At 40.6% G+C, this 95,771-nt stretch carries 80 protein-coding genes and 1 pseudogene; 34 read left to right on the forward strand and 47 right to left on the reverse strand.

Translation table 11 applies throughout. The features are described from left to right. Nucleotides 1–404: 404 nt before the first annotated feature. Complete coding sequence (locus tag ACNKW3_RS16915; protein ID WP_427400510.1) at nt 405–1,199, forward strand: hypothetical protein; 795 nt, start codon at nt 405–407, stop codon at nt 1,197–1,199. A gap of 55 nt (nt 1,200–1,254) precedes the next feature. Here ACNKW3_RS16915 and rplQ read toward each other — a convergent pair whose 3' ends face one another. The 17 genes from rplQ to rplN form a co-directional block, all read right to left on the reverse strand. After that, nucleotides 1,255–1,659 (reverse strand): 50S ribosomal protein L17, encoded by a 405-nt coding sequence (gene rplQ / locus ACNKW3_RS16920; protein WP_427400511.1) that lies wholly within the window; start codon nt 1,657–1,659, stop codon nt 1,255–1,257. Between the two features lie 41 nt (nt 1,660–1,700). Beyond that, the gene (locus ACNKW3_RS16925; RefSeq protein ID WP_427400586.1) at nt 1,701–2,690 is read right to left on the reverse strand and encodes a DNA-directed RNA polymerase subunit alpha; all 990 of its coding nucleotides are present in this window, start codon (nt 2,688–2,690) and stop codon (nt 1,701–1,703) included. 20 nt (nt 2,691–2,710) lie between these two features. Continuing rightward, nucleotides 2,711–3,331, reverse strand: coding sequence for a 30S ribosomal protein S4 (gene rpsD, locus ACNKW3_RS16930; protein ID WP_427400512.1), 621 nt, complete (start codon nt 3,329–3,331; stop codon nt 2,711–2,713). Nucleotides 3,332–3,352: 21 nt separating this feature from the next. Further along, nucleotides 3,353–3,742 (reverse strand): 30S ribosomal protein S11, encoded by a 390-nt coding sequence (gene rpsK / locus ACNKW3_RS16935; protein ID WP_427400513.1) that lies wholly within the window; start codon nt 3,740–3,742, stop codon nt 3,353–3,355. 16 nt (nt 3,743–3,758) lie between these two features. Continuing rightward, a complete protein-coding gene (gene rpsM / locus ACNKW3_RS16940; RefSeq protein WP_427400514.1) occupies nt 3,759–4,115 on the reverse strand; it encodes a 30S ribosomal protein S13 in 357 nt (118 codons plus the stop codon). A gap of 142 nt (nt 4,116–4,257) precedes the next feature. Next, a complete protein-coding gene (gene rpmJ / locus ACNKW3_RS16945; protein WP_075607266.1) occupies nt 4,258–4,371 on the reverse strand; it encodes a 50S ribosomal protein L36 in 114 nt (37 codons plus the stop codon). A gap of 19 nt (nt 4,372–4,390) precedes the next feature. After that, the gene (gene secY / locus ACNKW3_RS16950) at nt 4,391–5,698 is read right to left on the reverse strand and encodes a preprotein translocase subunit SecY (protein ID WP_427400515.1); all 1,308 of its coding nucleotides are present in this window, start codon (nt 5,696–5,698) and stop codon (nt 4,391–4,393) included. A 5-nt stretch (nt 5,699–5,703) separates the two neighbouring features. Further along, nucleotides 5,704–6,138 (reverse strand): 50S ribosomal protein L15, encoded by a 435-nt coding sequence (rplO, locus tag ACNKW3_RS16955; protein WP_427400516.1) that lies wholly within the window; start codon nt 6,136–6,138, stop codon nt 5,704–5,706. A gap of 3 nt (nt 6,139–6,141) precedes the next feature. Continuing rightward, nucleotides 6,142–6,321: a 50S ribosomal protein L30 gene (rpmD, locus tag ACNKW3_RS16960; protein ID WP_427400517.1), complete on the reverse strand. Its 180-nt coding sequence runs from the start codon at nt 6,319–6,321 to the stop codon at nt 6,142–6,144. A 6-nt stretch (nt 6,322–6,327) separates the two neighbouring features. Beyond that, a complete protein-coding gene (gene rpsE / locus ACNKW3_RS16965; RefSeq protein WP_427400518.1) occupies nt 6,328–6,828 on the reverse strand; it encodes a 30S ribosomal protein S5 in 501 nt (166 codons plus the stop codon). 10 nt (nt 6,829–6,838) lie between these two features. After that, entirely contained in the window at nt 6,839–7,192 is a 354-nt protein-coding gene (gene rplR, locus ACNKW3_RS16970) for a 50S ribosomal protein L18 (RefSeq protein WP_427400519.1), read from the reverse strand. Nucleotides 7,193–7,201: 9 nt separating this feature from the next. Next, nucleotides 7,202–7,735, reverse strand: coding sequence for a 50S ribosomal protein L6 (gene rplF, locus ACNKW3_RS16975; RefSeq protein ID WP_427400520.1), 534 nt, complete (start codon nt 7,733–7,735; stop codon nt 7,202–7,204). Nucleotides 7,736–7,749: 14 nt separating this feature from the next. Next, on the reverse strand, nt 7,750–8,142 hold the full coding sequence (rpsH, locus tag ACNKW3_RS16980; protein ID WP_427400521.1) for a 30S ribosomal protein S8: 393 nt from the start codon (nt 8,140–8,142) through the stop codon (nt 7,750–7,752). Between the two features lie 12 nt (nt 8,143–8,154). Further along, nucleotides 8,155–8,460: a 30S ribosomal protein S14 gene (gene rpsN, locus ACNKW3_RS16985; protein ID WP_427400522.1), complete on the reverse strand. Its 306-nt coding sequence runs from the start codon at nt 8,458–8,460 to the stop codon at nt 8,155–8,157. A gap of 11 nt (nt 8,461–8,471) precedes the next feature. Continuing rightward, nucleotides 8,472–9,011 (reverse strand): 50S ribosomal protein L5, encoded by a 540-nt coding sequence (gene rplE / locus ACNKW3_RS16990; protein ID WP_427400523.1) that lies wholly within the window; start codon nt 9,009–9,011, stop codon nt 8,472–8,474. A 16-nt stretch (nt 9,012–9,027) separates the two neighbouring features. Continuing rightward, complete coding sequence (gene rplX, locus ACNKW3_RS16995; RefSeq protein WP_427400524.1) at nt 9,028–9,342, reverse strand: 50S ribosomal protein L24; 315 nt, start codon at nt 9,340–9,342, stop codon at nt 9,028–9,030. A gap of 12 nt (nt 9,343–9,354) precedes the next feature. Then, nucleotides 9,355–9,723: a 50S ribosomal protein L14 gene (gene rplN / locus ACNKW3_RS17000; RefSeq protein ID WP_008846203.1), complete on the reverse strand. Its 369-nt coding sequence runs from the start codon at nt 9,721–9,723 to the stop codon at nt 9,355–9,357. Between the two features lie 362 nt (nt 9,724–10,085). Between rplN and ACNKW3_RS17005 the strand changes: the two genes are divergently transcribed. Further along, nucleotides 10,086–12,074, forward strand: a complete 1,989-nt coding sequence (locus ACNKW3_RS17005; protein WP_427400525.1) for a methyl-accepting chemotaxis protein — start codon at nt 10,086–10,088, stop codon at nt 12,072–12,074. On the opposite strand, the gene rlmB is transcribed toward ACNKW3_RS17005, so the two are convergent. The 3 genes from rlmB to ACNKW3_RS17020 form a co-directional block, all read right to left on the reverse strand. After that, entirely contained in the window at nt 12,071–12,820 is a 750-nt protein-coding gene (gene rlmB / locus ACNKW3_RS17010; RefSeq protein ID WP_427400526.1) for a 23S rRNA (guanosine(2251)-2'-O)-methyltransferase RlmB, read from the reverse strand. The two genes, ACNKW3_RS17005 and rlmB, sit on opposite strands and share 4 nt — an antisense overlap. A 6-nt stretch (nt 12,821–12,826) precedes the next feature. Continuing rightward, nucleotides 12,827–15,184: a ribonuclease R gene (rnr, locus tag ACNKW3_RS17015; RefSeq protein ID WP_427400527.1), complete on the reverse strand. Its 2,358-nt coding sequence runs from the start codon at nt 15,182–15,184 to the stop codon at nt 12,827–12,829. Nucleotides 15,185–15,289: 105 nt separating this feature from the next. After that, entirely contained in the window at nt 15,290–15,889 is a 600-nt protein-coding gene (locus ACNKW3_RS17020; protein ID WP_427400587.1) for a tetratricopeptide repeat protein, read from the reverse strand. 270 nt (nt 15,890–16,159) lie between these two features. On the opposite strand from ACNKW3_RS17020, the gene ACNKW3_RS17025 reads away from it, so the two are divergent. The 3 genes from ACNKW3_RS17025 to ACNKW3_RS17035 all read left to right on the forward strand — a co-directional run bounded on the left by ACNKW3_RS17025 (nt 16,160) and on the right by ACNKW3_RS17035 (nt 20,695). Beyond that, entirely contained in the window at nt 16,160–17,611 is a 1,452-nt protein-coding gene (locus ACNKW3_RS17025; protein ID WP_427400528.1) for a hypothetical protein, read from the forward strand. Between the two features lie 187 nt (nt 17,612–17,798). Next, nucleotides 17,799–19,991 (forward strand): VTT domain-containing protein, encoded by a 2,193-nt coding sequence (locus tag ACNKW3_RS17030; RefSeq protein WP_427400529.1) that lies wholly within the window; start codon nt 17,799–17,801, stop codon nt 19,989–19,991. Nucleotides 19,992–19,993: 2 nt separating this feature from the next. Continuing rightward, entirely contained in the window at nt 19,994–20,695 is a 702-nt protein-coding gene (locus ACNKW3_RS17035) for an endonuclease/exonuclease/phosphatase family protein (protein ID WP_427400530.1), read from the forward strand. Nucleotides 20,696–20,752: 57 nt separating this feature from the next. On the opposite strand, the gene ACNKW3_RS17040 is transcribed toward ACNKW3_RS17035, so the two are convergent. After that, nucleotides 20,753–21,661 carry a LysR family transcriptional regulator gene (locus ACNKW3_RS17040; protein ID WP_427400531.1) on the reverse strand — a complete coding sequence of 303 codons (909 nt, stop codon included), beginning with the start codon at nt 21,659–21,661 and terminating at the stop codon, nt 20,753–20,755. A gap of 139 nt (nt 21,662–21,800) precedes the next feature. Between ACNKW3_RS17040 and ACNKW3_RS17045 the strand changes: the two genes are divergently transcribed. Both ACNKW3_RS17045 and ACNKW3_RS17050 read left to right on the forward strand, forming a co-directional pair. Next, nucleotides 21,801–22,250 carry a DoxX family protein gene (locus tag ACNKW3_RS17045; protein WP_427400532.1) on the forward strand — a complete coding sequence of 150 codons (450 nt, stop codon included), beginning with the start codon at nt 21,801–21,803 and terminating at the stop codon, nt 22,248–22,250. Between the two features lie 24 nt (nt 22,251–22,274). After that, on the forward strand, nt 22,275–23,078 hold the full coding sequence (locus tag ACNKW3_RS17050; RefSeq protein WP_427400533.1) for a DODA-type extradiol aromatic ring-opening family dioxygenase: 804 nt from the start codon (nt 22,275–22,277) through the stop codon (nt 23,076–23,078). Nucleotides 23,079–23,121: 43 nt separating this feature from the next. Here the strand turns inward: ACNKW3_RS17050 and ACNKW3_RS17055 are convergent, their stop codons facing one another. Both ACNKW3_RS17055 and ACNKW3_RS17060 read right to left on the reverse strand, forming a co-directional pair. Beyond that, the gene (locus ACNKW3_RS17055; RefSeq protein ID WP_427400534.1) at nt 23,122–23,376 is read right to left on the reverse strand and encodes a hypothetical protein; all 255 of its coding nucleotides are present in this window, start codon (nt 23,374–23,376) and stop codon (nt 23,122–23,124) included. Between the two features lie 126 nt (nt 23,377–23,502). Then, nucleotides 23,503–26,172, reverse strand: coding sequence for a DUF2339 domain-containing protein (locus tag ACNKW3_RS17060; RefSeq protein ID WP_427400535.1), 2,670 nt, complete (start codon nt 26,170–26,172; stop codon nt 23,503–23,505). A 181-nt stretch (nt 26,173–26,353) separates the two neighbouring features. Here ACNKW3_RS17060 and ubiD point away from each other — a divergent pair, with 181 nt between their 5' ends. From ubiD to ACNKW3_RS17075, 3 genes are read left to right on the forward strand one after another with little or no spacing between them, the layout of a single operon-like run. After that, nucleotides 26,354–27,823, forward strand: coding sequence for a 4-hydroxy-3-polyprenylbenzoate decarboxylase (gene ubiD, locus ACNKW3_RS17065; RefSeq protein WP_427400536.1), 1,470 nt, complete (start codon nt 26,354–26,356; stop codon nt 27,821–27,823). A gap of 34 nt (nt 27,824–27,857) precedes the next feature. Then, entirely contained in the window at nt 27,858–28,553 is a 696-nt protein-coding gene (fre, locus tag ACNKW3_RS17070; protein ID WP_427400537.1) for an NAD(P)H-flavin reductase, read from the forward strand. A gap of 38 nt (nt 28,554–28,591) precedes the next feature. Next, nucleotides 28,592–29,986, forward strand: coding sequence for a M28 family metallopeptidase (locus ACNKW3_RS17075; protein ID WP_427400538.1), 1,395 nt, complete (start codon nt 28,592–28,594; stop codon nt 29,984–29,986). 71 nt (nt 29,987–30,057) lie between these two features. Here the strand turns inward: ACNKW3_RS17075 and ACNKW3_RS17080 are convergent, their stop codons facing one another. Continuing rightward, entirely contained in the window at nt 30,058–33,063 is a 3,006-nt protein-coding gene (locus ACNKW3_RS17080; protein ID WP_427400539.1) for a carboxypeptidase regulatory-like domain-containing protein, read from the reverse strand. 526 nt (nt 33,064–33,589) lie between these two features. Here ACNKW3_RS17080 and ACNKW3_RS17085 point away from each other — a divergent pair. The 5 genes from ACNKW3_RS17085 to ACNKW3_RS17105 all read left to right on the forward strand — a co-directional run bounded on the left by ACNKW3_RS17085 (nt 33,590) and on the right by ACNKW3_RS17105 (nt 40,647). Next, complete coding sequence (locus ACNKW3_RS17085) at nt 33,590–34,363, forward strand: substrate-binding periplasmic protein (RefSeq protein WP_427400540.1); 774 nt, start codon at nt 33,590–33,592, stop codon at nt 34,361–34,363. A 93-nt stretch (nt 34,364–34,456) separates the two neighbouring features. Next, nucleotides 34,457–34,921 (forward strand): thioredoxin family protein, encoded by a 465-nt coding sequence (locus ACNKW3_RS17090; protein WP_427400541.1) that lies wholly within the window; start codon nt 34,457–34,459, stop codon nt 34,919–34,921. A 164-nt stretch (nt 34,922–35,085) separates the two neighbouring features. Next, nucleotides 35,086–35,247, forward strand: coding sequence for a hypothetical protein (locus ACNKW3_RS17095; RefSeq protein WP_427400542.1), 162 nt, complete (start codon nt 35,086–35,088; stop codon nt 35,245–35,247). 376 nt (nt 35,248–35,623) lie between these two features. After that, complete coding sequence (locus tag ACNKW3_RS17100) at nt 35,624–38,605, forward strand: TonB-dependent receptor plug domain-containing protein (protein WP_427400543.1); 2,982 nt, start codon at nt 35,624–35,626, stop codon at nt 38,603–38,605. 68 nt (nt 38,606–38,673) lie between these two features. Continuing rightward, a complete protein-coding gene (locus tag ACNKW3_RS17105) occupies nt 38,674–40,647 on the forward strand; it encodes an alpha/beta hydrolase family protein (RefSeq protein ID WP_427400544.1) in 1,974 nt (657 codons plus the stop codon). Nucleotides 40,648–40,714: 67 nt separating this feature from the next. Here the strand turns inward: ACNKW3_RS17105 and ACNKW3_RS17110 are convergent, their stop codons facing one another. Beyond that, complete coding sequence (locus ACNKW3_RS17110; RefSeq protein WP_427400545.1) at nt 40,715–41,884, reverse strand: acyl-CoA dehydrogenase; 1,170 nt, start codon at nt 41,882–41,884, stop codon at nt 40,715–40,717. A 93-nt stretch (nt 41,885–41,977) separates the two neighbouring features. Continuing rightward, on the reverse strand, nt 41,978–42,841 hold the full coding sequence (locus ACNKW3_RS17115) for a BadF/BadG/BcrA/BcrD ATPase family protein (protein ID WP_427400546.1): 864 nt from the start codon (nt 42,839–42,841) through the stop codon (nt 41,978–41,980). 91 nt (nt 42,842–42,932) lie between these two features. Here ACNKW3_RS17115 and ACNKW3_RS17120 point away from each other — a divergent pair, with 91 nt between their 5' ends. Genes ACNKW3_RS17120 through ACNKW3_RS17145 form a run of 6 tightly spaced genes read left to right on the forward strand, consistent with a single transcriptional unit; the run spans nt 42,933 to nt 50,118 of the window. Further along, a complete protein-coding gene (locus ACNKW3_RS17120; RefSeq protein ID WP_427400547.1) occupies nt 42,933–44,240 on the forward strand; it encodes a hypothetical protein in 1,308 nt (435 codons plus the stop codon). Further along, complete coding sequence (locus ACNKW3_RS17125; protein WP_427400548.1) at nt 44,240–45,367, forward strand: dipeptide epimerase; 1,128 nt, start codon at nt 44,240–44,242, stop codon at nt 45,365–45,367. The genes ACNKW3_RS17120 and ACNKW3_RS17125 overlap by 1 nt, the downstream gene beginning before the upstream one ends. 14 nt (nt 45,368–45,381) lie before the next feature. Beyond that, the gene (gene alr / locus ACNKW3_RS17130) at nt 45,382–46,470 is read left to right on the forward strand and encodes an alanine racemase (RefSeq protein ID WP_427400549.1); all 1,089 of its coding nucleotides are present in this window, start codon (nt 45,382–45,384) and stop codon (nt 46,468–46,470) included. Then, on the forward strand, nt 46,463–48,037 hold the full coding sequence (locus tag ACNKW3_RS17135; RefSeq protein WP_427400550.1) for a sodium:solute symporter: 1,575 nt from the start codon (nt 46,463–46,465) through the stop codon (nt 48,035–48,037). The genes alr and ACNKW3_RS17135 overlap by 8 nt, the downstream gene beginning before the upstream one ends. Next, complete coding sequence (murQ, locus tag ACNKW3_RS17140; protein ID WP_427400551.1) at nt 48,030–48,944, forward strand: N-acetylmuramic acid 6-phosphate etherase; 915 nt, start codon at nt 48,030–48,032, stop codon at nt 48,942–48,944. Before ACNKW3_RS17135 ends, murQ begins: the two co-directional genes overlap by 8 nt. 1 nt (nt 48,945) lies before the next feature. After that, nucleotides 48,946–50,118, forward strand: coding sequence for an exo-beta-N-acetylmuramidase NamZ family protein (locus tag ACNKW3_RS17145; RefSeq protein WP_427400552.1), 1,173 nt, complete (start codon nt 48,946–48,948; stop codon nt 50,116–50,118). Between the two features lie 86 nt (nt 50,119–50,204). Here the strand turns inward: ACNKW3_RS17145 and dps are convergent, their stop codons facing one another. From dps to ACNKW3_RS17160, 3 genes are all read right to left on the reverse strand, one after another. Further along, the gene (gene dps, locus ACNKW3_RS17150; RefSeq protein WP_427400553.1) at nt 50,205–50,717 is read right to left on the reverse strand and encodes a DNA starvation/stationary phase protection protein Dps; all 513 of its coding nucleotides are present in this window, start codon (nt 50,715–50,717) and stop codon (nt 50,205–50,207) included. 190 nt (nt 50,718–50,907) lie between these two features. Next, on the reverse strand, nt 50,908–51,231 hold the full coding sequence (locus tag ACNKW3_RS17155) for a hypothetical protein (protein WP_427400554.1): 324 nt from the start codon (nt 51,229–51,231) through the stop codon (nt 50,908–50,910). Between the two features lie 24 nt (nt 51,232–51,255). Further along, nucleotides 51,256–52,104, reverse strand: a complete 849-nt coding sequence (locus ACNKW3_RS17160) for a MurR/RpiR family transcriptional regulator (protein ID WP_427400555.1) — start codon at nt 52,102–52,104, stop codon at nt 51,256–51,258. A gap of 129 nt (nt 52,105–52,233) precedes the next feature. Here ACNKW3_RS17160 and ACNKW3_RS17165 point away from each other — a divergent pair, with 129 nt between their 5' ends. From ACNKW3_RS17165 to ACNKW3_RS17185, 5 genes are all read left to right on the forward strand, one after another. Beyond that, on the forward strand, nt 52,234–53,535 hold the full coding sequence (locus ACNKW3_RS17165; RefSeq protein ID WP_427400556.1) for a M14 family zinc carboxypeptidase: 1,302 nt from the start codon (nt 52,234–52,236) through the stop codon (nt 53,533–53,535). Nucleotides 53,536–53,734: 199 nt separating this feature from the next. After that, on the forward strand, nt 53,735–56,179 hold the full coding sequence (pbp4b, locus tag ACNKW3_RS17170; RefSeq protein ID WP_427400557.1) for a penicillin binding protein PBP4B: 2,445 nt from the start codon (nt 53,735–53,737) through the stop codon (nt 56,177–56,179). 15 nt (nt 56,180–56,194) lie between these two features. Further along, entirely contained in the window at nt 56,195–57,568 is a 1,374-nt protein-coding gene (locus ACNKW3_RS17175) for a Na+/H+ antiporter NhaC family protein (RefSeq protein WP_427400558.1), read from the forward strand. A 182-nt stretch (nt 57,569–57,750) separates the two neighbouring features. Next, a complete protein-coding gene (locus ACNKW3_RS17180; protein WP_427400559.1) occupies nt 57,751–58,197 on the forward strand; it encodes a PA2169 family four-helix-bundle protein in 447 nt (148 codons plus the stop codon). A 146-nt stretch (nt 58,198–58,343) separates the two neighbouring features. Further along, nucleotides 58,344–58,907 carry a sugar O-acetyltransferase gene (locus ACNKW3_RS17185; protein ID WP_427400560.1) on the forward strand — a complete coding sequence of 188 codons (564 nt, stop codon included), beginning with the start codon at nt 58,344–58,346 and terminating at the stop codon, nt 58,905–58,907. A gap of 44 nt (nt 58,908–58,951) precedes the next feature. Here the strand turns inward: ACNKW3_RS17185 and ACNKW3_RS17190 are convergent. From ACNKW3_RS17190 to ACNKW3_RS17200, 3 genes and pseudogenes are all read right to left on the reverse strand, one after another. Then, nucleotides 58,952–59,953: pseudogene (locus ACNKW3_RS17190) on the reverse strand (LacI family DNA-binding transcriptional regulator). A gap of 150 nt (nt 59,954–60,103) precedes the next feature. Next, nucleotides 60,104–63,964, reverse strand: a complete 3,861-nt coding sequence (locus tag ACNKW3_RS17195) for a translocation/assembly module TamB domain-containing protein (RefSeq protein WP_427400561.1) — start codon at nt 63,962–63,964, stop codon at nt 60,104–60,106. Between the two features lie 4 nt (nt 63,965–63,968). Further along, nucleotides 63,969–65,798 (reverse strand): autotransporter assembly complex protein TamA, encoded by a 1,830-nt coding sequence (locus ACNKW3_RS17200; RefSeq protein ID WP_427400562.1) that lies wholly within the window; start codon nt 65,796–65,798, stop codon nt 63,969–63,971. Nucleotides 65,799–66,196: 398 nt separating this feature from the next. Between ACNKW3_RS17200 and ACNKW3_RS17205 the strand changes: the two genes are divergently transcribed. Further along, the gene (locus ACNKW3_RS17205) at nt 66,197–67,138 is read left to right on the forward strand and encodes an ATP-grasp domain-containing protein (RefSeq protein ID WP_427400563.1); all 942 of its coding nucleotides are present in this window, start codon (nt 66,197–66,199) and stop codon (nt 67,136–67,138) included. Nucleotides 67,139–67,197: 59 nt separating this feature from the next. On the opposite strand, the gene hslU is transcribed toward ACNKW3_RS17205, so the two are convergent. The 4 genes from hslU to priA all read right to left on the reverse strand — a co-directional run bounded on the left by hslU (nt 67,198) and on the right by priA (nt 72,095). After that, on the reverse strand, nt 67,198–68,532 hold the full coding sequence (gene hslU, locus ACNKW3_RS17210) for an HslU--HslV peptidase ATPase subunit (RefSeq protein ID WP_427400564.1): 1,335 nt from the start codon (nt 68,530–68,532) through the stop codon (nt 67,198–67,200). Between the two features lie 45 nt (nt 68,533–68,577). Beyond that, nucleotides 68,578–69,102 (reverse strand): ATP-dependent protease subunit HslV, encoded by a 525-nt coding sequence (gene hslV, locus ACNKW3_RS17215; protein WP_427400565.1) that lies wholly within the window; start codon nt 69,100–69,102, stop codon nt 68,578–68,580. 105 nt (nt 69,103–69,207) lie between these two features. Continuing rightward, on the reverse strand, nt 69,208–69,783 hold the full coding sequence (locus ACNKW3_RS17220) for an SPOR domain-containing protein (protein WP_427400566.1): 576 nt from the start codon (nt 69,781–69,783) through the stop codon (nt 69,208–69,210). Nucleotides 69,784–69,908: 125 nt separating this feature from the next. After that, nucleotides 69,909–72,095, reverse strand: coding sequence for a primosomal protein N' (gene priA / locus ACNKW3_RS17225; protein ID WP_427400567.1), 2,187 nt, complete (start codon nt 72,093–72,095; stop codon nt 69,909–69,911). A 240-nt stretch (nt 72,096–72,335) separates the two neighbouring features. Between priA and rpmE the strand changes: the two genes are divergently transcribed. From rpmE to ACNKW3_RS17240, 3 genes are all read left to right on the forward strand, one after another. Beyond that, nucleotides 72,336–72,548, forward strand: coding sequence for a 50S ribosomal protein L31 (rpmE, locus tag ACNKW3_RS17230; protein ID WP_427400568.1), 213 nt, complete (start codon nt 72,336–72,338; stop codon nt 72,546–72,548). A gap of 173 nt (nt 72,549–72,721) precedes the next feature. Beyond that, nucleotides 72,722–73,966, forward strand: coding sequence for an EAL domain-containing protein (locus tag ACNKW3_RS17235; protein ID WP_427400569.1), 1,245 nt, complete (start codon nt 72,722–72,724; stop codon nt 73,964–73,966). Nucleotides 73,967–74,204: 238 nt separating this feature from the next. Beyond that, nucleotides 74,205–75,449 carry a malic enzyme-like NAD(P)-binding protein gene (locus tag ACNKW3_RS17240; protein ID WP_427400570.1) on the forward strand — a complete coding sequence of 415 codons (1,245 nt, stop codon included), beginning with the start codon at nt 74,205–74,207 and terminating at the stop codon, nt 75,447–75,449. Here the strand turns inward: ACNKW3_RS17240 and ACNKW3_RS17245 are convergent. Together ACNKW3_RS17245 and ACNKW3_RS17250 are read right to left on the reverse strand one after the other, a co-directional pair. Next, on the reverse strand, nt 75,430–76,536 hold the full coding sequence (locus ACNKW3_RS17245) for an MbnH family di-heme enzyme (protein WP_427400571.1): 1,107 nt from the start codon (nt 76,534–76,536) through the stop codon (nt 75,430–75,432). The genes ACNKW3_RS17240 and ACNKW3_RS17245 overlap by 20 nt on opposite strands. Continuing rightward, nucleotides 76,524–77,264, reverse strand: coding sequence for an MbnP family copper-binding protein (locus ACNKW3_RS17250; protein WP_427400572.1), 741 nt, complete (start codon nt 77,262–77,264; stop codon nt 76,524–76,526). The genes ACNKW3_RS17245 and ACNKW3_RS17250 overlap by 13 nt, the downstream gene beginning before the upstream one ends. Nucleotides 77,265–77,486: 222 nt before the next feature. Between ACNKW3_RS17250 and ACNKW3_RS17255 the strand changes: the two genes are divergently transcribed. Continuing rightward, the gene (locus tag ACNKW3_RS17255) at nt 77,487–79,439 is read left to right on the forward strand and encodes a glycoside hydrolase family 97 catalytic domain-containing protein (protein ID WP_427400573.1); all 1,953 of its coding nucleotides are present in this window, start codon (nt 77,487–77,489) and stop codon (nt 79,437–79,439) included. 253 nt (nt 79,440–79,692) lie between these two features. Next, nucleotides 79,693–80,304: a YitT family protein gene (locus ACNKW3_RS17260; RefSeq protein ID WP_427400574.1), complete on the forward strand. Its 612-nt coding sequence runs from the start codon at nt 79,693–79,695 to the stop codon at nt 80,302–80,304. Nucleotides 80,305–80,555: 251 nt separating this feature from the next. Here the strand turns inward: ACNKW3_RS17260 and ACNKW3_RS17265 are convergent, their stop codons facing one another. Together ACNKW3_RS17265 and ACNKW3_RS17270 are read right to left on the reverse strand one after the other, a co-directional pair. Next, nucleotides 80,556–81,602 (reverse strand): NAD(P)-dependent alcohol dehydrogenase, encoded by a 1,047-nt coding sequence (locus tag ACNKW3_RS17265; protein WP_427400575.1) that lies wholly within the window; start codon nt 81,600–81,602, stop codon nt 80,556–80,558. A 158-nt stretch (nt 81,603–81,760) separates the two neighbouring features. Beyond that, entirely contained in the window at nt 81,761–83,413 is a 1,653-nt protein-coding gene (locus ACNKW3_RS17270; protein WP_427400576.1) for an acyl-CoA dehydrogenase family protein, read from the reverse strand. 188 nt (nt 83,414–83,601) lie between these two features. Between ACNKW3_RS17270 and ACNKW3_RS17275 the strand changes: the two genes are divergently transcribed. Next, entirely contained in the window at nt 83,602–86,325 is a 2,724-nt protein-coding gene (locus tag ACNKW3_RS17275) for a choice-of-anchor B family protein (RefSeq protein WP_427400577.1), read from the forward strand. On the opposite strand, the gene ACNKW3_RS17280 is transcribed toward ACNKW3_RS17275, so the two are convergent. The 7 genes from ACNKW3_RS17280 to ACNKW3_RS17310 all read right to left on the reverse strand — a co-directional run bounded on the left by ACNKW3_RS17280 (nt 86,326) and on the right by ACNKW3_RS17310 (nt 94,435). After that, nucleotides 86,326–88,662 (reverse strand): M12 family metallo-peptidase, encoded by a 2,337-nt coding sequence (locus ACNKW3_RS17280; protein WP_427400578.1) that lies wholly within the window; start codon nt 88,660–88,662, stop codon nt 86,326–86,328. Nucleotides 88,663–88,879: 217 nt separating this feature from the next. After that, nucleotides 88,880–90,472, reverse strand: a complete 1,593-nt coding sequence (ahpF, locus tag ACNKW3_RS17285) for an alkyl hydroperoxide reductase subunit F (protein ID WP_427400579.1) — start codon at nt 90,470–90,472, stop codon at nt 88,880–88,882. Nucleotides 90,473–90,728: 256 nt separating this feature from the next. Further along, nucleotides 90,729–91,292: an alkyl hydroperoxide reductase subunit C gene (ahpC, locus tag ACNKW3_RS17290; protein ID WP_427400580.1), complete on the reverse strand. Its 564-nt coding sequence runs from the start codon at nt 91,290–91,292 to the stop codon at nt 90,729–90,731. Nucleotides 91,293–91,484: 192 nt separating this feature from the next. After that, entirely contained in the window at nt 91,485–92,816 is a 1,332-nt protein-coding gene (locus tag ACNKW3_RS17295; protein ID WP_427400581.1) for an ATP-binding protein, read from the reverse strand. Beyond that, complete coding sequence (locus ACNKW3_RS17300) at nt 92,797–93,480, reverse strand: response regulator transcription factor (protein WP_427400582.1); 684 nt, start codon at nt 93,478–93,480, stop codon at nt 92,797–92,799. The genes ACNKW3_RS17295 and ACNKW3_RS17300 overlap by 20 nt, the downstream gene beginning before the upstream one ends. 4 nt (nt 93,481–93,484) lie before the next feature. Beyond that, nucleotides 93,485–93,745 (reverse strand): PepSY domain-containing protein, encoded by a 261-nt coding sequence (locus tag ACNKW3_RS17305; protein WP_427400583.1) that lies wholly within the window; start codon nt 93,743–93,745, stop codon nt 93,485–93,487. A gap of 87 nt (nt 93,746–93,832) precedes the next feature. Then, nucleotides 93,833–94,435: a glycine zipper 2TM domain-containing protein gene (locus ACNKW3_RS17310; protein WP_427400584.1), complete on the reverse strand. Its 603-nt coding sequence runs from the start codon at nt 94,433–94,435 to the stop codon at nt 93,833–93,835. Between the two features lie 163 nt (nt 94,436–94,598). Between ACNKW3_RS17310 and ACNKW3_RS17315 the strand changes: the two genes are divergently transcribed. Then, nucleotides 94,599–95,660 carry an energy transducer TonB gene (locus ACNKW3_RS17315; protein WP_427400585.1) on the forward strand — a complete coding sequence of 354 codons (1,062 nt, stop codon included), beginning with the start codon at nt 94,599–94,601 and terminating at the stop codon, nt 95,658–95,660. The last annotated feature ends 111 nt before the right edge of the window (nt 95,661–95,771 follow it).

The raw sequence follows: 95,771 nt of genomic DNA on the forward strand, positions 1-95,771 counted from the left end.
GTTGTGACACTCTTAACGAGTGCCCACACAGATTGTCTTGTTTCTAATTTTTAAAGAACAAAGTGCAAATGTTGTTTGCACTGCTTAAGCGGTCTTTTTCAAGTCCCTCTCAAGCGGGATGCGTATACTACGCGAATCCAATTTCCTGTCAACCTTTTTTGAAGATATTTTTTAATAATTTTCTAATCATTAAAATCTTCGTAAATCCTCAAATTCAAGAATCCTATACTTTTGAATAATGGGGTTCTTGACAGCGAGCGCGCATTTTAGAGATTTATACGCAAAGGTCAATACTAATACTCGTAAAAAGTTGTGTTTTTTTGAACTCAAATGTAGATTAGTAGTCTCAAAAATGTTTATCAGGCCGATAAAGAAATTAAATTCATTCATGATAGGTGATCATAATGAGATGTTTAACAATTTGTAGTACGGCGCTATTACTCGCAATTAGTAGTTTTTCGTCCTTGGCGGACACCGAAACAGAGAAAGAGCAAGCGAAAGAACTTAGCCCATACTCAGTTAGTTTTTTTAAACGCCAAGTTGCTTCAACCAATTCAGTTGAGCATGCTATTCGTAGTTTATTAGCACGCTATCCTGAAAAAACGACTCAATTTGCAGAAGTAGCGTTTGCAACTTATCCAGAAAAATATAAAGAAATAATTTCTGCCAGTGTTATTGCGCAGCCAATGTATGTTGATGAAATTATTAAAGTAGCTAATGAATACAAAGTTAGCGATCCAGCAGACATTGTTTCTATAGCGATCAGTGCGGAACCAAGTTATGCGGAAGTAGCAACCAAGGCGGCATGTAAATATTCCCCTGATCATTTTGAAGAAATCGTTAAGACAGCAGTCCAAAGTGAACCAGATTCTGCTGATCAAATTGCACAAAAGCTAGTAACTGCTTATCCAAATAGAACTATGGAAATTTTAGTTACAACTATTAAAGAAGTGCCCTATGTAGGTAACTATATTTTAGATGCCTTGTTAGCGGTTGTTCAAGAAGATGAAGAAAAGAGTCAAGAATTGATAATCACTTCAATGGAACAATTGGCCGATTATCCAAAAGCAGTAGAAAGGTTAGTACAATTAGCACACCAACACCAAGTTGATGCTCAATTAGTGAAAGAAAGCGCAATAAAAGGTGGCTTGTCTGAAACTGAAATTGTTGCCTTAATTGATCAACATTACCAAGATTAAAATTTTAGATATAAAAAAACCCGGTACAAACCGGGTTTTTTAATGTCTAGTTAAATTACTCTTCGCTAGCTTCTTCAGTTGCTTCTTCTTCAACTTCAACAACTGGACGGTCAACTAATTCAACGTAAGCCATTGGAGCATTGTCACCTGCACGGAAACCACACTTCAAAATACGGCTGTAACCACCAGGACGCCCTTCATAACGAGGTCCAAGTTCATTGAATAATTTACCTACCACTTCTTTATCACCAGTTCTTGCCATAGCTAGACGACGATTTGCAACGCTATCTTGCTTAGCTAATGTGATAAGAGGCTCTATCACACGACGTAATTCTTTAGCTTTAGGCAATGTAGTCTTAATAACTTCATGCTTAACTAATGAACCAGCCATGTTTTTAAACATAGCTTGTCTGTGACTGCTATTGCGATTTAACTGTCTACCACTCTTACGATGGCGCATAGCTCTATCCTTCTCTAAAAATCAGTTTACCAATAACCTGATTAGTCTTTTTCAGCGATGCTTTCTGGCGGCCAATTCTCTAGGCGCATACCTAAAGATAATCCGCGAGAAGCAAGTACGTCTTTGATTTCTGTAAGTGACTTCTTACCAAGGTTTGGTGTTTTAAGAAGTTCAACTTCAGTACGCTGTACCAGGTCACCAATGTATTGGATAGCTTCAGCTTTCAAACAGTTTGCAGAACGGACCGTCAATTCTAAATCGTCAACGGGACGAAGTAGGATTGGGTCAAATTCTGGTTTCTCTTCTTTCTGTTCTGGAACAGAAATATCACGCAATTCTACGAATGCGCCTAACTGATCTACGAAGATTGTAGCAGCACGACGAATGGCTTCTTCTGGATCTAAAGTTCCATTAGTTTCCATATCGATAATTAGCTTATCAAGGTCTGTACGTTGTTCAACACGTGCAGATTCTACATTATAAGCAATGCGCTCTACTGGGCTGTATGAAGCATCAACTAATAAACGACCAATTGGACGATCATCATCTTCAGAGGAACGACGAGATGAAGCCGGTACGTAACCACGACCCATTTCTACCTTTATGCGCATGCTGATTTCAGCATCACCAGTAAGGTTGCAAATGACATGCTCAGGATTAACGATCTCAACGTCTCCATCGTGCTGAATGTCACCAGCTACTACAGGACCAGCACCAGATTTAACTAAACTAAGCGTTGCTTCAGTTTTGCCTTCTAATTTAACTGCTAGGCCTTTAAGGTTTAACAAGATTTCTAGAACATCTTCTTGTACACCTTCTTTCGCTGTGTATTCATGTAATACACCGTCAATTTCTACTTCCGTAACTGCACAACCAGGCATAGAAGAAAGTAAAATACGACGTAATGCATTGCCAAGAGTGTGGCCAAAACCACGCTCTAATGGCTCAAGTGTTACTTTTGCACGAGTAGATGAAACGTTTTCGATTTCAACTAATCTTGGCTTTAGGAATTCGGTCACTGAACCCACGATGTTTCCTCTTTAGTTATGCTTTACTTAGAGTAAAGTTCGACAATCAATTGTTCGTTTATGTCCGCAGACAAATCCGTTCTTTCTGGCATGCGTTTGAAAACGCCTTCCAGTTTAGTGTTGTCAACTTCCAACCATGTAGGCTTTTCACGCTGATCAGCAAGCTCAAGAGCTGCACCAATACGTGATTGCTTTTTCGCTTTTTCACGAACAGCAACTACATCTTCTGCTTTCACAGAAAAAGAAGGAATATTAACAACCTTTCCATTTACCAGGATCGCCTTATGGCTAACAAGCTGACGTGCTTCTGCACGTGTGCTTGCGAAACCCATACGGTACACAACATTGTCTAGACGCTGCTCAAGAAGTTGCAACAGATTTTCACCTGTGTTGCCTTTAAGGCGCGCTGCTTCTTTGTAGTAGTTTCTAAATTGTTTTTCTAATACGCCATACATACGACGTACTTTTTGCTTTTCACGCAACTGAACACCGTAATCAGACAAGCGACCGCGACGGGCACCGTGCTGACCAGGAGCAGTGTCAATTTTACACTTGCTGTCAATTGCTCTTACGCCGCTCTTAAGGAACAAGTCGGTTCCTTCACGACGACTTAGTTTGAGTTTTGGACCCAAATATCTAGCCATGATCTTTCTCCAACTGTTCGTCTAAACGCGACGTTTCTTAGGCGGACGACATCCATTATGAGGAATTGGCGTCACGTCTGTGATATTAGTGATCTTGTAACCAGTAGCATTTAATGCACGGATTGCAGATTCACGACCTGGACCTGGACCTTTCACGAATACTTCGATGTTTTTCAATCCGTATTCTTGTGCAGCCACGCCTGCTCTTTCAGCAGCAACCTGTGCAGCGAAAGGAGTAGATTTACGTGAACCACGGAAACCAGAACCACCTGAGGTTGCCCAAGCTAGAGCGTTACCCTGACGGTCAGTGATAGTCACTATAGTGTTGTTAAAAGACGCATGGATATGAGCCATACCGTCTGCGACCTGACGTTTTACGCGTTTACGCGCACGAGTAGGTGTTTTAGCCATAGTTTATCTCCCTCGCTTACTTTTTAATAGGTTTACGAGGACCTTTACGGGTACGCGCATTAGTTTTGGTGCGCTGACCACGTAGAGGTAAGCTACGACGGTGGCGAATACCACGGAAGCAACCTAGGTCCATCAAACGTTTAATACTCATTGAAACTTCACGTCTAAGGTCACCCTCAACGGTAAATTTCGCAACTTCTTCACGAAGTTTTTCAATAGTCGTCTCATCCAAGTCTTTAATCTTGGTAGACTCTGAAACACCCGCGTTTACGCAAATTTCTTTTGCGCGTGTTGCACCAATGCCGAAAATCGACTGTAGTGCAATCACAGTGTGCTTGTGCTCAGGAATGTTAATGCCGGCGATACGGGCCATTAACTGCACTCCTCTAATTAATAAGTTACCAGCCTAAAAAGCCCGTTAGGATACTTACCCAGTAACTAAATTGCAAATAAAGTCTAAAGGTCACACCGATTAAATAATCAATGTGACCGGACTAGACCAGTTTTTAATGAGATTAACCTTGCCTTTGCTTATGCTTTGGCTCTACACAGATCACTCTAACAACGCCGTTACGTTTAATGATCTTGCAGTTACGGCAAATCTTTTTAACGGATGCACGAACTTTCATTACATCACTCCGTAAATACCTAACCTTTAAGGTTAGCTTTCTTAAGAACATCCCCGTATTGATGTGACATCAAATGGGTCTGCACCTGAGCCATGAAATCCATAATCACTACACAAATAATGAGTAATGATGTACCACCAAAGTAAAACGGAACGTTAAACCATAGCAGTAAGAATTCAGGCACTAAACAAATAAAAGTAATATAGAGAGCACCAGCTAGGGTCAACCTAGTCATCACTTTATCGATATATCGTGACGTTTGCTCACCAGGACGAATCCCTGGAATAAACGCACCAGACTTTTTCAAATTATCTGCAGTATCTCTTGGATTAAACATCAACGCTGTATAGAAGAAACAGAAGAAGATGATAGTAATTGCATACAAAATTACATACAGAGGTTGACCTGGAGATAATGCTAAAGATACGTCAGTTAAAAATGAAAATGTTTCATTTTGACCAACTACACCCGAAAGCATACTCGGGAAAAGTATTATACTAGACGCAAAGATAGGAGGAATTACACCCGCCATATTCACCTTCAAAGGAAGATGAGTGCTTTGTGCTGCAAATACTTTTCTACCTTGTTGACGTTTCGCATAGTTTACCACTATACGACGCTGAGCACGCTCAACGAAAACAACAAAGTAAGTCAACGCCAGGATGATCACTCCTAATACAATCAAGAACAAGATATTAATGTCACCTTGTCTAGCTTGTTCAGCAGTTTGACCAATCGCTGTTGGAAGTCCGGCAACAATACCTGCAAATATCAAAATAGATATACCGTTACCTATACCACGCTCAGTAATTTGCTCGCCCAACCACATTAAAAACATGGTACCGGTAACCAAACTCACGATCGCGGTGAATATAAACGCAGGGCCTGGATCTATAACAAGCCCTGGAATCATACTAGGTAAACCTAAAGCGATAGTAATGGACTGGAAAGTTGCAAGTACTAACGTTAAGTAGCGCGTATATTGGCTAATTTTTCGTGTACCTGATTGACCTTCTTTTTTAAGCTCTTTTAGCGGTTCGTGCATAGTCGATAACAACTGCATGATAATCGATGCAGTAATGTAAGGCATTATGCCTAACGCTAGTACAGATGCCCGTTCTAACGCACCACCAGAAAACATGTTAAACATGCCCACAATGGTATCAGTTTGTTGCTCGAAGACTTGAGACAACACGTTACCATTGATGCCTGGAATTGGAACATAAGAACCAAGTCTAAACACGAAAATTGCGCCAAGTACGAACAACAAGCGCGATTTTAACTCGCCTAAACCGCCTGCACTTGAACCTTGTCCTGGTTTCGCCATTTAGGTTATTCCTCTACTTTACCGCCTGCAGCATTAATCGCTTCCAGCGCGCCTTTAGTTACCTTAAGACCACTGATAGTTACAGCGCGACTGATTTCGCCACTCTTGATAACTTTAACATTCTGCATTTCTTTCTTAACAAGACCTGCAGCTTTCAAAGTTTCAAGAGAAACAACATCGCCTTCAACTTTTGCGATTTCGCTTAATGTCACTTGATCAGTTACTAGTGAAACGCGCGACGTAAAACCGAATTTCGGTAGACGACGCTGAATTGGCATCTGACCACCTTCAAATCCTGGCTTCACTGTGCCACCAGAACGGCTTTTTTGACCTTTGTGTCCGCGACCACCAGTTTTACCTAAACCAGAGCCGATACCACGACCAACACGCTTACCTGAGGTTTTAGCTCCAGGTGCGGGAGCAATAGTATTTAATTTCATCTCTTACTCCTCTACGATCTCAACCATGAAGTTTACACTGTTGACCATACCGCGTACCGATGGTGTATCTTCAAGTTCACGAACCTGACCGATTTTACGTAAGCCAAGGCCCACTAAAGTGGCTTTGTGCTTAGGTAAACGACCAATTGCGCTTTTAGTTTGCTTTACTTTAATCGTCGCCATGTTCGATTACCCCAAAATTTCGTCAACTGGCAATCCACGTTTTGCAGCAACTTTCTCTGGAGAGTTCATCTCTACAAGAGCATTGATAGTTGCACGAACAACGTTGATTGGGTTAGTTGAGCCGTAGCATTTTGAAAGAACGTTTTGTACACCAGCTACTTCAAGTACTGCACGCATCGCACCACCGGCAATAATACCAGTACCTTCAGATGCAGGCTGCATGTAAACTTTAGAACCTGAGTGACGTCCTTTAATTGGATGCTGTAGAGTGTGACCATTTAAGTCTACAGTTACCATGTTGCGACGTGCTTTTTCCATTGCTTTTTGAATAGCAGCTGGAACTTCACGCGCTTTTCCGTAACCGTAACCTACACGGCCGTTACCATCACCAACAACTGTAAGTGCAGTAAAGCTAAAGATACGACCACCTTTAACAACTTTAGACACACGGTTTACAGCAATTAGCTTCTCTAACAGTTCACCATTTTGAACTTCTACTTTAGCCATTATTCAACTCCTAGAACTGAAGACCCGCTTCACGAGCGGCATCAGCCAGTGCTTTCACACGACCATGATATTTGAACCCACTTCTATCGAATGCGACTTCTTTGACGCCTTTTTCGATAGCTCGTTCTGCGATCGCTTTGCCCACAGCGGCTGCTGCTTCTGCGTTGCCGGTATACTTAAGATCACCTTTAAGATCTTTTTCTACAGTAGAAGCTGCAACCAACACTTCAGAACCGCTAGGCGCGATTAACTGAGCGTAGATGTGACGTGGGGTACGGTTTATAACCAAACGATGTACAGCAAGTTCGCTGATTTTTTTACGTGCACGAGTCGCGCGACGTAAACGAGCTGATTTCTTATCCATCTCACCCACCTACTTTTTCTTGGCTTCTTTACGACGAACAACTTCATCTGCGTAACGAACACCTTTGCCTTTATATGGCTCTGGTGGACGATATGCGCGAATGTTAGCTGCGACCTGACCGACAACCTGCTTATCACTGCCTTTAACAAGGATTTCAGTTTGAGTCGGAGTTTCTACGGTGATACCTTGCGGCATTTCGTAGACTACTGGGTGTGAAAAGCCCAACGTAAGGTTTAGTTTGCTACCTTGTGCTTGAGCACGGTAACCAACACCGTTAAGTTGGAGTTTCTTTTCAAAACCTTCTGTGACTCCCACAACCATTGCGTTTAATAATGCGCGAGCTGTACCTGCTTGAGCCCAGCCATCTGCAAAACCTTCACGAGGAAGAACTTTTGCTTGACCGTCTTCTTGAGTAATTTCAACTGCGTCATTAAACACACGAGTAAGAGAACCTTTGGAACCTTTTACTGTAACTTCTTGTCCGTCGATTTTCACTTCAACGCCAGACGCGATAGTTACGGGTGCTTTTGCTACACGTGACATTCTATTCTCCTCCGTTACGCTACATAACCGATGATCTCACCGCCCATGCCTGCTTTACGCGCAGCACGGTCAGTCATCACACCTTTAGAGGTAGACACGATAGCTATTCCAAGGCCGCCAAGTACTTTTGGAAGCTCATCTTTTTTCTTATAGATGCGCAGACCAGGACGACTTACACGTTGGATGGTGTCAATAACTCTTTTACCTTCAAAGTATTTCAAGCTAACTTCAAGCACTGGCTTGACGTCACCTTCAACTTTGAAGCCCACAATATAACCTTCTTCTTGCAACAACTTTGCAATCGCAATGCGTAGCTTTGAAGATGGCATAGTAACCGCAACTTTATTAGCCATTTGGCCGTTACGAATACGGGTAAACATATCCGCGATAGGATCTTGCATGCTCATATTAGCTACTCCTTACCAGCTGGCTTTTTTAAGGCCAGGGACTTCACCACGCATTGCAGCTTCACGAAGCTTAATACGAGATAGTCCGAATTTGCGTAGGAATCCATGTGGACGTCCAGTTATACGACAACGATTTTGTTGACGTGAAGGACTGGAATCACGTGGAAGTGATTGTAGCTTAAGAACAGCGTCCCAACGCTCTTCGTCAGAAGAATTCACGTCGTTGATCACTGCTTTAAGAGCAGTACGTTTCGCAGAATACTTCTTAACTAATTTAGCACGCTTAACGTCACGCGCTTTCATTGATTCTTTTGCCATAACCCTACACCTTATTTTCTGAACGGGAAGTTAAATGCACTTAATAGTGCACGCGCTTCATCGTCTGTCGCTGCGCTAGTGGTAATGGTGATATCCATACCGCGCACTTTATCAACTTTATCAAAGTCAATTTCAGGGAAGATGATTTGCTCACGCACACCCATGCTGTAGTTTCCACGCCCGTCAAATGACTTAGGATTCAAACCACGGAAGTCACGGATACGAGGAATTGTGATTGAGATTAATCTCTCAAGGAATTCCCACATACGCTCTCCACGTAGGGTTACTTTACAGCCAATCGGATAACCTTCACGGATTTTAAAACCCGCTACAGATTTTCTTGCAACAGTGACAACTGGCTTTTGACCAGCGATAGCAGCCATATCTGCTTGCGCAGATTCTAGTACTTTCTTGTCAGCTACTGCTTCACCTAAACCCATGTTTAAGGTGATTTTTTCAATCCGAGGGACTTGCATGACGCTTTTGTACCCGAACTGCTTTGCAAGTTCAGCTACTACTGTTTCTTTATAGAAATCATGCAGTTTCGCCATCGTACACTCCAATAAATTAAACTAGTTCACCGTTTGATTTGAAGAAACGCACTTTTTTGCCTTCTTCCAAACGGAAACCTACGCGATCTGCTTTGCCCGTTGCCGGGTTAACAATCGCTACATTAGACACATGAATAGGTGCTTCTTTATCGATAATTCCACCAGGCTCGCCCATTTGTGGGTTGCCTTTTTGGTGTTTCTTAACGACATTTACACCTTCAACATAAACGCGGTCAGATTCAGTGACAACACGAAGAACTTTGCCTTGTTTGCCTTTGTCTTTACCCGCCAATACGACTACTTCATCATCACGACGAATTTTTCTAGCCATTATCGTGACTCCTTATAGTACCTCTGGGGCCAATGAAATGATCTTCATGAAGCTATCGCCTCGAAGCTCACGTGTGACCGGACCAAAGATACGCGTACCAATAGGTTGCTTGTTTGCGTTAAGCAATACAGCTGCGTTGTTATCGAAACGAATGGTTGAACCATCTGCGCGACGAACGCCTTTCCTAGTACGCACCACCACTGCATTCAGAACGTCACCTTTTTTTACTTTACCGCGAGGAATTGCTTCCTTAACAGTAACTTTGATGATGTCACCGATATGTGCATAACGGCGATGCGAGCCACCAAGAACCTTAATACACTGAACCCTGCGAGCGCCGCTGTTATCAGCTACGTCCAGGTTAGTTTGCATTTGGATCATTAGTTAGTGCTCCGCTGTTAAATTTCAACTCAAAATTGAGTCATTAAGCCGCTATTATTCTCACTTTCGTAAGACCAATAGACCATACCCCCATAAAAAGGGCGCGAAACTATAACAGAACTGTTAACTAAACGATAGTCCTAATTGCAATTATTTTTAAATAATCTGGTTATTTTTTATTCATAGCCTAGGATTTAATTTTTAATCATCACCAAGTTACAACTTATTAGCCAAAAGTATTAAAAAACCGCCATTCTTAGACGATACAAATATTAGTTGTGTCGAAAACAGCATCAATGCACGTTTACCAAGAGCTTCTTGTTCAAGCTTTACATCCTATGTTTACACTGGAACTTAATCACATGTCATTATTAGCAAAAGTTAAAGTATCCCAAGCCATTACAATCATAAGCGTGCTACCTGCTATCCTGCTGCTTATCACTGTGGGGGTTTTATGGACACATTACAATCAATACATCAAAGAAAGACAACTTACGTCTGATGTCATTCTAGTATCTGATTTACTTGATGATATTGCACATAATCATGCGGTCGAAAGGGGTACTAGTGCGGGCTTTCTTGGTAGCCAAGGCATTAGTGGAAAGGAACAAATGTTAGCGGCCCGTCAAAAGGCTGATGCAGCACAACAAGCTCTTGTTAATTTTGATCCCAAACAACTTAACGTATTTTCACCCCTGCACTTTTCAGAAATTAGAACCAATATTCTGGCCCTTTTGAAAGAAAAAGCCGTGATTCGTCAACAAATAGATGCACTCGATGGTAAAGGTGCCTTTGCATATTACTCACATCTGAATCAGCAAGCATTAGACGCAATATTAAACATAGGAGCTAAACTGAGTGATGCTGATGCCAGCCAATTATTCAATACTAACCTGAGTTTGTTATATTCAAAAGAACGCGCAGGCCAATACAGAGGCGCTTTAAACGGGGCTTTTAGTAGAGGCTCTATAAGCCTTAGACAAAGAATTCAAATCACCAATTACATTGATTTAGAAACAACTCAATTAAGGTTATTTTTATCTTGGGCCACACCTGAGTTGAAATCCACCTATGCATCAATGGCTAAGGGAAGTCATTGGCAAGAAGTCGCCCAAGTGATTAATGAATTTGCCTCAAGTGAAGATTTAACCAATATTGCAGGTCCTTCCAATTGGTTTGCGATTGCCACAAAACGTATTCAAGACATTAAGAAATTAAGTGATATTACAAAATCAACATTGGTCACATTGTCCAATGAAAAAATTAGCGATGCCACTATTACTAGAAATACGTTTTTGATCCTTTCTATAGTGTTGATTATCCCTGTAGTCTGGTTTGGTTTTAAAGTACGAAAGTCAATCACAACGAGAGTGAAAAATATCAAAGATCTGCTAATCCAAATTTCAGTCAAAAAAGACTTTACACTTAGGTTGAACGACAACAGCGTAGATGAACTTTCAGAGATAGCTACCTGCTTAAATAAACACTTGGATGACATCAGTGATTGCATGAAAACCATAAAAGCCAATACCTTTACATCCAATGATTCTCTAAAACAAATATACGAAGCGAGCAATACTGTTGTATCAGAGGCGGAAATTCAACGCAATCAAACCACTGAAATGGTGACAGCTATAGAGCAATTATCAACATCATCAGTGTCTATTTCTGCCGATATGAATAATTCAGCAATGGTCACCAGTGAATTGACCAAAGCAGGTGAAGTGAGTCACAACAAAATACGCGAAATTACAGATTCTATTACTATGCTTGAAAGTGAAATTGGTGTTTCCAGTAGTGTGGTTGAAGAGGTTGCTGCCAACACAAGTGAAATTAGCAGCATATTACAGACCATTGAATCTATAGCTGAACAAACCAATTTATTAGCATTAAATGCAGCTATTGAAGCTGCCCGGGCAGGTGAGCAAGGTAGAGGCTTCGCTGTGGTAGCTGATGAAGTGCGAGTTTTAGCAAAACGTACTCAGGACTCTACTGAAGAAATCAATCAAATGATCGAAAAACTAGTGGGTAGCGCTCAAAAAGCTTCGACGAATATGCGCCGTTGTTTGGAATTAACCAAAAGTTCTACAGTTAATGTTTCAGAAAACAAACAGAACGTAGATAAGTTATTCACCAATATTGAAGCGCTTAACCAATCCATTAACTCGGTAGCTATGGCGGTTGAAGAACAATCTGCGGTCACTGTTCAGATTAAATCTGGCATTTTGCAAGTTGATAGTGGCGCTGAACATATGCTCAACGCCAGTAACACCAACAACACAGCAGTCAAAAGTGTCAATGAGATATTTAAACAAATGCTGGGAAATATAAACAAATTTAAAGTGAGTTAATTCGCTAAACGTTGCTGTCTACCAATTTCGTACAAGCAAATGCCCGTGGCCACAGACACGTTCAGACTTGATACTGAACCCGCCATGGGCAGTTTGACTAACTGATCACAGGTTTCTCGGGTCAAACGTCGCATGCCCTTACCTTCTGCGCCCATCACCAACGCAATCTTGCCACTGATGTTTTCTTCATACAACGAATGCGAAGCTTCACCAGCTGTTCCTATGATCCAGACCCCTTCTTGTTGCATCATTTTAAGGGTTCTAGCAAGGTTAGTAACCTGAATAAGTGGCACTACTTCAGCGGCACCGCACGCTACTTTTCGTACTGTTGGAGTTAGATTCGCTGATTTATCTTTAGGTACAATCACTGCTTTAACCCCAGCAGCGTCTGCTGTTCGCAAACAAGCCCCTAAATTATGCGGGTCTGTTACACCATCCAGCACTAAGTACAAACTGGATGAGGCAGTTTGTTCCAGCAGTCCTTTGAGGTCATTTTCATCTAACACTCGAGCAGGCTTAGCTCGCGCAAGCACACCTTGATGTTGTTCACCCTTTGCTTTGTCATCCAAGGTTTTACGATGACAAAAATTTATCGCTATGCCATGTTTGCGCGCTTGATTAACGATTTGATGCAATCGTTCTTCGTCTCTGCCTTTAGCAATAAAAATTTCTAATACACGCTCTGGCTCATTTGCAAGTACTGCCGCCAAGGCATGAATACCATATACATTTTCAGTTTGGGCCACTAAGGGTTATCTCCGCTTTTTCGATTTGTTACGCGAACCTTTGTTCCGCTTAGCACTCGGACCGGCTCTTTTACGACTATTAGGTTTTGATTTGTTTGCTGTCGGCTTCTCTTTAGACCCTTTGGACTCTGACTTGGATTCTTGAGCTCGACTTTTTGTTTTTTTACTTTTTGTCTTCTTAGCACCTGCTGGTTGATCTTTTAATATAAGATCTATTTTGCGTTCGTCCAGATTGACAGCTGCCACTCTAACAACCAAGGGATCACCTAAGCGATAGGTTAATCCTGTATGCTCACCAACCAAACATTGCTTAACATCATCATAATGATAATAATCAGAGGCCAAAGAGGTAATATGAATCAAACCATCTATGTGATATTCAGTTAACCGAACAAATAAACCGAAATTTGTGACTGATGCGACCACACCTTCAAATACATCACCAATGTGGGCAAGCATAAATTCACATTTTAGCCAATCGGCTACATCTCGAGTAGCATCATCGGCCCGACGTTCCGTCATTGAACATTGTTCGCCAAGTTGCTCTATTTCTTCTTCAGTGTAGGCTTTTGCTCCAGTGGTAATTTTCTGGCCTTGTTGTTTATCTATAATTGCTTTTATCGCCCTATGCACCACCAAATCAGGATAGCGGCGAATCGGCGAAGTGAAGTGTGCATAGGCATGCAATGACAATCCAAAATGTCCTATGTTTGCACCGTCATAAATGGCTTGTTTCATCGATCTTAACAGCATGGTTTGAATTAACTCGCTGTCAGGTCTTTGTTTGGTTTTATTAATCACCTGAGTAAAGTCTTGAGGCTGCGGAGAATCTGAAAACGTCACTGGCACACCAATCTCGCGTAAATACTGTTTAAAGGTAGATAATCTATCTTCATCCGGCGAGTCGTGTACTCTAAATAATGCTTCAGCATGATTATCTTCAATATATCTAGCTGCACAAACATTGGCCGCTATCATACATTCTTCAATAACTTTGTGGGCGTCATTTCTTACTAAAGGCACTATATGTTCAATTTTGCGTTGGGCATTAAACACGAATTTGGTTTCCTGAGTTTCAAATTCAATCGCCCCTCGTCCCGCTCGCGCAACCTTTAATACTTTGAATAAATCATAGAGATTTTCTAGATCTGGGACTAGAGTGCTATAGCGCTCCCGCATAGCCTCATCACCTTCCAAGATTTGCCAAACTTTATTGTAGGTTAATCTTGCATGAGAACACATTACTGCCTGATAAAATTGAAATTCGCCTATTTGCCCTCTGGCATCTATAGTCATCTCGCAAACCATGCAAAGTCGATCCACTTGTGGATTAAGTGAACAAAGACCATTAGACAAGACCTCAGGTAGCATAGGAATTACCTGTTCAGGAAAATAAACCGAGTTCCCACGTTTAATAGCTTCAGTATCTAGGGCTGTGCCTGGTCTTACATAGCTGCTAACATCAGCGATAGCAACCCAAAGCTGAAAACCACCCTCTTCCAATGGACGACAATAAACTGCGTCATCAAAATCACGAGCGTCTTCGCCATCTATAGTAACTAAAGGTAACTGCCGTAAATCTATACGCCCTTGTTTCGCTTCCTCTGCCACTTCTTCTGTCAATTGCTCAACAGAGCTAAGCACTGATTTTGGCCACACATGGGGAATATCGAAATTACGGACTGCTGTTTCAATTTCCATCCCTGGCGCCATGTGCTCACCTAGCACTTCGACAATTTTTCCTATGGCATTGATATGTCGTCTTGGGCGTTGGGTTATGACCACTACCACTACACTGCCCTGTTTCGCTTGCATATCACAATCGGGTGGAATGACAATTTCATGACAAATTCTGTTGTCATCAGGTATCACTAAACTTGTGCCATATTCAGTATAAAAACGTCCTACTATAGGATCTTTTCTCGGTTCAACTACGCGATTGACTCGAAACTCCGTTCGACCGCGTCTATCTTCACCTAGAGTTATACCTTCTACAATATCGTCATGTAAAAGAGACGCCATTTGATGTACGGGGATAAAATAATCTTTTTCGGTCAAAGAGTGTTTAAGGAAACCATAACCATCGCGATGCCCGATGACTTTACCTTTTACTAATTCTTCTTGGCGCTGAAGTTGGTATTTTTTTTCGCGAGTAAATTTTACTTGTCCTTCTCGCTCCATGGCGCGTAAACGTCGTTGGATACCGACGCGACTGGATTCGTCATTAGCATCAACTAGCTGACAAATTTCCAGAAAGCTTAACGACTTTTTGGCTTTTGCCAAAACCGTCATCAGATGCTCTCGACTAGCGACTGGATTATCGTATTTTTCTTTCTCACGATGGTAGTGAGGATCTTTACTCATTATGGTATTTGCACGTGTATATTATTGATCTGTTAATCATAATACAGTAATGCAGATAAAAATGTGTGACTTAATTTACGCCCTATAAGAAATTATTAATTGGCGTTAATTGACTAGAGGTTTTCTGGCATTGCGCACTGCTTTTGGATGCATTAGCGCTTCTAATTCATTCATGTACATGGCAATTTCTTGATGTTTTTTCTTGTCATCTGTTACAGAGTTGTATAACCAGTGATACAAGTCTTCAAAGTCGTAGGGACTGCCATATCCATCTATAAAAAGTTTCGCCAGCTGCAGTTGTGCTTTTATGCTGCCTAAGGCTGATGCTTCTCTTAAAAATATTACCGCTTGCTTTTTATCTTCTTGTACCAAGGTTCCGTTGCTGTAGTACCGCCCCAACTGCTCCAGTGCCGCAGCTAAGCCTTGGTTTGCGGCTTGACGCATAAAATACACACCTTGTTCGGGCTCAGCGTCAATACAGACTCCCCATGCTAACATATCCCCCCACAGAAATTGATAAGCAGGAATTTGCATTATTTCTGCACGGGCTTCAATGTCCTGGACTAGCTGACATCTGTCTTCAACTACCCGCTCTAAATGTTTATTTTGATTTATTAGCGTAATAAGCTCATCTTGAGAATACACTTGCACCGCTTCTAATTGCTGCGCATGTACAGAAATCACTGTAAACAGGAGTGCTAACATTGCCACTGTTTGTTTAATCAAAATATGCTCCCATGAAAATACGTTTAATATTTTATTTGTTATCGGCAATGAAGCCAAAGACTCGAATAAAAATCTTATGGATCTTGAATAACTAAATTCATTTTACACCTAAGTTTGGATTGACATTGGCGTTTAACAGCCCGCAGAATAGAATAGCCTTTGTTGGTAAGTTCCTCTCACATAGAACAGATTTTACCTAAGCTAGTTAGCGAAGAGCGGTTTATCAGTATCAGAAACTAAGGATTGTAGATGGAAGCTACAACTTCAAGGATAAAATGGCAGTGTGTTGCGCTGTTTTTATTGACTGTGGCTATTATCGTCATTGGTAGGCAAATGCATGGGGCTCCCACTATCCTAGGCGATGATATGTGGGGCACTACAGCTGTGCTAGGCAATCCTTATGAAGTTGTTGTATTTACACTTCGCTGGGATTTACATCCGCCCTTTTATTATATGCTGCTAGATCTTTGGGCTATTGTCAGCAAATCTGACACTTGGTTGAGCTTAAGTTCAACTGTAACCCACGCAACACTCGTGAGCTTCGTATATTGGTATGTTGTAAGAGTTCGCAAGAATTTCTTCGGTGCCGTTATCGCCGCGACTTTGACCTTTTGCTCTCCATTATTATTAGAATACAGTGCACAAATAAGGATGTATCCGTTAATTGCACTAATATCGTTTTTTTTATTTTATTTAATCGAGGAACACGCTAAGGGAAAAAGTAGCGTATTGAAATGGATATTCTTATTAGAAATTTTACTCGTTTACACCCATGCCATTGGTCTACTTTTTGTTTTTTCTCATTTTTGCTTCGGTGCTTATTTAGTTATCAAAAACAAAAATAATCTGATTAAGTGGGTCTTGTTACATGCCTTACTATTTGTGTTTTCTTTGCCCGCAATTGCCAATTCTTTAGTACGTTCAGTCAGTCATACTAAACTTCCCAGTTTTGAACAAACATTAGGGGCTGTCGGGAATATGTTTGCTTCTGGACCTGTTTACGCGGTCATTATTCCCATATTGATAATGCTCTGGGCACTAGCTTATAAAAACCACCGCGCCATAATCTTGTGTTATTTATTTACTCCTATTTTAATTTACTCGGCAATCTCGCTGTTAATGAAACCCATGTGGTTAGATCGAAATTTCATTTTTGCAATACCTATGTTGTCAATTACCTTGGGTGTGTTTTTGACTAAGTTCAAAGTCAATAGATTGCTAATGATGGTGCTCTTGGTTGTATTGTCGGTGAATAACTTTTCTCATTGGAAAATTAAAGACTACGCCGCTGCTTCAAATAGTTTTGACCAAGTGATTGCTTTTCTAAATAGCCGAATTGCCGCTAGCGAACAGAAAATTTGTATTATTTCTGCCGATAAGATGAGTACCTTCTGGACCTTAGAGCGTTATTTAGTGGGTACAGATTGGGGGAATCCGATGGAAGTGCAGCCTCCATTGAACGAACGATGGGGTCAGTTAAAACAACACCTTCCATCTCCCGTACCTGAAATCTTGATGTTAAAAAACACTGTTAACTACACAGAATCTCAAAATTTGATAATTGCTTCCGGTTACGCCAAACGCTGTGAAGCAGAAGCCTCAGCGGCTACTTATTACGTTACTATAGCATCAGACGAATCTTACCCAGAAAAAACACAAGTATTTGCAAATAATACTTGGAAGGTTTTGTTGTTGAAATAGCACCTGCATAAAGGCAGGTGTTATTTGATTTTAATTCTCAACCTTTAATAACTTCCTTAAATTTTCGGCTTCAAATTTGCAAAAACTTCCCTATTAATTAAATTTTTCATATTGTTTTCATTAAGTTACAAATATTACCGTACAAACTCAATGAAAATTTTACCGATGATTGAGTAAGGGTTACGCAATGCAGAATAAAAATACCATATTTAACAAAGGTGAAAATTGTACAACTACAACTACCGCTCGTTATGCTGCGCCTATAGTCGATTGTGCCAATTACTATCGCGCACTACACGAAGCTATTGCGAATGCAAAGCGCTCAATATTCATTGTAGGCTGGGACATAGATTCTAGAATCCGTCTATTGAGAGGAGATGAGGAAAAAGAATCCGAATTACCCTCCGTTATTAGTGATCTCATAGCGTTAAAAGCGCAAGAAAACCCCGAATTAGACGTACACTTGCTTCGCTGGGACTCCTCATTAGCATTTTTTGGCATGCGTGAAGTTTGGGCCAAAGAAGTTTGGGACGAAAAAACCCCTGACAATGTTAAAACAATATTAGATAGCAGTATTCCCATGGGCGGAAGCCAACATCAGAAAATCGTGATTATTGATGATGAACTTGCCTTTGCTGGCGGTATGGATGTCGCTATGCATCGCTGGGATACTAGAGAACATAAAGTGGAACATCCGGAGCGAGACGATGGTGATGGGAATTATGGTCCTTTCCACGACGTTCAGGTCGCGCTTTCTGGGAAAATTGTATCAGAACTATCCAAACTGGTGCGTTGGCGCTGGAACCGCTTGGTCGAAGATGAACAAAGAGTGACTGAAGCAATCGTCGATGTTGATGAAGATAGCTTACCCGCTACCTGGCCAAAATCGGTTGATCCAATCTTTGAAAATATTGACTGCGCAGTCGCGCAGACCATACCTTTTATGGACGACCAAGAACCGGTGCAAGAAGTTAGGAAAATGCTATTAGGCCTTATCGAACGAGCTGAAAAGTTTGTTTATATCGAAAACCAATTTGCTAATCGTGGGGAAATAGCAGAAGCATTAAATAAACGTCTAAAAGAAAAGCCTAAACTAAAGGTATTGGTGTTTAGCTCGTATGAACCTAAAGGAACAGTTGAATGCGAAGCTTACTGGGCCGGTCGAATTGATTTTAAAAACATTTTAGAGAATGGGATTGAAAAAGAGCGAATTTTAATGGCTTACTCTTCTTCTACTAATGCTGATGGTTTAGCTGGTCACAAACGAGTGCATGCGAAAGTAACCGTCATTGACGATGAGTATTTTGTGATTGGGTCTTCAAACTTGAGTAATAGGTCCATGTCCTTGGACACCGAATGCGACATAGTGTTTCAAGCAAAAACTCAAGCACATAAAGATAAAGTTCGTTGGTTTAGAAATGATTTAATCAGTGAACATTCAGGTTGGTCAGTAGATGAAGTTCAAGAATTCATTGAAGCGGATGACACCTTTGAGCAACTAAAACAGTGTAAAGAGAAATACTCTTACTGCTTAAAAGAAGCCCACGATCAAGATTTTACTGACCAAGAATTACAATCAATTGTAACCCCTTTCGGTGATCCTCAGGAGCCTATTGTGCCATATATTTCACTACCCGGTGGAAGAAAGTTTTATCTGCCCAATCCAAGTAAAAGAACACTCATATATACCGCAGTCGCCTTTGTTATTGCTTTGTTAGTGGGCGGAGGATATTTATTAAGTCAACACGTTGACTGGATGAATCAAGAATATCTAAAAGAAACTCTGACCTCGGTAAGAGAAAGTCCTTGGGCCATATTTTATGTGGCTGGAATTTACGTCGTCGCTGGACTCTTATTCTTTCCTGTCACAGTGCTCTCATTGGCGGTTGCCATGGTATTCGGAGCCGTCTGGGGCGTTGTATACGGGATGGCAGGTATCATCTGTTCAACTACCCTATTGTTTTTAATCGGTAAGGTGATGGGAGACAATGGACTGCGTAAGTTGGCTGGTCCTAAGATTAATAAGATTGACAAAAAATTTGCCGAAAACGGTGTTTTTGGCGTCGCTGTCCTGCGAAATATTCCGGTCGCACCTTTCAGCTTAGTTAATTTGGTGGCTGGTATTTCCTCAATCAAACTTGTTTCGTTTTTGTTGGGTACTTTTTTCGGTATGTTGCCAATGTTGATCGTCAAAGCAGTTGTCGGCGGCTCCCTTGCTGATATTTTCAGAGATCCAAATCCTAAGCATATTGCATTTTTAGTTGGCGGATTAGTTGCCTGGTTAGGACTAGCATATGGTTCACAGAAGTTGATGACTTGGTGGCAAAATAGAAACACCGATGAAGCGCAGCAGCCTGACGCAATAAATCAAGGCGCCTAAAGTTGCTCAAAGTAGTTTCATATAACATTCACAGTGGCGTTGGCGTTGATGGCAAATTTAGCTATCGACGCATCGGTCGCTTTTTGGCATCGCTGGACGCCGATATCGTTTGTTTGCAGGAAATGGATCTGAGAGCTCCCGAAATAGATAAAGCGGCCCAAATCCAGGCGTTAAAAGCAGGTCATTTTAATGAGTTCATACCATCTCCAGCGGTTGTCACTAAACATGGGTATTATGGCAATGCCATTCTTTCCAGAGTAAAGCACCTGCACGTAAAAAGTCTGGATATTAGTGTCAAAAATCGTCAACCACGAAACATTCAAGAAGTGTTATTTCAAATAGACGGCAAGTCACTGCGTATAATCAATACCCATAAAGGGTTAAAACAAAACGAAAGAATGCAGCAAATGAAACAGCTGGAAGCCGTTGTGGATGTAAACCTTCAACAAGGTAATACCCCATTGTTGGTGACCGGAGACTTTAATGAATGGCTCTATTTTTCACGCGCCTTTCGCCACATCAATAGTAAACTGAAACAACACAAAATGGGGGCTACCTTTCCCAATCGCTTTCCATTATTTAAATTAGATCGCATTTGGACATCGCCTGGCAATATAGTGCAACGAGCTTATGTTATCAAAACCCCAGAGTCTAGACTTTATTCAGACCACTTTCCGGTTTGTGCTGAACTGACATTGGTTTAAATTATCCAAAAATCGCGCTTGAAAAACCATCATATATGGCAGTTTCAACGACTAGTCCTATATTCCATCATCCCAATAAGGTGTATCACCATAGAAATTCGCGGCAAAATGAATAAATGCACTGACTTTGTTCGGCAAAAATTGTCGATTGGCATATACAGCGTACAGATTTAATGAAGAAGGGGTGTATTCGCGCATGATGACTTTCAACCTTCCTTGCTTAATTGCCTGAGAGCAGATAAAAGTTGGTTGTATAACTATGCCTTGCCCCATAACTGCAGACTGACAAAGAAGCTCGCCATGATTGCAACTAATCTTACCTATTTCATCTAGCTCTCCCTGCAATAAATAAGCATGAGGTTCAGGGCTATTCTCGTTATCTAAATAGCTGTATCGCAAATAATTATGCCGAGTTAAGTCTTCAAGTTGTTGAGGCTCACCATAATGCGTTAGGTATTCAGGAGATGCGCACATAACTAATTTTATCGAGGTTAATCGTTTAGCGATTAAAGACGAACTTTTTAGCTGTCCAATGCGTAAAGCAACATCAAAACCTTCCTCAATAATATCGACTTTGCGATCATTTAAATGGAGATCTATGTCTACATCCGGATGATGTTTTTGGAACTCATTTAGCAAAGGCGCTAAATGCATAGTTGCAAAGGCAACAGGCGCGCTAATTCTTAATAGCCCGTGCGCCTTATCTTGAAAGTTGCCAAGCCGATTCTCAATACTTTCAATATCTTCCAATACCTGCATCGCTTGAGGAAAGTATTGCTCGCCAGCTTCGGTGAGGTGAACTCTTCTGGTCGTGCGATTAAACAAGCGGGTCGCAAGCAATTCTTCTAATTGTGAGACATACTTGCTCATCAACTGAGGTGATTTATCTAACTTTTCTCCAGCCGCACTAAAGGAACCGGTCTTTGCCACTTGTACAAATGCGCGCATTGCATCTAATTTGTCCATCCGCCACACCATTATCAACGTTTCATTGATAATCATTCTATTTTAGATGCCTTAATAAAGCAAAAGGTTAAGAGTAGACTTATTTCATACAGTGAGAAACGCTTCTGCGTTACCAATAAATTTTATTTTGGAGAAAACAATGAAAACCTTAATTAACAACATCCTTAAAACAAATTCTAGCATCTCTCCCTTAGTGCTAAGAGCGCCAATTGGGCTGGTATTAGCAGCCCATGGTGCGCAAAAACTGTTTGCTTGGTTTGGAGGCTATGGACTTGAGGGTACGGGTCAATATATGGCGAGCTTGGGGCTAAACCCTGGATATTTAATGGCACTTTTAGCCGGTAGTGCAGAGTTTTTTGGTGGTCTGGCATTAGTGTTAGGTGTTCTAACTAGACCGGCTGCAGCATTAACAGCATTTACCATGTTAATCGCAATATTTACTGCACACATTGGCAATGGTCTATTTTTATCAAATGATGGTTATGAATACGCGCTAGTGCTCTTGGTAGCAACTTTATCACTATTGATTACAGGTGGTGGACGCTTTTCAATTGACAAATTGATCGTCGGTAATAGCGCTAAAGCTTAAATCTAATAGCAATAAGGGGAAATTATGCAAAAGTCACAACAAGTGTTGTTTGTATCTCATGGCGGCGGTCCCCTGCCCTTGCTGGGCGACCCTGGCCATTGGGCATTAGTTGCTCACCTAAAGCAGCTTGCCAAAGACATTAAAAAGCCTTCGGCGATATTGGTTATCAGTGCACATTGGGAAAACTCAGTAGCAACTGTTACTTCTAGTGCTGATCCATCGTTGATTTTCGATTACTACGGGTTTCCAGCAGAAAGTTATGACGTAGCTTATCCATGTAAAGGAGAGCCAGTATTAGCTGACAAAGTTGCAAACGCGCTTAAAGAGGCTGGTATTGATGTGCAAAAAGACCCAAAACGCGGCCTTGACCATGGTGTATTTGTACCTTTAAAAATCATGTATCCAGACGCAAGTATTCCATGCATTCAATTGTCATTGGTGAATTCTTTGGATGCCCAAGAGCATATTAAGATAGGTAAAGCACTATCTAACCTAGACTATGATAATTTGTTGATACTGGGTTCAGGATTTTCGTTTCATAATATGCATGCTTTTTTTGCGCCTTCCACAGAGCAAAGTAAAGCGCTAAATAACGGATTCGAAAACTGGCTTAAGTCTGTTTTAGCGTCAGATACCCTATCTGAAGAGGAACGAACACAGCAGATGATCAATTGGGAAAAAGCGCCGGGCGCCCGTTATTGCCATCCAAGGGAAGAGCATCTTCTTCCGTTGCATGTGTGTTATGGGGTTGCAGGTAAAAAAGCGCAATTGACTGATTCGGTGACCATTTTAAATAAACAAGCGGGCACTTTCGGTTGGTTTAATTGACAAAAGTCCACGGAATCCTCAGGTTGATTGAGGATTCTGTGTGCTAGGCTTTGGTATCGACCTTGGGCCTAGCTTTATCTTCTCTTCTATCTCTACCAGACCTTGTATCTAATAAAGGTTTGATATTACGTTTTCTACGATCTTCACCTTTACGCTTTTCTTGCCGTTTAACAGGCACAATCATTGTCTGTTTGGTGGCATCTGTATTGGTGTCCGTTTTATCCATATTCACCGCAGTGTTTTTTTCATTTTTCACTGGCGTAGTTCTAATAGGAATAAAATAGGATGGGATCTTCATCGAGTTCTCCTTGCTTTTAATCGTTTTCTACCATAATTGGAAAAGATCTACTCGCATCTGTTAACGGCAAGGTTTTATGAAACTTTAGCATTTTTTCCACTTTTTTAACCAACCGTAGTTCTAGCGCTAACTATGAGCAGTTTCTTGCTCAGGTTGCTGAACAAAATCCCGCTTAATTTTTTGAAATAACCATCCCAAAGCTACTAGCACCAATCCTAATACAATAAAAGATAAAGCTCTTAATAATCCTTCCAATCCTGACGCGTCGAAAATAAATACTTTGAGCACTACTGTTAATAGAATTACAAAGCCTGTACGCATCAAAAGAGCCTGCTTTAACTGTCGAGCCAAAAGTATAAATATCACACTGATCACCATCCAGACTAAGGAATAAGTGTATAACTCTGCTTGAGAAATGCTGGCGGTGCTTAGCAAACTGATATTGTTTTGGGCAAAACCAATTCTAATATTGCCATTGATGTATAAAAATGCCCAAAGTCCACTGATAATTAATAAAACTTTTCCAGCCTTATTCGGCATTAAGTTGAAATACCAAACGGCAATCAAGACGGCAAGAGCAGGCCCCGCCCAAAGTAAAAATAACCAATTTACCACCAGCCATTCGCCAACCTCTACCGAGGTCCAAAATGGGTTTCTAGCGATACTAATATCAAGATGAATGGCTAAAACAGCCGCAGTTAAAAGATAGCCTGCGTACTTATAAATTTTAGCCCCAGTATTTTGCGAAAGTTTGGCTCGCCATAAATATACAAAAGCCAAGACTATCCAGCTAAAAGCTAGCAATACTAAGGTTTGGTAATCAGGCCTATGCAGATCCAAATAGTCCCCAGTCAACACAATACTGGTTTCAGTAAGGAAAAACAAGGCAATCAAATGTAGTAAAGCCCCTTCAAACCATTGTTTTAAATCATCTTTGGGCATCAGTTTTAAGGTAAACGCCAATAACGCGATGACTATAGGATAAATGACAATAGAAAAGTGTAAGCCAAGAATGCTTTGTTCTGAATAACTCGGTAACCAAGGAGCCAAGGTCAATCTGAGCATTACCAAAGTTAAGGCAAGTTTAAATATCCAATGAGGAATGCTGACTTTGTATTTTTGGGTCAATATAAATGCGAAGCATACTTGTATTGCCAATGCCAACGTTAACGTACTAGCACTTAATAGCATAGTGATCACTAAGGTGATGCAGGCATTTGCAAACAAAGACAAAGAAACTTTCTGCAAGGGTTCAGATAGTGTATTAACCAACCATGTAGCCAATGCGGCTAAAATCAATAATTCAGTTGCCCACAGAAAATAGACTTCATCTGCCATACCAGAATAGAGCAAGCCATATCCCACCCCATAAAATGACAACGGCATGAGTACCAGCAATAAGTGAAAAGCACTTCTAGTGGGGAAACGCTTTACCATTAAAAAGCTAGCTATACTTCCAATCAATGCAGCTATTTGTACATACAAAAGTTTGCCACTAAACAAAAATGCACTATTGAGTTCATCAAATTCAGTCGGAAGTTGGGACATGGCAAATACAGCAAAGGCTAAGGCTATAAATGGCAAATAATCATAAGCACTGTGCCTAAAAGCTACGGCAGCAAACACTCCACTTATTATTACACTGGTCGCAATTAATTGGGGGCTCGACGCATCAAGTTCCGATGTAAGAAATAACAGTAGCGTAGAAACAAAAACTGCCGCAAGACCTAAGCTCGGTTTAAATAGTTGTTTCATACTAAGGGAGGCAGTTTGAGTGCGGCCTAACAGCCAGCCCAATTTTTTATTAAAATTGAACAGGTACAAGCTCAGAAGTAAAAAAACCAGGTATAGAAAAAAATTACTTGAAGAGACAATCAAAATGCTCGCGATTGCCCAGCCAAAATGACCTAAGAAACTTATCCGTTCTAGCCAGCTTCGCTGTACTCTTTGCGCCAACCATAAATTAGCACTCGAAATTACCGCCACATACAAGAGTAATCCCAGCAGGTTTTCACTTCCAGTATTCACAAGTCCAGGAACAGCATAGGCACCAAGCATACCGATAACCGCCAACAGCGGCCCAAACCTTAGTGCTAAACCGGTCGAGGTAAGGGAAACAATGGCGAGCAGTGCAAAAGCAATTAATGGCGTTAAGTACGCGTAGTACATAAAGGCAACCAGAATCACCGAATATAGAGTGATCACACCACCTGCGCTTAATGCAGCGCTTATCAAAGGTGAATTGATATTGTATTTTTGTGGATTTTGGTAAAGGAAATTAGCAATAAAGACTAATGCAACACCCATGAATGCGCCCATAAATAATCGCACATAGGGTGGTAGCATATTGGCTTCAATGGCGTATTTCGCTAAAAAAATCCCCCCCAACGAGAGCACAATTGCTCCCAACCACAGAAGGCCATTTTTCGCCATAAACTGTTCGATAATATCTATTTTGGGTTTTGCAACTTGATGTGAACTTGCTTGCTTTTGTTTTGGCTTTTTGATGTTAGTAGGAACAGGGATGTCTTCTGCGACGGGCAAATTTTTCGCAACCGGTACTTCTTTCAGTTGCGCAACAATATTGGGCTTCTGCTCTGAATGTTGATTTACAATGGGTTGCTCAGCTGAATCACTTGGTGGCTGTTGCTTTACAGAGGGAATTTTTAATTGCGTTAATAAATGCTCTAATTGAATCAGTTTAGATTTTAACGTTAGTATCTGGCGTGTTTGGTCATTCATTTTGACATAAAGCACAATTACGGCGACAACCAATGCAACTAATACTATTTCCATATATTCTTACTCCAGCATATTCTTGGATTAACATAACCAAAGCCTTGTTAAATAGCAAAACAAAAGAATAAAACCCACGCTTACCCTTTTGCATGAAAAAATAACATCAAATAAAAACAAACTAATCGTTTCAGGTATTTTTTTAGTACAATACTGGCAAATACTAATAATACAGAGCCTTATGAAGTACAAAGATCTACGCGACTTTATTCAGCAACTGGAACAAATGGGTGAACTAAAACGCGTCACCTTGCCCATTGATACCGATTTAGAAATGACAGAAATAGCTGACAGAACCTTGAGAGCTGGGGGCCCTGCGATATTATTTGAAAATCCCAAAGAGCATAATATTCCAGTGTTAGCTAACCTTTTTGGTACGCCTAAACGCGTTGCTCTAGGGATGGGCCAAGAGTCAGTAGAAGCGCTGCGTGAAGTAGGTAAATTATTAGCATTTTTAAAAGAACCAGAGCCACCTAAGGGGCTTAAAGATTTAGTCAGCAAAATCCCCGTTTTTAAGCAAGTTTTAAATATGCCAGCCAAGGTGGTAAAAAAAGCCCCTTGTCAGCAAGTTGTACTGACCGGCGATCAAGTGGATTTAGATATGCTGCCGATTCAGCGTTGTTGGCCTGGCGATGCAGCTCCTTTAGTAACTTGGGGTCTAACAGTGACTAAAGGTCCCTATAAAAAGCGTCAGAACTTGGGTATTTACCGTCAACAGAAGATCGCCAAAAACAAACTTATTATGCGCTGGTTATCCCACCGTGGCGGCGCGCTAGACTTTAAAGAATGGTGTGAACAAAACCCAGATAAACCCTACCCAGTATCCGTGGCTTTGGGCGCAGACCCAGCCACTATCTTAGGCGCAGTCACGCCAGTACCAGATACGCTATCAGAATATGCGTTCGCTGGGCTTTTACGCGGCGATAAAACTGAAGTGGTGCAATGCATTTCCAACGAACTGCAAGTACCGGCAAGCGCTGAGATTGTATTAGAAGGTTATATAATGCCAGGTGAAATGGCCGACGAAGGTCCTTATGGTGATCACACTGGTTATTACAACGAAGTAGACAGCTTTCCTGTATTTACCGTCACTCATATTACTCATAGAAAAGACCCCATCTATCACAGCACTTACACTGGGCGCCCACCAGATGAGCCGGCAATTTTAGGCGTAGCTTTAAATGAAGTTTTCGTGCCTATTTTGCAAAAGCAATTTCCTGAGATAGTCGATTTTTACCTACCGCCAGAAGGCTGTTCTTATCGCATGGCCATAGTGACCATGAAAAAACAATATCCAGGCCATGCAAAGCGAGTAATGATGGGGGTTTGGTCATTTCTTAGACAATTCATGTACACCAAATTTGTGATAGTATGTGATGATGACGTCAACGCTAGAGACTGGAATGACGTTATCTGGGCAATAACGACTAGAATGGATCCGGCAAGAGATACCACCATGGTAGAAAATACGCCCATCGACTATTTGGATTTTGCATCACCTATCTCTGGACTGGGTTCCAAGATGGGCATGGATGCAACCAATAAGCTTCCCGGAGAGACAGATCGCGAATGGGGTACACCCATTGAAATGGACGCGAATGTAAAACAAAAAGTAGATGAAATATGGGAACAACTGGGGTTATTAAAATAGTCGCTTAATACCCGTAAAACACACTAGGAAAATTATGAAATTTACTCATGCAGAGGTGCTTGAAGTAGCCACACTCACTGCTTTCGTTAAAAAAGTCGTATTAAAACCTACTACAGCGGTAAGTTTTAAGGCTGGACAATATTTACAAGTGGTAATGGGAGAAAAGGATAAGCGCCCCTTTTCAATTGCCAGTGCTCCAGATGATAGTAACAATATAGAATTACACATAGGCGCAACGCCTGAAAACGCTTATGCCTATGATGTACTGACTAAAGCCATAGAAACTAAAACCTTGGATATTGAAGTGGGTTTAGGCGATGCTTATTTACGCGAAAATACGCATCCATTGATTATCGTCGCCGGCGGCACAGGTTATTCCTATGCAAAATCAATCTTATATCATGTAATTTCTGCTCAGCCTGAGCGACCAGTAACCCTATATTGGGGCGCCAAACAATTAGCAGATCTTTACGAATTTGAGGCGTTAGAGGCGTTAAGTAAACTAAACCCTCACTTTATTTTTGTTCCTGTGGTTGAGACACCTGAACAAGATTGGGCGGGAAAAACAGGCTTGGTGCACGAAGCCGTTCTCGACGATATCGATGATCTCTCTTCACATGAAGTTTATACCGCTGGCCGCTTTGAAATGGCAGCCACTATCAGGGATACATTTATACCTAAAGGATTAGACAAAGAGCGCTTATTCGGCGACGCCTACGCGTTTATATAATAAAAATATAAAAACAATTAATCCGCTAAGGAAATACAATGAGAACAATACTCAAAACTCCCCTTGCCATTGCCCTTATGTTAGCGACACAAAGTGCAACAACGTTTGCTCAAGAACCAAATTCAACTGATGCTCAAATGCGCGATATATTGCATAAGGTGTCCGCGCAACGTATCGAACAAGATATTACTACCTTGGTGAATTTTGGCACCCGCCATACCTTGTCTGAAACTGAATCAGATACTAGAGGTATAGGGGCGGCGAGGCGCTGGATAAAAGACGAATTTGATAAGATTTCCAGTCAATGCGGCGGTTGTTTAGAAGTATTTTTTCAATCACGAGTATTTTCGGGTGAAACTCGAATTCCTGATCCGGTAGAGGTTGTTAGCGTGATTGCAATCCAACGCGGCAGTTCAGATGCAGATCGCTATGTGCTTATGAGCGGTGATATAGATTCTCGTGTATCTGATGTGATGAATTTTACCGACGATGCGCCTGGTGCCAATGATAATGCTTCTGGCGTAGCTGGTGTATTGGAAGCAGCGCGAGTACTTAGCCAGCACAAGTTTAATGGCAGTATAGTTTATGCGGCGTTAGCCGGTGAAGAACAAGGTCTATTCGGTGGCAAAGTGCTTGCCGAACATGCCCTAGAAAACAATTGGCAGCTACAAGCGGTATTAAATAATGACATGATTGGCAATATTGAAGGTGTCAACGGCGTTATCGACAATACCACTGCCAGAATTTTTGCTGAAGGGACTAGGCAGAACGAAAGTTCATCCGAAGCCAGATTGCGCCGCTTCACCGGTGGTGAAGTAGATTCTCCGAGCCGAAACCTAGCCCGTTACATAGATAAAATGGCCGATTTGTACATGGATAACTTAGATACCATGGTAATTTATCGCTTAGATAGGTTTCGCCGCGGTGGACATCACAGACCTTTTAATGATTTAGGCTTTCCTGGGGTTCGTATTATGGAAACCAACGAAAATTATAATCGCCAACACCAAGATCTACGCGAAGAAGATGGTATTAAGTATGGCGACACTCTTGACGGTGTGAATTTTGAGTATGCAGCTAAACTCACAGGGTTAAATGCGATTTCATTAGCCTCCATGGCATGGGCACCCAGTCCACCGACTGAAGTAGAAATTTCTGGCGCAGTTCAACCATCAACCACTTTAAAGTGGAAAGCATTAGATGCTGCCAAGAACCCGCAATTAAAAGGTTATAAAATTTATTGGCGATACACTGATGCGCCTCAATGGCAGTTTAGTCAGTTTGTGGGCAAGGTTAACGAATTCACTTTGGAAAACGTGGTAATCGATAATTACTTTTTCGGCGTTGCTTCAGTAAGTGAAGATGGTTACGAGAGCCCAGTGGTATTTCCTGGTGCGGCTGGCGCTTTTTTAGATTGGCAAGCAGCTGAATAATTTTTTTTGATTCTTTATATAAAAAAGCCCGACACTTAGTCGGGCTTTTGTTTTTCCTGTTTAACTTGCTATTAGAATACGAAGTTAAAAGATAACTGCATTCTTCGAGGTCTAATTAGAGAGCGAGGCTCACCAAAACTAGCACTATCAGCAATTGGGTTATAATTATAGCCCGTTTGCTTATCGAACACGTTAAAGATATCGGCTGCGAATTCTAAAGTAATATCTTCGTTAATTACCCAATCTTGACGATAGTTAAGATCTAGCTGCCAATGGCTGGCTTCACGACGACTACCCGCATGTTCAGCATAACGAATTGTATCGCTTGAATAGCCGTATAAACCACCGTCCCAAGCTTCCCAAACATCACCTGATTGATAGAAGAAGTTACCACCGATATTGGCATTCCAGCTAGTAGTATAATAACCAAACACTTTTAATTTATGAGGACGGTCACCATTCAACTTACCGTATTTACCGTCCCATAACTGACGACCAATACCATCAGCAAGGTTCGATGAACCTACGAATAAGTTAGCATCTGATGCACTACTGGTAATATCTTGGTCGTAGTTCCCATAGTAATGAGACCAAACATAAGAAGCGTTAATATAGTAGTTGTCACCATAGTATTCACCTTCAAAGCTAGCTTCCCAGTACTTATTCACTGCGCCATCAAGCTCAGCGATAACATAAGATGAACCACCTACTTCTGCTCTGTAAGCGTCTAACTCAGGAATATATAAGCCCTTAGCTGCAATTTCTTCAGGAACGCCACCAAATGGTCCGTCATAAACATATCCACGTGAACCATTCCAAGTATCTTCCCAAGGATGCAATGTTTTACGGTGACGAATATGTCCACGCAATGCTATGCCGTTGTCCAAGTTCTTAGTAGTACCAATGGTGTATTCGTCCAAACGACGTGGTTTGATGCCTTCTTGGAAGAACTTACCTGAAGATCCAGGACGCGCTTCGTTAGCTAAGTAATCACCGTTTTGGTCGAAGTATACATTCAAAGTATTTTGACTGTTACGTGCCCAAGATGCTGCACGAGCAAGAGAGCTAGTATCTGGATTGTAACTTGCAAAGTTAGCAAACACAGTTGCACCTTCTTCATATTCCCATGTAACGCCTAGTCTTGGCTGAATCATGTCAGAGAAGCTGGTTTTATGCATTTCATACATATTACCTTCGGCAAGTTCATAACCAGATACATTGTCTGGATTTTCTCTCAGACCTTGACCAAATAAGGTATCTTGGCTTAAAAGCACACCAATATTATAAGTGAAATCACCGTGCTCAATGGTATCGTTGATTTCAATATTGTAGGTTTCCATTCTAGAATCGATTGGCGGAGTGCTACCATCTGCTGCTACAAAGCTTGTCGCTTGGGTAATAGTTTGATAGTACACAGGCGTATCACCATCATAATCGCCGTCAGGTTGTAAACCACCAACATAGCTGATTGATCCCCAACCATTTGACGTACGGGCTAGCAACTCTTTACCTTCTTGCCATTGGAAGCCAAAGTGCAAGGTATGATAAGTATTTCCCAGCTCCATTTCATGATCAATGTTTAATTCAAATGCGTCACGATAGAAATTTTGGATATTGATAGTAGAACCACCACCAACTTGACCACCACCAAAACGCTCGCCGTCGACAATATAACCAAATTGGTCTATCAAAGCTTGTGCGCCAGCGTTGTCATATCCATCGACATTATCACGGATGTTAGGAACAACTAATAAACCAAGTTGATCTAAATTAGCTAAATCCAAAGACGCGCCAAATTGCGGTTGTACATCTGGAAATAGCGTATCAGGGCGTCCAGCTGTCTCGTAATCATAAGTTGCATAGCTAAAGGTTATAGTGGTTGCATCACCAAGGAAATATGAACCATCGAAAGTCATAATATCTTGAGTAGATGTAGAACCATTTGAGGTTGAATCAGCTGAGAAACCACCAACAGAAGCGCCTTCAACTTCACGCTCTGACGTTCTGTAACTAAGGTTTAGTAACAGATCTTCAGTAGGCGCAAAAGTAAACTTACCAAAGTACTCATCACGGGTACTCTTATACTCTTTAGTTTCGCCGTATGCAGTAGAGCGACTATCTCTGGTCACCACTGGACGATAGTATGAACCATAAAAGAATAAGGTATCTTCAATAAGCGGACCACTTAAACTGCCCGTCATCCAAGTTCTTTCTTCATCAAACTCTGAAGCAGTTTCAATGTCTCTGTCTGCTTGGAAACTACTTGGTTGAATACGATATTCAAGGTTACCATGGAATTCGTTAGTACCAGACTTAGAGGTTGAATTAATAGAAAAACCGCCTGCACGGTTAAAGCCAATCGCTTTTGCACCACCACGATCGATAGACACGTTGGCGATATCGTGAGTTGAAGGTTCAGATGATAGGTTACCAAATAATGGCAAGGTAATATTAACCCCATCGAACGCATAACTATTATCACGACCAGAACCACCTGCTGATGGACCTAGTGTGCCGTTCTCTGTTACTTCTACACCAGGAATAATTTTTAATAGATCACGATAATCTTGACCTACTGGTAAGCCTTTAATAACGTCTTCACCAATAGAGTTTGATAATGATGAATCACCAGAACGCACTATTTGCGATCCAGAAATGGTAATTACCTCAGTATCTGCCGACATGCTTGACGATAGGTCAATCATTAAATCAACAGATTGGTCCAAAAGCACTTCTACGTTTAATTGTCTGCTTGCACCATCACTAGATTCTACTAAAACGGTATAATACCCAGGAATTAATCCAGGCAAGGTAAATTTACCTGTGCTACTAAGGCCCGATGAACGTGGTTTAGGCATTACCGAACTTGATGCAGTAACGGTAACAGTTGATGGGTCGATTCCGATAAGGTTGACCTGACCACTAATTCCACCGGTTTGTTGTGCTACAGCGGGCACACTTACCAAAGCTCCAAGTATTACAGCAGAAGATATTCCTGCCGAATACTTTTTGAACTTGAAGGTGGATAACACATCCAACGCGCAGCGCGTTGCCAAGGCTATTTTGTTAATCTTCATATTGTTCATTCCCAGTCGAGTTTATTGAATATTGTTGTTTTATTTTGGCAGTCCTTCTATGACTAATATTTAAACTATCAGTTAGCAAAGCAAATTTAAACAAAATAATGCGAAATATTTGCAGAAAAGAATAAATAATTACTCACAATAATAAAACCCCAAGTAAACGAATTGATATTAATCAATATGTTAGGTTATTTTTGGAATAATTATTCAAATAAGAAAAAAATCTTAAGCAGCGAAAAATGGAAAACGCTATCGACCTTCATCTTCCAAGGTGCAACTTTTTATTAACCATCCTCGTAGGCGTCGAATTGAAACTATATCTTGTCAACTTGTTGAACTATTCTATGTTATTGTTTATCTACAATAAATTCCGGCTAATCTTAGATAATAAAACACTGGTTTGGGATAATTCATGTGATTGCAGAAGCATAGCGGGTAATCCGTTCTTACATAAAGCACGTTTTATTATCTGGTCGGGTTTTAAATCAAATTAATCGCATTTAAGGAAATAACTCACACTATGTTTAAAAGCATAATCTTTTTTACTTTGATTGTTTTTAGCATGACAGCGCATGCGCAACTTAAATTAGTTGGAAACAAAGTAGAAACCTTCATTTATGATGATCAAGAACCCGCGCGCTTGATGCGAGTCGTGGAAACTGCTTTGGACAATGCTGGCATTGAGTACTCATTGACATCGACCACCCAAGCCTGGTCAGGTAGCGGTTTACGTAGCGGAAAATATAACGGGTACATCGATCATTACAGTTTAAATGAAGAGAACGCGCGCTATGTGTATAGCAATACTTACGCGACCATTGCCTTGCACGTTGCAAGTCGCAAACAAGGCACTTTGTTGATTAACCGTTTTGATCAGCTAACAGGTCAAAGAATTGGCATTGAAAAACGTTTTGCTAACACTGACCGATTGCGATCTGAACGCACTGTGAATTGGGCTAGAAGAGATAGTTTTCACGAAAATATTCAACAGCTTTCCGAGGGCCGCGTGGATTATGTGTTAGCTGACAAACTTATGTTAGCTGAAATCAATAAGCTGTTAATTGCTGTAGACGAAGAACCGCTTATTATTTCTGAGCGTCCTATATTAAAGGTGCAAATCAAACTAGCGGTTAACCAAGAGGTCGACGGAGCAATGACACTGTTGAATAAGTTCGACGCAGCAATTAATAAAATGCGAAATCAGGAGATTTTCGATGAAATCTACCTACCAGCAGCATCTGCACCTAGCATTTTAGACCCGGCGCTGTATTCGGAAATTCTAAGAAAGTGGTAAGGAAAGAAAATAAATCTTGTTCTGGTCTCTTTAGAAAGTTATTAGTCATCCAAACCTGTTTAACAGTCTGGTAGTTTCTTAGGAGCATCAAACATGGCAAAGTTTTTAAGTAAAATTGCATTACTTTTAGTTGTAATTACTGTGGTGTTTTTTGGAAATCGCATGCTTCAAGGGCATCTTGGACAACAGGCTGTAAAGTCACTACCGTTTGAAATATATAATTATGAAGAAGGCTTGCAAGAAGCACAGAGAGCGAACAAACTAATTCTCGCAGACTATTCTGCTATTTGGTGTCCGGTGTGTAGAAAACTTGACGAGCAAATTTTTTCTACAGAACAAGTCAGCCAAAAAATCGCCGATTCTTTTGTGTACATTCGACTGGAATACGATTCGGTAGAAGGTAAAGCCTTTGCTAAGAAATTCGATTTACAAGGTTTTCCTAGAATTATCGCACTTCAACCTGATGGAAATGCCATCACCGAACTACCATTAGTTTTCGATCCTGTTGAATATTCGAATAATTTACAAAAGGTGCTGTCATCGCTCTCTCAGCACTAGTCTTTCTAACGCTACCTTTTAAACTAAATCTGATCTAAATGACAGTAATATATATTTCCCAGTTTTGTCATAATCAAATTGTGTTAAGCGCTTTGCTTATTGAAGGCTTATGCACGATGCTGAGAACTATCTACACTAGACATTAAATTTAAAAAGGATTTTTTATGAAATTAGTCGAAAATGTTAAAGATCTAAGTCAAATATCAGGTGGCGTAATTAAGGAAGAAAAGAAATATGTTCCGCCTATATCTGGGATATTGGCAATGCCGTTACCGTATTTTTCCGATATACCAACACCGCCCGATACAAATCCGCCGGTATTTTAAAAATAATTGAGCATTGGATTTGTGTATGGAACTTTTCGGCCTCAACGAGGTCGGAAGGTTACAATCGTTGAAAAATCAACTATTAATCACATTCAAACATATAAAGCGTAAACTTTAGGGTTTGCGACTCTTTTATTTTATCTGATTACAGTCCAATCATTTGTTGTCTAAAGATTGACACTCTTTATTTTTTTATTTAACGTTAGCACTGTCATGAATAATTCATAATGATATAGATGTTTCTGTTATATCTATCTTCATTAGGCAATTGTTAGTGCTAGAACAAAATAATATTAAATGCAATAAAAATGTGTCAGAGAACTTTTACTACAGGTTTTTGAGAACGCATTGATACGGCAGTAATCAGGGAACCCACATGGTTAACAACAATAAACTTCATAAATTATCTATTGGAGTCATTACAGCCCTTGGGCTTATGACAGCTCCACAAGTATTCGCACAAGAAGATACTGAAGAAGGCGCAGAAAAGCCGGAACAGATCACTATCGTCGGTTCTCGTATCCGAACTGATGCTTTTGCGAACGAAACTCCTATCGACATCATCACCATCGAAGATGCTGAAGTTGAAGGTATGAAAACTCTTGGTGAATTACTAAGAACCAGTACTGCAGCCGCAGGTTCTAGCCAGATCACTGCAGCCTTGACCGTAGGTTTTGTTACCGACGGTGGTACTGGTGCTGAAACAGTTGCTCTTCGTGGTCTAGGTGCAAATAGAACGTTGATTCTTTTAAACGGTCGTCGTGCAGGTCCTGCCGGTACGCGTGGTGCTACCTCTTCTTTTGACTTGAACAGCTTACCTCTTTCTGCAATTGAGCGTATTGAAATATTAAAAGACGGTGCATCTGCACTTTACGGTTCTGACGCTGTTGCCGGTGTAATCAACATCATCACTAAAAAAGGTGACGATAAAACAATCACTGTTGATATCAGCCAACCACTGGATTCAGGTGGTTCAGACAAACGTATGAACATTTCTTGGGGTGAAGAGTTTGCAGACGGTTCAATCCGTGTAACAGCTGACTACAGAAACCAATCAATGTTACGCCGTGGCGACAGAGATTACCTAAACTGTACAGAAAGAAAGCAAACTTACGTTGATACAGGCGTACGCTCTGATCCTATCGATCCAAGAACAGGCACCTATCACTGTAGCGAAACTGGGTTCGGTTTATGGTTATATGGCGGTGTATCAAGCGCATACGGTGGAAGCTTACAAGCAGCTTACGACTATGACGGCTTCTTTGCAGCTAACGGTTTTGAAAGCATTAACGAAGCAGATTTGTTTTACTTCAATTCAGCCGGCGAACGCGTTGATGTTGATTTTACTACGCCTGAAGGTTGGTATCCAGTATCCTACGGTAATGATTACGCGTCAGAAGGTTGGTGGGATCTTCAACATCCATACCTAAGCAATGCTACTTTGTTTCCAGAAACAACAAACGCTTCTTTATACATTACTGGCGAATATAATCTAACTGATAACATTACAATGTTCGGTGAATTTATACACAGTAGAAGAACAACAGAAACTGATGACTATCGTCAATTCTGGACAGCAGATGTTGGTACATTATCGCCTTCTGTTTTACCAGGCTTTAGCGGCGCAACTTCTGCAGTCTTCCCTGTAGCATTGACCGATCATTTCAGCTCTGAAATCAATGTAGATTACACTCGTGGTGTTGTTGGTATAATGGGCGATATCGGCTTCTGGTCTTGGGAATTGTCTTATCAACACAGTTATAACGATGGTACTTATACACAAGACATCATTTTTGATGATTCTATGTGGATGGCACAGGTGAATGGGTATCTTGGTACATCGTGTGCTGGTGAAGTCACTGAATTTAGTAACAAGACTTGTGTAGATATTCCTTGGACAGATCCACAATTCCTATATGGTAACCGCACGCCTGAACAAATAGATTTCTTGTTTGGTGTTGACGAAGGTAACACCATGTACAGACAGCAAACCTTAGAAGGCTTTATCACTGGCGATTTATTTGAATTACCAGCAGGTGAAGTGGGCGCTGCATTTGGTTTTCAAGTACAAAAAGACGAAATTGATGACACTCCAGGATATCACACACTTAACGGCAACTCTTGGGGCTTAAGTAGTGCGGGTATCACAGCAGGTGAGCAAACTACTAAAGCGGTATTTGCAGAATTCCGTGCACCATTAGTTGAAGGTATTAAAGGGATGGAATCTCTTGACCTAACCGCTTCTGGTCGTTGGACGGACGTTGATACTTACGGTTCAGATACAACTTTTAAAGTTGGTTTGAATTGGTTGATTTCAGAAGGCTTTAGTGTTCGCGCTAGTCGTGGTACTTCGTTCCGCTCTCCAGCATTGTTTGAGCTTTTCTTAGCTGAGCAAACAAGTTTCCCTGGCCAAACAGCGATTGACCCATGTTTGGATTACACTGGTAACTTTGCAGCAGGTAATATCTCTGAGCGTGTTTATAACAACTGTATTGCAGATGGTGTACCAGCAGACTACGTTCAGCCTGGCGGTTCAGTACTTTCTGTTACAAGTGGTGGTGAAGGTCGTCTAACGGCAGAAACTTCAACTGCTGAAAGTGTTGGTTTTGTATTTACAAGCCCTGAAGATACATACGCGTTTTCAATTGACTATTTCAATATCGAAATTTTTGATGAAATTACCGAACTTACTCCAGGTACTATTGTAAGCCGTTGTTACGCATCTTTAGATTTCGCTAACGAGCCACTATGTGACCTATTCACTCGTCGTGATGGTTTAGGTTCTGGTGACTATGGTATTGACCAAGTTAACGGTGGATATGTTAACGTAGCCTATCAGGTTGCTCGTGGCGTGGACTATGCGTTTACTTACCAAGATGATTTTGATTTTGGTTCTATTCGCTTTAGAGTAGAGCACACTATGCAAATCGAGCGTGCTCGTCAGTTATATGAAGATAGCATATATAACAACCGCATCGGTGAAAATGGTAACCCTAAACACGTTGGTGTTGCGCGTTTGACTTATAGTAATGACGACTATTCACTTACGTGGACAGCTACTTATTATGATTCAACAAACGATTATGAGTACTATAACAGTGAAACCAATACTTCTACAGTTGGTGGAGTGCCTGTATACATCATCGACGAAACACCATGGACAACATATCACAGTGTTTCTGGTTCATTTGAAATTGATGACTTCGATTTCACTGTAGGTGTTGCAAACGTGTTTGATGAAATACCTCCTCAATTGTCTAGCAGCGGCTTCCAGCTTGGTAATACTGCACTATACTCTCAGTATCAGTCAGGATTCTTGGGCCGTCGTGTATTTGCACAAATTAATTACAACTTCTAAAGTGTAAGTGTAAATATTATTCAAAGCCCTCGCTAGTCGGGGGCTTTTTTACTTAAGGACATAATAAAATGAAAGAACGTTTGAAATTACTGGTCAGTAGTATTGCGTTTATCGGTCTGACTTTGTCTTTACCTGCATACTCTGACATCGATAAACCTCTCTTAGAAAAATACGCGAAACACGCTCAATATCTAGATATAAAAATATCACCTAATGGTACCTATTTAGCACAAACCTCTAGAAACGAAGATGGTGAAGTTTACCTGACTGTTTTAGATTTGAAAGAACAAAAAATTGTCTCAATTTCCCAAGGGCGAGGAAAAGAATCAGTCAATTCTTTTGATTGGGTAAATGATGAACGCTTAGTCCTCGGCATGGCAAGAGAGGTAGGCGCACTGGAAAGCCCTGGAGGCACAGGCGAACTAATAGGGATGAATGCTGACGGCAGTAATAATGTCATTTTGACAGGTTGGCGAGCAGAAAGTGGCGATAGAAGATTTGCCCAAATTATCGATTATTTACCAGAGGATCCTGATACTGTGTTAGTGTTAACACGGGAGCTTACGGGTAAGGACACATATTACGAAATATATAAAATGAAAGTAAGCAATGGTCGTAAAAGTATTGTCACCCGATTACCTTTAAGAGCTTATCAAGGCGCTGGGGCTCGAGTAATTTTAGACAATAACGGAAATGCACTTGCTATGACTGGCGCAAATCCAAATGAAGATAATAAAGAAACCTTGTTAGCCAGAGAATCCGTAGACGCTGAATGGAAAGTCGTAATGGAGAATGGCGCTTATGAGCCTTCGTTTACACCTTACGTATTTTTAGAAGATAATGAAACCATGATAGGTACAAGTACGTTAGAGACTGATACTTGGTCAATAGCAACTTACAACCTTAAAACTAAAAAACATGAGGTACTTGCATCTCATCCTAAAGTGGATATTTCACCTATTCTCTACGAAAAAAATGGTAAAGTAACTGAGGTTTTAGGCGCAACATATGAATATGATGCCATTGAAGCTATTTTCTTTGGGGGTGTAAAAAACACTGTTGATCAAAGAATTATTGCCAGTTTGAGAAACACTTTCAAAGGACAAGTTGTTTCAATCACTTCTGCAACTCAAGATAACTCAAAGATAATTATTAGAGTAGGTAACGCGAATAACCCCACTGTGTTTTATCTTTTTGATAAAAGTATTAGCAAACTAGTTAAGTTAGCAGAAGCGCGCCCATGGTTAAATGAGTTAGATATGCCTGAATCTAAGATAATTACTTACAAATCGCGCGACGGGTTGGAAATTTCTGCAGTGCTCACTTTGCCTCATGGCGAAGCAAAAGATCTGCCTTTCGTACTTCTGCCTCATGGTGGACCACACGGCATTAAAGACACTATCACCGGAATGGATCCTGATGCAAAAGTTCTTGCCTCACACGGATACGCGGTTTTGCAGCCAAATTATCGTGGTTCTGGTGGTTATGGTTTGCCCTTTTTAAAATCCGGTTTCCGTAATTGGGGAACCAAAATGATTGACGATATGACTGACGGCACTATGTATCTAGTTAATGAAGGTATTGTGGACAAAAACAGAATGTGTGTCTACGGTGCGTCATATGGTGGTTATGCTGCTTTACAAAATGTCATTAGAGAACCCGATCTTTATCAATGTACCATTGGATTTGTAGGCGTATATGACCTTGATATGATGTATGATGAAGGGGATATTCCTGAAAATGATGCCGGTACTAACTATTTAGATCGTATTCTTCCGCCAAAAGGGGAAGCAAGGGATTTTCAGTCTCCTGTAAAAAATGTGGATAAACTAAAAGTACCTGTGTTTATTATTCAGGGTGAAGATGATCAGCGTGTTCCGAAAGAGCAAGCCTTTGCATTAAAAGCTGCCCTTGATGCCAAAAATCATCCCTATGAGTGGATGATGAAAGATGGCGAAGGTCACGGTTTCTATAAGCCAGAAAACAACGTTGAACGTTGGGAAGCTATGTTGAAATTCTTGGATAAACACACAGCCAAGTAAGCTTATCCAATATATTCCCAAATAAAAATAGCCATTGAAAAATGGCTATTTTTTTATCTGCTAATTATTAGAAAAAAGCTTGTAAACCTGTTTGGGCTCTACCCAAAATCAAGCCATGAATATCATGTGTGCCTTCATAGGTATTGACAGTTTCTAAATTAATCATATGACGGATCACATGAAACTCATCACTAATACCATTGCCCCCATGCATGTCTCTGGCTTTTCTAGCTATATCTAATGCCTTTCCACAGTTGTTTCGTTTAACCATGGAAATCATCGCAGGATCCATCATATTGTCATCAATTAAACGCCCTACCCTGAGAGATGCCTGCAGCCCTAATGTAATCTCTGTTTGCATGTCAGCGAGTTTTAATTGATATAATTGGGTTGCTGCCAAGGGTTTCTTAAATTGTTTGCGATCCAGTCCGTATTGACGAGCAGCATGCCAACAGAATTCTGCGGCCCCTAATACTCCCCAGGAAATGCCATACCTGGCCATATTTAAACAGCTAAATGGCCCCTTTAAACCTGACACATCGGGTAAAATGGCGTCTTTAGGTACGCTTACATCCTGCATCACAATCTCACCGGTAATGGAAGCTTTTAACGATTGTTTTCCGATGATTTTGGATGTTGATAATCCCTTGAATCCCCTTTCTAATATAAATCCGCGGATTTCTTTTTCTGGTAATAATTTAGCCCACACTACAAACACATCGGCAATTGGACTATTGGTGATCCACATTTTACTGCCGTTTAACACATACCCAGTTGAGGAGCGTCTGGCGGTTGTTTCCATGCCTGCGGGATCTGACCCTGCGTTGGGTTCTGTTAAACCAAAACAGCCAATGGCTTTTCCACTGGCTAGCGCCGGCAAGTACTTTTGTTTTTGCTGTTCACTGCCAAATTTATTGATAGGATGCATGACCAGTGACGATTGCACGCTCATAGCTGAACGATATCCACTATCAACTCTTTCTATTTCACGCGCTATAAGACCATAGCTAACGTAATTAATACCTGCACATTCATAGCCTTGAATAGTGGCGCCTAACAATCCTGCATCACCCATTTTTCGCATAATGTCAGGATCAAAGCTTTCTTCGCGATTGGCTAATAAAATACCCGGCATCAGTTCTTGTTGAGCAAAATCCTTGGCTGACTGTGCAATCGCACGTTCTTCTTCAGATAATTGATTGTCTAAGAGCAACAAATCTTGCCAATGCTGTAGCATAAAGGAATTCCTTAATTGGTCAGCCGAGTAGTGTAGTAATTTGAAAAGGTTAACGCCAATAATCTTAATGAATAGTCGCTCTGAAAATACCAATCATGCACTTTCTTGCGCTAATAAAAATGCCCCGTATTCCGCTGGATTTTCAGTAAGTTGTAGTTCAATTTCGACCTTTTTCGCGTTCAAAAGTTGTAAATAAGTCGAGGCTAATCCACCGTCTAAGAAAACCGGTAAGTCAGACAGGTTTTGTTTGATCATGCTAATAAGATAATCAGTGCTTTGTTCTAAATAACCTGATGCAAGATGACTACTATTTTTATTCGCAATTATAATGCGCGCCAATTGTGCAAATGTGACCGCAGTGGACTTGGCAAATTCGGTGACTATGCTAGATTTGTTATCGCCTATTTTTTCTTGTAACGGCGTAAAAATGTTGTCGTAAGCCAATACACCATCTAAAAAAAGTAAATAGTCTTGGATTAACTTTTTACCTAAAAACGCCCCACTTGCATTATCGCCTAGTAAAAATCCATGGCCTCCAAATTGACTTATTTCGCCATCAAAATATCTTGCCATGCTAGAGCCTGTGCCCGTTACAACCAAACCACAATTTTGGTTGTTGTTTGCGGCCACACAAGAAGCTTGTAAGTCGGAAAATACCAAGACATTTTTATATTGACTAAAATGGTCTTTAAATGCCATACGAGCAGAAGATATAAAAGCGCCGGCACATCCCGCACTTAAAATACACAATTCTGGTTTCTCGATTTTGTTTAACACTTGTTCTTGAGTAAATATTTGCTCAATTGCATCTTGGATATTTGCCATAGCCAATGGAAAATCGGAAAAAATATTCGCGGGACCAGTCACGCTAAACGCAACAATTTCACCCTCAGGCGAATATAAACAAGCGCGACATTTGGTACCACCGCCATCAATGGCAATTACATAGTCAGACATTCATTGACCTTTTTTGTATATTTATTTGACTTTACCTGATATAAAAGCATTAATAAATTATTCCATATTTTTAACTTTAACAAGAATAATCATGAAAAATGCGAGTAAAAATCAATTTTTGCCCCTCAGGCTACCTGTTTTTCTGGGTTTTCTGAGTTGTTTGGCATCTGTTTTTACTTCTGCATCAGAGACAAATCAAGACAGTAATCAAGATTTTTATTCCAACACTATGATCACTTTACCCTATATTCCTGCTAATACAGAAAATAGAAATATTTCGTGCGAACTACCTTTAACGAGTTCGGAAAATCATAGTACAAGCGAAGACATAAATTACCATCAATATGGCTGGGAAAAACGAGTATCTGCAGATTGGGATTTTTTTGACATCCCTAGCAAATTAGGCAAAATATTGATAATCGACATCGTACAAACGGCCGAAGGTCCGGCTTATCGTTATTTAGCCAATGGTACAAGTCAAGAATTATACGAGCCTTGGAGTTCATCCAAGGTATTTGCCTATACAGGCGCGCTATCAAAGATGCGCGAACAGCAAATTGGCGTACCTGCTACCGTTGGAGACACAAATGTGTCTGACATGATCACAGGCATACATAGCTATGAAGCCTTTGGTACTGCTAGCGGCGAGTCCAATAAGTTAGCTACCTTTTTCGCCAACTTGGCTGGCAGAGATTATCTTACTTCTTTGTTTTTCGATAACTGGTTAAAACTCAAGCATGATCATGTTTATTTTCGAGGGGCTTATGGACCAGAAGCCTTTGTCCCTTCATCATTCACATGGAATCCTGATGATGCTGAGTCAGTAAAAATAACCCCATACATGCAGGCGCAAGATGACCCTGGTTACTTGGCTTACAAATGCACCGATTGCGGACTAACTGGCAACAAACCAATGACAACTTTGGCCCAAGCTGAATGGTTAAAACGATTGGCAATGCATCAAGCAGACAGTGCTACACAAATGCCGAATCTCACATCAGACGATATTGCCAGCCTGTTCTACGGCACGGGAAACTCTATTTCAAATGACACCATGGCAGGGATGACCTTGGGTATCTCAACCATGTTGCATAATGCAATCGCCAGCCAACTAGATTCACAAAAAAGTCCCAAACAAGCCTTGGATGATTTTTCGGATGGCAATTGGCGTGTGTTCCAAAAAATCGGCTGGGGACCAAGTGAAACCCGTGGTACTACTGAAAATGTTGTACTAGCGCATGTGTGTTTACCGTCTAAAACTGGTGGTTATCAATTTACTATTGCGGCGCAAACGGCTATTGAAGGTCAAAGCGAAGATTTATTACCTAACACAGGAAAACAGATGCAAAGCTTGCTAAATCAAGCCTTAGCAAGTTACACAACTTTTAAAGCACAATAATGACAGAAAATACAATAACAAGAATAAGCTTACATAGTCTGACGGTTCCATTAAAAACACCCTTTCGCACTGCGGTAAGGGAAGTAAATGCAATTGAAGATTTGGTGGTTGTGATTGAACTGGCGTCTGGACTTTGTGGCATAGGATCGACCCCTTCTACGCCACAAATTACAGGACAAGATCATGCTAGTGTTATTCAAGAAATAATTGAGCTTTCAGCTGAGCTACTGAATAAAAAAGTATCGGTGAAAAGTCCTGAAACTTTGCTAAATGGCTTTACTTCTATTGGAGTGAACACAAAATGTGCCCTTGAAATAGCACTTTACGATATAGCAGCCAAGCTAGAAGGAAAGCCTTTATTTCGGTATTTGAATGGTGATTTCTCATTAGATAATCAATTAACCACTGATATCACTATAAGTGCAAATGCATTGGATAAAATGCTCGTGGATACCAACACAGCGTTTTCCGATGGATACCGCTGTTTTAAAATAAAAACCGGCAAATATATTGAGCAGGATAAGGACAACTTATTCGCTTTGCATGAACACTTAAAGTCGCTAGATCAAGATTGCCAAATTAGAATAGACGCTAACCAGGGCTGGACCGTAGATGAAAGCATTGACGTTATGCAAGCCCTCGAATCAGCAGGCTGTCAATTTGAGTTATTGGAACAACCCGTAAAGGCAGAGGATATTCAAGGCTTAAAAACGATAAAGACAAAGATTAAAACCCCAGTAATGGCGGATGAATCAGCCTTTTCGCTGGCACAAGTTAAACATCTTGTGGAACAACAAGCCGTGGATATTATCAATATTAAATTGGTAAAAACAGGCGGTTTGTCTGAGGCAATAAAAATTGCAGAATATTGTCGCCAAAACAAGGTTGTTTGTATGATGGGGTGTATGCTCGAAGGCAGCATAGGCGTTGCCGCAGCTGCACATTTTAGTAAAAGTCAGCAAGAAACTATAAGGTTTATTGATTTGGATGGACCTACATTAGGCAAGTATGATCCTATTCACGCAACCTTGTTTGAAAATGCAAAAATTGTCTTAAACAGAACTCCTGGCTTGGGAATACCGACAACAAAAATATTATCGAATACTTTGTATTCTTTCGAAGCTTAACTAAAGGAAAGAGCTTGACTAGAAAAACACACGCGTTAATTGACCTTAATGCCATTGCATCTAATTTCGAGAAGGTAAGTCGACTGGCGCCTGAAAGTCAGCACGTTGCCGTGGTTAAGGCCAATAGTTATGGAAATGGTGCTATTCAGGTGGCTAAAAAACTGTCATCTCGCGCAGATATGCTAGCCGTGGCATTTTTTGAAGAAGCCTTAGCCTTGCGTAAAGCAAACGTGTCCTTACCCATTTTGATTCTTCAAGGGCCACATTCTGCTGAAGATTTGGAATATACAAGAACCCATAACTTACATTGGATGTTGCATCAAGAGGAGCAACTACAATGGTTTATTTCCGCTGATAGTGAATATTGCCTGCAAGGTCATCAGTGGATAAAGTTTGATACTGGCATGCACAGGTTAGGTTTCCCGATAGAAAAGTTCGAAACTTTAGAACAAGACTACCCTCAGGTATTTAATACATCTGCGGTAATTGCTACTCATCTCGCCCGTGCCGATGAAGTGGATCAAGGACCTGCATCAGAGCAAATTCATCGCTTTTTATCTCATGTTGATAAGCAAAAATACGCTACGTCAATTGCAAATTCAGCTGGCACTATTGCATTCCCTATGGCGCGGGCAAATTTCAATAGATTGGGTATCAGCCTTTATGGCTCAAGTCCATTTGATGCAAGTGTACCTTATGACTTAGCCCCTGTGATGCATCTTTATGCGCCAATAATTTCCATCAGAGAAGTGCCTGCCGGAGATACCGTGGGATATGCAGGTAGTTGGCAGGCAAAGCAAAACAGTAAAATTGCGACGGTTTCTATTGGTTATGCAGATGGATATCCTCGTCATTTCCCCTCAGGTACCAAAGCTAGCCTAAATGGACAAGATATCTATTTAGCCGGCAGAGTCTCGATGGACATGCTTACTTTTGATGTCACTCATGTAGAAAATGTAAATCTGGGCGACATGGTGGAATTATGGGGAGCAAACGTCTGTATCAACGAATTAGCAGCATCTATCAATACTATTGGATATGAATTAATGACAAGAGTTTCTAATCGCGTTCCTCGCTTGTATCTAGGAGAAAACAATGATTGATCAGTTTTCACTTTTAGATTGGTCAATTTTCGCCGCGTATGCACTAATTTTGCTCGGCACGGGTGTATATTTAAATAAGAGTGCCAATGACAGCCAAGACTACTTTTTGGGTGGTAACAAGATGTCTTTATGGGCCGTTGCTGTTTCTGTGTTGGCAACGTCACAATCTGCAGCGACATTTCTAGGCGGACCTGACCAAGGTTATAGAGGCAACTTAACTTACCTTTCCTCAAATCTAGCCGGGGTGGTGGCGGCGATTTTTGTGGCCAAATTTCTGTTACCAAAATTTTACCAATATCGAGTTTTTACGGTGTATGAATTACTCGGTAAACGCTTTGGCGAAAACGCCATGTATCAGGCTGGTTTGGTATATTTATTTGGTCGTTTGTTTGCCAGTGGCGCTCGATTATTTATGGCTGCTATCGCCATTGCAATGATTCTGTTTGGGGATATTGCACCGGGTAGCGTGATGATATCCATTCTGATCATCGCCGCTGTTGGTTTTGCCTACACAGTTTACGGCGGAATCCGTAGTGTTATTTATTCAGACGTAGTTCAGTGTGTATTGTATGTTGGCGCTGCTACCATGGTTCTTATCTATTTGCTTACCAGTATCCCTGCTGATTTTTCAAGTATTATGCAGGCATTACAAAACCCTGCACCAGGGGAACAATCAAAACTCACCTTCTTTGATTTTTCTTTAGATTTCAGCAGTGCCGGCGTATTTTCAATATGGTCAGTGCTGACTGGCTTTGTCCTACTTAACATAGCGGCCTTTGGTTTGGACCAAGACGTTTCTCAACGAATGCTGACTTGTAAAGATGCGAATAGCGCGACCAAGGCTTTGGTCACCTCAATTATTATGGGAATTCCGGTTGTATTAATTTTCATGTGTATTGGCTTGTTGCTGTACATATATTACCAACGACCAGAATTGATGATGACAGCCTCAGGCTCCCCTATCCCCGAGTTCCAAGGCCAAACAGTGACTATCTTTATGTATTATGTATTGACGGATTTGCCTAACGGGATAAAAGCTGTTGTTACTATTGGCATAATTGCGGCAGCCCTATCTACGCTAAACTCGGGCTTAAACTCGATGGCGTCGGTGGCAGTGCAAGACATTTATAAAGATTGGATAAAGAAAGGTCAACCCTTAAGCGAACAACATCTGGTCGCAGCCGGACGAGTTGCTATGGGAATAGTGGCGTTAGCATTAAGTGCTATGGCAGCGCTTTGCTATTACTGGCAGCAATACACTGATATGCCGTTACTAAATTTTGCATTAAGTGTAATGGTATTTTCCTATAGCGGCTTGCTGGGAATCTATTTTACCGCACTCTTTACCAACAGAGGCTCTTCTAGAAGTATTCTATTAGCGCTTATTTTCGGATTTTTAACCCCTTTAAGTATGCAACCTTATATTATGAGTCTGTATCCAGAATCACTGCAGTTTGATCTCGGATTTTCATGGCAACTTATTATCGGAACATTAGTGAGTTTAAGTATTTGTATGTCGGCTAAATCAACAAATGCCAACTGGCAACAGGAGAGAATGGATGGATAATGCCGCGCTATTACAACAATTGGAAAAATTAGTTTCAGAGGGTCGAAATCCACGCACAATGAATCTCGATACCTTGTCTAGTTTGGAATTAGCGAAAATTATAAATGATGAAGACAGGGTAGTCGCAGATGCCGTGGCAGCTTGTATCGGCGAGATGGCTAAAACTATAGACGCAGTAGTAGCCGCCTTTAACAAAGGTGCTCGTCTAATTTATATAGGCGCAGGCACCAGCGGCCGCTTGGGCGTTTTGGATGCAGTTGAATGTCGCCCAACTTTCAGCGTTACAGACAATGTAGTGGTTGGCGTGATTGCAGGCGGTGAAAAAGCCCTAATTCATGCAGTTGAAGGTGCTGAAGATAATTACACTGGAGGTAAACAAGATTTAATTGCCGAAAATCTCAGTTCTGATGATGTGGTGATTGGTAGTTCAGCATCAGGTCGAACGCCGTACGTTATGGGCGCTCTTGACTATGCGAATGAACTGGGTTGTGAGACCGCTTGCATTGTATGTAATCCTGAAGCGCCATTATTGAAAACAGCCCAAATTGGTATTTGTGCCACAGTAGGGCCTGAGTGTTTAACTGGCTCAACTAGAATGAAATCTGGTACTGCGCAAAAACTTATCATGAACACTATTAGTACAGCTAGTATGGTCCGTATTGGTAAAGTGTATGAGAATTTAATGGTAGATGTTAATGCCACTAATGAAAAGTTGGTTGCACGCGCTATTCGTATTGTTATGCAAGCTACTGAGTGCAGTCAGCAACAAGCAGAAGAGGCCCTAGAAAAGGCCAACAAGAGTGCAAAACTGGCTATTTTGATGATACTTACCGGGCAAGATGTCGAGCAGGCTAAAGATTTGTTGGATGTGAATTCAGGTAATTTACGCAAGGCAATTTGTCGTTAATATGAAAATACTTCTGAGCATATTCATTTTCAATATTGTTTCGCTTTTTATGGTGGGCAATGCAACTGCCATTGAAACGGCATCAATTAAAGTAGGAGCTGCGCAACCAACAAAATACCTGCCATTGTTACAAGGCAAACGCGTCGGTCTGTTGGTCAATCAAACCTCTTATAACGGTGAGACTCATCTTGTAGATTTTTTGCAAAAAGAAGGCATAAACTTGGTTTACCTTTTTGCTCCCGAACATGGTATTCGCGGTAACCTAGGTGCGGGTGAAACCGTTGAAGATGGACGTGATGTAAAAAGTGGTTTACCCATCATTTCAATTTACGGAGATTCGAAGAAGCCCTCGCCTGAACTCTTATCAGATCTCGACATCATAGTGTTTGATATTCAGGATGTTGGCACTCGATTTTATACTTACATTAGTTCCATGCACTACATGATGGAGGCTGCGGCTGAAAATAATGTTGAATTTTTGGTGCTAGACCGCCCAAACCCTAACGGCATGTTCGTCGATGGACCAGTGTTAGAACCTGAATTTCAGTCGTTTGTGGGAATGCATCCAATACCAGTTTTACATGGTTTGACAGTCGCTGAATTGGCTAGGATGATCAAGGGAGAGAACTGGATAAATCAAGCTGAAGCGCTGCAACTACATTGGGTGAAAGTAGAGCACTACAACAAGCAAATGCCCTATGATTTACCAATAGCGCCCTCGCCCAATTTGCCTAATGCACAAGCGATCCAACTTTATCCGTCATTATGCTTTTTTGAGCCCACAGTTGTCAGTATTGGAAGAGGAACGGATTTTCCATTTCAGCTCATAGGACATGATCAGAAAAAATTGGGAAACTGGCAAATAACACCTAAATCTATGCCATCATCTGCACCTAATCCTAAACTAAAGGGAAAACAATTAGCTGCAATGGATTTAACCCATTCTTCGATCAAAGGCTTAGATTTGTCTTTGTTCATTGAGACCTTTCACAAATTTTCGGTTCAAGAATTTTATACCTCCACCAGCTTTATGGACAAGTTAGCAGGTACTGACAAATTGCGCCTTCAAATCGAACAAGGACTCTCCTTTGAAGAGATAAAATCAACTTGGCAGTCTGACCTTAAAGATTACAAACAAAAGCGAGCCCCCTATTTATTGTATGCAGAAGACTAAAGCGTTTTAGACATAATAAAGCCCAGCGGGTGCTGGGCTTTCTACATAATCGAATATCGATTTAGAGAGTATTTAAAATTACCACATTAGTGGCTAAGCTCCCCTGAAGCGGATTCAATGTGGGCTCGCACGAACCATTGAAACTGCTCCAGATCTGCTAGCTGACCGGTAATAATATCTTCAGATACTGGATCAAGTTCGGCTAGCGAATCTATTGCTGCTCTATGGTCGGCATTTACACCGTTATACACCTTGTCTAACGCCGCTAAATGATCTTTCACTAAAGCTTTACCAAGTTCGTAATCTTTCCAGCTACGTCTATCTACAATAGACTGTGGCGTGCCCACGGGGACTCCCCCTAAAGTTGCGATGCGCTCTGCTAATGTGTCGGTCATTTCACGCACAGCTTCGACCTGAGGGTCTAGCATTTCGTGGACGCCGATGAAGTTTGGCCCCACTACGTTCCAATGAACGTGTTTTAAAGTTAATTGAAGATCAATTAATGCGACCATTCTGTCTTCTAAAACCGCAATCGCATTCTGTGCGGATTTTGATTTAACACCTGGAGCGGTGAATTCAGCTACTTTATTAGAACTCATGATTTCTCCTTTGTTTAACGAATGAAATAAAGTGTCTTTGTAATGGAGTAATTGCAATTGACATGCCGATTCAAGTAAAAAAATCAAGCCCTTACTGGGCTTGGGCTTGATGGAGACTGAATTCAATAGTGAGAGTAAGTGGTCTGGATTTAATAGGAAAAATCTTCACACCTGTGTAAATTATGCTTGGTTATTTTACCTGAAATGCGGCTTCCCAATCTTCTGGGGATACTAATGTTACTTTTAATGCTAAGCCATCGATTAAAAGCGTTTTGGATGTCAGCTTTATAGTAAATTTGCTACTTTCATGGAAAATATAATATGAATCAGCATGTTTTACATAACTAAATTCTCTTATATCTTGGAGGCGATAAAGCAATTCCAAATTTTCACTTTTAGGACGAACAACTTCTTTTGGTAAAGGACGAAAAACGCATTCCCCTTGTTGCTCATTCCCTGCGAAAACGATAAACCCCAAATAACGATTCTTCGCGTCTTGAATAGCGAACCTCATAAGTTAAATGTATTCCATGGAAAGCTATTTAGCTCTCAATGTAGACACTGCATCACGGGTTTTTTCAAGCAGCACGCGGCGATCTGAATAGCGTTGCATCAATGCAATAAAAAGCACATCAATGACAAACTCTTGAGCGGTTCTTGCCAATATAGAAGAAATTCTTGTTGCCGCTTCTTCGGCCACCGAAAATAACCGAACGTTAGCCAGAGACGAAATAGGATTATCCCCGAACTTTGTGACTGAAATTATTTTGCTACCGCCCTTTTTTGCCTCTTTCACTACGTTCACCACTTCCGTAGTTGCGCCAGATTCACTAATAGCAAACACCACGTCATCTTGGTTTAAAGTGGAAGCAAGTGCTAACTGAGCATGCCCATCAATTTCCGAAAGTGCGGTAACCCCAAGCTTGTGTAACTTGAACACAAAATCTTTACCCACCAGTGCTGAACCACCTAAGCCTGTGACCAACACACGCTTAGCGTTATCAATGTAACCAACCGCTTTTTCAATTTGATTTTCTTCGTTCAAGGTCCGAGTTTGTTTTAATACATTGATTTTGCTGCGTAGTAACTTATCCGCCATGGTATGGTAATCATCTTCTATGGCAATGTTACCGTGCAATCTATGCTCATCATGAACCACATTTTTCGCATCTTCTAGTATGGCTAGTTTTAGCGCTGGATATCCTTTGTAATTGAGCTTCTGGGCAAACTTGACCACACTACTTTGGCTAATTCCTACAATTTCTGCGAGTTTTTGAGAAGACAGGTCGCGCAGTGCGGTTGGCGTTTCTACGATAAAGTTGGCTAATCGTTGTTCGTTGTTGGATAACTTAGGCATTACTGCTCGAATTTTAGAAAAAGCGGCCATTCTGGCTCCTATATTTTTATTTACGACGCACTGGACTTGAATAGATTATTCCTTTATTTATACTGATATTAGAATAACTATCAAGAATAAACTAGTCTGTCTTTCTGCTAGTGTACTAGGCTTAACTGAATGGATTTAAAATTTTTACTGAAAGCGTTGAATAAACCACACTTGGTTTTTCAGGATATCCAACCCCTAATTAAAACCTTATCTTCGCATTCAGCAGTTGAAGTAGAAGCTGTAGGAAATTCCTTTAGCGGTAAACCTATTTATCTTTTATCAATGGGACAGGGACCGACCAATGTGTTTTTGTGGACCCAAATGCACGGCGATGAAGCCACTGCAACTGCTGCAATATTTGATCTTATTGACCAACTTCTAAACGATAATGTATTACCTGACTGGCAAGAACGCTATCGGTTACACATATTACCTATGTTAAATCCAGATGGCGCCCAAAGAAGAACAAGACAAAATGCTCAAGCCATTGATATCAATAGAGACAGCATTAAGTTGCAAACCCCTGAAGGACGTTTGCTCAAAAAGTTAGTAAAAAAGCTTAAACCTGCCATTGGATTTAATTTACACGATCAAAGTCCATACTATCAGGTGGGCACCTCAGGGAATCCCTCAACAATTGCGTTTTTAGCCCCCGCGTTTGATCACGAAAAAACGATTTCCGCCGCTAGAGCGAGAGCTATGGCATTGATCCATCATATGAATCAGGCGCTGCAACCCTGTATACCTAATTCTGTTGCCCGCTACGATGACACCTATTCGCCACGCTCCTTTGGCGATTACATTGCAAGCTTGGATGTGAGCACCATCCTTATTGAATCCGGCGCGGCCAGTGGCGATCCGAACAGACAAATCGCTCGCGAAATGAATGTAAAGGCCATAATAGAGGCATTAAAGGTATTTCCTGCAATCGAAACAGCTGAATCGCTGGATGCTGAAATTTCCGACTATTTTAACATTCCAGAAAACGTCTCCGAGACCATATCAAGTGTGATCATCGATAAGTTACACTTCATTTGTGAAAACTCTTATCAAGCATCTATCAGCATTAAACAAACATCTCGTTGGTCTAATGAATTCTATATCGATGCTGTGGGTGATTTAGGTGTACAAGCCGGTTTAGCCTATTTTGATGCCAGTGATTTGAGTTATGAACCCGGCATGGTGCACGAAATAAATAACTACACTCGCATCACCAATGAGAGCTATCTTGATTGGTTGCGACAAGGGGTTATTCAATTTCAGGGTGAACCAGGTTTAATCGATAACCAATCTGATTACCAAATTCTGTGCAACCAACCGATACCCGCGTTGCCTAGAGCTTTGATTTTAGGTCAGCCAGCTTATTTTTTAATGCGCAAAGCCGGGAAAATAGTCGCTGCTGTTATCAACGGCAGATTAGTACATTTGTAATTAGGAATATTTTATTATTTAACATTAAGCTAATTAAGAATTTTTTATTATTTACTTAACCATAGATTGTGTTAGTTTGAACTATAAGACATCTTAGTCTTGATAATGATGCTGTTTGTTATCTTTTTACATGGATAACTTTCTCAATTTGAACATTTTATAAGTTGATTGAAGTTCGCTTTAGTCTAGGAAATAACGAGTGAAATTTACCCGGTTTTTGTGTTTTACATCTATTCTTTTATTGTTGCAAAGTTGCTCAAGTTCTCGTTACGAGCAACTGCCTTCCGAAAACTACAGTTTTAGGGTTAAGTCTTTAGTGCTGCACTTTACGGCCATTGATTACGCTACTTCTGTGAAATATTTGGTAGATAAAGGACATGTGAGTTCACATTACCTAGTGCCTGAAAAAAATGATCCTAGTTATCCCTATAGCAAATTAGAAGTTTTTCAACTGGTTGATGAAAACGAACGGGCTTGGCACGCTGGCGTCAGTTATTGGCAAGGGCGAACAGGGCTGAATGATACCTCGATCGGCATTGAAATAGTCAATGTACCTAGTTGCATCAATCAGGAAGACGTTCCTCATTATGCGCAATTTGAAAAAGGGCAGCTTTGTGTTTTTCCAGACTATGACCCGGAACAAATAGAGTTAGTGATCCAGCTCAGCAAAGATATTCTATCGCGCCATCCAGACATTGAACCCACGGCTGTAATTGGCCATTCAGATATTGCACCCTCTCGTAAAAATGATCCAGGCCCAAGGTTTCCTTGGTACCGTTTATATCAAGAAGGTGTTGGCGCATGGTATGAAAAAGATACTCTAGCAAAATATTGGCAAATGTTTTCAAAACATCCGGTTAATCTCGGATTACTGCAAAAAGCCTTATCAGATTATGGATACGGCATTACCGAAACGGGTGTCTTGGACAGTCAAACTATAGATACCATTTCAGCTTTTCAAATGCACTTTTTACCTTGGCAAGTCACTGGCAAAGCAGATGAAAGTACAGCTGCCGCCATATTCTCACTTATCGAAAAGTACTTCCCTAATAAACTAACGTCTTTGATGGAAAGATACGAAGAGGAAGTTGTCAGTCCACCAACGCCAATTGAAATTCAGGCAGGGCAACTAGATTTACTCTTCCCACTCCAGTATTCAAAAACCCGTCCACTGATGGATAATAAAGCAGACTTTTTCGCCTATAAAGGCAAAGGGGAAATGCGAATTCAAGCAACCCAAGATACGACTGCTGATATTTATATTAACGGAGAAAAGTTAAATCTAACCCTGCCGTTTAGCTCACAAATGCAATCTTACAATCTTGGAAAGCGCACACATACGGGATTAAATACCCTAGAAGTACGCAATATTGCACCAGAAGATACCGAGCTCAATATACAAATTGATTACCCAGAAATTAGCCTTGCCGAATCCGTGCCTTATGATTTTTCTGAGGTAGATGCCTTAATTCAGGAAGACATTGATAATGGTTTCCCAGGGGCTGTACTACTTGTACTTAAAGACGGCAAGATTATCAAGCATTCCGCTTATGGTTATCAGAAACGCTATGATGAAAATGGTATGCCACTAGCAAATCCTCAACCTATGCAAAAGGACACTATGTTCGACCTCGCCTCGAACACCAAAACCTTTGCCACTACTTTGGCCATCATGCATTTAGTGGATCAAGGTAAAATCTCATTACAGGCTCCTATTTCTCATTATTTGCCAGAATACTCAGGTGGTGGCAGGGACTCTCGTACGGTAGCAAGCCTATTATCTCATGCCTCAGGCTATGCCAGTGAAGTACAGTTCCACCGAGAGGACAATAGATATGGCAAAGCGTTTTTCTCGCAAAACCGTCAGTATACGGCGAATCTGTTAATGCAATCAGTGCCGTTAAACATTGGCAATTACGTTAAACAGACATACAGCGATACCAACTTTATGATTTTGGGCTTGTTAGTAGAACGAGTCACGGGCGTCGCTTTAGATGCTTATGTAGAAAACTTTTTGTATACCCCACTTGGTTTGACGTCAACTAAGTTCACACCTTTGCTTAAAGGGCACTTTGCAAATGAATTTGCCGCAACAGAATACGCCGGTAATACTAGAGGTGGACGCATTACCTTTGACAATATAAGAGAATATACGTTACAAGGCGAAGTCCATGACGAAAAAGCATTTTACGCCATGCAAGGGGTCGCTGGACATGCAGGGCTGTTTTCAAATGCAAAAGAAATGGCAGTATTGGCGCAAGCATTATTAAATGGTGGAGGATACGGAAGCACTCACTTGTTTGACCATAGCACGCTAAATCGTTTTGTTCACCCACATCATGCTGACGATAAATTTGGATTAGGTTGGCGACTGGCCAATGTAAAACAAAATGCTTGGCACTTTGGCCCCTATGCAAGTGCAAATGCCTTTGGACACACGGGGTGGACGGGTATAGCCACGGTAATCGATCCAGATTTAGACTTAGCAGTTATTCTGCTGACTAATAAAAAACATTCACCTATTGAAGGAACAGACACTGCTTTTGGCTTCACAGGTGATAGTTTTGCCACCGGTAAATATGGTAGTGTAATGACATTAGTGTATGAGGCCATACTTCATCACAAAAATAATAAGAAAAATTAAAAAGGATAACCGATAGTGGATTGGCTAAGCATTCTCCCACCTCTTATTGCCATATCAATGGTGCTTTGGAAAAAAGACGTAATTATGGCGTTGTTAGTGGCAGTATTAAGTGCCGAATTCTTACTTATTTTGAATACATCCGAAGCATCTTTTTTGTTGACGCCAATCAATACTATAGAACGCATTGTATCAACCGCATCTAGCGCGGGTAATGCACGCATCTTGATATTTAGTTTATTAGTAGGCGCGTTTTTAGCCTTTATCCGAGATTCAGGTGGGGTTACGGCCTTAGTAAATCGTTTGGTAAATTCTGGTATGGCATCAAGCAAAAAACGCACTGGCGCTATAACCATGTTTACTGGCATTGCGGTTTTTATCGAATCTAATTTAAGCGTACTCGCTGCTGGTATTATGGCCAGGGGATTATATGACAAGTTTAAGATGAGTCGCGCTCGCTTGGCTTATGTCATCGACTCAACTTCGGCGCCAGTTTGTATTCTTATTTTAGTTAATGGTTGGGGAGCCTATATTTTAGGGCTGTTATCAGCCTATGAGTTAGAACAAAATGCGCTTAAAATGTTGTGGTCATCTGTGCCTTATAATCTCTATGCCATCCTTACAATAGCCGTTGTTGGCTATACAATTTTTGCTGATAAAGTCCACGGCCCATTAAAAAAAGCGGAACAAGAACTAGAAAAGATCGACACTGAAATTGCCATTACCAAAGCAACTAAATCTCGTTACATGACGATCCCATTAGCCGTGATGATTTTTGGTACCCTATTTTTCATGTGGTGGACAGGCAATGGAGATTTCACCTCAGGAAGTGGCAGTAAATCAGTACTTTATGCGACTTTCTTAGCTTGTTTCGTTGGTTATATAATGTTGCTAATCAGCGGCAAAGAAAGCGTGCAAAGTGCCACAAAAATCGGTTTTAACGGCATGAGTGAATTACTGCCGCTAGTCACCATAGTTTTATTATCTATCACCCTAGGTGCTAGTTTAAAACAACTGGGCACTGGTCTTTTTGTTGCGGGAATCGTGGGTGAACATCTAGCCGCTTTTCTCATATTGCCAGCCTTGTTTATTGCTGGCGGTATTATTTCGTTTACCACAGGTACCTCATGGGGAACCTTCGCAATACTCATTCCGATCGGAATGCCCTTGGTACAAACCTTGGAGTTACCGCCAGAAATTGTCCTTGCAGCCATCTTAGGCGGCGGTATTTTCGGTGATCATTGCTCTCCCATCTCAGATACCACGGCAATCTCTTCATTAGCGGCTGGCTGTGATCTGTTAACACACGTGAAGACGCAACTGCCTTATGCATTGGGTGTAGGTTTAGCTACCATTCTTGGTTACACCCTAATGGGCGTATTTTTACTCTAATATTTAGACTCAATAATTCTTACAAGCACCTTTGTAAATTTCACAAGGTGCTTGCGGTTAAGATTCACCCATAATCAACTATTATCATTAATTTCAATAAGTTAAAGGAAGCTCAAGGTAGGAATATGTCTTGCAACTGAGTCAGTGAGTATCTAAATTCACTGATCAACAAAGGAGACATTATGAATACTCAACGTCCCCAAGCACAGAATATTGCTGAAATCATTAAAGTCATGCAAGGTGGTATAGATTTTTATCAAGAAGCGCAAAAGGAAGTCGACACCGACTACGTTCAAAGCGCCTTTCAAAGAATGATCAGAGAGAAAAAAAAGGCCATCGAAGATCTTCAACCCTTCGCCATTAATGAACAAGGGGAGCCAGAGGATGATTCACATTGGATGGTCGATTTACGAAAACATTATACCAAGTTGATTGGCACATTCAGCTCTGAGGAAGAGCACACTTATGTCAAACAGCTAGAAGAGGTTGAAGACAAAGTATTGGAAGTGCTTGATGACGCACTGGGTAAAACCCAGCCCACTGAATGCATGGAAGTGTTACGAAGAATAAGAGCTGCGGCGCAGCAACTGCACGATGAGATGAAGGCATTGCAACAAGCGACTGCTTAATTTTTTCGAAAGTGATAACAAGAGGGCATTCGCCCTCTTTTTGTTTTTTAGCTTGTGGTTTAATAAATCTAAGCTTCAGGTATGAATGTTCAGCCAATTTTAATAGTATTGATAAAATAATTCGTTAATTTCATGCAGGAGTTATAATGCGTGCCTTTGATGCCATGTTAAATGGCGATAAATATTGGATAAATGATCCAGAGTTAGTCGAGATTCGCTATCAAACCCGTGATCTAGTTGATGAATTTAATGCTTTGGGCGCTCGCGAAGTTAGTCGAAAGCAAGACATGATGAAACAAATTTTAGGAAAATGTGGCGATGATATCCACATCGAAAAACCTGTCCGATTTGATTATGGCAAAAATTTATTCATCGGTAGCCATGTTTTTATTAATTTTAATCTAACTGTCGTTAATCCAGCGACCGTAACCATTGGTAATCATGTGTTTATTGGACCTAACGTAGGTTTATATACAGCACATCATCCATTAGATGCCGAAGAAAGGGACAAACATATAGGGTTTGCCGAACCCATTGTAATTGGAAATCATGTTTGGATTGGCGGCGACACTACCATTCTACCGGGCGTTACCATAGGCGACGGCTGTGTCATAGGCGCTGGCAGTGTGGTCACTAAAGATGTGCCTCCAGGCATGTTAGCTCTGGGTCAGCCATGCCGTCCAATACGCCAAATTGAGGCTAAAATTTAAAGTAATTCAAGCTTTACAAGTTACCCGAGAAATATGTATTTCAACTAGGATAACTCTCGGGTACTGTCTCTCACAATGAGTTTGGGGGAAAGTAGATGTTCAATTTCTTTTGGACCTGAGCCATAGGCATGTTCTAAGATCCAATGGGCAGCCATGGTACCTATTTTGTGCATTGGATATTCAACTGTTGTGAGTTTTGGCGTTAGATAATTTGCATAGTTAATATTATCGAACCCAACAACAGATATATCTTTTGGCACCTGTTTACCTGCGACTTCTAAGGCATTTATTGCGCCTGCTGCCATTTCATCATTACCACAACTAACGGCAGTAAAATTAAGCCCTTTTTGTAACAATAAACGAATACTTTGTTCGCCAGATTGGGCTGAGAAATTGCCTTCAAAAGTAAGTTCAGGATCAAACGGCAAATCGTATTCATTTAGTGCCCTTTTATGACCGGCCAAACGTGCCTTACTGTCAGCTTTGTGCAAAGATCCCGATATGTAGGCAATATCTTTATGTCCTTGTTCAATTAGATGACGGGTGGCGAGATAGCCACCGTGTTGATTGTCTAAGCTAGTGCAGTTTTCCCCAATTTCAGGCACAAATCGGTTTACTACTATTAACGGAATTTCTTGTTTCACCAGTTAAATTAGATATTCATCAGTTACTGCTTCGACGTGCAATATTAAGGCATCGCAACGACGGCTCAATAGCGCTTCAATTTCTTTAATTTCTGCTTCTTCGTCACTGTGCCCCGTCACCACAAACATATTCTTGTTGGCTGACCTTAATACTTCTTCTGAACCCGCCATCATTTCGCCATAGAACGAACCATGGAGTTCAGGTACCACATAGCCAACTGTATTGGTTTTATTGGATGCAAGAGAAGCTGCAATAACATTGTGACGATAGCCAAGCTTTTCCATGGCTTTATGCACCAGCACTCGGTTTTTCTCTTTTACTGTGCCGGTATTGTTGATAACTCTAGAGACGGTCGCGGAAGACACTCCAGCCAGTTCACTTACCTGTTTAATAGTTACCATTTATGATTTTCCTTTGCACCTACTTTATCTTTTACCTTGACGGTATGCTATGTTGAAATGGTATCCGTATTCACTTTTGCGCAATAATACAATTTTAGTGGTCACTTATGGTTCTCATCTGGTTTTTAGCTGTAAAGATAATTGTCTTGGTTAATCCATTTTGCCACGACTTATTTCATAAAAAATATCCAGTGCGTTGTTTACGCCACTCGTTGCTTCGACATAGAGTTGTGGTAATAGCTGATACTTTAATATCACCACACTTGCCGCATCGAAAACACCAACCCCATAGGTAATTTGCAATTTTTCCGAAATACGCCCTGTCAATTGAAGCTGAGTGCCATCCCCTTGGCCAGCAGTTTGGATATTTAAAGAGTCGAAACCGAGTGCGCGGCCAAATTGGCTAATACGGTTTTCACTGCGGCCAACACCAAAACCCACTAACACATTAATGAGATTAGTATTGATATCTCCCGCTTCACCATCCAGATCTTGTCCCTGCAAAAGATAGGATATTTGTCGTGCTTGGCTCATGGGTGGATCTGAAAATAATTCGACTTTGGGTATGATTGGATTCCCCGTAACACGAACACCAGCGACAACATCCCCAGTTGTATTTAATGGATTTCTGATTGCACTTACATCAAATTGAGGCAAGCTTGGTTCACCGTTAAAATGAATACTGCCTTCTTGGATAACTAAATTTTGTCCCCAAGCATCATAACTTCCATCTAAAATATTTAAATAGCCATTCAAATAGGTTTTCATCGGTTGATAACCCTCACTATTTTCCCTTTGCTTCTGAATGACAGTTAATTCTAAATCTCCACTGAGCGAAGCTTTCAAATCCAATGCATCGATATTAACGTTCCCTTTTTCTTGCGGGTCAACTTTAATATTCATCGCAATATCAAGCCCAAAGGGTATTACTGGCTCGGGCGTCACTTCGCCTATCACAATAACATCGGACGAAGGCGAGCGTGCAGATTCTGGCAATTGATCTATTTTGATATCGGTTTTTTCAATAACGATCTCGCCTTTAACCATGGCTTTTTTGGTATCAACATCAAACACTATATCTGGACTGATATCTGCTTGATGTTGCTTGTAAGCTAATTGTACTTTACTCCCGGTAATTTCACCTCTAGCTGCAAATTCTTCACCGAAATCTACATTAACAGAATAATTTGCCTCTCCTTTTCCTAACAGAAATCGCCCCACAACATCTGCAGATTGACCTTTAAATTCGATTGTTTGGTTAAAGTTAGTCAATGGATAAGTGTAGGCATCAAGAATAAGTTCCCCTTGCTCCACTATCAACTCACCTGATAGTTCAGGTTTTGCGATTTCTCCAGAGAATCCGACCGAACCATTTACCATGCCTTGCAAAGAATTCACTACTGGAATAAAACGTTTAAGTAACGAAAGGTCTACACCTCGAATACTGAGTTGACCTTGATGGGTTCTAGCATCTGGTGTTAACTGCAGCCTAGATTGCAAACCTACAGCGCCAGTCGCTGTTGTACCAGCAAAAACATTAGTGATTAACTCTTCTTTTAACAGATGCATATTGGCAACAATAGCTGTCAGTTCTAATCTATGCTCTGGTGTATCTAATCTACCTTGTAGGAGATTAGTCACTAGAAAATCAGCCCCTTTTTGGCTGTCATAGGTACCTTCTAATTTGCTCGATAACAACACATCACTTGTGTCCATTACCAACTCCGGCAAAAAGTAATTCATCAATTTGCCTAGGTTGTAATCAAAGCGAGCACTTACTTTAGCTTTTTGATTTTGATAGTTTGCTTGATCAATACAAAATTCTGTATTTTCATCCTCGCCATCCCAACAAGCGGAAGAAACGGTGTAAGAATTCTGTTTTACGTTCGCATCTATGTTGGCTGCAGATTTAAGGGTTAATCTGATAGCGTCGTGCTCAAATTCACTTTCTTCTAATTGCCCTTGCCAATGCAAATCGTCGAGTGACACAATTCGTCCTGTTAAGCGCTGCAAGGTTTCTACTTGAGGATGCTTGGCTGTAATAGACAAATTGTGTTGTTCAAGATCTCCTGAAAAAGAGATCTCGGCATTCTCTAAAGTTTGCCCCTGAATTTCTGCGGAGGCAACTTGGATCTGAATATCGCTAAGCCAATTTTCACCACTGTCGATTGCGGCAGTTATATCAATATTTTCGACTTCATCTCCAGCGAAACTTAATTTTTGTCCTGATGTTTGAATATTAAATCTCGGCCGATATAAATTACCTTCAATTACGCCTTCCAAACGTAAACTACCAGCGAGTTCTTGATGCAATACAGCTAACTGTTGTGCCTGCAAGTCTATTTCAAGATTTGATTCTACCGCTTGCGCCCATTCAATGGTCGCTTGCCAAAGTTTGGATGAAGGTAATTTAGTAGTACCTGTTAAATTTAGCTGATTATCTCCAAGAGATAGCTGTAATCCTTTGATTTGAACTTGCCCACTTTGCAGGAGTTTAAGTTCGCAGTTTGCTTGTAGTGGCTTTTCTAGATAAATCCCGTTTACATCATCACAAGTGAGATCCAACGTCATACCTTGCTCATTGATGGCAGTTGCGAATTCTAGGTTGCCATTTAGATTTGCCGGTAATTGTTGATGTAACAAATTAAGGGCCAATCCATCAATATCTACGTTATATTTATTGGTTAATTGTTTTTGTTGGTATTGTGTTTTTCCGGTGAGATTAAGCTCCCCTAAAGCACCCGTTATAATCAAATTATTTGCATCCACTTCGACTTGCTGCGGGTAAATCCCAATCTCACCTTGGATGTTAGAACTATTTTGTTGCTGAGCTATCTCAGGATGCTCTAATTCAATATCGATACTATTGTTATAGCCATCACGCCAATTACCCTTAATTGCAATTTGACCTTGTCGAATATTGGCATCTAAGGGAATATCTAAAAACTCTAACAACGAAGCAGTGTTAGATAAGTTCATCTGAATGTCTAAGGGTAAATTATCTTTTTCAAAATCGGTTTGTACTTTTGTCTGAAGTATCTGCGCATTTTTATCGCTGATGTTGACAGCAACTTCTTTTAAATCGCCTTCACTTGTCAGAGTTAATCTATTGTTTTGCTTACTGACATCTAGGTTGAGTTCATGGCTAAAAGCCTTATCCAAAGCCAGGTTAACAGCATAGCTTATTTGACTATCAGCAAGCCCTTGATGAAGCTGTAACTCTCCGTTTGAATCCAACTTTTGATTTTGAAGTCTTAGCTGGCTGTTAAGTTCACTGATGACCATTGTGGATTGGTTATCATTTGCCACCTGATTAAACTTGGACAATGACAATTCTGAAATCTCAGCGTTTACCGGTATAAACACGTCTGGAATTTGAATTTGTGGTGCTTGCTCCAGCTGAGCTACCAGAGTATCTAACCAGAAACTCTGTGGCGATTGTGAAGATTGCTGACTTGCTTGTGTCGTTGGAGAACTAAAAACATTCAGTTGTTGCAACTGGATTCGCTGTACTTGAACGTCTGGTCCTTGCATGGAAGCTTGCTTAATAGCTAGAGCATCCAACGAAACCATGGGCTGGTTAGCGTTTAAAAAAACAAAGCTGTCAATTGAAAACTTATCTAAAGAGACAGCTAAAGGCAGTTCAATATAGCCATTTTCTGAAGCCTCCGACGAGCTTTCTTGGGTGCCAGTTTGATCAACTGCAAGTGAGCCTAAGTGCAAATCATTTACACATAAATTTAAGTCAAATAAACACGTCAGCTTAAGGTCAAGATTCACATCTTTTGCTCGAATATCTATAGTCGGGGTTTGTATATTTAATTCCTCAAACTGTAAATTTGAATATAAGCTGCCTTGTATCCCCTGATATTCAAGGTCAATCATTGTTGAGGCTATACTTAATCCCGCTTTTACTCCCCATTGTGTTGGAAGTAACAAAATCAATCCTGCAATAAGTGCTAACAAACCAAGAAAAACTATCGCAAGCCATTTAGTTATTTTGCCTAGCATCAAACTATACCCCTGGCCCTATATCTAAATGTAACCGCCACGTTTTTTCCAACTGACTATCACCGCGAGCGATGTAAACTCTTACCGTGCCAATGGGAGACAGATAATGTGCACCAATGCCAACACCATAAGCAAGATCGCTAGCAAATTTTTCAGTGGCATTGCCCACATCTGCAAAAACAGCTGCTCGCCAATTATCTGCGACCTTGTATGCATATTCGGCACTTGCAACCGCTAAATAACGACCACCAATTAATTCGATTTGCTCTTCTGAGTCTTCAATTACCCGTCGGTAATCGGCTAACTCGTTAAGTCCAAATCCTCGCACACTTTGATCTCCCCCAGCAAAAAACCTTTCCGTTGAGGGGACTTCTTCAAAACTGTTAGTGGCGATCGCGCCAGCATCTGCTCTAAAAATAAATCTATGCTCACCAATACTTCGAATCCACTTAGTGCGGATTAGCAATTTGGCAAAATCAATATCGGATAAGATCTCTTTTGATGCGCCGGATATTGTTATCTGTTGACGGTCGCCCCAATCAACAAATATATCCCCTCTTTTACGTAACCGATTTACGGTAAACCCTGGCATCAATAACGCAGTCGTAATGCGCTCATCTTCTAAACCTTGACTAAATCTTTCTTGGCTATAGCGTAAGAAAGTTATGTAGTCCCAGCCACCTTCTTCCTCTGCGCCAAATTGTCGCTGAATAGCCAAACTCACATTGTCACTTTCAGTCTGGTTTTCGCTGACTTTTTTGTATCCAAGTTGGATATTCACAAAATCATTTAATGGATTACCTTTAGGCATACGATAACCAAACTCAATTGATTGCTGAGGTCTTGATACGAACAGGTTTGTGGTGAAGGCATGTCCATCCAAGTTTACCCAAGGTCGCTGCCATTCAAAGGTAAAACGAGGTCCTGTATCTGTTGATACACCCAAGCCAAAATTGTATTTATTTTTTGCTTTTGGCGACAATATTACTTCGATAGGAACCACGCCATCTTTAGCCTTTTCAGCGTTTGCTCGAGCAATAGCTCTATCAAAGTACCTTGTGCTTTGCATATCGATAGAAAACTGGCTAATTTTTGACTGATCAAAATACTGACCCTTTTTAAATGTTTTTACTTCTTCTACTAAATCTTTACCTGTCGTGCTTTGCAAATATTGCAAAGCACCAAACTTATAACGTTGCCCAAAATTAAAGATCCAATGAATTATCGCTTCAGAGGTGCCGCTTTCTTTTTGGGGTTCAATAATTAATTTATGTAGCGGAAAAGAAAAATCAAAAAAACCATAAAGCAGCGCATAAGAACGTAATTTTGCTTTAACAGACTCATATTCTTCATGGTTTAACACCTGACCTTTAAAGCCTTTGAGTTTATTCACTATGTTAAGCAAATCTTGTGGCATGGCATCGGCTGCCACCTGTTCTAGGTCATTAACCAAGACCACATTCGCAACCTTAGTTTGATTTCCTAAGGAGACAGCTATTTTCCACGTAAAGGTTGAGCTGGCATCGTCATTTTCTTGCTCATCGACGAGAGTTACTTCGATTTCAGCATCGTAATAAGCATAAGCGTCCAGTGCTGTGCTCACTTCTTGTTTTATTTCTTTGGCATATCGCTCATAGTTCATGCTAGCAAAAGGATCTGAAAGATCATTCAGATAGGCGCGAATATTAGACTCAATATCACCTGAAGAAACACCTTCAATTTCAAAATTCTGCTCTGCATTTACCTTAAATGCGAAGATGAATATGATGCAGGCGATAAAGTAAATAGGGTTCCTGTACTGCAGACAAAACCTCCAAAAAATCTGTAAAACCATCCTAGCGATCAGTTACTTCTCGCCAATATCTGTCCTAATATTCTCATCACTGCAAGGACGCAGTATTTAAGACACAAGGATGTGCAACCTACCCTTTTGCCACGTCTATTGCCTTGACCTTTTCTGCCTGTTTGTTAGCAGATTATATTCACTCAAAGTGAGGACAATATTATGGAAAATATTAAATCAATCCTAAACCTACTAATGGTATCAGTCAGAGCTTGTCTATACCAGACGAGTTCCGCTGGAATAGACGCTTTCATTTAGCTTAATCCGCATAATTTATGTCGTCTACAACAAACTTGATAGCTTATTGCGAACCTCAGATTAAACAGACGACTAAGGTATTTTCTCTATCACTCAACAACGAAAAGGGTAATTTACCCTGAGCATCGAATATGAAAAAACTACTTATATTAGGTGACTTACAAAGTCCAGAAGTTCAATCAATCATGAAAATTTGTCGCGACCTTGAGCATCATGTATTTGTCTTAAATACTTCCGATGCTGCGCAATTAAACTTGCTTCATTTTGATGTCACATCAAACGCGCTTTTTCTAGATCAAGTTGAAAAACTTTGCGACTTCGATGCGGTTTATTGGCAGCAGGTAACACCTATCAAATTTGGCCTCTGTGCAACCCCTAATTTAATAACTTATTGTAACGACGAAAGCGCCTATATTGATCACATTCAAAGAGAATATGCTAGCTTGATTCAAATTCTACTCAGTGAATATAGAATTGCTTGGTTTAATGGTTGGCATGCGCTGCAATTCTACCGCGCTAAGCCTAGACAGCTGACGCTCGCACAAAGCCTAGGTGCTAACATTCCACCCACTCTGATTACAAGCAATCCGAGCACAGCCCATAGCTTCATCGAATCTCAACAAAATGTTGTCGTGAAACCTGTGTTGGGCGGTGCAACAACCTTTACCTTATCAAAAGAATACAAACAATTAGAAGCAATACAAAAATGGTGTACTCAACCGGTGACCTTGCAATCCTTTGTATTAGGGAAAGATATTCGTACCTATGTGATTGGCGATGAAGATTTTAGTTTTATTATTCATAAGCAAACCGAAACCTTTCAGTCTGTTGGAAAAACAAAGAATCATGTTATTGATGTAGAACCGATAAATCTGCCTAGCAGTATCAAACAATTGGCTCAAAGACTAATGCGAGCCTTTCACATGCGGTGGACAGCTATTGATTGGCGATTAACTCCTAAAGGAAACTTTGTGTTTATCGCCGCAGATCCTATCCCTAGATTCGTGGAAAATGAAAAATTAACCAATATCCCTATAAGTGAGAAGCTCAGCTTACTCTTATCTAGCACATAATTCGTTTTGCATAAAAAAGCGCTACTGAAGTAACAGTAGCGCTAGTTAGTTGTATCAAATTATAGAATAAAGCGACTAAGATCTTCGTTATCCACTAAGGCTTCTAAGTGGGCATTCACATATGCTTCATCAATTTCAAAAGACTCACCACTTTTATCTGAAGCTTCGAAACTGATATCTTCCATGAGTCGCTCCATCACTGTATGCAAACGACGAGCACCAATATTTTCAGTCTTCTCGTTCACTTGCCATGCTGCTTGAGCGATTCTTCTAATACCGCTTTCAGCAAAATGAATATTTACGCCCTCAGTCTGCATGAGCGCTTTATACTGTTCAGTAAGTGAGGCATTTGGCTCTGTTAGAATTTTAACAAAATCATCCACATTAAGCGCCGAAAGCTCGACTCTTATGGGTAAACGGCCCTGTAATTCTGGTATAAGATCCGATGGTTTTGCCATTTGGAAAGCACCTGAGGCTATAAACAAAATGTGATCGGTTTTTACCATACCGTGTTTAGTCGAGACGGTAGAACCCTCAACTAAGGGTAATAAATCTCTTTGCACCCCTTCGCGACTCACATCAGCCCCGCCAGTACCTTCTCGTTTACAGATTTTGTCAATTTCATCAATGAAAACGATGCCGTTTTGCTCTAACGACTCAATAGCTTGTTCTTTTAAATCTTCTTGGTTAATCAGCTTGGCTGATTCTTCTTCAACAAGAAGTTTAAAAGCTTCTTTAATTTTAAGCTTTTTCTTTTTCTTCTTGTCGCCGGATAGATTTTGGAACATACCTTGAAGCTGATTTGTCATCTCTTCCATACCAGGAGGAGCCATTATTTCAACACCGACTTGGGGTAAAGCGATATCTATTTCGATTTCGGTATCATCAAGTTTACCTTCACGTAATTTTTTACGAAAAGATTGTCTTGCTCCTTTTTCTCGCTCTTCGGTAGTTTCTTTTTCACCAAAATAGTCTTTTGCAGGTGGTACAAGTATATCCAACACCCTTTCTTCAGCGGCTTCTTCAGCTCGGTATTTGACCTTTTTTGCAGCAGTTTCTTTAGTCATTTTAACCGCTATATCTGCAAGGTCACGAACAATGGATTCGACCTCTTTACCTACATACCCCACTTCAGTGAACTTGGTAGCTTCGACTTTGATAAAGGGGGCATTGGCTAATTTCGCCAAACGACGAGCAATTTCAGTTTTACCAACGCCAGTTGGACCAATCATTAAAATATTTTTAGGGGTAACTTCCTGACGTAACTCAGGTTCTAATTGCATTCTTCGCCAGCGATTTCTCAAGGCGATAGAGACTGCTCTTTTGGCGTCAGCTTGACCGATAATATGGTTATCTAACGCATGCACTATTTCTCTCGGTGTCATTTCAGACATAGGGTAAACCTCTGAATTTCTTTTTGGTTATTGGACGCTTTGAACTTAATAATCCAATACTTCTACAGTTTGTGAATGATTGGTGTAAACACAGATACTACCAGCAATGGTGAGCGCCTTAGTCGCAATGTCTTTTGCACTTAACTGGGTGTTTTCCAATAAGCCAGTGGCTGCAGCTTGGGCGTAGGGACCGCCAGAACCAATGGCAATTAAATCATGTTCAGGTTGAATTACGTCACCGTTCCCAGTAATGATCAAAGATGCGGAGTGATCAGCTACCGCCAGTAATGCTTCTAGACGCCTTAACGCACGATCTGTTCGCCAGTCTTTGGCAAGCTCAACAGCAGCTTTGGTCAAATGTCCCTGATGCATTTCAAGCTTAGATTCAAAGCGCTCGAATAACGTAAATGCATCTGCGGTTCCACCAGCAAAACCTGCTAGTACTTTGTCATGATATAAACGTCTAACTTTGCGTGCATTTCCTTTCATCACAGTGTTACCAAGTGATACTTGACCATCACCAGCTACCACTACTTGATTATCTCGGCGCACAGAGACTATTGTTGTCATTTAAAAACTCCTCACAAAGGTCGCTCTAGTTAAAATTGCGACTCCAATGAGAATGTAAGTGGGGTATAAAGCGAATTTTTCAAGCGGGTTGCGCAAACTTAAATGTTACCAAATTTTGCAACCCACTATTTTGTTTCGGCGTAATTCGTGTCGATGTTTTTCTGCTAGACGCTTTTTATCGTAAGGGCCCAAGACAACGCGGTACCATCGACCATTGCTACCATTACTTTCAATCACCTCGGCTTCAAGATTTACTAATGCAATCCGAGCTCGAAGTTCTTCTGCTTGATCGTTTACCCTAAATGAACCGCACTGCATGATGTAGAGTTTATCCGAGTCTGGAATTTCCTCTACGTCCACCTCGACTGAATATTCAGGTAATGCGTCAATAAATGCCCATTCTTCTTCGTGAAGAATAGGTAAAGGATCTTTCGGACCTTCGACAAAACGCGGTTGTTCAGCCGGCATTTCAGTTTCAGCTGATACAGGTTGTGAACTCTCGGGGGGAGTTATCGTTTCTTTTTGTAACGAATAAAGCGCAAACACAAAACCGCACACAAGTGAAAGGGCAATCATCATCCGAAACCAAGGTGTTCCGGACGTATTGGATGTTGTCTTTTTCTTTGTTTTTTTAGGTTTTCGTTTAGGCTGTCCTCGCTTTACATAATCTTGTGGCGCCATAGCGGTAAATTACCATTCCAAATTTAATTTGTTTTTTTATTATGAAGACATTCTAAAAAATTTTAGCGCGGGTTGCTTACTATTTTTTCGATATTTTGATGTGGAATAAAAATATGCTGAAATCCCTAGCTAAAATCTTGGGGTTGCATATCAAGGTGCCAACGTATTCGGCTACTTAATTTATGCCCTTGTAATTCGCGCATAACCTGTTGCATGCAAGATAAAATATATTGACGAGACTGACTTTGCACAACCACTTGAAAACGAAATCGTCCTTGTTTTTTTTCTATCAGACAAGGCAATGGACCTATTATTTTTGCTTGTTTAAATTGTCCCAACATCGCAACCGCATAATCTAAAAACGTAAGCACTTTTTCCTGATCAAGGTGTTCCGCTCTTAATAACACCTGAAAGCTGAAAGGAGGTAAGTTTGCACTTTTTCGTTCCTGCAACATAGTACGAGCAAAATCACCGTATCCGTTTTGTACCATATCTTGTAACAATGGATGCTGAGGTTGATGAGTTTGCAACCAAACTTCTCCTGGTTTATTTGCACGACCAGCACGTCCGCTGAGTTGAGTTATGAGTTGCCCCATTTTTTCAGGGGCTCTAAAATCAGCACTAAACAGCAAAGTATCTATATTGACCACTATTGCCAAGGTGACATTTGGGAAGTGATGCCCCTTAGATAAAATTTGTGTTCCAATTAAAATTTGATGTTTATTTTTATTAATCTTGTCTAGCATTTCAGCGAGACGTTGCTTACTGCGCGTAGAGTCACTGTCGATACGAACACAAGAATACTCTGGAAACCGTTGAGTTAAAAATGCTTCAAGTTGTTCCGTTCCTAGCCCATCTGTAGACAGATCTGAACTTCCACAACTGGCACATTTATATCGCATAGCCTTGTGTTCACCACAACGATGACACTGCAGGTTATTCGCGGTTCTATGCACGGTATACGGATAATCACATCCGGCGCAGGTTACAACATGCCCACAATGATGGCAAAGCAACGAAGGCGCGAATCCTCTTCTATTTACAAATAAAAGTACTTGATTGCCTTGCGCTAACTGAGTCTCAATTTTATTTATCAATCCTTCCGCTAGACCGGCCTGCAATGATACGCCACTGATATTCAGTAAATGTTGCGTCGGCATGCTTGCGTGGCCTGCTCGTTGATGTAGATGAAGATGCCTGTATTTTTTACTCAGGGCATTTTGCAAGGATTCTAACGAAGGGGTAGCACTGCCCATAATAAGCGGAATGTTCGAAATTTTTGCTCTATATACCGCCAGATCTCTGGCGTGATATCGCAAACCATCTTGTTGTTTAAATGACTCATCATGTTCTTCATCCACTATTATCATTGCTAGACGATGCATGGGTAATAACACACTGGATCTTGTACCTATAACAATTCCAACATCTCCACGCCTAGCTTGATGCCAAACGGAGAGTCGCTGAACATCTGTTAATCCAGAATGAATGCTCGCCACAACCGGCCCAAACCTTTTCTCAAATCGCGCAACTGTTTGGGGTGTTAAACCGATTTCAGGCACCAATATAAGCACTTGGCCACCGTGTAATATGACTTCCTCAATCACTTGAAGATACACTTCTGTTTTACCGCTGCCTGTTACACCTTCCAGTAAAAAGCAATTAAATCCAGAGGATTCATTGATACTGCTAATAGCCAAAGATTGCTCCACATTGGCGTGATGTTTTTTATCAAGAAGAATCTTCTGTTGCCAATTTATTCTTGCTGCTTCTTTTTGCCAAGCGGTGATCAAATGCTTTTCTTTTAGGTTTTTAATCACTGCGTCGGAAAAACTCGCTTTTATTTGGGCCAGAGGCAGCGCGGACTGTTGTAGCAGAGTAAAAAGCTTGGCCTGCTTTGGCGAAGCAGATAATTTATCGATCTCTGCCTGCTCTGCATTTTCCGCCGATAACATTTCCTGTTGATATTCAGTCAACTCAACATTCTTTCTTAACCGCACAGGTAAAATACTGTTGAGCACTTCACCTATCGGATGCAAATAATAATCTGATAACCACTTAGCTAGCTGCATTTGATGAGCATCAACGCTTGGGACCCTATCGAGCACTTTCTTTAAATATTTATATTTTTCATTATCAGCTTCCTCAACAGTCCTTGGTGACTCAAGGCAAACCCCAACCAAGGTCTTGCTACCGAAGGGGACAAGCACTCTAACACCTGAAGACAAAGGCGTATCTTCAGGTAGCGTTGGCACCATGTAATCAAATGGTTTTGCTAAGGGAACAGGAACGGCTACAGAAACTAATTTCACATGGATATTTACTAGAAAGTCATTATAAGAATAGTAACAGTTTGCATGCTTTTACTCTACTGACCGTTTTATCGGTTTATCTGCATTGCAACAAAAAGCTTGCTGAGTGCGGTATATTCATATAAACTTCGCGCTCCAAAATTACCGGCAACTGTTTGTAACGGTCGCCATATTAAATAATAACGTCTGGTGTTTAGCTTCGGGCTTTATAGCGAGACGGCCTAGAATTAAGGTATTCCAATGAAACAAGGTATTCATCCTGAATATAGCGAAATAACAGCATCTTGCTCTTGTGGTAACGTGATGAAAATTCGCTCTACTGTAAAAAAAGATTTGAACCTGGACGTATGTTCTGAGTGTCATCCTTTCTATACTGGTAAGCAACGTAACGTTGATACTGGTGGTCGAGTTGATCGCTTTAAGAAACGTTTTGGTGTTTTGGGTAAAAAATAAGCCCAAATTTCTTTTGAAAACGCCCTCAAATAAGAGGGCGTTTTTTTTCTCTTTTTTCGTTATCTATCTTTTCACAAATTCTATTTTTACCTGTCACATTCTAATAGCTTAACTATACTTAAACTGAAGTGTATAAAAGTAACTTCCATAAAATGCAAAAAGGTGGCTAATTTATGGGACTGAAATTAAATCAATTGTTATTTGCGTATGAAAACCTTACGTCCAACGACGTTTCAGACACAATTAACGCAAATAAATTGATTCAACAAATACTCAAGGCAACACGTGTTCAATTTAATATGGAAGTGGCCTTCGTATCTCGATTTATCGACAATGCTCGGGTTTTTCAATACGTTGATTCAGGCAACAATGTTGATATTATTTCTATTGGCGATAGTGACCCACTCGAAGAATCTTATTGCTACCTAGTAGCCAAAGGAATTACGCCGGAACTGTTAACTGATGCGCAGAAGGAACCTAGTGTAGCCCATTTGGCCGCTACCAAGGCAGTTCCCGTGGGCGCTCATATGAGCGTTCCCATTATATTGCCAGACGGAAATTGTTTTGGCACATTTTGCGTTTTCAGCCGTTCAGCAGATGAATCGTTGGGAAAAATTGACCTTGAAAGCTTTCGATTGATTTCTCAAATCGTGACTAACCTTTTATCTGATATTGCACAAACACAACTCCAATTTGATGAAATTAGAACAAAAGTGGCTTACATCATCACTGAGAATAAGACCAGTTTAGCATTCCAACCTATAGTCAACATTAATTCGCCCGACACCACTATAGTAGGGTTTGAAGCCTTATGTCGTATTGATGGGGTGAATTGGCATCCTAATGAATTATTTGATAAAGCAATATTAGTTGGCTTATCTATAGAACTAAATCAAAAGATAGTAAATGCCGCTTTTAGCTACTTAGATCAGCTTAAACAACACCAGTATATTGCGATAAATTTAACCCCTGATTTTATTATCTCAGATGAATTTTTAGACCTATTTAAAAACAGAGATTTACATCAAGTTGTTATTGAAATTACAGAACACATAGCAGTGAGCAACTATCCCAAGATGATGGAGCATTTAAGGGTTGTTAAAACCTCTGGGGCTCGTATTGCAATTGATGACGTTGGTGCAGGCTATTCTAGCTTCCGACATATATTGCAACTTCATCCAGATATCATAAAGATAGACCGTAGCCTAATTGAGATCATTGACCAAGACATAGAAAAACAACGTTTACTAAAAGCTATTTTATTATTTGCCAATCAAATGGAATATAAGGTGGTTGCTGAAGGTGTAGAAACCAAAGCAGAACTGAGAACGTTGCACCAAAGTGGCGTGAATTTAGTGCAGGGATTTTATTTCGCCAAACCCCAAATATTGTCAAATCTTGACCATTTTGAATTTTAGCGAGCTGACTAAAGAGCGGAAAAATACAACAACCCAACATTCATTAGATGATTGAAATCTATATTTATCATTTTCAATATTAATGTAGGCTGCGCATTTTTAATAAAATCATAGTGTTAGCTATATTTAATTCTTCTAAGCCTTTGCTAGCAAAGAGATTTCATCCTGCTCTAGTTATGGTATCTTAAGCTTGTATAAACAAAGTATTAACAAAATATAACACGTAAGGCTTTTTCTAATGTCAGACTTTCGCCAGCAAGCCCTTGATTATCATGCCCAGCCAACGCCGGGAAAAATCAGTGTTGAAATCACTAAACCAGCCGCCAACGTTAAAGATTTAGCATTGGCATATAGTCCTGGTGTTGCAGAGCCAGTAAAAGAAATAGCAGCCGACCCAAATGAAGCTTATCGTTATACCGCCAAAGGCAATCTGGTCGCTGTTATTTCTAATGGTACTGCAATTTTAGGCTTGGGAAATCTAGGACCACTGGCATCAAAACCTGTTATGGAAGGTAAAGCCTTATTATTTAAACGCTTTGCCGGAATAGACTCTATCGACATTGAAGTAAAGCACCGCACTACAGAGGAATTTATCAATACTGTCGCCAATATTGCAGACACCTTTGGTGGGATAAATTTAGAAGATATTAAAGCGCCTGAATGTTTTGAAATTGAAAAAGAATTAATCAAGCGCTGTAAAATTCCCGTTTTCCATGATGACCAACATGGAACAGCCATTGTAACAGCCGCTGGCATGCTCAATGCGTTGGAAATTCAAGGCAAAAACATTGAAGATGTGCGTATTGTTTGTATGGGAGCCGGGGCCGCTGCCGTCGCTTGTATGGAATTATTGATAAAGTGTGGTGCGCAACGAGAAAAAATTTATATGCTTGATCGTCAAGGTGTGATTCATACCCGCCGCAGTGATCTTACAGAGCATAAAATGTTGTTTGCTAACAATACTGACAAAAGAACCCTTGAAGACGTGATGACGGGCGCTGACGTGTTTGTAGGTGTATCAGGTCCAGATCTTCTTCCTCCTGAAGTTTTAGCCTTGATGGGCGAGAATCCTGTGGTGTTTGCTTGTTCAAACCCAGATCCTGAAATTAAACCTGAATTAGCCCATGAAGTGAGAAAAGATCTCATTATGGCAACAGGACGTTCAGATTATCCCAACCAAGTAAATAATGTCCTCTGTTTTCCCTTTATATTCAGAGGAGCCTTAGATGTTCGGGCAACACAAATTAATGATGAAATGAAAGTGGCTGCTGTAGAAGCATTGCGTAGCGTGTCGAAAGAGCCGGTTCCTGAAGAAGTATTAACCGCTTCCAACTCAGACAAACTAGAATTTGGTCGTGATTATATTATTCCTAAACCTATGGATCCTAGATTATGTGAACGCATAGCGGGTGCTGTTGCTAAAGCAGCTATTGCGTCTGGCGTGGCTCAAGTAGAAACCCTGCCTAGTCAATATTCACGTTAGGTTTAGGGCTTGGAGGCTGATGTTGAGGGTTATGGATAAATTTTTCATCCGTTAAGCCTTTTAAGAAATTTATCAGATCCTGTTTTTCCGATTCTTGTAATATAAAGCCCTTTATAAAAGGGCTTTTTAATGGATTATTCACCCCTGCGCCTCTGCCACCAGCCGCATAAAAATCAATAACTTGCTCCAATGTTTGAATGCTGCCATCGTGCATATATGGGCCGGTCAACTCAATATTACGTAACGTGGGAGCTCTGAATTTTCCCATATCTTCAGAGTTTAATGTAATGTCAATCAATCCTCTGTCGTCAGCAGGGTATGCACCTTTATTATCTTCATTATAGAGGCCTGTATTATGGAATGGCTGTAGATTCAACGATTGAAATTCATGGACGCTAGATTGGGTGAAATTAAAGCCTCCATGACAATGAAAACACTCGGTTTTTTCAGAAAAAAATAGCTCCATGCCTCTGATTTGGCTTCCGGTTAAGGCATCGTCTTGTTGTCGGTAAGCGTAATTATCAAAGGGCGAATTGAAGGATACTAAACTTCTCACGTATGACGCTAGCGCCTTTACCACCATTTCCATGTTGAGTGTATCCACTTGGAATGCTTGTTCAACTAGATATTTGTAATCCTCGGTATTGAATCTAGCCAAAATCAAATTTTCATTACCTGTAACGCCCATTTCAACGGGTGTTTCATTAAAAAGCGGTATCAACAATTGTTGTTCTATGTGCTTAAGCCCATTATGAGCCCAAGTAAAGCTTCCGTTGTAACCAACGTTTATAAGTGCTAATGCATTGCGATTTAACGACTCGCCCGTTGCCCCAATGGATACAGTATTGGGGTCGCTAAACGCTTTTTCGGGGACATGGCAACTAGCACAAGACATTGTGTTATTAATGGATAGTGCTGGTTCGAAAAAAAGCGCTCTTCCTAGAGCAACTTTCTCTTTTGTCATTGGATTATCTTCAGGTGCTTGCGGCTGCGGGAATTCATCTGGCAAGTCATACTCGTGAGGAGTTGAAGATTGCTCACAACCCAATAGCGATAACACTAGAATAAGCGTGGCTATTCTTTCCATCTGAATACTCTGCCTGAAGACAAATTCTTTATAACTTCGCCACACACTTGAGTTTGATCATGGTTAAACATGCAACTATCCCCATTTATCACTTCAATCTCATCTAATAAGGCAGCTATATCTAAGGTAATTATTGGTTTGTTAGAAGTTAGGTCGGCTGCAATTTTTATTCGATTGGGCACTTTACATTCTTCTTGGGGTGCTCTTACAGATGACTGACTTACACATCCTAAACTGCCTAAATGAAACAACCAACTGCTGTCGTCGCTTGTCATATCTATACGCATAAATTTATAACCCATGCGCCACGACCAGAACATACTACTGTCGTTTAGTGGAGAAGCCTGGGTAAGTGGGTTCAGGTGATTTTGAGTAAATGGCACTGATAATGAAAATTCAATACTATGCAAATCCTGCATTTCTCCATCGAAAGTAAATTTTAAACTTTGATTTGATGGAATTGAGTCGTCGCAAGATGTATCAAATTTAATAAGAGCAACATTTTCGTTTTGCCACGGCGATTCATCAAATATCGGCACTATTTCTTTATTATCAAATGTATAAAATTTCAAATCGGATACAAAGAACGAGAGGTTTTCTATTGTCCAAATGTCTTGCTGATGGGTAAAACTAGCCTCACATGAAATTGGTGTAGCACCGTTATAAAGCGCAAACTCTAATGCTTGCCGTTTAGCAATGTCCGAGTCGCTACATCCGAGTAACATCATGATTAAGCATAAAGGGAGCAGTCGCATAAACCCAAAAAGTATTTTAACGTTAGTTTGTTTTGACTGTAGATTACGCGATCTTCTATGAAAATCCATAGTTCAGTTTACATCTGCATTTTTAATATTGTATTATAATTTTGTTAACTAAGTGTTTTATCTAATCAATTAAATTATCACTAATTTTGTCATCGTCGATGTAACAAACTATCTAAGGAAAGCTGAATGAAGAATCGCCTTATTCTTACCTGTGTTTCGCTGTTAATGAGTTTTGCAACAATCGCCAAATTGCCAATAACAGTAACTGGTCCCGATGGTAACTTATCCCTTAGTCTACAGTTAGAAAACGGAAAAACTAACTACATTGTAGATTACAATGGTATGCGATTTTTGCAGCCTTCATCACTAGGGTTAAAAACTTCATTAGGCGATTTTTCTCAACAACTTACATATTCTAAACATTCTATTACTAGCGTCAGTTACGATTATGAGTTACTTAAAAATAAAGTGAGTCACGTTCAGCACGAAGCTACAAACTTATTAGTGAGTTTTACTACTGAGACGGGTGACTTTTTAGATATTGAATTTAGATTGGCCAACAATGATCTTGCTTTTAGATACATAGTTCGCAGTGGTCATGACGCAACAAGAATTAAAGTTTTTTCTGAAACCAGCAGCTTTAATCTGCCTGATGACGCGACAAGTTTTATTACACCGCAAGCTTTACCAGAAACAGGGTGGATGCAGACTAAACCTAGCTACGAAGAAGGCTACACTTTCGATGAACCTGTTGGTACCCCATCTGCCAATGGTGTGGGTTATACATTTCCTGCATTATTTAAAAACAACCAAAAAGGATGGATTTTAATTTCGGAAACGGATGTCGATAGCACCTACGTGGGATCACGACTAAGTGAAAGTACCAAACATGGCGAATATGGTATCGCTTTCCCTCAGGAAGGGGAGAATTCAGGCATTGGCGCAACCTATGCGGCAATGGCACTACCTGCAACAACGCCTTGGCGGACAATTACAATTGGCCAAACTTTGGCCCCTATAGTAGAAACGACCCAAGCATTCGATTTAGTCTTACCTAGATACCCTGCTTCTCAAGATTACAAGATGGGCCGCGCTAGTTGGAGTTGGATTGTTTGGCAAGATGATAGCATAAATTATGATGACCAAATTAAGTATATCGATTTAGCATCTGAATTGGATCTTGAATACGTCCTTATTGATAACTGGTGGGATAGGAATATTGGCCGAGATAAAATCGTCGAGTTAGTCAATTACGCGAAACAAAAAAATGTTGGGGTACTTTTGTGGTACAACTCAAACGGATGGTGGAATGATGCCCCACAAACGCCTCAAAATGCTATGAATACTGCGCCTGCCAGACAAAATGAGATGCAATGGTTGCAAGAAATAGGCGTCAAAGGTCTAAAAGTGGATTTTTTTGGCGGCGATAAACAAGACACGATTAAACTGTATGAAGATATATTTACCGATGCGAACAAATATGGTCTTACTATCACGGTTCATGGTTCCACAATTCCAAGAGGTTGGGAGCGAATGTATCCGAATTTCGTGACTTCTGAAGCAGTTTTAGCATCTGAAAACCTAATTTTTACCCAACGAGCTTCTGACTTGCATGCCTTTAACGCTACCATTTTGCCATTTACACGTAACACCATTGGCGCTATGGATTTTGCGCCTGTGTTTTTAAATAAGCGACTTTCTAGAGACCAAGTAAATGGAAGTATAAGACGCACTACAGAGGCATTTGAATTAGCGACTGGTATTTTGTATCTATCCCCAGTACAGCACTTTGGATTGACACCTAATAACCTAGAAGAGCAGCCAGATTTTGTTTTAGATTTGATAAAAGAAATGCCTGCAGTTTGGGACGAAACTCGCTTTATCGATGGTTATCCGGGCAGCCATGCTGTAATAGCTAGACGTAAAGGTTCAAAATGGTACGTAGCGGCGGTAAATGGTGAGGACAAAGCTAAAAAAATTACACTTAATTTGTCTATGCTAAAAGGAAAATCGCTACATCACATATTTGACAAGCACAATGGAAACGCAGATTACGAGGGCACAAGTGTGAATAATAATGGACAAATCACCTTGTCTTTGCAACCTCAAGGTGGCGCTGTTTTATACTCCAAAGAATAAATGGGTTGTTCTTAAGTCTCTGCTAGTTCGCTCTGATTTAGTGCGTTTTTTTTCAATAAATGGTGTTGATTACATCTTATCAACACCTAGTTTACCTGTTTATAAAAAGTCGTAAAGAAAACAATACTTTGCATAGAAAAACCTAGCTTATCACATGCTCCCAGCCTACTATTAAGAAATAACGATTGCTGTAAACTTTTCAGCACACAGTTGTTTTTGAAATCACTTATTTCATTATCTTAAAGGATTGTAGATGCCATTCCCGACTCATCGTTTTTACGAAGATGTTCTCGCATTATTTTGTGCGTGCGTGTTTGTATCTCTAGGCGTGGTATTTTTCAGTACCCATCAATTATTGACAGGCGGTACGGCTGGAATCGCTATTATTGGTACCTACTTATCACCGTTTTCATTCGGGGAAATTTTCTTCGTTGTGAATCTTCCTTTTTACTTGTTGGCATGGACTAAACTTAGCAAGCGCTTCACCATCAATACCTTCATTTCTGTGACTATGGTGTCGGTAATGACAGAGTACATGTATAAAGTGATTACGATTGCGGAGATCGATCCAGTTTTTGCCGCTATGGGCGGTGGAATGATGATAGGTGTTGGCCTATTAATAATGTTCAGACACAAATCAAGCCTAGGCGGCTTAGGCATTCTTGCTTTGTACATGCAGAATAGATTCAACATAAGAGCCGGCAATATAGGCCTTATGGTTGATTGCATCATCCTGTTTTCATCGTTATTTCTATTCGATCTTTATTTAGTTTTGTTATCAGTAATTGGCGCCATAACCCTCAACATACTGATTGCCGTTAACCATCGCCCCGGCAGATACAACGTCCCCCCAAAAAACAACTAAAATGGAGCCGTAGTACATTCCCCCCAAAAAATGGAGCCGTAGTTCATTATTCCAGCATCTCCCACAAAATCTTATAGAAAACACTGTAGACCCCTCAACTGAAGCCTTGTGAAGGTGCAAAATTTGCTGTAGATCCGTCATACATCATCATTTCAAACCAATTTGTGGGCAATACATGCCCAAATTTGTAAATAATGAACTACGGCTCCATTTTTTCGGGGGAATGTACTACGGCTCCATTGTTTTTATTTTTATGCGCTTAGTTTCGACATATCCATTACAAATCTGTGGGCAACGTCGCCTTTCTCCAAATGTGCGAAGGCTTCATTTACTTCTTCTGGAGATATGATTTTACATTCAGGGTGAATGTTGTGTTCTGCACAGAAATCCAGTACCTCTTGAGTCTCTTTAATTCCACCGATAAGTGAACCTGCGACTCTGCGTCTTCCCATAACCATAGGCATAGTCATAAATTCATTCATGGGGCCGACTTGACCAACAATAACCAAGGAACCATCAATATCTAGCAATGGTATATAAGTGTCGACGTTGTGTTTTACCGGTACAGTATCAAGAATAAGATCAAAAGATGCCGCTGCTTGTTTCATCTGTTTCTCATCGGTAGAAACTAAAATACCCGTCGCGCCTAAATTTTTCGCATGCTCTTCTTTATCGTTTGAGCGACTAAGAACAGTAACTTCAGCGCCCATAGCCACAGCAAGTTTTACCGCCATGTGGCCAAGACCACCCAAACCAATAACACCTACTCTACTTCCTTCTTTAACATCCCAAGTGCGTAGAGGTGAGTAAGTCGTTATACCGGCACATAAAATTGGTGCTACTTTGGGCAAATCTAGCGACGAAGGAACGCTTAACACGAATTCTTCTCGCACGATTATGTGCTTGGAATAACCACCTTGAGTAACTTCCCCGTTGACACGGTCTTTTCCACCATAAGTGGGGGTCATTCCGTTTCGACAAAACTGTTCTTCGTGATTGTGACATTGGTCACATTCTTGGCAACTATCCACCATACAGCCAACAGCTACTATATCGTCTAACTTATAGTTTTTAACATCACTACCAACTTCGATTACCTTCCCAACAATTTCGTGACCAGGCACTAATGGATAAGGTTGGGGTCCCCAATCTCCGTTCACAGTGTGTAAATCTGAATGACAAACACCGCTGTAAAGAATTTCAATCGCAACATCATTTGCTCGAACATCTCTGCGCTCAAAATGGTAGGGCACCATATGTGCATCAGATGAGTGAGCTGCGTAGCCAGTAGTTTTCATTTATCACCTCTTAATTGATTTAAGCTAGTTTGCATTTTATTACTTAATTATACAGGTTATAGATTACACCCAGTTGCTTAATCCTTTTTTTGTTATGCCTAATCCTCTGTCTCTTGCCACAAAGTGAAATGATTTTCTGTAAAGGCATCAACGCGTGTTCATAGTTGTGGCAGTGCTCGGTTTATAATGTACATACAATCAATACCCGGCGGTAAGGTACCAAACATTAATCCGTTGTGCTGGCACAAACGTGCTTTGATAAAAGCTTCCGCAACAAGTTTGTCTCCATGTTGCAGCATAGTAGATGCTTGCCATGCAAGCGCTAACTTTTCGACCAAATTTCTGCTGTTATATTCCAAGGAGTCAATATCGGTTAAAGCTATCTTTAAGTCTTCAATAAACACTTTTAAATCTAGATTAAGACTACTGCCTATCTCAATTTCATTAAGCAATGCAGTCAACGCCTCGGGCTCTCGATGAATGACTCTAAGCACGTCCAGACACTGGACATTTCCTGAACCCTCCCATATCGCGTTTACAGGAGATTCGGTATAAAGTCGCGCGAGCACATTGTCTTTGATTAATCCAACCGCGCCAATACATTCCATAGCTTCGGCGGTATGTAAAGAGGCGCGCTTACAAATCCAATATTTTCCAATTGCTGTTCCCAAGCGAATGAGCGCATCTTCTTGATTGTCTAGGGCTTTTGCCATGCGCATGGTAATCGCCAGAGCAGCTTCTGATTCTAAAGCTAAATCAGCCAGTACATTTTGCATCAATGGTTGGTCATGAAGATATTTGCCAAAGGCCTTGCGTTGTTTTGTATGGTGTAGCGCTTGTTGTGTTGCTAAGGCCAACAAAGAAGATGAGCCTACCATGCAATCGAAGCGGGTCATCGCAACCATTTCCAAAATAGTTTTAATTCCTTTTCCAATGGCACCTACTTGCCACGCAAAAGCACCTCTAAATTCCACTTCAGAAGAAGCATTTGACGTATTGCCGGCTTTATCCTTCAAACGCTGAATTTGAATTGGATTTTTACTACCGTCAGGACGCCACCTTGGCATTAGAAAACAAGTGATACCGCCTTCTGTATTCGCGGTAACTAAAAAACCATCGCACATGGGCGCTGAGCAAAACCATTTATGTCCAACGATTTCCCAAATTGGAGTTCCTGACTCATCTTTCCCGGTTGCAGTGGCCCAACTAGTGTTAGCTCGAACATCTGAGCCTCCCTGTTTTTCGGTCATTGCCATTCCTATGGTAAGACCATTTTTTTCAAAGTAGGGAATATTCCTGTGATCATATTGGTTTGATAATATCTTAGGGATCCAATGTTCGGCCAATGATGGTTGATGTTGCAAAGCTGGTACGGAGGCAAATGTCATAGTTAATGGGCAGCCTGAACCTGGATCTGCCTGCGTATGTAAAAATTCAATTCCAGCTCTAACTACATGCGCTCCCATTTTTTGTTCTTTCCATGGAAGCCAAGTATGACCATGAGCTATAGCACTAGTCATTAACTGATGATAAGCCGGATGATAATTGACTAGATCGACTCTGTGCCCAAATCTGTCATGCGGAGTAAATTCTGGGGTATATTTGTTGGCATCAAATCCAGCCTGTTGCAGCGAGCCCCCAACCAGTTGTCCATAGTCGGTAAGCAAAGTCTCTCCCCATTCTCCATCAAAGTTTTTTATCCAATGGGAAAGAATTCTATCACTGGCGTAAGCATTATAATCACTCAACGGGCTTGGTTGATTAAAGACTTGATGTGTTTGCCGATAGTCTGGTTGAAAGTCGCTGGACATGGTAAGTTTCCGATAATTTACAAAAAATCAACATATCGGACCACATTGTTTAGTGCGCTGTCAAACCATATCTATATGGGTAATAGATAGGCATTTTCTACGCTTATAGATGATAAATTTGGCGTCTTGAATTACACTGAAATGGTCACTAGTCCGGTCTATTTAAGTTTTAAACCAAGGAAAAATCTATGCTCAGATGTATTGGCCAAATTATCTGCCTCCTGATGTTTGCTATCTCATTTGCTTCCTTTGGTCATGCCGAAAAAGAAAAAGCCAGATTCGTTGCAGAGGATGGAAAAGATCAGGGGCGTTGTAACAATAGATTCAGACCCTGCGCTACTATCGAATATGCGGTACAACAAGCAAATAAAGGCGATAAGATTTTGGTTTCCGCGGGAACCTACACTATTGATTCTGAGCAGGCGCTTTTATACTTATTATCCGAGCTACAACCTGTTTTGGGTGGCTTTAACAAACTCGATAATTTTCAAATTCAGCAACCAGATAAATCTATTACTACCCTTGTCGGCGTTCCCCAAGAATATGCGCAAACGCTATTCGAAAAAGGTTTCACCACTATTGTAGATAGTAAATCTTTGATCAGTAAATACCCGCAAAAAAATATGGCGATTGTAAAACAGGCGTTAAAACCACAAGCTGCAGCTGAATGTATCGATGGAACAGCTAGCGGTTACAATTGTGAAAACGTATCTCTGCTGTCACATGTGCCACTCTCGGAATTACCGACAAATAGTAATTCTGCAAATGATATTTGGGGGCACGTAGATTTAAATGACATGCGTGAATACGCACTGATTGGATTGCAAAATGGGGTTGCAGTTGTAGATGTCACAAATCCCCAAGCGCCAGTAGTTATTGGCAGTGTAGCTGGGCAAAATACTACTTGGCGAGATATTAAAGTCCATCAGTACTATTCAAGCGACCTTGGACGTTGGATGGCTTATGCTTATGTGAGCGCTGACAATGTCACTGAGGGGTTGACCATACTAGATCTAAACTCATTACCTGAAACAATTTCACTAGTAAAAAGAGTTACCAACGATTTACAAGCACACAATATCTATATCAGTAATCAGGACTACACCACAAATACTGCCTTATCTAGCCAACAAGCGCCTTTGCTACATGTTGCAGGGAGCGAAAATCGAGGGGGATCTTGGCGCTCATATTCGTTAGAAAACCCCAGAACACCGGTTAGCCAATATGTACTAAGTAACGGCTCGCGTAATGATTATAGTCATGATTTAAGTTCTGTGAACATAACCGATGCGAGAAAAGAGACCCATTGCCAAGCATCACAAAGTGATTCCTGCAACCTAATTTTGGACTTCAATGAAAACGAACTCAGATTATGGGACCATTCCAACCCTAGCCAAGCTACTGAATTAGGACGGGAGACTTACCCAGATGCGGCTTACGTGCACTCAGGTTGGTGGAGCGAAGATAAGAATTACGTTATCTTGCATGATGAGTTAGATGAGCGAAATTTTGGCCTAAATACCAAGGTGCACATATTCGATATTACTCAGTTAAATTCACCTGAATTAGTATCTACTTGGACGGGCCCAACTCGAGCCATAGATCATAATGGCTTTACCAGAGGCAATAAATATTACATGTCCAATTACGAAAGAGGCATGACAATATTGGACTTATCTGATCCTTTGGCGCCAGAGCAAATCGGCTTTTTCGATACCTTTAGCAGCGCTAACAACACATCTTTTAATGGTGCTTGGGGAGTGTATCCATATTTGCCCTCTGGCATTATTTTAGTCAGTGATATACAAGGCGGCCTTTATGTATTGCAGGATGATACCTTAACAACAAGCGCTCCCTCGGTAAGATTTACCCAGAAAAACTATGAAACTATTGAAGGCGAAACACTTTCGGTTTCCGTTGAAAAGCAGGGCAATGACGCTATGTCAGTGGCTTACCACGTTTTTTATGGTTCGGCGTCTGAACAAGATTACCAGATAGAACAAGGTGAATTACAGTGGATCACAGATGATCTCGAACCTAAGTCCATCGAAATTGCCATCACTGATGACGGTATACAAGAGACCGATGAAATGTTTTTCATCCGCTTAAACAATCCGCAAGGAGGCTCGATTGATATAGCCGCGTCTACAGCTTTTGTCAGTATTATTTCTGACGACACCTTTCCTGGGCAAGTCGTTTTTGAGTCAGCTGAAATCACCGTTAAAGAAACCGATGGTGAAGTGGAAATCCCAGTACAACGAGTGGGTGGAGACCAAGGAGCGCTTTTAGCAGACTATATAATTGATTTTGAAACCAGCGTACAAGATGACATTGCCGCTGTTCGAGGTACCTTAGAATGGACAGATGGCGACAGCCAAGCAAAGTCTGTTTACATCGATATTCAAAATGATACAGAATCAGAAAGCAATGAGTCTTTTCTACTTACCTTAGTCACTTCTGAACCTGATACTTTGGGTGATCAAAATCAGATTAGAATCGTTATTCGCGATGATGAATCTAATCAACCGCCACAAGTAAATGCAGGCAACGATATACAAGTGAACACTCGACAGACTGTGCAAATCACAGCATCAGCGAGTGATGCCGAAAGCGATGTTTCTATTCTTTGGCAACAAATAACAGGTGATCCCGTTACCCTGTCAAATGCCAATTCTTTAAGTATGACTTTCACCGCGCCCTCTCAAGCTTCTACCTTAAGTTTTGAAGTTACCGCTACTGATGACTTTGGCGTAAGCGCCACAGATAGTGTATCTGTAACAGTGATAGCGGCCTCAAACACGCCCCAAGCTCCGCCGCAAAGTAGTGGTGGAGGTAGTTGGCAATGGACTAGTATATTCTACCTATTGTTAGTAATTTTCTGTCGCCGATTAAATTCGGCGACAGCACATTAGTTACTCTTGATTCGTGGCAGTGTCGTAAATCGCAATATTTTTGAAACTGCTATTTCCAGTTGGATTGCTAATGTCGTGATCCATGATAAAAACCAACTCAATTCTTTCTTGAGTAAAGTAATTTCCCACAGGGAAAGTGAAGGTCTGATATTCTCCAAAGTTAGTATAAGTATCTAGTCGGCGTCCCCAAGCTTGGGTGCCGTAGACTTGAAACCCTTTGTCACGGTCCAACACTGTACCCGGTAAAAAACCAATCCCATGCACTTCGCCTTGTTGCGTACTTTTAAAATCGAATTGCAACACTGTGGTTGGCGTAACCGGCTGTTCTATGATGATTTTTTGCCATTTATTGCCTGTAATTTCTACGCCGAATCCATCTTCTATTATGACTACCTCTCCGCTACGGTCTTGTTTGTTATTGAAAGGCGTAAATTGAAAAGTTCCTAAATCTAAAAAAGTTAATTCAGGGGGTTCAACGGGCGGTGGTGGTGTTTCTTCATAAACTCTAATATTTCTAAAATAAGCATCAGCGCCAACCGTTCGTTTGTCGTTATCCAATACAAAAACCAACTGACTAAAATCACCAGTAAAACTTTCTCCGACTAATATTTTAAATGTTTGATATTCCCCTTCTCCAGAATATCTAGACTCAATTATTCCCCAATACTGAGTGCCATATACCTTGAAGGTTGTTTCTGGACTAATCGCACTGTCTGTATCAAACCCTACCCCATGAATTTCAGCTTGAGTATTGGATTTATATTCAAACTCTAAAACAGTATTTGGCGTCACGCTGTAGTTAAAATCAATGCTTTTCCAAGTATTTCCCGTTAGCACCAATTCGAAATCAGTTTCACCTATTTCAGCACCGCCAGTGCGATCTTGAACACCCCCATATGATGATACTGGATATTCAACAAAACTAATAAAATCTGAAGCTACCTCAATCTCAAAGTACTGCGTGTCACTGCCACCAGGGGTTTCGACTCTAATTTGTACCGGTACAGTCCCTATGTCACTACTCGTTGGGGTCCAACTAAGCAAACCGTCAACACTAATGCTCATGCCTTCTGGAGAGGTATCTAAGGAAAATACTGCATTTTCGTCATTTTCCACATCAACAATGCTATCAGCATCGTATTGGTAAGGCTGATCAACAGTAGCATTTAGATTCGGTTCTGAAATGATGTTAGGGATATTTACTACAACCGGATCTATACAAGCAAATGGGCCTGTAGAAGCCGAATCTCTATATTGCTCCATGATTGAAATACTGCAACTTGAAAAATCTGTTGCTGAGGTATTTACCGTTGGAAACATGATAAAACCAGATGGCGTAGAGGCACATGCGGTTCCACTTTGACCATCATGGGGGGCGCCGAAATTATGGCCTAATTCATGGGTCAAGACTATTCCTGTAGCTATTCCTAAACGCTGGGTTACACCCGCGGCATATTGATTACATAAAGCACCAACATAAGCTATACCTACCGTCGAACCGTCCATATCTTTGCCAGTAAAAAGATGTCTCAGGCCAGGATTATTGAATGAGGTTTGTCGAAATGCATTGATCAATTGAAGGGAATCAGTACTCACTAAAGTACCATTTTCCGATAACTGGTTACTTTCATCGACGGTTAACTGAACCCCTAATTGTTCTGAAAATATACCATCAGCAAAATTGACATTTTCCATAGCTTCAAGCAATGGTGTAGCACTACCCTGATTCCACTCAACATCCGTCACAATGTTCATGCGAATTTCACTACTCGCACCTGCTGCTAAAGATCGGAGTTCATCAACATACAGCTTAAAATCTAATCCTTTTCCGGTGAGTCCAGGATGCAGTGCACATGTACCATTGTGTTCTATATCTGAAGCTTTCACAATGACAGCTTGATATTCAGAATCTGCATCGTAAGCGCCATATAAGCTATTTGATGCAAGGTCTTCATATATTGCACTCACCGAATCTAGCAAAAAAAGTTCATTGCCATCAAAAAAAGCGCCTTTCACTTTTCCTTTATGCAGACTAAACCTGGCCCAAGATTTTTCATTGCCTTGGATCTTCCCTTTTAATAATTCCCATTCTTCAGATTTTTGGGCTAATAAACTGTCGCTCATTAAAGACGCATTTGACGACAATTCAAATGAATAGACGTGGTTTTCAGTTTCTATCCGGAACTGCATTTTAGACGTGTTCCGAGCAGTATTTTGCAACGAAATATTAGCGATATCGGCTCGGTGGATTTGCAAATGAGTATCTGAGATATCTGTTTTGGCAGCTATGCCTACAGAAAAAAAGCTTAATAATAAAACACTTAAAAAAGTTTTCATTTTTCACCTAGAACTACGGTTGATTAAGAGGTTAATGCAGTTTAGTTGTTTATTCGCATTTTGGTACAACACAATTGCATTTTTAACGATATTAACAGTAAAGCAACTAAAGGTCAGGTTTTACAAACCTAAATGTTAGTTTGATTGTTCTAAGTCTGATGAGCATAAAATATGCCACCCGGAGAGGGTGGCATTTTACGGGAGGGTGAATTACAGCCTAGGCTGCTTTTTCAGTTTTTTCGCTTTCAGATACTGGGTTCATTAGTAGGTAATCAAATGCCGCAAGCGCTGCTTTTGCTCCCTCTCCCATTGCAACTACGATTTGTTTATAAGGCACTGTAGTTACATCTCCGCAAGCGTATATGCCAGGTTCACTAGTGTTGCCCTTTTCATTTACAATGATTTCGCCATATTTGGTTAAATCAACAACACCTTCAACGACTTTAGAGTTTGGTACCAAACCAATCTGCACGAATACACCATTGAGTTCTTGCTGATGCACTGTATCAGTCGCTCTATCGATATACTCGATAGCATTTACTTTGCCATTTTCAGCAAGAATTTGCTTAGTAGCTGCGTTGGTAATCACTTTAACGTTGTCGCGTTTGCTTAACTGCTCAACCAACACTTTATCGGCTTTCAACTCAGGCAAAAACTCAAATACTGTGACACTTTTTACAATACCAGCTAAATCCAGTGCAGCCTCTACACCACTATTACCACCACCGATGACAGCTACATCTTTACCTTTGTAGAATGGACCATCACAGTGTGGACAATAAGCGACACCATTTCCGATATTCTCTTTCTCGCCAGGAACACCGAGTTCACGCCAGTTTGCTCCAGTCGCTACAATCAAGGTACGAGTACGAATCACTTCTCCGTTACTTAAAGTAAGCGTCTTAATGTCACCTTTCTCAATTTTTTCGACTCGGAAATGCTCTTTAAGCGTCACATCGTAATCATTCAAATGCGCCATTAAAGAATTCGCCAATTCAGGACCCGTGGTTTTCGGCACAGAAATTAAATTCTCGATTCCCATGGTATCTTTGACTTGGCCACCAAATCTATCCGCGATAATAGTCACAGCCAAACCTTTACGAGCTGCGTATATCGCTGAAGCTACGCCAGCAGGACCGCCACCGATCACAGTTACATCTTGCAGAGGTAACTCAGGAGTATCATTGCTCGCTTGAACAATTTCAGGGGCAACTTTACCTAATTTTTCTACGATGCCGGCAATTTCAACCTTACCACTTGCAAAAACTTCACCATTTAGATATACCGTGGGCACACCTTGAATATTGTGTTTTTCAACTAAATCAGGATAGACACCACCATCGATCATTTCAGCTTGGATGTTGTCGTTTAATAACGCAAATTGATTCATTGCCTGAACAACATCTGGGCATGCATGACAACTCAAGCTAACAAAAACTTGAAAATTCAATTTATCGTTAACTTTTTTGACCATGTTTTGGATACTTTCATCCAATTTCAATTGGCTACCACCGGCTTGCAAGATAGCCAGAATCAATGAGTTAAACTCGTGCCCACCTGGTACGCCAGAAAAGGTAATACCGGTATCTACGCCGTCTTTTTGAATTGCAAAAGTAACAGGTGAACGCAATAAACCTTGTGTGTCTTTTTCCACAACATTTAGTTTGTCAGATGTGGTCGCAATTTGCTGTAACATATCTACAAGCTCTTCGCGCTTTTCATGCTCACCTGTCTGAATCACGAAAGTCACTTCGTGTTTAAGATTTTCCATATACCCTTTTAGGGCGTTTAAAATATCAGGGGTTAACATAGTCTAGCCTCCTTAAAATTTGGTCATACTGACCCGGTACCGCGTAAAGCAGTGTTAAAATTAAAATTGGTTATTTATCGCTAGGAATAAAGGATAGTGTCGAATATTAGGGTTAAACAAATCGCATTATGCATGTGTAAGGATTTATCTAACCCTAATATTCGCCTTTATTTGTTTCGCTACTTACTAACCTAAAACATTTTTTAAAGTTGCTCGCGGCAAAAGCCGCGAGCTGATGATTTGAGTTCATCACAACTTAGATTTTACCTACTAAGTCTAGGCTAGGAGTTAAGGTTTTTTGACCTTCTTCCCAAGCTGCTGGACATACTTCACCATCGTTGTTAGCTACGTATTGAGCAGCTTTAACTTTACGAAGCATATCTTTTGCTGAACGACCAATACCTAGGTCATGGATTTCAGCTACTTTAATTACACCTTCAGGGTTTGCTAAGAAAGTACCACGTAGTGCGCGACCTTCTTCTTCAATTAATACGTCGAAACCGCGTGATAAAGTGAAGATGTTATCTGCCAACATTGGGTAGGTTAAAGTACCGATAGCTGGTGATGAATCATGCCATGCTTTGTGCACGAAATGAGAATCAGTAGAAACACCATAAACTTCTACGTCAAGTGCTTTTAGTTCAGCATAAACCTTTTGCATATCTTCTAATTCAGTAGGACATACGAAAGTAAAGTCAGCTGGATAGAACAAAAAGATAGACCATTTACCTTTCACATCGTCACTAGTAATAGTTTTGAAATCGCCATCGTGAAAAGCTTCAACAGAAAAATCAGGTATCGTCTTGTTAATCATTGACATGTGGAGTTTTCCTTTTAGTTAATGTTAATTTAAAAAACGTATTCGTTTACGTTGATAATAAGAATATAGATGAATTGACTTTAATTAAATTAAAAAGAAACGATACGCTTAATCAAAAAAACTGATTAGGATTGCGAATCACTTCTATCAATAGGTAAGTGTAGTCACTCTGGGTAGATTACAAGGGCTAATTTAGGTTTTCTTTTGCATCGGAAAACAGATGCTGATTTTTGCGCCACCTAACACGCTTTCAGGATCAATAGTCAGCTCCCCTTGATAGGCGGACACCAAATCATTTACCACGGCCAAGCCTATGCCTTGACCTTGAGAATATGTATCAGCCCTCACCCCTCTTTGCATTATATGATTGACCAAATCAGACGAAATACCGGGGCCATCGTCTAGAATTTCGATGACTAGATTGTTAGATTGATGCGCCTTTAGGCTAATGCGCTGATGGCAAGCTTTACAGGCATTATCCAAAAGGTTGCCTAAGATTTCATAAGCATCTGCTTTAGCCCCAAAAAAGGTTATGTCTGCTTCTATTTGATTAGAGAATTTTATCTCTTTATCTGGGTACAACTTTCTCAAACCGCTTTGCAAATCCACTATTATTGGCAATAGCTTGGTTCCTGATTGCCAACTTGTTTGGCCCCCTTGGGCTCGTTTTAGTTGATGCTCGATACTTGAATCAATTTTGTGTAGTTCTGCCATTAAACTTTGGGGGATTTCTTCGCTATTCATAACAATAGTCAAAGGATTTTTAACGCTATGTGCTAAATCCGCTAGGGTGTTTTTGTAGCGCTCTCTCTGTTGATATTCAGTGGCGATTAATCTATTTAAACTGGTTGTAAGCGCGGTAATTTCAACTGGATAGTCATTTGAAACTTTTTCTTTATCGCCTTTTTCGATTGAAGAAATCTCTTCACTTAAATCGGTTATTGGCTTGTTGAACCAAAGCATCCAAAGTATTTGTAGACATACAAAAACAAGCCCTAAACTGGCTAACCAAGTCCATACAGTATTAGTAAAAACCGCTAACTGCTCTTCGTAATCTTGGGTAGATTTTATGATATGTACTGTAAAGGGATAAAGCTTATCTTGTTGTTCAACGCCAACTTTCATTTGCCAATTAAAATGCTGTCTGTTGTTAATCACAATTGTGTCGAATACTTCCTCTCCCATCTTGGATTGTGACCAAAATGCTGTTGCTTGTTTGGGAATAAACGACGAGGAATGCCACAAAAGGTTATTTTCATCACGTATTAAGGCATAAAGACCAGAATCTGGTATTGAAAAACTTGGAGCATCAAGTTGAATATCATTGACTAGACTAGCGTTGTCAATTTCAATCGCCGCCAAAAGATTATAACTATAGGCTCTCAGTGTTTGTTTTTCGGATAATTGAGCTTGTTGCTTAAATGCTTCATACAAACTCAGCCCTAGGATCGGCAAAACCACCAGCAACATGGCTAGGTTAGATATGATTAACCTATTTCTAAAACTAATATTCGCCAGCTTCATGATACTTAAATTTGTATCCTTTGCCGCGAATGGTGTGAATATATTTATCTGCTTGTTCAGGACTTAACTTGTTGCGAAGTCGTTTCACGAACACTTCTATAACGTTTGAATCGCGATCAAAATCCTGTTCATATAGATGTTCGGTTAATTCCGTTTTTGAAATCACTCTATTTTGGTGTCTGATTAAATATTCCAATAATTGAAATTCGTAGGCAGTCAGTGGAACTGGCAAATCATTCAACAAGACTTCATTGGCATTGGTGTCTATTTTTAACTCGCCAAACGTCAGTATTGGATTCGGTTGTTTCGCCTGACGTCGAATCAATGCTTTAAGTCTTGCGCTAAGTTCTTCCATTTGAAAAGGCTTTGCCAGATAGTCGTCTGCGCCAGCATTTAATCCAATTACTTTATCCTGCCAATTGCCTCTAGCGGTTAACAGCAATACAGGTGTTTGTTTTTGCTGACGTAATTGTGCTAACAGCGCAAGCCCATCAAGTTTAGGTAAGCCTATATCGACCACAGCAGCGTCATAATCAATTTCTTGCAATTGAAATAATCCGTCTTCTCCGTTAAAGACAGCATCAACTGCATAGCCTTGTGATTTAAATGCTTTTATCAATTGAGCATTTAAGGTTTCGTCATCTTCAACAACTAGTAATCGCATAAGGCTATTCTTTACGTATTCTACCGGTATCCGCATTCACTAATAATGTCACGACTCTACCCTGTTTAGTCATCACTTTAATGCGGTAAAATGTGTTATCTTTTATGCGGGTCTGCGACGCTTTTAATACTTTTCCAGGATATCTTTGTTGCACTAGATCCACCGCCTCTCGCAATGAAATGTCTTTTGCAGCAGCTGGCGCTGTTAGCGCAATACTAATGATAATGACGCTTATCAAATATCCTAGACGTTTCACAAATCCCATACACTCTCTCATTTTTAGTTACTGGTAAGTGAATGACCTGCATTCACTTACCAGTTTAGCAACTTATTTATCGACATAGAACAACAGTTAAATATGGATATAGCGTCCTGGATGAAATTGCGTTCTAGTAGTAAATATCTGTCCTCTATAGCGATATTTCACTTTATAACCGATAACAGTCTTGTGTTTTTTATTAAATCCATCATTGCCCCAGCTGCAATTGTTTGAAGTTCTATGATGATTCCTTGAACTTTGATGCATATTGATTTGTGAATGGGTTGAATGCTTACTGCTTAGTTCAGCCCCGATAGCGCCGCCAATTGCTGCACCTGCAACTGTTGCAGCTGTTTTTCCTCGTCCTGAGCCGAATTGATTCCCGACAACACCACCAATGACAGCGCCTACAATAGGCTCGATTCCATGACTACTGTGGCTGATATTATATCCGTGTCCTCCTCTATGTCCTGATTCGAATCTATGATTTCTATGGTGAGGTAACTGACAATCCCGATTAAACCTAGGTCCTTTAAATTTTGCGTAGATTGGTTTTACGCTAATAACTACACCTTTGTTTCCGTGCCCCCGATTACCATGTCCCTTATAACCGTTGTGAGCAAAAGCTGGTACCGAAGTCAATCCCACCACTACTAGGCTGATAACACTTGTTTTAATTAGTTTAATAAGTTTCATACTCTTCTCCTTTAAACACGGTTTTCGCTACCGTTACGAAGAAGACTAAACAACTGAAACTGAACCTAAGCTGAACAAATAGAATTTTATTATCAAAGCGGGTATTTATTTTAATTCGACTTTGGTAGAGTTTTACCTAGATGATTACACGGACGTAAATTTCATGAAAGCTATCCCCTCAATTTTTTTATTTTTTTCAGCCTACATAAACCCCGCATTCGCACTACAGGAATCTGAACCTCAAATACCCGATAGCGCTGAATTCTATGAGTTTAAACGACCTGTTCCGATTAAAAGAACCCATCCAGACTATCCAAGATCCTATGCAATTTCAGGCCGCGAAGGTTGGGTGCTTATAAACTATGTGGTAGATGAAGAGGGCGACATTGATGAAGTGGTTATCGTTGATTCTAGTGGTCACCGTCAATTTGAAAGAGCCGCTGTTAAAGCGGTACACAAATCAAAATTTGAACCGGCAACAAAGAATGGGGAAAAAGTCGTATCAAGTGAAAATTTAATCCAATTTGATTTTCACTTGGGCGATGGCCAAAGAAGTGTCAGCAAAAAATTTAAAGCACAATTTGAAGATTTTTACGCCGCATTAAAAAGTGAAAACATTGATGCTGCAGAGGAAATACTTGATGAAGTTAAACAAGAAGGCTCTTGGAATTTACTTGAGGATGGCTTAATAAATAAGATGTCAGCAGATATTTTTGCGAGTAAAAAAGATAATTTAAGCCGCTACTATGCCTTATCCAAAGCTTACCGAACATTAACCAATACTGCTGATAAAGCTATATTAAATCAGGTTGCCAATCAGTTAATCTTAATAGGCGCTGTAACGGGTGCTTACAAAGAAACCTTAAAGCTACACGATGAATACTTTAAAGATGACCTAGAATCCCGCACAAATACAGTTGAACAAGTCATTCCTCTGATACAAAACAAGTTGTCTTCGGATCAAGAAATCATCAGACAAGGACAAATAAGTAAGTTTGGAAACGCTTATCATCGTCTATCTCGTCCTTATTTTTCAGTTGTTGATGACAACCAAGCGCTAGATAAAATTGAAGTTAGATGCGATATGAAATTTACTAGAATGCCGGTGCATAATAGGGTCGTGTTGAATATCCCCGAAGCGTGGGGAAATTGCGGTTTGACTTTGTATGGTAAAGAAGGAAGCCAGTTTTTAATCTCAGAGTTTAAGTCTACACCTGAGGCTTAATCACTAATAAATGTGGTAAAAGGATTTATTAATGTGTAGTAGCTCAGACTTGATCTGACAGTTACCCGAATTTTAGGGTGCCAGTGTCAGTTTATATTTGAGCTAAATTCT

The organism is Glaciecola sp. 1036 (assembly GCF_050306235.1).
In the GTDB taxonomy this organism is placed as follows: Bacteria; Pseudomonadota; Gammaproteobacteria; order Enterobacterales; family Alteromonadaceae; genus Glaciecola.

Bases quoted from the DNA above. Each gene is read 5' to 3' on its own strand.
- rnr (WP_427400527.1), bottom strand. From the start codon at position 15,184: ATGAGTAAAGATCCTCACTACCATCGTGAGAAAGAAAAATACGATAAT.
- ACNKW3_RS17135 (WP_427400550.1), top strand. From the start codon at position 46,463: ATGATTGATCAGTTTTCACTTTTAGATTGGTCAATTTTCGCCGCGTAT.
- ACNKW3_RS17305 (WP_427400583.1), bottom strand. From the start codon at position 93,745: ATGGGATTTGTGAAACGTCTAGGATATTTGATAAGCGTCATTATCATT.
- ACNKW3_RS17050 (WP_427400533.1), top strand. From the start codon at position 22,275: ATGCAAAAGTCACAACAAGTGTTGTTTGTATCTCATGGCGGCGGTCCC.
- ACNKW3_RS17095 (WP_427400542.1), top strand. From the start codon at position 35,086: ATGAAATTAGTCGAAAATGTTAAAGATCTAAGTCAAATATCAGGTGGC.
- dps (WP_427400553.1), bottom strand. From the start codon at position 50,717: ATGAGTTCTAATAAAGTAGCTGAATTCACCGCTCCAGGTGTTAAATCA.
- ACNKW3_RS17245 (WP_427400571.1), bottom strand. From the start codon at position 76,536: ATGGAAAGAATAGCCACGCTTATTCTAGTGTTATCGCTATTGGGTTGT.
- ACNKW3_RS17100 (WP_427400543.1), top strand. From the start codon at position 35,624: ATGGTTAACAACAATAAACTTCATAAATTATCTATTGGAGTCATTACA.
- ahpC (WP_427400580.1), bottom strand. From the start codon at position 91,292: ATGTCAATGATTAACAAGACGATACCTGATTTTTCTGTTGAAGCTTTT.
- ACNKW3_RS17250 (WP_427400572.1), bottom strand. From the start codon at position 77,264: ATGATGTTACTCGGATGTAGCGACTCGGACATTGCTAAACGGCAAGCA.
- ACNKW3_RS17295 (WP_427400581.1), bottom strand. From the start codon at position 92,816: ATGAAGCTGGCGAATATTAGTTTTAGAAATAGGTTAATCATATCTAAC.
- ACNKW3_RS17155 (WP_427400554.1), bottom strand. From the start codon at position 51,231: ATGAGGTTCGCTATTCAAGACGCGAAGAATCGTTATTTGGGGTTTATC.
- ACNKW3_RS17160 (WP_427400555.1), bottom strand. From the start codon at position 52,104: ATGGCCGCTTTTTCTAAAATTCGAGCAGTAATGCCTAAGTTATCCAAC.
- rplX (WP_427400524.1), bottom strand. From the start codon at position 9,342: ATGGCTAGAAAAATTCGTCGTGATGATGAAGTAGTCGTATTGGCGGGT.
- ACNKW3_RS17090 (WP_427400541.1), top strand. From the start codon at position 34,457: ATGGCAAAGTTTTTAAGTAAAATTGCATTACTTTTAGTTGTAATTACT.
- ACNKW3_RS17235 (WP_427400569.1), top strand. From the start codon at position 72,722: ATGGGACTGAAATTAAATCAATTGTTATTTGCGTATGAAAACCTTACG.
- rplE (WP_427400523.1), bottom strand. From the start codon at position 9,011: ATGGCGAAACTGCATGATTTCTATAAAGAAACAGTAGTAGCTGAACTT.
- ACNKW3_RS17005 (WP_427400525.1), top strand. From the start codon at position 10,086: ATGTCATTATTAGCAAAAGTTAAAGTATCCCAAGCCATTACAATCATA.
- ACNKW3_RS17060 (WP_427400535.1), bottom strand. From the start codon at position 26,172: ATGGAAATAGTATTAGTTGCATTGGTTGTCGCCGTAATTGTGCTTTAT.
- rpmJ (WP_075607266.1), bottom strand. From the start codon at position 4,371: ATGAAAGTTCGTGCATCCGTTAAAAAGATTTGCCGTAACTGCAAGATC.
- ACNKW3_RS17145 (WP_427400552.1), top strand. From the start codon at position 48,946: ATGAAAATACTTCTGAGCATATTCATTTTCAATATTGTTTCGCTTTTT.
- ACNKW3_RS17185 (WP_427400560.1), top strand. From the start codon at position 58,344: ATGCGTGCCTTTGATGCCATGTTAAATGGCGATAAATATTGGATAAAT.
- secY (WP_427400515.1), bottom strand. From the start codon at position 5,698: ATGGCGAAACCAGGACAAGGTTCAAGTGCAGGCGGTTTAGGCGAGTTA.
- ACNKW3_RS17055 (WP_427400534.1), bottom strand. From the start codon at position 23,376: ATGAAGATCCCATCCTATTTTATTCCTATTAGAACTACGCCAGTGAAA.
- ACNKW3_RS17275 (WP_427400577.1), top strand. From the start codon at position 83,602: ATGCTCAGATGTATTGGCCAAATTATCTGCCTCCTGATGTTTGCTATC.
- ACNKW3_RS17255 (WP_427400573.1), top strand. From the start codon at position 77,487: ATGAAGAATCGCCTTATTCTTACCTGTGTTTCGCTGTTAATGAGTTTT.
- ACNKW3_RS17220 (WP_427400566.1), bottom strand. From the start codon at position 69,783: ATGGCGCCACAAGATTATGTAAAGCGAGGACAGCCTAAACGAAAACCT.
- rpsH (WP_427400521.1), bottom strand. From the start codon at position 8,142: ATGAGCATGCAAGATCCTATCGCGGATATGTTTACCCGTATTCGTAAC.
- ACNKW3_RS17240 (WP_427400570.1), top strand. From the start codon at position 74,205: ATGTCAGACTTTCGCCAGCAAGCCCTTGATTATCATGCCCAGCCAACG.
- rpsM (WP_427400514.1), bottom strand. From the start codon at position 4,115: ATGGCCCGTATCGCCGGCATTAACATTCCTGAGCACAAGCACACTGTG.
- ACNKW3_RS17040 (WP_427400531.1), bottom strand. From the start codon at position 21,661: ATGGACAAATTAGATGCAATGCGCGCATTTGTACAAGTGGCAAAGACC.
- ACNKW3_RS17265 (WP_427400575.1), bottom strand. From the start codon at position 81,602: ATGAAAACTACTGGCTACGCAGCTCACTCATCTGATGCACATATGGTG.
- rpsE (WP_427400518.1), bottom strand. From the start codon at position 6,828: ATGGCTAAAGTAGAAGTTCAAAATGGTGAACTGTTAGAGAAGCTAATT.
- rplN (WP_008846203.1), bottom strand. From the start codon at position 9,723: ATGATCCAAATGCAAACTAACCTGGACGTAGCTGATAACAGCGGCGCT.
- ACNKW3_RS17180 (WP_427400559.1), top strand. From the start codon at position 57,751: ATGAATACTCAACGTCCCCAAGCACAGAATATTGCTGAAATCATTAAA.
- ACNKW3_RS17030 (WP_427400529.1), top strand. From the start codon at position 17,799: ATGCAGAATAAAAATACCATATTTAACAAAGGTGAAAATTGTACAACT.
- ACNKW3_RS17165 (WP_427400556.1), top strand. From the start codon at position 52,234: ATGGATTTAAAATTTTTACTGAAAGCGTTGAATAAACCACACTTGGTT.
- rpsD (WP_427400512.1), bottom strand. From the start codon at position 3,331: ATGGCTAGATATTTGGGTCCAAAACTCAAACTAAGTCGTCGTGAAGGA.
- ACNKW3_RS17270 (WP_427400576.1), bottom strand. From the start codon at position 83,413: ATGTCCAGCGACTTTCAACCAGACTATCGGCAAACACATCAAGTCTTT.
- ACNKW3_RS17045 (WP_427400532.1), top strand. From the start codon at position 21,801: ATGAAAACCTTAATTAACAACATCCTTAAAACAAATTCTAGCATCTCT.
- rpsK (WP_427400513.1), bottom strand. From the start codon at position 3,742: ATGGCTAAAACACCTACTCGTGCGCGTAAACGCGTAAAACGTCAGGTC.
- ACNKW3_RS17025 (WP_427400528.1), top strand. From the start codon at position 16,160: ATGGAAGCTACAACTTCAAGGATAAAATGGCAGTGTGTTGCGCTGTTT.
- ACNKW3_RS17205 (WP_427400563.1), top strand. From the start codon at position 66,197: ATGAAAAAACTACTTATATTAGGTGACTTACAAAGTCCAGAAGTTCAA.
- ACNKW3_RS17125 (WP_427400548.1), top strand. From the start codon at position 44,240: ATGACAGAAAATACAATAACAAGAATAAGCTTACATAGTCTGACGGTT.
- rpmE (WP_427400568.1), top strand. From the start codon at position 72,336: ATGAAACAAGGTATTCATCCTGAATATAGCGAAATAACAGCATCTTGC.
- ACNKW3_RS17110 (WP_427400545.1), bottom strand. From the start codon at position 41,884: ATGCTACAGCATTGGCAAGATTTGTTGCTCTTAGACAATCAATTATCT.
- ACNKW3_RS16915 (WP_427400510.1), top strand. From the start codon at position 405: ATGAGATGTTTAACAATTTGTAGTACGGCGCTATTACTCGCAATTAGT.
- ACNKW3_RS17300 (WP_427400582.1), bottom strand. From the start codon at position 93,480: ATGCGATTACTAGTTGTTGAAGATGACGAAACCTTAAATGCTCAATTG.
- fre (WP_427400537.1), top strand. From the start codon at position 27,858: ATGAAATTTACTCATGCAGAGGTGCTTGAAGTAGCCACACTCACTGCT.
- hslV (WP_427400565.1), bottom strand. From the start codon at position 69,102: ATGACAACAATAGTCTCTGTGCGCCGAGATAATCAAGTAGTGGTAGCT.
- rplR (WP_427400519.1), bottom strand. From the start codon at position 7,192: ATGGATAAGAAATCAGCTCGTTTACGTCGCGCGACTCGTGCACGTAAA.
- ACNKW3_RS17195 (WP_427400561.1), bottom strand. From the start codon at position 63,964: ATGCTAGGCAAAATAACTAAATGGCTTGCGATAGTTTTTCTTGGTTTG.
- ahpF (WP_427400579.1), bottom strand. From the start codon at position 90,472: ATGTTAACCCCTGATATTTTAAACGCCCTAAAAGGGTATATGGAAAAT.
- ACNKW3_RS17115 (WP_427400546.1), bottom strand. From the start codon at position 42,841: ATGTCTGACTATGTAATTGCCATTGATGGCGGTGGTACCAAATGTCGC.
- murQ (WP_427400551.1), top strand. From the start codon at position 48,030: ATGGATAATGCCGCGCTATTACAACAATTGGAAAAATTAGTTTCAGAG.
- ACNKW3_RS17310 (WP_427400584.1), bottom strand. From the start codon at position 94,435: ATGAAACTTATTAAACTAATTAAAACAAGTGTTATCAGCCTAGTAGTG.
- hslU (WP_427400564.1), bottom strand. From the start codon at position 68,532: ATGTCTGAAATGACACCGAGAGAAATAGTGCATGCGTTAGATAACCAT.
- ACNKW3_RS17120 (WP_427400547.1), top strand. From the start codon at position 42,933: ATGAAAAATGCGAGTAAAAATCAATTTTTGCCCCTCAGGCTACCTGTT.
- ACNKW3_RS17105 (WP_427400544.1), top strand. From the start codon at position 38,674: ATGAAAGAACGTTTGAAATTACTGGTCAGTAGTATTGCGTTTATCGGT.
- ACNKW3_RS17200 (WP_427400562.1), bottom strand. From the start codon at position 65,798: ATGGTTTTACAGATTTTTTGGAGGTTTTGTCTGCAGTACAGGAACCCT.
- rplQ (WP_427400511.1), bottom strand. From the start codon at position 1,659: ATGCGCCATCGTAAGAGTGGTAGACAGTTAAATCGCAATAGCAGTCAC.
- ACNKW3_RS17080 (WP_427400539.1), bottom strand. From the start codon at position 33,063: ATGAAGATTAACAAAATAGCCTTGGCAACGCGCTGCGCGTTGGATGTG.
- rpmD (WP_427400517.1), bottom strand. From the start codon at position 6,321: ATGGCGACGATTAAAGTAAAGCAAACTAAAAGCGCAATTGGTCGTTTA.
- rplF (WP_427400520.1), bottom strand. From the start codon at position 7,735: ATGTCACGTGTAGCAAAAGCACCCGTAACTATCGCGTCTGGCGTTGAA.
- ACNKW3_RS17260 (WP_427400574.1), top strand. From the start codon at position 79,693: ATGCCATTCCCGACTCATCGTTTTTACGAAGATGTTCTCGCATTATTT.
- ACNKW3_RS17085 (WP_427400540.1), top strand. From the start codon at position 33,590: ATGTTTAAAAGCATAATCTTTTTTACTTTGATTGTTTTTAGCATGACA.
- rplO (WP_427400516.1), bottom strand. From the start codon at position 6,138: ATGAAATTAAATACTATTGCTCCCGCACCTGGAGCTAAAACCTCAGGT.
- ACNKW3_RS17315 (WP_427400585.1), top strand. From the start codon at position 94,599: ATGAAAGCTATCCCCTCAATTTTTTTATTTTTTTCAGCCTACATAAAC.
- ACNKW3_RS17075 (WP_427400538.1), top strand. From the start codon at position 28,592: ATGAGAACAATACTCAAAACTCCCCTTGCCATTGCCCTTATGTTAGCG.
- rpsN (WP_427400522.1), bottom strand. From the start codon at position 8,460: ATGGCAAAAGAATCAATGAAAGCGCGTGACGTTAAGCGTGCTAAATTA.
- ubiD (WP_427400536.1), top strand. From the start codon at position 26,354: ATGAAGTACAAAGATCTACGCGACTTTATTCAGCAACTGGAACAAATG.
- ACNKW3_RS17280 (WP_427400578.1), bottom strand. From the start codon at position 88,662: ATGAAAACTTTTTTAAGTGTTTTATTATTAAGCTTTTTTTCTGTAGGC.
- ACNKW3_RS17020 (WP_427400587.1), bottom strand. From the start codon at position 15,889: ATGTTAGCACTCCTGTTTACAGTGATTTCTGTACATGCGCAGCAATTA.